The sequence below is a fragment of the Nonomuraea ceibae genome, assembly GCF_019396325.1.
GTDB lineage: Bacteria > Actinomycetota > Actinomycetes > Streptosporangiales > Streptosporangiaceae > Nonomuraea > Nonomuraea ceibae.
The window spans coordinates 1-109,872 of sequence record NZ_JAHKRO010000013.1; the positions used below are offsets into that span (position 1 = coordinate 1).

Consider the following 109,872-nt stretch of genomic DNA (forward strand, 5'->3'; position numbering starts at 1 on the left):
GAGGCGTTCTCGGCGCCGATCCCCGCGGGGCTATGGTCCGACCTGTGCGAGGCGGGCCTGCTGGACGAACGCGCCGTGGTGCACGCCGGACCGTGAGTCGATCGAGTCACAGTGCGGGCGTGCCGGGCTGACCACTGGGGATTGGCGTCGGCGGCCCGTTTCTGCCGTATTCCGGTGGCACCCGATGTTCTGCCTCCTGTCCGGGACAGCTGGGACGGTCGGCCCCGCGCCTGCGGGGGTGGTCCGGCGCATGCTGGGGTGGTCCCCCACTCCGGCGGCAGTGTGCCCGGCCTCACCTCGTTGGCCCGCCCTACATGAGGGTGGTCCCGCTGCGTATTTCCTCGGCTCATAGATTTGAAGTCCGCCCCGCACCCTGCAGGGGCTCGGCATCCGCGCCGTCTGGAGCACTGTGGCGGAAGCGAGTGCCTCTTGGGCGTGCACCAGCTCGCCCGCTGCCCAGCGGATCTGGGACATCAGCAACTCGTAGCTACCGATAAGGGCGGCGCTCGGCCAGGCTGCCATGACTCTGCCGATCACACTCGGCTCCGCGACGGCGACGTTGGCGCCGAGGCTGGCCAGGCTGCCGACCACGAGCAGGGTCCAGGCCAGGGCACCACCGCGGGAACCACATCGGTTGGCCAGCAGTATGGACATCGAAGCGACGACGATCAGCCCGTCGACCGCTAGCGGAATGAGTACCGCCGCGAAACGGTCCTCACCGTGGCGCAGGCAGAGCTCATGCATATGCCTGAAGGAAACAACCGCCGCGACCAGCGCGAGGAAGGCAACGCCGGCGATGGTCGTCCGCTGAATGCGACGAACCGCGAGAGTGCTTGCCGCCATCGCTGTTCACCCCGTCCGATCAGGGAGAACGAGAGTGGTGGAGGCATTGAAGGGCATGTACGTATCGGCGGTGTCCCCCCTCGGACACACGCCTTCGTACATGATCGCCCGAGCTCAGCTTGGGCGATCGCTGCGTTTACGGGCCGGTTCACGGCTCAGGGCGCAGGCCGGTCTCGGTCTCGTTCCTCTGGGCTCGTGCGAGCGGCGCGGGGTGAGACGAAGACGCAGAACGGGTGGCCGGCCGGGTCGGCGTACACGTGGAGCGGCTCCTCGGGGTCGTCGGCGCGGTCCAGCAGCAGCCGGCCGCCGAGGCGCAGGACGCGTTCGTGCTGGGCCAGCAGGTCCTCCACCAAGGTCACGGTCAGGTCCAGGTGCAGCTGCTGGGGGATCCCGTCCTGGGGCCAGGTCGGCTCGGGGAGCCGCTCGACCTGCTGGAAGGCAAGTTGCGGAGCGCCCTCGGGGGTTCGCAGCACCAGCCAGTCGCGGCCCCGTTCGTCGTCGCCGCCCGCCTCGGGCGGGTCGTCGCCCGGCCGGTAGACCAGGCCGAGCAGGTGGCGGTAGAACTCGGCCAGGGCTCTGGCGTCGGTGCAGTCGAGCACCACCTGGCACAACGTGGGCCTGACGTCCTGTCCGGTCAATCGAACGCGCCTCCTCGTGATGTGACGTGTCTTCTGCACCTGCCGCCCCGGTTCAAACGAGCGGCCCACCGCCGGCCGCCCGCGGCGCGGTAGAAGCGGTCGCGGGAAGAAAAGGCGCGGGTGCCGTGAAGGGTGGATGAAAGTAGCGTTCTCCATCCGGAAGGAACACTCATGACAGAGACGGCCACATGACCGCCGATGTGGGCGAGCAGGTGACCGATGCCGATCTCGTCGCAGGCTACCGGCGGAACCCTGAGCTGTTCACCGCCGTATATGACCGGTATTTCCACGACATCTACCGCTACGTAACGGGCCGCCTGGGCAGCCAGGCGGCCGAGGACATCACGGCGGAGACGTTTCTGCTGGCGTTCGACCGGCGTGACCGGTTCAACCTGGAGCGAGGCGGCCTGCGGCCCTGGCTGTTCGGCTTCGCCACGAACCTGGTGGCCCGGCATCGCCACAAGGAGGCCCGGCGCTACAAGGCGCTGGCCCGGCTGGATCCCGCGCCGGTCGTGGAGGGGCACGAGAACCGGGTCGTCGCCGCCGTGACCGCGCAGCCGTACCTGGCCGTGGCGCTCGCCTCGCTGAACGGCGGCGAGCGTGACGTGCTGCTGCTTCTCGCCCTCGGCCAGCTCAGCTACACCGAGATCGCCCAGGCGCTCGGCATTTCCCTCGGCACGGTGGGCTCACGGCTCAGCCGGGCCCGCGCCAAGATCCAGGCCCTCACTGACAAGGAGACCACCCATGAACGACCTTGACGAGATCGCCGCCCTGCTGAGCGGGCCGGAGCCGTCCGCGGCGGCGGTCGCGCGCGGGCGGGAGCGCCTGAGGCGCAGGGCGCGGACGAGCCGGATGCGCCGGCGGGCCGGGTGGTTCGTCCCGGGGATCGCGCTGGTCGCCGCCGGCGCCACGGCGGCGGTGGTGTTCGCGGCGGGAGCGCCCGCGAACGACGGCGCGCCGGTCACGGGCAGGGAGGTGCTGCTCATGGCCGCCGCCACGGCGGAACGCACGCCCCAGGGTTCGGGGACGTACTGGCACGTCAGGCATCAGCGGCTCCAGTCGGACATCCCGCCGATGGAGACCTGGACCAGGCGTGACGGCAAGCGCTGGACCAGGGGGGTGCCGGGGGATCCGCCCGACGCCGTCGTCCCGGCACCGGCCTGGAAGACGCTCCGGCTCAAGGGCGCCGAGATCGGCTTCGAGGAGCTCGAAAGGCTGCCGACGGACCCGGAGCCGCTGAAGGCGTGGATCGCCGCCCGCACGGGCGACGAGAAGGACATGTTCGGCTCCGAGGTCCGGGGCGATCCCACCTTCACCCTGCTCGCGCTGATCACGGGCCTCCCGGCGCCGGCGGAGGTGCGCTCGGCGGCGTTCCGCGCGCTCGCCGCGACGCCGGGGGTGGAGAACGCGGGCCCGGCCGAGGACGGGCAGCGGGTGCGTTTCCCCAGCCCCGACGGCGGCATGGACATCGAGCTGGTCATCGATCCCGGGAAGGCCCGGGTGGTCCGTGCCAACCTGGTCATCGTCGACGACGGCGACCTGTCGTTCAGCTCCGGGTTCATCTCGGTGTCCACCGGGTGGACGGACGAGCTGCCTCCGGTGCGGAAGGGCTGACAGGGCTGAAAGGGGATCGTCAGCCGACGGCGTAGGCGCGGATCACGGTCTGGGTGACGGCGTTGCCCGCCCGATCCTTGACCGTCGCGCGTAGCGAGACGTGCCCGGGGGTCGCGGGGTTGGACAGCCGGGCCGTCCAGCCCGACCGGGTCACCCGGACAGGCGCCGGTCGCCACGTCTTCCCGTCGTCGGCGGACGCCTCCAGCCTGACGGACGAGACGGCCGCCCCTCGGGCGCCGGGGGCCCGCTCGACCCGGATCGGCAGGGTGGTCCGTGACCCCGGCTCAGCGCGGTTGGCGTCGTCGAGACCCTGCGGCGCGTAGCGCACGGCCATCAGCGGCAGGGGCTCGGGCTCGGCCGTCCGGGCGGAGCGGAAGGTCCAGACGGCCTCGACGCCCGTGGACAGCGCCGCTTCCGGCCGCCGGGAGGAGGCGGTCAGCGTGTAGGCGGTGTCCGCCTCAGGCACCGTGGCCGTGAGCGTGCATTCCTCGCTCCGGTAGGGGAGGCAGCCGGTGATGCCGGTCGTGGCGATCCGCTTCCCGTTCGCGGTCAGGGTGAGGGCGCCGGTCGCGGCCGCGTCCATGCCGGTACGGCCGGCGGCTCCGCTGCTGTACAGGCCGACGGCGGGGAAGTCCAGCGTGTCGCCGGTACGGCTGCCGCCCGGCGAGGCGAACGACGGGCCGGTCACCGCGGCGTTCCAGACCTGGGTGAAGTCCTTGTCACGCACCGGGCCGGTGCCGACCTCCGTCAGAGTGCCCGTGCTGAACTCCTCGTTCCACGCGAATCCCGGGGTGAGGTACCGCGTCCGGCTGCCCGGTTGCGGGATGTCCCACGTGCTCGCCCCTCCCCCGACGTCGCTGCCGGGCAGCACCGGCCCCGAGTGCAGCGCGCCCGTGGCGCCCGGCGCGGCCGAGCGGAACGTCTCGGTCGCCTTGACCATGTCCCGGGTCCGCGCGGCGTACCCGGGGTCGTCAGGGAAGCCGTCCGTACGGTGGTCCACGAGGTCATAGCGGTACGGGCTGAACGCCGTGTCCTTCTTGACCCAGGCGACATGGGCCAGGTAGGCGAGGCCCGGCTGCCGCACCGGGACGACGTAGTAGCCGCCGGCGTAGTTGTAGGCGAACATCGCGGCCTTCCAGGGGCCGTTGACCAGGGAAAGGCCGAACGTGGGGTCGGGGACGGCGGTGGGGTCGTCGACCGTGAACGCGAACCGCTTCGCCTGGCGGCCGTCGATCGTCAGCGACACGTCGGCGTCGTCGATCTCGAACGGCTGGTGCGCGAACGTCAGGCTGTGTTCCGCCCTGCCGAAGACGGTGGTGGAGACGTTCCAGCGTCCCTTCGGCAGCCTGATCCTGGCCACGTTCCCGTGGAAGACGAGGCTGCGCTGCGCGCCGGTCTCCTGGTCGTAGACGACTCCCCGGATCCCGTCGGCGGCGGCCCCGTCCCTGCCCAGGACGGTCACCGTGGCGTCGTAGGACTCCGGCTCCACGTAGGCGCCGGCCGGGGTGCGGATCACCGTGTCACCGGCCGTGGCGGTGACGATGCCCGGATGGTCGCCGGGGCTCCTGCCTCCGGCGTCGATCGTCACCGTGACCGACGCCTCCCCGCCCGCTGGCACCTCCAGGCGCTGCGGCGACAGCGTGAGCACGTCCGAGTCGGCGGCGAGGTCCAGGGTGACGGGCGTGCTCCCGGTGTTGGCGTACGTGATCTTCCCGGTGGCCTGCCGCTCGCCCGGGTGCTGCCAGGGGAACACGGCCCACACGCCGGTGGGCGTGGCGAGCACCTCCTGGGCCAGCGAGCGGGGCACGTCCACCCGCCCGGTGCCCTGCTGGTACGGCGTGGCGCCACCGGTCGGCCTGGCGCTGCCGACGAGCGCCGCCTTGAGCTGCTGCCCGCTCCAGCCGGGGTGGCGCTGGGCGAGGACGGCCGCCGCGCCCACCACGTGCGGGGTGGCCATCGACGTGCCGCTCTTGGCCACATGGGTACCGTCGGCGGTGCCCGTCGCGGCGGCGGCCACGATGTCCACGCCGGGGGCGGTGACGTCCGGCTTGACCGCGTGGTCGCCGACGCGCGGGCCCGTGCTGGAGAAGTCGGCCACCTGGTCGGCGTGGTCGACCGCGCCGACGGTCAGCGCGGCGTCCGCGCTGCCGGGGGAGTACAGGGTGCCGACGCCCTGGTCACCCTCGTTGCCCGAGGCCACCACGAACAGGGTGCCCGTGTCGCGCGACAGCGTGTTCACCGCCTCCTCGACCGGGTCGAGGCCGGGTTCGTCGGGGCTGCCGAAGCTCATGTTGACGACCTTGGCCTTGACCTCCGTGGCGGCCCACTCCATCCCGGCCAGGATCGCGGAGTCGGTGATCCCGGCGGCTCCGCCCACCTTGCCGAGGGCGATGCGGGCTCCCGGCGCCACGCCTCGGTACTTCTCCCCTGCTCCGGCGATGATCGAGGCGACGTGGGTGCCGTGTCCGAGACGGTCCTCGATGCCGGGCTCGTCGGAGAAGTTCCGTGACTGGGTGACCACGTCCTTCAGGTCCGGATGCGTGGGGTCGTACCCGCTGTCGAGCACGGCGACCGTGACGCCCTGCCCGGTCAGGCCCTGCCGCCACGCCTCGGTCGCGCCGATCTGCTCGGTGCTGCGGTCCAGGGTGTACGAGCGCCGGCCGTCGACCCAGATCCTGCTCTTGCCCTCGGCCAGGGTGGACGCCCCGGCGAGCAGGCCCCGCCACGCCTCGGCGGCGCTCTTCTTGGCCACCCGCTGCGCCGTCATGCCCAGGCTGTTCAGCCGCCGGGTCGCCGCGGCGGCGCCCTTCAGCGCGGGCGCCGTTCCCTCGGGCGACCGGGTGATCAGCGGGATGTCGGCCGTGTCCGCGTCGCCGTAGCGCCAGGCGAGCAGCTGGGTGACGTCGAACAGCCGCTCGTCCAGCACCCCCTGGTCGATCAGGGGCGCGGCGTCGGACGGGATCACGTACAGGTGCCCGTCGCGGTACCCGGACGTGAAGTGCACCTCCCGCTCCGCGCCCGGCTCCACCCGGAACCTCTTGCCCGTGACCACGACCCGGTCGCCGGTCAGCAGCGTCACGCTGCCCGCCGCGTCCAAGCTCGCATGCCCGGCCGCGGCGGCCGCCGGTGTCGCGCCCGCGCTCAGCGTGCCTGCCAGGACCGCTGCCACGAGTTTCTTGCCTGATGTCATTGACCCTCGCAAGATGAGAAATCGATTCGCTTTCCTCCCCTGTTCCTTCGAAGGTCGTTTCTTCTTCCACGGCTATCGGGCGAACAGCTGGGACAGCCTCTCGCTGAGCTGGTCGTAGGGGCCTTCGGCGGCGACGCGTCCCTCCTCCAGCAGCACGATGTGGTCGGCTTCCCGGATGGTGGAGAGCCGGTGGGCGATGACGAGCGTGGCCCGGCCCGCGGCGGCTCGCCGGAGCGCCTCGGTGAGGCGGGCCTCGTTCTCGGGGTCGAGGTTGGCCACCGCCTCGTCCAGGACGAGCACCGGGGCCCGCGTGGCCAGCGCCCGGGCGACCGCCACCCGGGCGCGCTGGCCGCCGGAGAGCGTGACGCCCCGTTCCCCGACGGGAAGCTCCGGGTCGATGGCGAGCTGCGCGGTGCGCAGCGCCCCGGCCACGTCGGCGTCGGGCGCGCCGAGTCGCACGTTCTGCCCGACCGTGCCGGCGAACAGGTGCACGTCCTGGGGCACCACCGTGACGTGCCGGTGCGGCTCGGCGATGTTCGGCAGGGGCACGCCGCCGACCAGGATGCGCCCGTCGTCCGGGTCCCAGTGGCGCAGCAGCAGTGACACGCAGGTGGACTTGCCCGCCCCCGACGCGCCGACCAGGGCGACGGTCGTGCCGTACGGGATGCGGAACGACACTCCGCGCAGCACGTCGGGCCCCTCGGGCGTGTAGCGGAACCGTACGTTCTCGAAGACCACGTCCGGGCGGGCGGCGACCTCGCGCGGCTCCTGCGGCGGGGGCACGTTGGCGGGTGCGGTGACCAGCGTGTGCACCCGGTCGGCGGCCGCGCGCAGCGTGCCGTACTCCTTGAGCAGCAGCGCCACCTGGGCGGCCGGGCCCAGCGAGCTGGCGGCGAGGATCATGGCGAGCGGGGCGTCGGCGGGGGTCCGGATGACGGTGACGACCAGGAGCAGCGTCCCCGCCGCCGCGACGGCGAGGAGCAGGTCGGTGAGCGCCGCCTCCAGCCCGCCGCGGGCCGCGTTCGCCGCCTGGGCGCGGGCCAGCCGGCGGGTCTTGCGGGCCAGCAGGTCCCTGCGGCGGTCGAGCGCGCGGAAGGCGGTGAGCTCGCGCATGCCCTGGACGGTGTCGACCACGTCGGACGTCAGCTCGGCGGTGGCGGCCCGCAGTTCGTCGCCGTGCCGGCGGGAGGTCTTGCGCAGCCACAGCGGCACGGCGAGCACGCACGCGGCCAGCGGGAGCGAGACGGCCAGGAGCAGGGGGTCGATCATCGCCGCGGCCACGGTCCCGGCCGTCAGCACCGTGCCCGCCGTGATGAGCTGCGCCAGGGTGTGCGCGAACAGCCATTCCAGGGTCTCGATGTCGGACAGCGCGGCGGCGGACAGGTCGCCGCTGCGGCGGCCCAGCAGGCGGGCGGGGGTGATCCTGGCGACCGCGTCGTACACCTGACCCCGGAGCCTGGCCAGCACCAGGTACGCCAGGTCGTGCGCGACGTAGGTCTCCCACCAGGCGGCCAGTGTGGCGACCACGACGAGCCCGCCGAGCACGGCGCCGGCCAGGCCGAGGGGCGCGCTCTGGCCGGCGATCGCCCGGCCGGCCAGCCAGGCGCCGGTCACGGCCGCGCCGAGCACGGCGAGCTGCCCGATCAGGTTCGCGGCCAGGGTGGAGAGGAAGGCCCGGCGGTGCGCGCCGACGGCGCCCGCGAGCCAGCGGATGGACGGGGTCATGCCACGCTCTCCAGGATGGTGCCGTTCTCCAGGGTGACCACGTGGTCGGCCTGCCGGATGGTGTCGGGACGGTGGGCGATCATCAGGCAGGTGCGGCCCTCGCGCACCTGCGCCAGGGCCTGCTCGGTACGCGCGTCCACGTGTGAGGTGGCCTCGTCGAGCACCAGGACCGGGGCGTCGGCCAGCAGGGCCCGCGCGATGGACAGGCGCTGCCGCTGCCCGCCCGACAGCGTCGCCCCGCGCTCCCCCAGCGGCGTGTCGTAGCCGGCGGGCAGTTCGGTGATGAAGTCGTGGGCGGCGGCCGTCCTGGCGGCGGCGACCAGTTCCTCGTCGGTGGCGTCGGGCCTGGCCAGGCGCAGGTTCTCGGCCACGGTGCCGTGGAAGAGGTACGTGTCCTGCGCCACGACGGCGACGCCGCCGCGCAGCGCGTCGAGGGTGAGGTCGCGTACGTCGACCCCGCCGATGCTGATCCGCCCCTGGTCGGGGTCGTGGTGCCGCTGGAGCAGGGCGGCCAGCGTGCTCTTGCCCGCGCCGGAAGGGCCGACCAGGGCGACGGTCCGACCCGGCTCGACGGTGAGGCCGACGCCGTGGACGGCGGGGCGCCCGGCGCCCGGATAGGTGAACGTGACGTCCTCGAACGTGACGGCGGGCGGCGCGGGGAAGTCCCGCCGCGTCCCCCGGTCCTCGACGGCCGGGGAGGCGGCCAGCAGCGCCTCGATGCCGTCAACCGCCGTTATCCCGAGATATCCGGCGTGCCAGGCGTCGGAGAGGTTCCTCACCGGCCGGAAGCACTCGACGGCGATCACCAGCACCGCGAACACCTCCCACGCGCTGCCCGAGGCCGTCGCGGCGAGGACGGCCGCAGCCGTGCCCGCCTGCACGAAGAACGCGCTGATCCCGGTCTCCACGAGGGAGATCCTGAGCTGGCGCATGGTGGTCAGGTAGAGGTCGTGGGCCCGCCCGGCCAGCCGTGCCCCCAGGGCGGCGACCGCCCCGAACGCCCGCAGCGTCGCCATGCCCTGCATCGCCTCCAGGTAGTCCGAGGCCAGCGCGGCGAACGCGGCCCACCGGCCACGCCCCCGGCGCAGCAGGGTCGCGTCCCAGAACCTGGGCACGACCAGGACCCCGGCCACGGCGACGGCCAGGACCGCGGCGGCCGCCGCGTCGACCGTGAACAGCCAGCCGACCAGCGCCACCGGTACGCAGAAGGTGACCACGACCTGCGGAAGGTAGCGGCTGAAGTACGGGTCGAGCCCTTCCACGCCGTCGACCAGCGTGGTCTGCACGTTCCCGGTGCGGGCGCCGGACAGGTGCGCGGGACCCAGCCTGCCCAGGTGGACGATGAGCCGGTCGCGCAGCCTGGCCTTGATCAGCCCGCCCGCCCACACGGTCACCGCCTCCCTGGCCCACAGGAGTGCCGCCCGCGCCGCGATCACCGCGAAGGTCCAGGCCAGCAGGCCCACCGCGGCCGGAACGTCCCCGCGTACGAGGGCTGCCAGAGCGGCGGTGAGGAGGACCGCCTGGGTCACGTACGCGGCGCTGACCGCCAGGCCGAGGGCCACGCAGGCCGCGATCGGCCCTCTCACGCTGCCGGCCAGCTGCAGCAGCCGGCGATGAACGATCACGCGCTGTCCTTCCGGGTCCCTGAGGCACGTTGTGCCGACTTGATGGGAAGCGAGCGTAAATGATAACTATTTTCATCGTCTAGAGACGACAATGATTTTCACTCCTGGAGGTTCCATGCGCCGCGGCGCTTTCTCCCTCGGCCGGCATCGCGCCCGGCCCGCGCTGAGGCGCTCACTCCTCGCCCTGATCCCGCTCGTCCTGGTGGCGTCCTGCGGTCAGAGCGACCCCCGTCCAGGCGCCACGGCGTCCCCCAAGGCCACCGCCACCGCCGCCCCGGTCGCCCCCGTCAGCGCCGCGCTGACCGTCACCGACCCGCACGGCGGGACGTTCACGCTGAAGAAGAAGCCCGAGCGCGTCGTGTGCCTGACCGGGCTGTGCGACGACGCCCTGGTCGAGCTGGGCCTGACCCCCGTGGCCACGACCACGCCCGCCCTGCTCTCCCGCTCTGACTACCTGGGCGCGAAGGGCGCCGGCGTCCCCGTCATCCCCGGCAGCTTCGGCGGCGAGGACGTCGCGAAGATCGCCGAGGCGAAGCCGGACCTGGTGATCGGCCTGGCCGGGGTGCACGACCAGCTCAGGACCGCCGTGGAGAAGTTCGCGCCGCTGTGGGTGGTCCAGGTGAAGTCGTACGACGACTCCATCGGCTACCTGCGCGCGCTCGCCCAGCTCACCGACCGCGGGCGGCAGCAGGCCGAGGCCGAGAGCCGCTTCCGCGCCAAGCTCACCGAGGGAGCCGCCCGGGCCAAGGCGGCGGGGCTGGACCGGACGCCGGTCCTGGCGATGTACGGGGGCACCTCGGTAGGCGTCAACACCACCGAGGACGTACTGGGGCATTTCTTGTCGCAGTTCTTCGCCTACCCCTGGCCCAGCAAGGGCGGCGGCTTCGAGACCGCGCAGGCCTACAGCATCGAGGAGATCCTGGCCAAGGCCCCTCAGGTCATCTTCATCCAGTCGTTCGGCACCAAGGTCAGCGACCACTACAAGGACAACCCGGTGTGGAAGCGCGTTCCCGCCGTGTCGGCAGGCAGGGTGTTCGAGGTGCCGACCGAGCTGTGGGCGTCCGGCCGGGGCACCAGGGCGTTCGGCATCATCCTCGACGAGGCGCTCGCCAAGGCCGCCGGGTGAGCGCTGCGCTCGGCGGACGCCCGGCGATCGTCACCGGGCTCGGCCTCGCCGTCGCGGCGCTGGCCGGCCTCTGCCTGGGCACGCCGTTCGTGGCCCCGCAGGACCTGCTCACGACGTCCCCGGAGTCGATCGCGCACCTCGTGGTCTGGGAGCTGCGCGTGCCCCGCGTGCTGATCGGCCTGGTGGGCGGCGCGGCGATCGGCGCCGCCGGGCTCCTGCTCCAGGAGTCGCTGCGGAACCCGCTCGCCGTGCCCGAGATGCTCGGCGTCTCGACCGGGGCCGCGCTGGCGGTCAGCGTGTGCGTGATCTGGGCGCTGCCCGTGCCGCCGTCGCTGTACCCGCTGGCGGGCCTGCTCGGCGCCGCGCTCGGCGGGCTCGTCACGCTGGCCGCGGCCAGGTCGGGCCGCAGCGCGGGCGGCGTCCTGCTGATCGGCGCGGCGGTGTCGACCGGCATCCAGGCGCTGCTGCTGGCCGTGATGGCCACCGCCGACCGGCTCCAGTACGACATGCTCTTCCGCTATCTCGTCGGCAGCCTGTCCGGCCTGATGTGGGAGCAGACCTCGGAGACGCTGCCGTGGTTCGCCGTCGCGCTCCCCCTCGTCGTGCTGTGCGTGCCCGCGCTCGGCCTGCTGCGCCTCGGTGACGACGCGGCCGCCTCGCTCGGCAGCCGGGTCGGCCTCGCCCGGCTCGGGGTGCTCGCGGTGTCGACCCTGCTGATCGGGGCGGTGACGGGGCCGTGCGGCCCGATCGCCTGGGTCGGGTTCCTGGCACCGGTGCTGGCCAGGCGGTTGCGCCCGCACGCGGGAGCCCGGGGCTGGCTCCCGTGGTCGGCCGCGCTCGGGGCGCTGATCACCTTGACGGCCGACCTGGCCGCGCGGCTGGCGTTCGACCCGGTGGAGACTCCGCTCGGGGCGTGGACGGCGCTGGCCGGCGTGCTGGCCGGAGCCGCCCTGCTGCGCAGGCGGGCGGCCTCATGACGACGAGGCCCGCGCGGGTCGTCGTGGCGGCGGCCCTGCTGCTGGTGGTCGCGGCCACGCACCTGCTCGTCTCCGGCCAGCCGCCCGGCGCGATCTCCGGCCTGCTCGACGGGGCCGCCGACAGCCAGGCCGAGAAGATCGTGTGGGAGCTCGGCGTGCCGAGGCTGCTCACCGCCCTGCTCACCGGCGCCGCCCTGGGCGTCGCCGGGTACGTGCTCCAGGCGACGCTGCGCAACGCGCTGGCCGCGCCCGAGTTCTCCGGCGTGAACCCCGGCGCGGTGCTCGGCATCCTCGGCGGGCTCACGCTCGGCCTGTTCCCCGCCGACTCCGCCGCGGGGGCGCTGCTCGCCGCCCTGGCCGGAGGCGCGCTGGGCGGCGGGCTCACCTGGCTGCTGTCGGCGGGCCGCGACCCGGCCAACCTGGTGGTGCACGGCCTGCTCGGCAGTGCGCTGCTGGCCGGGCTGACCACGATGCTGCTGGCCTACCAGCCGAGCAGGTTCGGCAACGCGCTGCGCTGGCTGATCGGCTCGGTCGAGGGACGGGTGTGGGAGCACCTGGCCTTCGCCTCCTGGTGGATCGCCGGGGGCGTCGCCGTGGCGTGGGCCTGCTCGGGCATGCTGGCCGTCCTGTCACCCGGTGACGACCACGCTGCCTCGCTCGGCCTGCGTCCCGGCCTCGGCCGGGCGGTCGCGCTCACTGTGGCCATCGCCCTGACCGCCGGCGCGGCCGCCCTGTCGGGGGCGATCGCGTTCGTCGGCCTGGCCGCCCCGCACGTCGCGCGCAGGCTGGGCGGGCGCGTCCCCACCGTCGCCGTCGTCGGCGCCGTCGCCCTCGCGGGCGCCGACAGCCTCGCCCAGCTCGCCGGGCACCTCCTCGACGGCACGCACCGGCTCGGCGTCCCGACCGGCGTGATCACCGCCCTGGCCGGCGCCGCCGTCCTGATCAGACTGGGAAGATCGCAATGAGCATCAAGGTCGAGGACCTGCACTTCTCGTACGCCACCCGCCCCGTCCTGACCGGCGTCGACCTCACCGTCGAGCCCGGCGAGTTCGTGGCCCTGGTCGGCGTCAACGGCTGCGGCAAGAGCACGCTGCTGCGCCTGATCGCGGGCCTGGTCAAGCCGTCGTCCGGCCGCATCCTGCTCGGCGGCGCGGAGCTGACGTCGCTGTCGCGCCGGCAGGTGGCCCAGCGGCTCGCGGTGCTGCACCAGAGCCTGCCGCCCGTGCCCGCGCTGACCGTCCGCCAACTCGTCCGCCAAGGCCGCTACCCCCACCAGGGGCCGCTCGGCCTGCTGCGGGAGTCGGACTCCATGGACGAGGCGCTGGAGCTGGCCGGGGTCGCCCACCTCGCCGACCGCGTCCTCGACACGCTGTCCGGCGGCGAACGCCAGCGCGTCCGGCTGGCGCTCGCCGTGGCCCAGGACACCGGCATCCTGCTCCTGGACGAGCCGACCGCCCATCTGGACATCCGCCATCAGCTGGAGGTCCTCGAACTCGTCCGCACCCTGCGCGAGATCCGCGGGCTCACCGTCGTGACCGTCCTGCACGAGCTGGACCATGCGGCCCGCTTCGCCGAACGCGTCGTCGCGCTCCACGAGGGCCGGGTCCACGCCGACGGCGAGCCGGCACACGTGATCACGCCGGAGCTCCTGGCCGACGTGTTCGGCGTGGCCGGGCGGGTGGTCACGGACGAGCTGCACGGCTCGCCCCGCTGCCTGCTCGACGCCGCCCTCTGACCGCCGCCCTGGCCGGGGTCCGCTACTCCTCGCGTACCAGCTCGTGGTCCTCGCCGCGGTCGATGCGGTCGGCGTGGTAGAGGCCCTGGGCGAGCAGGCGGCGTACGTGCTCGTCGGCGGCGGTGTAGTAGACGAACGTGCCTTCCCTGCGTCCCTTGACCAGGCCGGCCAGGCGGAGCTTGGCCAGGTGCTGGCTGACGGCGGTGGGGGCGGCGTCGGCGAGCTCGGCCAGGCAGGCGACCGACGACTCGCCCTGGAGGAGCGCCCACAGGATCTTGATGCGGGTGGGGTCCGACAGCAGCCGGAACGACTCGGCCGCCAGGTGCACCTGCTCTTCGGACGGCATGTCGAAGCCGGACAGCGACGTGTGCATGGTCTCAGCCTAGCCACAGCCCGCCCTGCTTGCCTGCCTGCGTATATACGCATATACGATGGCGCGGTGATTACCGATCTGAGCGCCGCCCAGGCCGCCGCCCCCGCCCCCGGGCATCGGCGCGCCACGCCGTGGAGCGCCGGCATGTGGACGCTGCCGGAAGTGCGCTGGGCCGCCGTCGCCGTCGCGCTGTTCGCCGCCGGCGGCCTCTGCCAGTTGGCCGGGGCGCCCCCGTGGCTGTGGTGGACCCTGTACCTGACCTGCTACGCCGCCGGCGGCTGGGAGCCCGGGCTGGCGGGGCTGCGGGCGTTGCGCGAGCCCCGGCTGGACGTGGACCTGCTCATGGTCGCCGCGGCGATCGGCGCCGCCGCGATCGGGCAGGTCTTCGACGGCGCGCTGCTCATCGTCATCTTCGCCACCTCCGGCGCGCTCGAGGCGGTCGCCACCAAGCGCACCGAGGACTCCGTACGCAGCCTGCTCGACCTGGCCCCCACCACGGCCAGCCGCCTCACCGAGGAAGGCGGCGAGGAGACCGTCCCCACCGAGCGGCTCGCGATCGGCGACGTGATCCTGATCCGGCCCGGCGAGCGCGTCGGCGCCGACGGGCGCGTGCTCGACGGGGCCGGCGAGGTCGACCAGGCCACCATCACCGGAGAACCGCTGCCCGTGACCAAGCAGGCGGGGGACGAGGTGTTCGCCGGCACCCTCAACGGCAGCGGCGCCCTGCGCGTACGGGTCGAACGGGACCCGGCGGACTCGGTGATCGCCCGGATCGTGGCCCTGGTGGAAGAGGCGTCGAGGACCAAGGCGCCGACCCAGCTGTTCATCGAGAAGGTCGAACAGCGCTACTCCATCGGCATGGTCATCGCCACGGTGGCGCTGTTCGCGCTGCCGCTCGTGTTCGGCGCCGACCTGGAGCCGACCCTGCTGCGCGCGATGACGTTCATGATCGTCGCGTCGCCGTGCGCGGTCGTGCTGGCGACCATGCCGCCGCTGCTGTCGGCGATCGCCAACGCCGGGCGGCACGGCGTACTGATCAAGTCCGCGGTCGTCATGGAACGCCTGGGCCAGGTCGACGCCGTCGCGCTGGACAAGACCGGCACCCTCACCGAAGGCGCCCCGCAGGTCGCCGACATCCGCCCGGTCGCCGGCCTGTCCGCCGACGAGGTGCTCGCCCTGGCCGCCGCGGCCGAACACCCCAGCGAACACCCCCTCGGCCGCGCCGTCACCGACGGCGCCCGCGAACGCGGCCTCGACGTGGCGAGAGCCGAGAACTTCGCCTCCACCCCCGGCCTCGGCGTGACCGCCACGGTGGGCGGCGCCGAGATCACGGTCGGCAGCCCCGACCGCCTGCCGCACGGGCCGGGCGTGCCGGACACCGCCGACCTGAGAGCCCAGGGCCGCACCACCGTCCTGGTCACCCGCGACGGCGAGCCGATCGGGGTGCTCGGCATCACCGACCGCCTCCGGCCCGACGCCGTCGCTACCGTCGCCTCACTCACCGCGCTCACCGGCAGCGCCCCCGTCCTGGTCACCGGCGACAACGCCCGCGCGGCCGCCCACGTGGCCGGCCAGGTCGGCATCACCGACGTACGCGCCGGGCTGCTCCCCCAGGACAAGGTCGGCGTCGTACGTCAGTTGCAGGACACCGGCCGCAAGGTGCTCGTCGTCGGCGACGGCGTCAACGACGCTCCCGCGCTGGCCGCCGCCCACAGCGGCATCGCCATGGGCCGCGCCGGATCGGACCTCGCCCTGGAGACCGCCGACGCCGTGGTGGTACGGGACGAGCTCGCCGCCATCCCCGCCGCGGTGGCCCTCTCCCGCCAGGCCAGGCGCCTCATCGTCCAGAACCTGGTCATCGCCGGAGCCTTCATCACCGGCCTGGTCATCTGGGACCTCACGGGCGACCTGCCGCTGCCGCTCGGGGTGGCCGGACACGAGGGCTCGACCGTCATCGTCGGCCTCAACGGGCTGCGCCTGCTCCGCGAACAGGCCTGGCTCCAGGCACGGGCCGGTCGGGGCTAGCCAGGCGTTTCCGCCACGGGCACGGCTGCGGCCGCGGCCGGTTCGCCGCGGACGGGCAGGAGGCGGGTCAGCAGGGCCGTGGCCAGGCCGGCGATCAGGGCGGCCTCCAGCATGCGCTCCAGGATGAGCATGTGGATCGTCCACGGGAGCGCCGTCCGCAAGGGGAGCACCACCAGCTCCAGCACGAGGGCGTGGACCACCGCGCCGGCCAGCCCGGCCAGCATGCCCTTCGCGACCGGGGACGTCCGGGACAGCCCGGCCGCGACGGCGGCGAGAGCGGCGGCGAACGCGGCTCCGACGGCAAGGTGGTCCGACAGGGTGGTGCCGGGCCGCTGGAAGACATAGGCGTTGACCGTGCCCGACACCAGCACCGTGATCAGGGCCGCGGCGGCTGCGGAGCCCACGGCCAGGGCGACGCGGCCGGTGCGGCGGGGCGCCGGCGGCCGGGGCTCGCCGAGTGTGGTGAAGCGCACCGCCATCGGGACCAGCATGAGCAGGACGACGGCGACCAGGAGCAGGGCGCCCGTGGACAGCCGGCTGTCCAGCGTGATCTGCGCGCTGATCAGCACATGGGCCAGCGGGTCGGAGACGGCCGGATAGTCCTGGACGTGCGCGATGATGATGTCGCTCTGGACGCGGTAGAACGTGCGCGCGGTCAGCGTCACCACGGCCGCGATGAGCAGCAGCGGAGCCAGCGCCGACCGCAGGTCGCGCACCCTCGGCGCCCACACCCGCGCCACCCACCGCACCCAGACCCCCAGCAGCAGGCCCGCCACCGCCAGCAGCACCAGCCCGGCGAGCTGCACCGACACGGGGAACGGGGCCAGTGCGTGGTCCGTCATCCTGCTGGGGGCGAGAAGCCAGCCACCGGCCAGCCCCACGGCCAGGCCGAGCGGCACGTGCACGGCATCGCTCGGCGCCTCCACGGCCCGTAACGCCCGCAGCCCCAGCACGACGGCCAGCAGCAGGGCGAACACCTCCGCAGGCCACGGCAGCGTGTTGGTGCGTCCCAGCGCGGTGAACGACGCGGCGGGGTCCATGGTGAGGGAGAAGCAGCCGCCCAGGGCCACCGGGAAGACGAAGCCCTGGCGTACCAGCGGTCCCGGCTCGTCCAGGGCGGCGCGGCGTACGGCGAGATGGGGGTGGGTGCGCACCCGCAGCGACACCGGCCACCGGCGCGGGGCCGGCGCGTCCTCGAACAGGCGGCGCAGCGGCGTCGCGTCCTCCTGCCACGACAGCACGCGGGCGTCGGCCATCAGCTCACGCGACTGCAGCACCGCCGAGCGGGTCAGCCACGACAGCACCGCCAGCCCGATGATCTGGGCGGCGAACAGCCACGACAGCACCACGCTCGAGCCGAACGGCATCTCCAGAGGCCGCAGGAACGGCGCGTGCCCCGACAGCACCCCGATCACGGCGGCGAGCAGGCCCGGTACGAGGATCACCGCGGCGTACGACCGCCACATCGCCAGCGTCACGGCCGTGATGCCCAGGTCCCTGTTGCGCACGTGCGCCAGCTCGTGCAGCACCACCGCGCGGAACAGCGGCCGGTCGCGCTCGTACAGCATCCAGGTGCCCCGGCTGATCACGGCGTAACTGCGCCCGGCCCGGCCGAACGCCAGCCCGGCCACCGCGGGGTTGAGCACGTCGAGCAGGAAGACGACCCGCCGTCCGCCGAGCACCTCCTGCGCCATCCGCGCCAGCTCGTCGTGGACCTCGCCGGCGACCGGGCGCAGCCGACGGCGGCGGATCCGCCAGGCCGGGCCGAACCAGTACTGCAGCCCGGTGAGCAGGACGAGCGTCGCGAAACAGAGCAACGTGCCCAGCCGGAGATCCTGGTCGGCGGCCCGGCCCAGCACCTCGCACGCAGGGTCGTCCCGGCCCTTCAGCGCCGCCAGCAGGCACGCCTCCCTGACCTTCGGCGGGACCGGCGAGCCGTGCGTCGACAGCCGGTCGAACACCCCCGGCCGGTAGATCGCGGTCGTCGCGAACGCCAGGCTGATCAGCAGGACGAACGCGGACGCGGTGGCCGACGGGACGCGGCCGGTCATGAGGGCTTGCGAGCGAGCTCACTCACCACCGCATCGGCCAGGGCGTCGGCCTGGGCCTCCGACATGCCCATCCGGCGCGCCTTCCGGTAGGCGACCTTCCGGATCTCGGTCAGCCGGGCCGGCGGCAGCGGCGGCGGGCCCTCGGTCAGCTCCTTCGGGCGGCGGCGCAACCGGCCGATCAGCCGGCCGGTCCACGAGCCGACGTCCTTGCCCACGTCCATGAGCACCGTGGTCACGACGCCGGAGACGATCGCCGTCACCAGCATCTCGTCCACCCCCGGCAGCCCGAACCCGAGTGGCTCCCGGTGGGATCTCGCCCTGTTGCCGCCGCCGAGCGCGTCCCAGGTCTGATCGAACAGCGGCAATTCGGCAGGCGCGATTCTCGTCACGACTCGGCGGCTGAGATCCTTGGCGAACACATCGGACACCTGGGCCTCCAACGCGGGATTCTGTTTTCAGAAATATAGGCAGCGCCGAGGCCGGCTGTCTGTAATTCATCATGCATCGGAACAGCGACACCATAGACATTTCGCTCGCGAAATCGCCGGGCCGCGGGTATTGGTTTTGGGGGATTGCCAGGTTCGGGATTGCACCACCATGATCGGGACCAGCCGACACCTCATGGAGGAAGCAGCATGCTGACCGTGATCGGCGCGGGGTTCCCGCGCACCGGTACGAGTTCGATGAAGGCGGCACTGGAGCGGCTCGGGTTCGGGCCGTGCCATCACATGTTCGACGTGGGGTCGAACTCCGACCGGGCCAAGCGGTGGGCGCCTCTGGCCAGCCACGACACGGTCCCGGACTGGGAGTACGTGCTGGAGGGGTTCCGGTCGTCGGTGGACTGGCCGGCCTCGTTCTTCTGGCGGGAGCTGGCGGAGGCGTACCCGGAGGCCAAGGTGGTTCTCACGGTCCGCGACCCGCAGTCCTGGTTCGCGAGCATGCGGACGCTCATCGACAACGGGCCGGCGCGTTTACAGAGCGAGAAGCTGGCGCCCGAGATGGCCGGTCTCGTGGAGAACATGATGACCACGCGCCCGCTGCTCGAGCGGATGATCCGGGAGGGGCTGGGCAGTGACAGCCCCTTCGGCGTGGTCCCGGACGAGAAGGAGACCATCGCGGCGTTCGAGCGGCACATCGTCACGGTGCGGGAGAGCCTGCCGGCGGAGCGGCTGCTGGTGTTCGACGTGCGGGAGGGGTGGGAGCCGCTCTGCCGGTTCCTGGGCGTGGACGTCCCTGAGGGGGAGCCGTTCCCGCACCTGAACGACAGCAAGATGATGGAGGAGTCCATCGAGCGGCTGATGAAGGGCGAGAAGGTCGGGCTGCCGTTCCACCCTGTGGAGTGAGCTAGGCGTCGAGCAGGGCGGCGGCGAGCTCGCGGGCTTCGCGCAGCCAGGCGTCCCGCTGCGGTCCGTCGGAGCCGGTCACCGTGCGGAAGACCTTGCGGCGTACGTCCACGACGCCGACGTAGGGCAGCACGCAGGCTGCCCAGATGCGCTCCAGCGGGTCGCCGAACTCGTCGCGTTCGCGGTCGGCCGGGGTGTCGGAGGTGTTGAGCACCAGTGCCCGCCCGGCCTTGAGCAGCCCGGCGGGTTCGCCGTCGGCGGTGCCGAGCTTGTAGGCGACGCCGGGGACGAGGACGCGCTGCACCCATCCGGCCAGTATCGCGGGCGGCATGCCCCACCAGTTGGGGTGCACGAACACCACGGCGTCCAGTTCGGCGACCTCGGTCCGGTGGGCCTGGACGAGGTCGTCGGCGGACGGGGCGCCGTCAGTCACGGTCTCGGTCTCGGCGGCGGCCAGCGCCGGGGCGAAGCCCTCCGCGTAGAGGTCGTGCGCGCGGACGTCGGCGCCCCGTCCGCGCAGTTCGTCCACGACGGCGTCGAAGAGGGCGCCGTTGAAGCTGTCGGGCCTCGGGTGGGCGAGGTAGACGCCGATGCGCATGCGCGAACCCATTCAGATGTGGCTATTGGAGGGAAAAGTCTCCCACAGCTAGGGCCGGTAGTAGCTCTCGATGGGGACGCGGGCCGCCTCGAACAGCGCCGGGCCGTCCTGCTGGACCTCCGGCCAGCCCGAGCCGGGGTTGAGCTCGGCGAGCTGTTCGGTGGACAGCGCGTAGACGACGCGGCCCAGCCCGGAGCGGACGATGCCGCCGGTGCACATGCCGCAGGGCTGGCAGCTCGTGTACATGGTGGTGCGGGCTGCGGTGTCGGCGTCGAGCTCGCGGGCGGCCCAGCGGGCGAGCTTGAGCTCCGGGTGGGCGCTGATGTCGTTGTCGCGCCGCACGGTGTTGTGGGCCTCGACCAGGATCTCGCCGCCGGGCCCCGCGAGCAGGGAGCCGTAGGGGGCGTCGCCCAGGGTGACGGCGTGGGCCGCGAGGTCGATGGCGCGGCGCAGCAGCTTCTCGTCGGCGGCGGTGATCATGTGCGGTTCCTCCAGTGGGTGGCGACGGCGGTGAGCGCCCGCCACGCCGGCTGCGGGCTGCGGGTCTCCTCGGGGTCGCCGTGGTACGGGTCGAGCACGACGCTGGTGGCGCCGAGCTGCCGGAGCCGGTCGAGGTCGTCGAGGATCTGTTCCAGCGTGCCGACGCCGGCGAGGCGTTCCGGGTCGTCGACGGGCGTGGTCGTCAGCCGCAGGGCGATGCGGGGGACGAAGCCCGGCAGGGTGTGCCCGGCCACGACCGAGGCCATCCAGGGCATGGTGCCGCGCAGCGGGTGCCAGGGGTGGCCGTTCTTGACGGCCCGCCGGATGCCCACCTCGCTGTTGCCGCCGACCCAGAGGGTGTGCCCGGCGTCGCGCAGCGTGGCCAGGTAGTCGTCGGTCAGCCTGCCGCGTTCGGCGAAGGGCACGCCGAGCGCCTCGAACTCCTGCCGCGCCCAGCCGACGCCCACGCCGAGCACGAGCCTGCCCCCGCTGAGCTGGTTCAGGTTGGTGGCCATCCGCGACACCAGGAGCGGATGCCGGTAGGGCAGGATGAGCACGGTGGTGCCCAGCTTGACCGTGGTGGTGAGCCCGGCCAGCCAGGACAGCGTGGTGAACGGCTCGTAGAACGGCTCCGGGTAGCGCACGGCGACGTCCGGGGTGATCGTCACGTGGTCGGACATCATGAGGAGGTCGAAGCCGAGCCCTTCCACGATGCGCGCCCATTCGCGCAGCACGCCCGGATCGGTGCCAGGCCCGAAGTTCGGTACGTTCACCCCAAGTTCCATAAAAATGAGGCTATAGCGGTCACCAGCGCCATTGGAACCGACTTCTCCCGGCTATTCACCCCTAAGCCCGGGAATTTACCGATAGATTCTCCATATGGCCGCGAAGCTTGACGAGGTCGACTGGGCGATCATCACCCAGCTCCAGCAGGAAGCCCGCATCTCACTGAGCGAGCTGGGCCGGCGCGTCAACCTCAGCCCGTCGGCCACCACCGAACGGGTGCGCCAGCTTGAGGCGCAGGGCGTCATCACCGGCTATCACGCCGCGGTCGACCTGGACAAGGTCGGCTACCCGGTGCTCGCCCTGGTCCGGCTGAAGTATCCGGGCAACCGCCACCAGCCCCTGCGCCAGTTGCTTGCCGACCGGCGCGAGATCCTGGAGTGCCTGCGCACGACCGGCGACGACTGCTACACGCTCAAGGTGGCCGCGACCTCCATGAGCCACCTGGAGGCGCTCATGGACGAGCTGGCCGGCCTCGGCAGCACGACCACGAGCATCGTCTACAGCCGGCCCCTGCCCTACCGCGGCCCCGACCGCCCCTGACCGAGCAGGTCGCCCAGGGACGCGAGAGCGGAGGCCAGGCCGGGGTCGGCCCCGCCGGCCTCCGCCAGCGCGGCGCTCAGCGTCTCCTCGTAGGTGCGGCTCGCCTCGGCGTGACGCACCCGGCCGCTCTCGGTGATGACCGTGTAGACGCCGCGCTTGTCGTCGGGGCACAGGTCCCGGTACGTGAACTCCGCCGCGTTCAGCCGGGCGACCAGCCGCGTCACGGAGCTCTGGTTGAGCCCGAGCTTGTCGGCGAGCTCCTGCATGCGCAGTTCGCTGTCGGGCGCGGCGGCCAGGTGGCCGAGCGCGCGATACTCCGACAGGCCGATGCCGTGCCGCCGCTGCAACGCGGTGCCGAGCCTGGCCTCCACCCGGGCGTGCAGCAGCAGCAGATGGTTCCAGGTCGCGGCGAGCTCCGCCACCGACGGGTCCGCTGGGGCGTTGGGGGCTGCGGGTGTCATCGACCCCTCCTTGTGCTGGTTTCTCGGCCGCTGGACAGAAATATACATGCACATACATAATTCTGGCCAGCCCGGGCTACAGCGGCAGCCACGCGGTCAGTGACCACCCGTCCGGCACGGCCCGCGAGACCAGCTCGCCGCCCTGCGCCTCGACCAGCGCGGCCAGCCCCGGCAGGCCCGCCCCGCCGGTCCGCCCGCTCCGCGACGGCGTCACGCCGTCGTTGGTCATCGTGATCTCCAACCGCCCGTCCGCCACGCTCACGTCCAGGTCGACGCGCCCCGCCCGCGCGGCGTGCCGCCGCACGTTGGTGAGGCCCTCGACCACGATCCGGTACGCCAGCGCCGCGCTGCCGGCCGGGACCTGGAGCGCCGGGTCCATGCGCAGGCGGACCCGGGCGGGACCGGCGGCCGAGAAGCGCTCGGCCGCCTCGCGGATGTCCTTCAGGCCGCCGGCGGAGGTCGCGGGCCGGTCGTGGTGCAGCATGTCGAGCGTGCGATCCAGCATCGACAGGGCGCGCTGCCCCGCAGCCTCGACGCGTTCGAGCGCCCGTGCCGGGTCGCCCGTCACCCTGCCCGCCTGGGCGTGGGCCACCATCTCGCTGATGTCGTGGGCGAGGAAGTCGTGCAGGTCCCCGGCCAGCCGCAGCCGGAGCGCGGTGCGGGTGTCGTCGAGGGCGCGGCGCTGCCGTACGCCGAGAAGGCGCAGGTAGCCGCCCAGACCGGCGGCGAGGAGCGCGCCCAGCCCCCAGAACGCGCACGCGCCCACCGCCTCCAGCGGCGAGGCCGGCTGGAGGAAGCGCAGCAGCCAGGTGGCCGCGGCCAGGCCCGCCGCGGGGGCCGCCACCGCGGCGCGGCGGGCGGGCGCGTCCCGGACGATCAGCCCGGCCAGCACCATGAACGCCAGGCTCTCGGCCATCCCAAGGGCGGCGGCGGGCTGCTCGGACGGCACGACGCCGTACAGCTGGGCCAGCGTGACGGCCAGCGAGACCACCGCCGCCACGCACGTCAGCTCCGGCAGCCGCGCGGCGAGCGGCGTCCGCGACAGCGCCACCAGCGCCACGGGGAGCAGCAGCGACGCCGACACGGCGATCCACAGGAGAGTCACCGCACCGACGATACGGCCGCCGGGAGACCCGGCCGCAGGTGCCGTTCGGCACGGGCGCGGGTGGCCGAGGGTGCCGAACGGCATCTGGTCCGCGCCGTCGCCGCGCCGCGACGCTGAACACATGAAATCCTTCACTCCTGCCTCGCGCGCCCATGCGACGGCGCTGTGGGCGCTCGGCTATGGCGGGCTCGGCGCGGCGTGGGCGCTCGGGCTGCCCGGCTACCCGTGGGGCGCCTCCGATCCCGACCCCGACGGGGCGCTGTCCCTCCTGGCCGGGACGACACCCCGGTTCGGGTGGTGGATCGCCGCGTTCGCCCTGCTCACCGCGGTGACGGCGGTGGCTCTCACTCGCCGGGGCGATCGGCGGGCGCCGCTGCTCCTGGCCTGGCCGATCGCCGCGATCCTGGTCCTGGTGATCCCCGACTCGCGCCTGATGATGGGCGTCGCGTACACGCCGCTGCTGCTGGTCGCCCCCGTCTTCGGCTGGAGCCTGGGCGGCGCCACCTTCGCCGACGCCTGGCCGTGGCCGGTGCTCAACCAGCTCGTCTGCGTGCTCGGCGGGCTGCTGCTGGCCGCCGCGGCGCTCGCGTACGGCCGTGACCGAGGGCGGGCGCGCTGGTTCACGCCCGAGCGGGGGCGCACGGCGGTGTACGTGGCCGTGGCCGTGCCTCTCGTGTACTGCGCCACCCGGTGGGCGTGGGCGCTGGGCATCCCGCTCGGCGTGAGCCCGGAGTTCCTGGCCGAGGGCGAGGACGGGCTGTGGCTGGCGGGAGCCTACCTGGCGACGTTCGGCGCGCTCGGCGGCGTGCTCACACTCGGGCTGACCCAGCGCTGGGGGGAGATCTTCCCCAGATGGATCCCCGGGCTGCGCGGCAGGCGGGTGCCGCCCCTGCTGGCGGTCATCCCCGCCGGATTCGTCTCGATCATCGTGACCGTGGCGGGGCTGTCCTACGTCCGGTGGACGGTCGCGGGCCGGTTCGCGCTGGAGGAGTGGGGCGCCTGGCTGCCGGAGTGCTTCTGGCCGGTCTGGGGCGCCGCCCTGGCCACCGCCACCGTCTCCTACCACCTGCGGCGGCGCGACGGCACGCGGCTCAGGACGGGCGAGCCGGCGGCGTAGGCGTCGCCCAGGGCAGGAGTTCGGGGCGTTTGGCGGTGCGGCCGTCGCCGGAGGACCTGCCGCGCAGGCGGCGGCCGATCCACGGGCCCGCGAACGTGGCCAGCCAGCGCGCCTCCGCCGCCGCGACCCGCAACGGGCCCGGCGCGGGCAGGGCGGGCAGGGGCCGCATCCAGGCGTCGTCGCTGCCGGGCAGCCCCAGCGTGTGGGCCATGGCTGCGGCGATGCGGGCGTGGCCGGCCGGGCTGGCGTGCAGGCGGTCGACGCACCACATGCGGGCGTCCGTGACGAACTCCAGCGGGAACGTGTCGACCACCGCGACCCCGTGCCGGGCGGCGGCCTCGCGGATGCGGGCGTTGAGGTCGAGCACGCGGGGCCGGAACCGCCTGGCCATCGGCGCGATCTTGCCGATGTCGGGGAAGGTCACGGTGACCACGTGCGCGCCCGCCCCGGTGAGCGCGGCGAACATCGCCTCCAGGTCGGCCACCACCCGGCCGGCCTCGAAGCCGGGCCGGATGAGGTCGTTCATGCCCGCCATGACCGTGGCCAGGTCGGGGCGGAGCGCCAGCGCGACGGGTAGCTGCTCGGCGCGGATCTGCCCGGCCAGCCGGCCCCGGACGGCGAGGTTGGCGTAGTGGAGCCCGGGTTCGGCGGCGGCCAGGTGCTCGGCGAGGCGGTCGGCCCAGCCCCGGTGACCGTTGACGTCGTCGCCGTCGCCGAGGCCCTCGGTCTGGCTGTCGCCGAGCGCGACGTAGCGCGTGTAGGTGGTCATGGCGTCTCCACTCGTGCGGCCAGGGTCAGCGCGGTGTCGCGGCACCAGTCGCGCATCTCGCGTTCGAAACGGCAGCCGGCCAGGCCGGACAGGTAGGGGCCGATGTGCTCGCCCTCGCGCAGGAACGTCTCCTCGTCCAGGTCGCCGCGCAGGCCGGCCAGGAGCTGCTCGAAGATCTCCAGCTTGGCCACGGCCTCCCGCTCCCGCTCGCGGAGCTGCTCGATCAGCGGGGCCCGGTCGAGCAGGTCCGCGGCGTGCACCTTGACGACCAGCTCGTCGCGGAGCAGCAGGGGCTTGGCCGGCCGGGCGGCGAAGGCGGCCAGCTCGGCGAGCCCGGCCTCGGTGACCTTGAAGACGCGCTTGTTGGGGCGGCCGGTCTGGACGACCTCACGGCCGGTGACCAGGCCGTCGGCCTCCAGCTTGGCCAGCTCGGCGTAGAGCTGCTGCGGGGCGGCGTACCAGAAGTTGGAGACGCCGATGTCGAAGATCTTGGTGAGCTGGTAGCCGCTGTATTCGCCGTCGAGCAGCGCCGCCAGCACCGCGTGTCGGAGCGCCACGGCTCAGCCGTACTCATGAAGGCGACTAGTCATGGATATGACTATAGCCCGAGCGCGGCCCGGGAGCGGGCGATCTGCTCGCGGGCGCGGGCCGACCAGATCAGCTCGCGGTGCGCGCTCAGCACGGTGTGGCAGGTGGTGAAGTGGGCCAGCGCGGCCCGCTCGTCCCCTTGGCGGCGGCGCACGTCGCCCAGCGTGTAGGCGGTCAGCGCCTCCCCCAGCTCGTCACCGGCGCGGGCGCACATCTCGGCGCACTCGGCGAGCATGCGCTCGGCGGAACCGAAGTGCCCCAGCGCGCCCTCGGCCTCGGCCAGCCGGCGCAGCGCGATCCGCTCGCCGTTGTTCCAGCGCAGCTCACGGCTGAGGTCGAGGCTCGCCCGGTAGTGGCCGACGGCCTCCTCGGTCCGGCCCGTCTCGTGGCAGGCGACGCCCAGCGAGCGCAGGAACCTGGCGCGGTGGACGGCGCTCTCCCCGGCGGCCAGGCCCAGCGCCCGGCGGGAGGTGGCGGCGGCCTCGTCGTAGCGGCCCAGGTAGAGCTGCACCACGGCGACCTCGGTCCACGCGGTCAGCAGCCCGTTCGCGTCGCCGAGCGCGCGGAACCGGCCCGCCGCCCGGACGGCGGTGTCCAGCGCGGCCTCCAGGTCGTCGACCAGCGAGGCGGCGACGCCCAGCAGCGCGTAGGCGGCCGAGTGCTGGTCCCCCGCCCGCTCGCTGCGCGCCAGCAGCCCGCGGAACTCCGCGCCCACGGCATGGGCGCGGCCCCGGTCCATCTCGGCGTCGGCGCGCACCAGCCGCAGGCGCGTCTCGGCCGCGTCGTCGCCCGCCGCCCTGGCCGCCTCGACGGCGGCGTCCAGCATCGTCACGGCGTCCTCGTGGAAGCCCCGTACGACGAGGAAGGGCGCCAGGGCATGGGCGAGGCCGGCCGCGGCGGACGCCAGCCCGGCGCGGGCCGCGGCGGCGACCAGCGCGACGAGCATGCCGCGCTCCGCCGCCAGCCAGGCGCCGTCATCGGGCGAGGGCGGCGTGCGCGCCGGGGCGCCGGGCGGCGGTGGGGCGGGGGCGAGCGGCAGCTCACGCGCGGCGGCGGTGACCCGGGCGCACGCCTCGGCGGTGAGCCGGGCCAGCGCCGCCGCCCGGCCGTCCTCGCTCTCCTCGGCCGCGAAGAGCTCGGCGGCGAAGCTCCACAGCAGGTCGTGCATGCGGTAGCGGGTCTGCTTCGCGGCGTCGACGTCGCTCGCGCTGATCAGCCCGGCGGCGGCGAGCTCCTCCAGGGAGTCGTCGACCTCGCGCACGCCGGCCCCGGCCAGCGCGGCGACCGCCCACGCCGCCACGCTGTCGGCCGCGACCGCGCCGAGGAGCCGGAACGCGAGCCTGGCCGGCGGCGACAGCGACGCGTAGCTCGTCGCGAACGTGGCGCGCACGTCGAGCTGCCCCGCGTGCAGCTCGTTCAGCCGCGCCGACGTGTCCGCGAGCCGCCTGGCGAGCTCGGCCGGCGGCCACGCGGGACGGGTGACGAGACGCGCCCCGGCGATGCGCAGCGCGAGCGGCAGCCGCCCGCACGCGCGCAGGATCGCCTCCGCCGACTCCGGGTCGGCGGCGAGCCGGTCGGCGCCCACCACCCGGGCGAGCAGGTCGCGGGCGTCGGCGGGCGGCGGCACGTCCAGGACGAGCGCGACCGTGCCCGGCACCGTCGGCAGCGGCCCGCGCGACGTGACGACGACCCCCGACCCGGGCGTCCCAGGGAGCAGCGGCTCCACCTGCGTCTCGTCGCCCGCGTCGTCGAGCAGCACCAGGACGGCCCGGTCGGCGATCCTGGCCCGGTACATCGCCGCCTGCTCCTCGGTGGCGGCGGGCAGGATGCCGGGGTCCACGCCGAGCGCCCGCAGCAGCTCGGCGAGCAGGTCGGCCGGATCGCGGGGGTTCGGCGACGCGCCGCCCAGCCGGACGAACAGCTGCCCGTCGGGATAGCGATCGCGCAGCAGGTGGGCGACGTGCACGGCCAGCGTGCTCTTGCCGACGCCCGGCGGGCCGGACACGGTCACGATCGCCGGCGCCGCGCCGCCGGGGTCACTCAGCGCGGTGATCATCTCGCGCGTCTCGGTCTCGCGGCCGACGAACCCGGCGAGGTCGGCCGGCAGCAGGCAGATGCCCGCCCACGCGGGCTCCCGCTCCGGCGCGGCCGGCTCCGCCGGCACCACCGCCGGTCCTGGCGGCTCGACGGGGGCGTCGTTCAGGATGGCCGCGTGCGCGTCGCGTAACTCCTGCCCCGGCTCCACGCCCAGCTCGGCGACCAGCACCGACCTGGCCCTGCGGTACGCCTCCAGCGCCTCGGCGCGCCGGCCCGACCGGTGCAGCGCCAGCATGAGCCGGTGCCACAGCCGCTCGTTGAGCGGGGCGGTCTCCACCAGCGGGGTCAGCTCGCCGACCAGCTCGTCGTGCAGGCCGAGCCGCAGCCGCACGTCGATCCAGCCGAGCCTGGCGCTCTCCCGACGCTCCTCCAGCTCGGCGATGCGGGCGCTCACCTCGCCGCTCAGCGGCACGTCCTCGGCCGGACGGCCGCGCCACAGCGGCAGCGCCCTGGCGAACAGGCGGTGGGCCTCGGTCAGGTCGCCGCGCGCCGACTCCAGCCGGGCCCGCCGTACGTCCTCGTCGAAGGCGAGCAGGTCGAGCCGGTCGGTGCGCAGGCACAGCCGGTAGCCCTGCTCCTGCGTCTCCACGTCGATCGCGGCCTTGCGCAGGACGGAGACGTAGTTCTGCAGGTTGGCCAGGGCGGAGCGGGGCGGCTCTTCCCAGACGGAGGCGATCAGCCGGTCGCTGGAGACGACGGTGTTCGGGTGGAGCAGGAAGACGCTGAGCACCGCGCGGGGCTTGCCCGTGAGTCGCACCGGCCTTCCCGCTTCGGCGACCCGGACGGGACCGAGGATCGCGAAGTCCACTTCCGCCTCCCGAGCACGATCAGCGAAACCCCGACGGGGGGACCTGCTATGGCGACGCTATGGGCATCCTATGGGCCCGAAGAGGAGCTTGATCGAGGACATCCGGAAGGAGGTGCACCCATGAAGATCGAGGTTCGCAAGGTCGAGGCCGTCAAGGCCACGCAGTTCGTGACCTGAGGCACCGCCTCTCAGCGGACCGGGGGGCGGCGCGCCCGTCCCCCGGTCCTCCACAGCCGACGAGATCCCCACGAGCGTCCGGAGCGGCGATGCGAGTGATGTTGAAGGAATGCGCCTGGGAGCGCCTCGGCGACGAGCTCATCGTGGTCCACGACCCGCGCGAGGCGTTCACGCTGGCCGACCCGGAGGGCCGGATCACGGCGCTCCTGGACGAGCTCGGCCGCGGGCCGGCGACCGCGGAGGAGCTGGCCGCCGCGCTGGCGGCGCGGGACGTGACCGTCACGGCCGAGGAGGTCCGCGACGGGCTGACCGGTCTCGACTCCCTCGGCCTGGTCGAGGACGCCGCCGGGCGCTGGCTGGGCGACCCCGGCGCGGACGAGCGCCACTTCTCCAATCTGACCTTCTTCGGCGCCTTCGCCCGGCTCGACACGTCGCGGGCGGAGTTCGTCCGGCGGCTGCGCGAGGCGCACGTCCTGGTGCTCGGCGCCGGGGGCGGCGGCTCCTCGCTCGTGCAGTGCCTGGCCGGGCTGGGCGTCGGCGCGCTGACGCTGGTGGACCGCGACGACATCGCGCCGCGCAACTTCGCCCGCCAGTTCCTGTACCGCCACGCCGACATCGGCCGGTCGAAGGTGGAGCGCGCGGCCGAATGGGTGCGCGAGTACGACCCCGGCATCGAGGTGCGGGCGGTGGACCGGTGGATCTCCGGGCCCGAGGATTTGAAGGACCTGACCGAGGGCGTGCACGTGATGGCCGGCGGCCTGGACGGCGCCCCCGACGCCAACCTGTGGGTGAACGAGGCGGCGCTGCGCGCTGGCGTGCCGCTGGTCGCGGGCGGGATGACGCGCACGCAGCTCATCTACTTCTCCGTCGACCCGGGCCGCAGCGCCTGCCTGCGCTGCGACGAGTCGGACCTGCCGGGGCCGGAGGAGCGCACCTCCGCCGGGGTGGCCCACCGGCTCACCCGGGGGCTCCAGCTCGCCAACGGGCTCACCGGGCCGATGGCGATGCAGGTCGGGTCGCTGGTCGCGTACGAGGTGATGCGTTACCTGACGGGGGTCGAGCCGCCACGCGCGGCGGGGGCGCGGGTGGTCCTCGACCTGCGTGACGGGCTCGTCCCGGTCCGGGTGCCGTTCCCGCGCGATCCGGACTGCCCGGCGTGCGCGCTGGCGCGGCGGTGAGGCGTGGACGTCAGGCTGCGCCCGCTCACGCTGGTCGAGGAGGGTGACGAGGTCCTGGTCGGCGACCCCGGAACCGGCACGTTCGTGACGATGCCCGCCGTGGGCGGGGTGGTGATCGCGGCGTTGCAGCGCGGCGCGAGCGCGGAGGAGGCCGGGGCCGAGGCGGAGGCGTTCGCCGGGGAGCCGGTCGACATGCCGGCGTTCGTGGCGACGCTCGCCGAGCTCGGCTTCGTCGACGACCGGCCGGGCGAGGAGCGCGAGGCCGTGCGCACCGCGCCCATCCAGACGCGGCGCTGGCTCGCCGGGGTGAGCAGCCAGGCGGCGCGGCCGTTCTTCGGCCCGGTGGCCTGGACCCTCTACGGCCTGCTGGCGCTGGGCTGCGTGGCCGTTTTCGTGGCCAGGCCGTCGCTGCTGCCGAGCCCGGCACAGGACGCGTTCCTGCTGGACGACGTGGGGCTGAGCGCGCTGCTGCTGATGCCGTTCGTCATGGTCTCGACCGCGCTGCACGAGTGCGGGCACTGGCTGGCCGCGCGGGCGATCGGCGTCCGCTCCCGCTTCGGCGTGGACCGGCGGCTCATGCTGCTGGTCTTCGAGACCGACCTCACCCAGGTGTGGACGGTGCCGCGCCGCCGGCGATACGGGCCGCTGCTCGGCGGGCTGGCGGTGGACGTCGTCCTGCTCAGCGTGCTGCTGGGCGTCCGCCTGCTGATCCACGAGGGGGTGTGGGCGGCGCCCCCGGCGGTGGACGCGACGCTCGCCGTGTGGGTGTTCCTGAAGCTGGCGGGCATGCTGTGGCAGTGCATGATCTTCCTGCGGACCGATCTGTACGCGGTGCTGGTCAACGCGCTCGGCTGCCGTGACCTGTGGCGGGTCAAGACGCTGCTGCTGCGGCGCGCGTTCGGCCGCCTGACCCCGGCGCAGGCCGCCGAGCTGGTCCGGGCCGCGCCCGCCGACGTGCGGGCGGGGCGCTGGTTCCGGTGGGTGTGGCTGGCCGGGCTCGCCGGGGTGCTGGCCTGGTTCGCCGTGTTCGTGCTGCCGGTCGTGGTGGCCGTGCTGGTGTGGGCGGCCGGCGGGCTGGCCGCCGGGCCGCTCAGCCTCCGGTTCTGGTACGCGCTGCTGTGCGCGGCGCTGCTGCTCGGCCCGACGTCGCTCGCCGTCGCCCTGGCCGTCAGGGAGCGGCTGACGGTCAGATCCGGTACGTCCGGGTGATCGCGACGATGCCGCCGTCCTCCCTGGTGGCGGGGATCAGCCCCGGCGGCCGGGGCGCGAACCCGGGCACCGACGACAGCCCGTCCGTCTCGGAGATCGCCGTCAGCCGGAACCCGGCCTCCGCGCCCGGCACGCGCAGCGTGATCTCCGCGCCGCTCTCGGGCAGGCCGCGGAAGCGGACCTCGCCGGGCCAGGTCTTCGCCCGCGTTCCGGTCACGGGCACGGTGACCGGCCGCGCCCCGGCGACCCCGGCGCCAGCCTCGGTGATCGGCCGCTCGGTGCGGAGCGTGATCGAGCGCGCCCCCTTCCCTGCGACGACCTTCAGCCGGTACGTGTCGCCGTCACGCGAGAGCACGGTGACCCTCGGCCCCCGGGCGTCGACGGCCGGGGCGCGGCCCGTCCACAGCTCGCCCCTGGCGTAGCCGGGCGGCAGGAAGGCGGTGTCGCGGCCCGACACGTACCGCCTGGTCCAGGCCGGCGGGTCGAGGTCGCCGCTGACCCAGCCGGCGACCCGGGTCTCGGCGTCCATCACGTACGCCAGATGGGTGCGGCGCGGGTTGGCCACGTCGAAGTCGTCGACGGCGAGCCCGCCCGCGGCCAGCGCCACCGCCAGCCCGGCGGCCGCGGCGGGCACGCCCACCGCCACCGGCCGGCCCAGCCGGGCCCCGGGCTCCGGCAGCCACAGCTCCACCAGCGGCAGCGCCGTCAGGCCGAAGAGCGCCAGCGTCACGGCGCTCACCCCGCCGAGCGCGAGCCCCATGCCGTCGAAGGCGGTCAGGGCGAGGGCGGGCAGCAGGGCGGCGGCCACGACCGCGCCCGCCGTGATCGACGCGACCCGCCAGACGGCGCCGCGCAGCAAAAGCGCGCCCAGCCCGCCCAGCGCGGCGGCGAGCGCGGGCAGCGCGAACATGAACGACGCCCCCGGCGCGATCTGCGCGCACACCGCCCCCACCAGCGCGGGCCAGGCCAGCGCGCCGATCGCCAGCGCGGCGGGCCCGACCCTGCGCCTCAGCGCCAGGTACCAGCCCAGCACGGCCAGCGCGACCAGCACGGCGACGGCCGCGCGGAACGCCTCCGGCCGGTGCAGCAGCCCGCCCATCCCGTAGTAGTCGGACCGCACGGCCACCAGCACCTCCCACAGCCCCTGCGCCAGGACCGCCGACAGCGCGACCGGGACGACCCCCGACAGCGCGCCGACGGCCGTGCGCGGCAGGCTCGCCAGCCCCCTGCGCCGGGCGAGCAGCGCCAGGGCGGCCACCGCCGCGACGGCGAGCCCGGCCAGCGGCCAGACCAGCGCGTTCGGGTAGGTGATCAGGAAGCCGAAGATCCGGAAGTACGTGACGTCGTGCCCGGCCGCGAGCGCGGGCAGGTCGGCGCCGCCGAGCACGCGGGCCAGCGCCAGCATGTTCGTGCCGTGGTGCTGGAGGCTGCCCCGGTTCAGGAAGGCGAGGGAGTCGTCGGCCGTGTGATAGCGCGAGGAGTCCTGGATGTAGGCGAAGTTCATGCCGGAGAACCCGGCCTCGGTCATCGGGGTGAAGTCGGTGTTGTTCGGCAGCAACCGGTACAGCTCCACCATCATCGAGTCGCCGCGCGGGTGCGGCACCGCGTCGGCGAACGTCTCGACCAGCCCGGCGTTGTCCCGTGACGTCTCGAACATCAGCGACGGCCCGCTGACCCCGCGCGCCTCCCAGTTCAGCAGCACGCCTCCGGCGCGGCCGAGCGGGTGCTCCCTGACGAACGCCTCGGCGCCGAGCACGCCGTCCTCCTCGCCGTCGGTCATCAGGAACACCAGGTCGTTGCGGAGCTCGGCGTCGCCCAGCGCGCGCACGGTCTCCAGCATCGCCGCGACGGCCGCCGCGTCGTCGGAGGCGCCCGGCCCCATCGCCGCCGAGTCGTAGTGCGCGGCGATCACCACGGTGCCGGTCGGGTCGCCGCCGGGCCGGGTGGCCACGATGTTGTGGACCTGCCCGAACGACGCCAGCCCCGTCGAGGGGTTGGCGCCCACCGCCCGCTGCACCCGCACGTCGAGCCCGGCGGCGCGCAGCTCCTTCACCAGGTAGTCCCGGGCCCGCGCACCGGCCGGGCTGCCGATCGGGCGCGGCTCGGTGGCGAAGCGCTCCAGGTGCCGCATCGCCCGCCCGGCGCTGAACTCCCCGGCCGGGGCCGAGGCGGGCAGCGGCTGCATCGTGCTGTTGGCCAGCGCGGTCAGCACGACCACGGCGACCAGCACCAGCAGGGCCGTCACCGCCGCCGGGACGCGGCGCGGGACGTCGAACAACTTCTCGGTCATGGCCGGGAACGCTACGGTCGGCGGCGGGATGTCCGGAATGATGTTTGCGGCCGTTCTCGCCTGTGGTTTTCCACAGGTCGTGGACACGAGAACCGACAGAAAGGTGTCCAGATGGGGTTCGCGGTGTTGGGCGTGCACGCGCATCCGGACGACGAGGCGATCTGGACCGGCGGGACGCTGGCCAGGTTCGCCGCCGAAGGAGCCCGGACGGCGGTCGTGACGTGCACGGGCGCGCCGGGCACGGTCCGGGCCGGTGAGCTGGAGCGGTCGCTGGAGATCCTCGGCGCGGGCGAGCCCCGGCTGCTCGGCTACGGCGACGCCCGCGACGCCGGCGCCGCGCCCGACGCGCCGCGCTTCGTGGACGTGCCGCTCGACGAGGCCGTGGGGCGGCTGGTCGCCCACATCAGGGAGTTCCGGCCCGACGTGGTGCTCACCTATGACGGGTACGGGTCCTACGGGCATCCGGATCACGTGCACGCGCACCGGGTGACGCTGGCGGCGGTCGAGGCGGCCGGCTACAACCAGCTCTTCCCCGAGGCGGGCGAGCCGTGGCGGCCCCGGGCGCTGTACCTGGCGACGATCCCCAGGTCGGTGGTGGCGGCGCAGTGGGAGGCGGTGTTCGGCGCGCCGCCGGAGCCGGGCCACGTGCTGCCGGGCATCCCGGACGCGGACGTCTCGGTGCGGCTGGACGTGGGCCCGTGGGCCGAGCGCAAGTGGGCGGCCATGCACGCGCACGAGTCGGAGCTCAGGCGGGGCGCGTCGCTGACGATGCTCACCTCGCTCCCCGAGCAGGCCCGCGACCAGATGCTCCAGAACGAGTGGTATCGCCTGGCGAGCGGTCAGCCCGTCCTGGGGTGAGCCGCAGGGTGACGCTCTCCGACGCGCCGCCCCGGCCCGCCAGCCCGCCGAACGTGAGCACGGCCCGCGCCCCGACGGCGACCCGGGCCGGCGGCCGGTCTGCCCTGATCACCGCGCTGACCGGCCGGTCCCACGTCACGGTCAGCTCGCCGAGGTCGCGGCGCGGGTCCGACACGGTCACCGTGGCCGTGCCGTCGCCCGGCTCCCGGACCAGGACCGCGCAGGGCGCCGAGGCGGTGAGCGGCCCCGCCGTGCCCCCGGTCCAGAAGTTGACCGCGGTCAGCCCCAGCGACGGCACGTGCACGCCCTGCTGCCGGGCGGTGTTGGCGAGCACCCGCGCCCAGCCGGGATCGGCCGCCCGCGCCCGGGTCTCCTCCTCGGAGGCGTTCGGCAGGAGCTGGTAGACGTACCCGGCGCCGGCCGGGTTGAGCCCGTGGTCCAGCCAGAGGACCACGTGCCCGCCGGCCCGCCGGGTGCGCGCGCCGGTCACCACGTAGCCGCCGTGCCCGTCGAGGTGCGCCCACCCGTCACCGGTGGCGAGCCGGGCGCCGGTGCGCCGGTTGTCCACGACGGTCTCGACCACCGCCCCGTCGAAGCAGGTGATCCCGGCCCCCAGGCACAGCACGGCGTCGTCCAGGAAGAACCACGACTTGAACGCGTCGAGCGTGCTCTCCAGCCCGAGCAGGTGCTGCCCGACCGTGGCGTGCACGCCGTCCGTCGCGCCGCCGACCCAGCGCGCCTGCGGGCACGGCTCGCCCCACGCCCCGCCCGCGCCGTCGGGCAGCCGCCGGGACGAGACCGTCGTGCCCGGCAGCCGGTAGGGGTCGACGCTCTGCCAGAACGTGCCCGAGTACTGGTCCCGGTGCCCCTCGCCCCACCAGTAGAGCATCCCGGAGCCGGTGTGCCAGCCGCGCCGGTTCTCGCCGTTGCCGTGCTCGTAGTGGGCGATCCGGTGCGAGGCCATGCTGAGGGCCGCGCACCAGCCGGGCCTGCGGTGCACGGCGCGGGCGCTCATCGGCAGCAGCCGGTGCCCGACCGGCTCGGCCGCCGCCGCCACCCCGCCGTCGGCCACGACCCGGCCCACGCGGGCGTCGTTCAGCAGGTACGGGTTGCGTGCCGCCCAGCCCTTGACCACGGCCCGCCAGCGGGACCGCTCGGCGGGCCGGGCCGACTCGGCCAGCAGCAGGATCGCCGAGGCCAGCCGCAGCCCCCGGGCCTGGTCGCCGTCCGGCCCCCGGGTGATGCCGCGCCCGCTGACCAGCGGCATGCAGACGCCGTCGCGCACGAACGGCGCGAACGAGCGCTCCACGCTGTCGAACACGACCTGCCTGCCCGGGTCGGTGATCTCCCACGGCGAGCCGCGCAGCACCGCGAACAGGGTCGCCAGCCCCTCCAGCAGGACCGCCCCGTAGCCGCCCTGGTAGGGGACGGTCGTGTGCTGGATGAACGAGCCGTCCCGGTAGAACCCGTCGCCTTCGGTCACGTACCGGAAGACGGGTGACAGCGCCCGGGTGGCGAGCCGGGCCCTGGCGGGGTCGGCGGTGAAAATCGCGCGCAGCAGCGTCACCCTGCACAGGTCCACCCGGTTGGCCCCGGTGCTGGTGCCGCTGTAGTCGGCCAGGCGACTGACCGGGACGAAGTGGTCCACGGCGGCGGCGAGCGCGTCGTCCCGCAGGCCGGTGAGGAGCGCGGCGTCGAGGAGCTTGGCCGGGACGCCGATCTGCCAGTCCCACCAGTTGCCGCCGGGGTCGGCGCCCGCCGCGTAGACGTGGCGGCAGTAGTGGGCGATGCCGGTGGCGACGGCGGCGGCCGGTTCCGGGTCGCCGGTCAGGGCGTGCGCGCGGGCCAGGGCCAGCAGGCGGGCGGGCGTGGCCTTGAGCGAGGGGTAGGGCAGGCCGGGCCAGAGGTGGCCGGGGGCGGGGGCCATCGTGCGGGCGTGCGCGGCCGCCGCGCCGGGCGCGCGGCCGGACAGCCCGGCGAGCGTCACCTCGCGCCAGCGACGGCGCAGCGCCTCGAAGGGGTCGCCCGCGGGGATCAGCGGGCCGGCGGCGGCGAGCTGGAGGAACGACCGCCTGGACAGTTCCGGCACGATCGCATTATCGGACTGATCTCCCCGCGATCGGGTAGCCGCGGGGCATGCGGGACGAGATGGGGCTGGGGGTGCGGCTGACGATCGCCTCGGTCACGGTGGCGGTCGTCATGGTCCCGTTCATGCTGCTGCTCGTGGTGGCCAGGATGCCGCTCAACGACCTCGACGAGGGGGTGGCGCGGCAACTCCACGCGTACGCGCTGGCCAACCCGGACGTGACCACCGCGCTCATCGTGTGGACGGACGCGTTCGGGCCGATGTCGTGGCGGGTGGCGGTCGCGGTGCTGGCGATCTGGCTGGTGCGGCGCGGGGCGCGGCTGCTCGCGCTGTGGGCCGTGACCACGATGGCCGTCGGCGGGCTGCTCGGCGCCCTGATCAAGGTCATCGTGGACCGGGCACGGCCCGACCTGCCCGATCCGGTGGCCCTGGCCGACGGCGACTCGTTCCCGTCGGGGCACGCGCTCAGCGCCACGCTCGGCGCCGGGATCATCCTGCTGACCGTGATGCCGCTGCTCCGGCACCGGGCGGCGGCCTGGGCGCTCGCCTGGTTCCTGGTGGTGACGGTGGCGTGCACGCGGGTGGCGCTGGGCGTGCACTACGTCAGCGACGTCGTCGCGGGCGTGATGCTGGGCGTGGCCGTGATCGCCGCCACCGTGGCCGGGTTCGAGCGGTGGCGGCGATCCGGCGCGTCCCCGCCCTCGGCGGGCCGCCCGGCCGCCGATCAGTCCTCGGCGCGGCGCTCGTAACGCGCCCTGGCGAGCTCGTACGCCTTCCGCAGCAGGTCGCGCAGCGCCGTCTCGGTGCGCGGGCCCGGGTTGACCACGGCCAGCCAGCCCTGCGTGCCGTAGACGGGGTGCGCGATCACGGTGTCGGCGACGCTCGGATCGGTGGTGGCGGGCTCGCGGGGCGTGTGACCGGTCCACTCGACGAACGCGTCCTTCCCGGCGGCGACGTTCACCCGGTAGGCCCCGGGCCGGTCCAGGTGCGACGCCTCGTCGTCCGGGTAGTTCTTGGTCACGACGGTGGCGAAAGGCTGGATGTTGGTCGGGATGACGCCGTCGGGCGAGTAGTAGAAGAACGCGTCGCCCCAGGCGAGCTCCGGCGTGCCGTCGCCGGGCTTCGGCGTGAGGGCTAGGACGCCCTCCAGGTCCGACACGAATGCGATGATCTCGTCTTTCTCCATGTGTTCCAGCGTTACATTGAAGTCCTTGTGGAGGCTTTCGAGCAGACGACAAGGGGATTCCGGGTGCCAGGTCTCCATTTGCGTACGGTGGACGTGGGGCGGCGGGCGGGCTGCTCCGTGCAGCAGGTGCGCAACCTGGAGCGTGACGGCGTGCTGCCCCCGGCGGCGCGCACCGGCACCGGCCACCGCGTCTACGGGGAGGTCCACGTGCGCTCCGCGCTGGCCTACCGGGCGCTCGCGGCGGGCGTGGGGCCGGTCGAGGCCAAGAAGATCATGCGCGCCGCCCACCACCATCCGGAGCCCGGCGTGCTCGCCCTGCTCGACGCGGCGCACGCCCGGCTCGACGCCGAACGCGCGGACCTGCGGCGGGCGCAGGCGGCCGCGCGGGCGATCTCCGGCGAGCCGATCGCGGAGGTGCGGCCGTCCGACGCGATGACCGTCTCCGAGCTGGCCGCCGCGCTCGGCGTGCGCCCGTCGACGCTGCGCCACTGGGACGCCGAGGGCCTGGTCGTCCCCGACCGCGACCAGCCGCGCGGGCCCCGCCGTTACATGCCGGACCAGGTGCGCGACGCCCGGATCGTCCACCAGCTCCGGCTGGCCGGCTACCGCATCGCCCAGCTCAGGGACCTCATGCCCGAGCTGCGGCGGGCCAGGCGCTGGGACGACGTCTCCGCCGCGCTCGCCGCCCGGGAGGCGGACGTCGAGGCCAGGTCACGGGCGCTGCTCGGCGGCGCGGCCGCGCTCTCCGCCGTCCTCGACGCCCACATGCCCGAGCCGTGATCGGGGAAGCACACACAGTGTGCAGACGTTCCTGCCCTTTCCCGACTTCACCCGCACCGCCCGGGTGCTCGACCCGCTGCGCCTGGGCAAGCAGCGGGTCGAGGCGCTGCAGATCCTGCGCGCGCTCACCGTCCCCGGCTACGGCTGGCGCCACCACCCGGCGGTCAAGATGTGGGCCGGCTACGAGGAGGCCCTGGTCCGCTACGGCTTGGAGGTGTGCGGCCACTGGTGCTCCACCGGCCGCGCCGACACCTGCGCCGCCACGATGACGCGCGAGCTGGCCGACACCTGCGGCGCCCGCGACGTGCGCACCCAGCCGGAGCTGGCGCTGGCCGGCGAGCTGCCGCCGTGGCTGGGCGACCCCGACCTGCACCTCAGCCACCGCTCGGCGCTGCTGCGCAAGGACCCCGGCTTCTACCGGCCGCTCTTCGGCGCCGACCCGGACGACCTCGGCTACGTGTGGCCGCCCTCCGACCGGCCGCCCGCCTGCCTGTGACTCACACGACCTCGAAGTTGGCCATCATCGCCATGTCCTCGTGCTCCAGGTTGTGGCAGTGGAAGACGTAGCGCCCCTTGTAGCCGGTGAACCGGGTGACGATCTCCACCGTCTGGGCGTCGCGCAGCTCCACCGTGTCCTTCCACTCGGGCGGCCCCGCCGGGCGCTCCCCGTTCACCGACAGCACCTGGAAGTGCGACAGGTGCAGGTGCACCGGATGGGCGACGTCGCTGGACAGCCGCCAGATCTCGGTGTCGCCCAGCTTCGGCCTGGCGTCCATCCGCTTCGGGTCGAACGGCTTGCCGTTGATCAGCCAGCCGGTGGCGCCGTGCATGCTGCCGCTGCTGAACTCGAAGTCCCTGGTCACCGTGGCCTTCGCCGGGTCCAGCCGCTCGACCGTGGACAGCTTGGCGGGCACCGCCGAGTCGTCGCGGGCGTCCCGGTCCACCACGAACCTCATCACCCTGGCCTGCGGTCCCTCCCCGGCCAGGTTGCGCAGCTCGACCCGGTCTCCGACCTTGTGGGCGGCGAAGTCGACGACCACGTCCACCCTCTCGGCCGGGGCCAGCCGCACCTGCCGCACGGTGACGGGCCCGGTCAGCAGCCCGCCGTCGCTGCCGATCCGCACGATCGGGCCGCCCGTGGACAGCTCGTACGTGCGCGCGTTGGAGGCGTTGAGCAGCCGGAACCTGTAGCGGGCCCGGGCCACGCGCAGCTCCGGCCAGGGCGCGCCGTTGACCAGGATGACGTCGCCGAGCACGCCGCCCATGTACGGCTCCAGCGCGCCCGGCTTGTCGCCGTAGCCGGGGTAGGGCATCTGGCCGTCCTCGGAGAAGGACCGGTCGCAGATCATCAGCGGCAGGTCGCGCTCCCCCGAGGGCAGCGGCAGCGCCTCCTCCTCGGCGTCCCGCACCAGGAAGAACCCGGCGAGGCCGCGCCACACCTGCGGGCCCGTGTAGTCCATGCGGTGGTCGTGATACCAGAGCGTGGCGGCCCGCTGGTCGAGCGGGAAGTCGTAGTCGCGCCGCTGGGCGGGCTGCACCAGGTCCGTCGGGTAGCCGTCGGACTCCGGCGGCGTGTGCCCGCCGTGCAGGTGCATGACGGTCGGCACGTCCAGCTCGTTGGCCAGGCGCACCACGGTCCTGCGGCCGGCCCGCGCCTCGATCGTGGGGCCGGGGAAGCTGCCGCCGTAGCCCCAGATCCGGGTCTTCATGCCCGGCAGGATCTCCACGTCGGCGGCGCGCGGCGTCAGGTCGTAGTAGTCGACGCCGGCGGTCGTGCGGGACGGCTTGGCGATCTCCGGCACCGGCAGCGGCACCGCGTACGGCTTGGGCAGCGGCGCGGTGCTGGTCAGGAGCTGGGGCTGCGGCGTGCCTTCGAGCAGCGAGCAGCCCGGCAGCGCGGCGGCGACGGCGCCCAGCCCGAACAGCTGGAGCGCCCGCCGTCTCGACAGCGTCATGCCGGCACCGGGGAGCGGCTCGGCAGGACCCGGCTGAGCTGCATGACCGTTCCGCCGAACAGGAGCACGCCGAGCGGCAGGTGCAGCACCTTGAGCCCCATGACGCCCAGGACCGCCGCCACGCCGGTGAACACCAGCAGGCCGACCGCCGGCGCGACGAACATGGCGGGGCCGCCGCCCGGACGCCACACCAGGATCGCCGCCACCAGGTGCGCCAGCCCGAGGACCAGCAGCACGCCACCGGACAGCATGTGCATCTGCCGCCCGTCCGGCGACGACAGCAGCAGCCCGGCGGTCACCGCCTGGGCCAGCATGGCGAGCATGTGCAGGACCACCACGACCCGCAGGACAGGGAGGAATCTCATCGCGTTTCCTTTCGACGGCTGTGCCACATCGTGGCCTCCGCGGCCCGTCCCGGTCGTCCTGCGTGGGATGGCATTGCGCGCTACGGCGGGGGGAGAAGCGCGGCGGGTCCCGCTACCACGCGGGGAGTAGCGGCAGGTCAGACCTGGGTCCGATGACGGCGGCGCGGGGCGGGTTCTACGCTGCTCGAATGAAGTTCGAGCACGGCCGGCGCCCGGGCGCCGCCGACGTGACGCTGGCGGTGGCCGTCGCCGCCGTCCTGCTGGCCGTCGTGCTGCCCGGCAACGACACCGGGCCGCTCGGCCAGGCCGCCGTCGTGGCCGGCTCGCTCGCCCTGGTCGCCTGGCGGTGGGCGCCGCTGCCGGCGCTCCTCGTCTCCGCCTGCGGCATGCTGCTCTACGCGACGCAGGCGCAGCCCACGCCGCCGACCGCGTTCCCGGTGCTGCTGTGCCTGTTCGCCACGATCCGGTCAGGCCGCCGGGTGACGGGCATCGCGGTGAGCGCGGTGTTCCTGGCCGGGGCGCTGGCCGCCGGTCTGGCCGGCGACACCGGGCAGCCCGATCAGGAGATCATGCAGGACACCTCGCTGCTGGTCGGCTGGTTCGTCGCGGCGGGCGTGGCGGCGACCGTGAGCAAGCACCGGCAGGCGTTCCTGGAGCAGGCCGAGCAGCGGGCGGCCGAGGCCGAGCGCACCCGCGAGGAGGTGGCCCGCCGCCGCGCGGGCGAGGAGCGGCTGCGCATCGCCAGGGAGCTGCACGACTCGCTCACCCACAGCATCTCGGTCATCAAGGTCCAGGCCGGGGTGGCCATCCACCTGGCGCGCAAGCGCGGCGACGAGGTGCCCGCCGCGCTGCTGGCCATCCAGGAGGCCAGCGGTGACGCGATCCGCGAGCTGCGGGCGACGCTCGACGTGCTGCGCGAGTCCGGCGTCGAGCCGGCCGGCAGCGGCCTCGACCTGCTCGACGACCTGGTCGAGCGGGCCCGCCGCACCGGCCTGGCCGCCACGGTGACGCTCACCGGCGAGCGGCGCGAGCTGCCGCCCGACGTCGACCGGGCCGCCTACCGGATCGTCCAGGAGGCGCTGACCAACGTGTCCAGGCACGCCGGCCAAGCCGCCGCGCTGGTCCGGGTCGACTACCGGCCGGGCGTGCTGGTCGTCCAGGTCGACGACGACGGCTGCGCCGATCCGGGCCGGGCGCCCGTCCCGGGCAACGGGCTGACCGGCATGCGCGAGCGCGTCACCGCGCTCGGCGGCAGCCTGCACGCCGCCCCCCGCCCCGAGGGCGGGTTCACCGTGCGGGCCGAGCTGCCGCTCGCCCGGGAGCTGGAGCGGGCGTCATGATCCGGGTCCTCATCGTCGACGACCAGGCGCTCATCCGGGGCGGCTTCCGCGCCCTGCTGGAGGCGGAGGACGACATCGAGGTCGTAGCCGAGGCGGTGCACGGCGAGCAGGCCGTCGCCCTCGCCCTGGAGCACCGGCCCGACGTGGCGCTGATCGACGTGCAGATGCCGGTGATGGACGGCATCGAGGCCACCCGCCGCATCGCCGCCGACGAGCGGCTGTCCGGCGTGCACGTGGTGATCCTCACCAACTACGGCGTCGACGAGTACGTCTACGACGCGCTGCGGGCGGGGGCCGCCGGGTTCCTGGTCAAGGACACCGAGCCCGATGACCTGCTCCAGGGCGTCCGGGTGGCGGCCAGGGGCGACGCGCTGCTGTCGCCGTCGATCACCCGCCGCCTGATCGGCGCGTTCATGGCCAACCGGCCCGAGCCGGAGCCCGTCGGCCTCGACACGCTGACCAACCGGGAGCGGGAGGTGACGGCGCTGGTGGCGCGCGGCCTGTCCAACGACGAGATCGCCGCCGAGATGGTGATCAGCCCGATGACCGCCAAGACCCACGTCAGCCGGGCCATGACCAAGCTGGGCGCCAGGGACCGGGCGCAGCTCGTCGTCTTCGCCTACGAGTCGGGGCTGGTGACCCCGCGCTCCACGGTCACCTGACCGCGCCCGCTGCCGGATCGACCCCGGCTGATCTGCGCCGATCCCCCGTGCCCGGCGGGCTCGCTGAACTACACTCGCACCGGCCGGAACCCGTTTACGAGCCTAGGGCGCTCCTGCCCGCGGCCCCGAACGCCTGGGAGTCACGTGAGCAGCGGGCTAGTCGACGCACCGCCGACCCCGTCCACCACCCGGCCACGACGGCGCTGGCTGCGCCGGGTGATCGTGGCCGTGACGGCGCTCGTGCTGCTCGTGACCGGGGCTGCGGTCGCCGTCGCCGTGCGGCTGACCGGCAACGTGGAGCACACCGACGTGGCCGGTGACCTCGGCACCGCCCGCCCGGCCAAGGTCGCCGCGAGCGCGCTCAACGTGCTGATCGTCGGCTCCGACCAGCGTGACGGCCGCAACGCCCGCTACGGCCGCCGCATCACCGGCGAGCGCACCGACACGATCATGCTCGCCCACCTGTCGTCCGACCGCGAGAACGCGATGGTGATCAGCTTCCCGCGCGACTCGATGGTCCAGCTCCCCGCCTGCCGCGCCAAGGGCGGGCTGCCCGGCCAGCAGCCCCACGTCGGCATGATCAACGAGTCGTTCAACTCGGGCGGCATCGGCTGCACCTGGAAGACCATCGAGTCGCTCACCGGCATCCACATCGACCACTTCGTCAAGGTCGACTTCAGCGGGTTCAAGGACATGGTCGACGCCGTCGGCGGCGTCGAGGTGTGCCTGCCGGAGCGGGTCGACGACGACAAGGCCATGCTCCACCTGCCCGCGGGCCGCCAGACGCTCGGCGGCGAGCAGGCGCTCGGCTACGTCCGGGCCCGCTACAGCTTCGGCGACGGCTCCGACATCGGCCGGATCCAGCGGCAGCAGATGTTCATCGCCTCGATGGCGAAGAAGGTGATGAGCGGCGAGACGCTCACCGACCCGGTCCGGCTGTTCGGCTTCCTCGACGCCGGCACCAAGGCCGTCACCACCGACCCCGGCCTGACGCCCGGCGTGATGAAGGACCTGGCGGAGAGCCTGCGCGGGCTCACCGCCGGGAAGATCCGGTTCATCACCACGCCGTGGCACTACTCGGTCAGCCAGCCGGGCCGGGTCGAATGGGTGCAGCCCCAGGCGAACCAGCTCTTCCGCATCGTGGCCAAGGACGCCGAGCTCACCGGCGTCCAGGGTGGCCAAGCCAAGATGCCGAGGTCGAAGGTCGCCGTGGAGCTGCGCAACGGCACCTACCGCACCGGTCTCGGGGCCCAGGTGGCAGCCGTGCTCGAACAGCGCGGCTATCACATCGTCAAGATCGCCGACACCGTACGGAAGCCGTACCGGAAGTCGATGATCCTTTACGGGCCCAACGGCGAGGCGCGGGTGCCGACACTGGCCAAGGACCTGCCGAGGAGCAGGCCGAGGCTGGTGCCGGCGGCCCGGACGGCGCGGCTGGTGCTGATCCTGGGCGACGACTGGCGCGGGCTCAAGCCGCTCGACCCGGCCGACGGCGAGGCGATCAAGGGGTTCGACGCCACGCACGACACCTGCGCCGGCTGACCCCTACTGCTTGCGCACGCAGGAGATCGTCTCCAGCTGCACGACCTTGGTGGGGCCCGCGCCGGCCTCGGTGCCGGCCTCGGTTGCGGGCCTGGCGGGGGCGAACTCCACCTCGGTCGCCGCCTCCGCGTCAAGCACGTCCGTCGGGATCGCGCCGGGTTCGTCCGCCTTGACCCAGTCCTGCCCGGCGGGCTCGGCGGGGATCGCCGGGACGGCCTTGGCGACCTCCAGCTCGACCGTCTTGCCGTCGGGCGTGGTGCAGGTGACCTGGTGGGGCACATCGTCGGCGGCCAGGGCGGAGCCGCCCAGCCCGGCCAGCGCCAGCACCGCGACCGCGCCGAGCACCGCGAACCGTCGTCTGATCATGTGCTTCTCCTCTGTGGATGGGACGTTGCGGGGTTCAGGCTGGCGGGCCGCACCTGAAGCGACCCTGAACGCGCCCTAAGTGATCTTCAGGTTGGCTTTAGGCGCGATGCGGCACGCTGGCCGGTGTGCGGGTGCTACTGGTGGAGGACGAGCGGCGGCTGGCCGAGCTGGTCAGGAACGGGCTGACCGGCGAGGGGTTCGCGGTCGACGTGGCCCACGACGGGCGCGACGGGCTGTGGATGGCCACGGAGAACGCCTACGACGTGATCGTGCTGGACGTGATGCTGCCCCGGCTCAACGGCTACGCGCTCTGCTCGCGGCTGCGCGAGGCCGGCGACTGGACCCCGATCATGATGCTCACCGCCAAGGACGGCGTCCACGACGAGGCCGAGGCGCTCGACAACGGCGCCGACGACTACCTGTCCAAGCCGTTCTCGTACGTGGTGCTGCTGGCCAGGCTGCGTGCGCTGGTGCGGCGCGGCGGCCGGGAGCGGCCCGTGTCGCTCACCGTGGGCGACCTGGTCATCAACCCCGCCGGGCTGCGCTGCCGCCGGGGCGCGGCGGAGATCGCGCTGACGCCCAAGGAGTTCGCGGTGCTGCACGGGCTGGCCAGGCGGGCCGGTGAGGTGGTGTCCAAGAGCGAGCTGCTCGCCCAGGCGTGGGACTTCTCCTACGACGGCGACCCGAACATCGTCGAGGTGTACATCAGCGCGCTGCGCCGCAAGATCGACCAGCCGTTCGGCCGGTCCACCCTGGTCACGGTGCGCGGCGCCGGCTACCGGCTGGAGGCGGAGTGAACCTGTCGTCCGTGCGGGTGCGCGCCACGGCGGCGGCGACCCTGATCGTCGCGCTGGCGCTGGGCACCGCCGCGATCGCGCTGGTGACGGTGCTGCGCGGCAGCCTGGAGGGCAGCGCCGGCATGGAGGCGGCCAGGAAGGCGGCCGCCGTCGCCCCCGCGCTGACCGTCGAGGCCGTGCCCGCCCTCCCGGCCGAGCCGCTGACGGTGGCCGACCCCGACGTGTGGGTCGGCGGCGAGGACTCCCTCGGCACGTGGGCGCCCGCGGGCGAGTACGCGGTCGCCCGGCTCCAGGTGCCGACCGCCGACGGCGACACCACCGTGTGGGGCAGGGCCTCGCTGGAAGGGGCCGAGCAGGCGCTGGCGACGCTCAACGGCGTGCTGCTGCCCGGCCTGCCCGCGCTGCTGGCCGTGGTCGCCGGGATGACCTGGTTCGCGGTCGGCCGGGTGCTGCGCCCGGTGGCGGCGATCCGCGCCAAGCTCGCCCACATCACCGCCCGCGACCTGTACGAACGGGTGCCGGTCCCGCGCTCGCGCGACGAGGTCGCCGCGCTGGCGGTCACCGTGAACGGGACCCTCGACCGGCTGGAGACGTCCGTCGAGACGCACAAGCGGTTCGTCGCCGACGCGGCGCACGAGCTGCGCAGCCCGATCGCCACCCTGCGCGCCCGGCTGGAGCTCGCCGAGCCCAGCGAGCTGACCGCCGAGGCCCTGGCCGACGTCGACCGCATCCAGACACTGGCCGCCGACCTGCTGCTGCTCGCCCGGCTCGACGCCGGGGAACCGCTGCCCGCCGCCGACGTCGACCTCGGCCAGGTGGCCGTGGAGGAGGCGCTGCGCGCCCGGCGCCGCCCCGGCGTCGAGCTCGACCTGGAGATCGAACCCGACGTGGTGATCAGCGGCTCGCCCGGTCACCTCGCCCGCCTGGTCACCAACCTCGTCGACAACGCCGCCCGGCACGCCGGCTCCCGCGTCCGGGTCAGCGTCCGCGCCGACGGCGGCGGGGCCGTGCTCCAGGTGCGTGACGACGGCCCAGGCATCCCCGCCGAGCATCGGGAGGCGGTGTTCGACCGGTTCACCCGGCTGGACGAGGCGCGGGCCAGGGACGCGGGCGGCGCCGGACTGGGCCTGGCCATCGCCCGCGACATCGCCACCCTGCACGGCGGCACCCTCACGGCCGGGGTCGACGGGCTCACCGCCCGCTTCCCCCGGCCGCCGCGCTCATAGCGTCTGGTCGAGCTGCAGGAAGGCCCGCTCGATCACCTGCCGGGTCACCTGCTCGTCGTACGGGAACCGGTGGACGAGGTCGCGCAGCCCCTCCACGTGGGCCTGCCTGGCCAGCTCCGCCACCGCCGTCAGCTCGGCGTGCTGCCTCACCACGAAGTCGCGGTCCACGACCGCGCCGTGGCCCGGCACGTACACGAGCTCGCGCGTCTCCTCCAGCATGCGCGCGGTCGTGTCGGGCCAGTCGAGCGGGTACGAGTCGCCGAACGCCGGCGGCGCACCCTCCTCCACCAGGTCACCGGCGAACACCACTCCTGCGTCGGGCACGTGCGCGACGATGTCGTTCGAGCTGTGGCCCAGCCCGAAATGCCGCAGATGGACCATCCGGCCGCCGATGTCGAGCGTCGCCGTCGAGGTGAACGTGTGATCCGGCGGCACGATCTCCACCTCCTCCACCTCGGCACGCCGCTCCTCGGGGACGAACCCGGCGACCTTGGCCCGCTGCTCCCGGCCGTCCCGCTCGATCTCCTCCGCGCACCTGACATGCCCCCAGATCTCCGCGGGCTGGAACAGGGCGTTGCCGAAATAGTGGTCGAAATGCGCGTGGCTGTTCACGACCGTCCACGGGCTGGTGGTGATCCGCCTGATGGCCTCGATCAGATCGGCGGCCTCCCGATGCGACATGCGGGTGTCGAACACCATGCAGTGCCCGTCCCCGACGACCAGCCCCACGTTCAGGTCGTACGACGCGTGCCGCCGGACATAGACCCGGTCGCCGACCTCTGTCCACTGCTCAAGTGCCGTCATGGCCCACGACCCTACTTAGGATCAGGACATGGCATTCGATATCCAGATCGTCATCGACTCCCAGGCCCCGCACCCGCTGGCCGACTGGTGGGCGGAGGCGCTCGGCTGGCAGGTGGAGCGGCAGGACGAGGCGTTCATCCGCAGCCTGATCGAGAAGGGCCACGCGACGGAGGACGACACCATGTTCCACCGCGGCAACCTGGTGTGGAAGGACGGCGCCGCCATCCGCCACCCCGGCGGGCTGGAGCGGGCCCCGCGCGTGCTGTTCCAGCTCGTGCCCGAGGCCAAGACGGTCAAGAACCGGGTGCACCTGGACGTCCGGGTGGGCGCCGACAACATCGACGCCGAGGTCGAGCGGCTGGTCGCCCACGGCGCCACCGTGCTGCACAAGGGCCGCCAGGGCCCCACCTGGTGGGTCACCATCGCCGACCCCGAGGGCAACGAGCTCTGCCTGGCCTGATCACGCCCGGAGGTAGGCCAGCACCGCCAGGACCCGGCGGTGCCCGTCGGCGGCGGGAGGCAGGTCGAGCTTGCTGAAGATGTTGGCGATGTGCTTGGCCACCGCCGCCTCCGTGACGACCAGCTCGCGGGCGATCGAGGCGTTGGCCCGCCCCTCCGCGATCAGCGCCAGCACCTCCAGCTCCCGGGGTGTCAGCCGCTCCAGCGGGTCGCGCCGCCGCCGCAGCAACTGCCGCACCACCTCGGGATCGACGACCGTCGCGCCCCCGGCCACCCTGACCAGCGCGTCGACGAACTCGCGCACCTCCCCAACCCGGTCCTTCAGCAGGTAGCCGATGCCCGCCCCGCCCCCGGAGTCGAGCAGCTCGGCCGCGTAGGTCTGCTCGACGTACTGGCTGAGCACGAGCACCGCCAGGTCGGGCCGCTCCGCCCGCAGCACCAGCGCCGCGCGCAGCCCCTCGTCGGCGAACCCGGGCGGCATCCGCACGTCCGTCACCACCGCGTCGGGCCGCAGCTCGCGCGCGGCCGCCACCAGCGCGTCGGCGTCGCCCACCGACGCGACCACCTCGTGCCCGAAGCGTTGCAGCAGCCCGGCCAAACCCTCACGCAGCAGGACGGCGTCTTCGGCGATCACCACGCGCACGGGATCTCCACTCTGAGCAGGGTCGGCCCACCGGCCGGACTTCGCAAGGACAGTTTCCCGTCGACGACGGCCAGCCGGTCGGCCAGCCCCGTGAGGCCGCTCCCACGGGCCGGATCGGCCCCGCCGCGCCCGTCGTCGTACACCTCGACGACCAGCGTGCCGTCATGGACGTGCCCGGTGACGCGGGCCCGGGACGCGCCGCTGTGCTTGGCGACGTTGGCCAGCGCCTCGCTGATCACGTAGTAGGCCGTCACCTCGACCGCCTCCGCCGGCCTGCGGGGCAGCTCGATCGCCACCTCGACCGGCACCGGCGACCGGCCGGCCACGTCGTGCACCGCGGCAGCCAGCCCGCGCCCGGTCAGCACCTCCGGATGCACGCCCCGGATCAGCTCGCGCAGCTCGGCCAGCGCCCGCTTCGCCTCGTCCTGCGCCAGCCCCACCAGCCTGCCCACCGGAGAGTCGTCCGGCAGGTCGAGCCGGGCCATGCCCAGGCTCATCGACAGCGCCACCAGCCGCTGCTGCGCGCCGTCGTGCAGGTCACGCTCGATCCGCCGCCGCTCCAGCTCGAACGCGTCGACCAGCCGGGCGCGCGAGCGCAGCACCTCGGCGAGCTCGGTGTCGTACGGCGCCAGCATCGCCCGCGCCATCGCGCCCCGCCCGCCGGCCCACGCGGTCACCACGTACGCCGCCACCGGGACCAGCACCACCCCAGCCACGCTCGCGGCCGCCCCCACCCCCGGCGTCACCAGCGGCTGGACCAGCGGCGTCAGGATCAGCAGCACCGGCCCGACCGCCGTCAGCAGGATCATCAGCAGGTCGATCCACCACAGGGCCAGCGCCACGAGCACGGCCAGCCCGAGCTCCCGCCCGCGCGCCACCGGCCCCAGCGCCCTGCCGTCCACCAGCCGCAGCCGCCGCCGCTCCAGCCACCCCACCAGCGGCAGCGTGCCCACCAGGAGCACCACCGCGCCGACCAGCCGCACCTCGACCGGCAGCACGTCACCCGTGATCCCGGCGAACAGCACGATCACGCCGGGCAGCTGCCCGGCCACCAGGTACGCCAGCGACCGCCACGGCCACGCCGACGTCAGGAAAGCCACCGGCCTCCTGCTGAGCGCCTCCAGCGCGGTCCTCGTCAACACACGTGCGACCGTATCGAGGAGCCGCAGGTCACGGCAGTAGTCCTAGGTCTACCGTTCGATCGCTTGAGGTCTGCCCGCCGGGGTACTGCTCACTGATCGGCGACGCGATGGAGGTCACGGGTGGACGTGCCGTCCCTGGTGTGGTGGCTGACGGTCCTCGGGATCGTCGGCCTGCTGCTGTTCGACTTCTTCTTCCACGTACGCAAGGCGCACATCCCGACGTTGCGCGAGGCGGCGGTGTGGTCGGCGGCCTATGTGGGCGTCGCGTTGCTGTTCGGCGTCGGGGTGTGGCTGTTCGGCGGCGCCGACATGGGGGCCGAGTACTTCGCCGGGTACGTGACGGAGAAGGCGCTCTCGGTCGACAACCTGTTCGTCTTCCTCGTCATCATGTCAGGCTTCCGGGTGCCGCGGGCCGACCAGCAGAAGGTGCTGCTGTTCGGCATCACGTTCGCGCTGGTGGCGCGCACCGGGTTCATCTTCCTGGGCGCGGCGCTCATCAACACGTTCGCGTGGGCGTTCTACCTGTTCGGCCTCATCCTGCTCATCACCGCGGGCAACCTGCTCAAGCCGGAGAGCCAGGAAAGCCACTCGCCGGACAACCTGATGACCCGGCTGGCCCGCCGGTTCTTCCGCACCTCCGAGCACTACGACGGCGACCGGCTCACCACGGTCGTCGACGGCCACCGCGTGCTGACGCCCATGCTGCTCGTCATGATCGCTATCGCGGGCACGGACCTGCTGTTCGCGCTCGACTCCATCCCGGCGATCTTCGGCCTCACCCAGAACGTCTACCTGGTCTTCACCGCCACCGCGTTCTCGCTGCTGGGGCTGCGTCAGCTCTACTTCCTCATCGACGAGCTGCTGGACCGGCTCATCTACCTGTCCTTCGGCCTGGCGGCGGTGCTGGCGTTCATCGGCGTCAAGCTCGTCCTGCACGCGCTGCACGAGAACAACGTGCCGTTCATCAACGACGGCGAGCCCGTGCCCGTCACCGAGATCAGCACCGGCCTGTCCCTGTCGGTGATCATCGGCGTCCTCATCGTCACGATCGCCGCCTCGCTGCTCAGCACCCGGGGACGCGCCCAGAACATCGCCTCCTGCGCCCGGCGCTGCGCCACCGCCTACCTGGAGGACGACCTCGACCCCGCCGAGCGCGACGCCACCTACCGCAGGCTCGTCATCGAGGAGGAGCGGCTGCGCGGGCTCCCGGAGAAGTTCCGCGCCAAGCTCCGCGAGGACGAGCGGCTCATGTCACTGATCCGCCGCGCCCACGAACGCCACGCCGCCCACGCCGGCCGCTGACCTCCTCACGACGATCGCTCAGCGAACCACCTGGAGCAGGGCCTGGTCCTTGGCGGCGGCCGGCTCGGCGAGGCGCTGCACCTGGCGGCCCTTGGCGTCCAGGACGACCAGCGTGTTGGCCGTGCGGCCCGCGACGCGCACCGCCAGGCGCCCGTCGGGCAGATGGAACGCGCCGAGCAGGCGGCCCTTGACGCCGATCGGCACCCGGCGGCCGGTCGCCGTGTCGACCAGCGTCGGGGTGAACGACGTCGGCCACACGCCGTCGCCGCCCGGATCGGTGGGCCGGAGGGTGCTGACGACCACGTGACGGCCGCCCGGCGACAGGCTCTGGACGTGGTTGGCCAGCTTGACGCCCTTCACCTTGACCGACCTGCCGGTCCTGGTGTCGAGCCGGTGGACGCCCTCGGTGGTGCCGGCGTAGCCCGCCAGGTAGCGGCCGTCGGGGGACCAGGCGAGGTGGCAGGGGCCGGCCGTCCGGCCGAGGACCCGCGCGCCACGGCCGTCGGCGCCGACCACGCGCACCTGCGAACCGTCGCCGCCGACGTACGCCACCCGCCGGGAGTCGGGCGACCACACCGGTGACAGGCAGGGGATGTCGCCCTGGAGCCCGCGCGCGACCGTGCGGGTCCTGCCGCCGTCGCGCACCTGGAGCCGGCCGCCGGACGTGATCCACGCGACCTTCCGCCCGTCGGGCGAGGCCGCGAACTGCGCGCTCTGCCCCGGCTTCCCCAGCTCGGCGGGACGCCCGCCGTAGCGGGTGACGGTGTAGCCACGGTCGTAGGCCGCGTAGACGGCGACCCCGGACAGCGGGGCGGGCGCGGCGTTGGAGACAGCGGCGGTGGAGGCCGCGGCGTTGGAGACTGCAGCGGTGGAGGCCGCGGCGTGGGGCGTCGCGGCCGAGGCCGCCGGGGCGGCGGCCAGCAGGGTGGCGGCGCCCAGCACGGCACTTGCCAGAGATCGATGCATGCTCGGATTGTCCCAGCGCACCGCCCGCCACACGAGGCTTTCAGCCCGGCAACCCGTCGACGAACCTGGTCAGCAGCCTGGCGAACTCCGTGCGCTCCGCCTCGCTCCAGCCCGCCATCGCGCCGGCGAACACCGCCTGGCGTGACCGGCGCGCCTCCTCGACCGCGGCCTGCCCGGCGTCGGTGAGCACGAGGACCGAACGGCGCCCGTCGGCCTGGTCGGCGCGGCGGCGCACCCAGCCGGCCTCGACCGCCGCGGCCACGAGCTTGCTGGCCCGGGGCTGGTCGACGCCGAGCGCCTGAGCCACGGTGCTCACGGTGGCGGGCCCGGCGCCGTCGATCGCGTCGAGGACGTCGAACGCCTGCCCCGTCACCCCGGCGAGCCGGGCCAGCGCCCGCCTCCTCTGCCTGCGCCGGATGGTCACCATGGCCTGCTCAACCCGTTCGACAGCGTCCATGCCCCCATGATACATGTCATGAGACAAGTAGATGTCCTAAGACAAGGAGTCTCGCATGATGATCGGATCCCGGCTCAAGCGGCTGGACCAGCTGATCGAGGACACCTTCGAGCGCGCCTTCGCCGAGGCCGGGGTGAACCGCCGCCAGTGGCAGGCGCTCAACGTCATCAGCCGCGGCCCCACCAGCGCCGGCGAGCTCCACCAGGCGCTCAGGCCGTTCCGGGCGCCGGGCGACACCACCCCCGGCGTGCTCGCCCGGCTGACCGCCCGAGGCTGGATCGCCCGCGACACCACCGGCACGCACACCCTGACCGCCGAAGGCCGCACCGCGCACGCCGCCATCGGCCGACGCGTCCAGGACATCCGCGCCCGGATGACCCGCGACATCACCCCCGAGGAGTACGCCAGGCTCATGGACACACTCGACCGAATGACGCACAACCTGGATCAGGGCACCATGGAGCGATGAACTGGACCGCACCTCAGCCCGACCGATCCGACCCCCCACCCCTCGGCGACGAGCGCGTCCTCCTCGAGGCGTTCCTCGACCACCACCGGCACACCCTGCAGCTCAAATGCGCCGGACTGACCCCCGAACAGCTCGTCCGGCGCAGCGCCGAACCCTCGTCCATGTCGCTGCTCGGCCTGCTGCGCCACATGGCCGAGGTCGAACGCTCCTGGTTCCGGCGCAGGCTCGGCGGCGAGCAGCTCGACTTCCTCTACTGCGACCTGGACGACAACCCCGACGGCGACTTCGACGACACCGACCCGGCCCACGCCGAGGCCGACTACGCCACGTACCTGCGTGAGGTCGAGCTGGCCCGCGCCGCCGCCGCAGGCCGCGGCCTGGACGAGACCTTCCACCACAAGCACCGCGACCTGGAGATGAGCCTGCGCTGGGTGTTCCTGCACATGATCGAGGAGTACGCGCGGCACAACGGCCACGCGGACATCCTCCGCGAGCGCATCGACGGGGCGACCGGCGAGTGACTACACGCTCCTGATCTGGGCCGTCGCGGTCGCCGTCGCCACCGGCTCGCCATCGGGGCCGACCAGCTCCCCGGCCAGGAAGGCGATGTCGCGGCCCCGCTTGACCACCCGGCCGCGCCCCACCAGCCTGCCGGGGCGAGCCGGGCGCAGGAACTGCACGTGAAGCTCCAGGGTCGGCGCGAACTGCCCCGCGGGCAACGTCGCAACCAGCGCCGGACCCAGCGTGTCGTCCAGCATGGCCGCCAGGAAGCCGCCCTGGATCACGCCGACCGGGTTGGTGAACTGCTCACGCGCCGCGAACGCCACCTCGATCGTGCCCGCCTCCGGGTCCACCCCGACGAGCTCCCAGCCCAGGACCTCCGCGGCCGGCGGCGGCGGCACGGCGCCGGCCATGACGTCCCAGAACATCCCTCTCTCCATCCCCCCATTGAACAGCCCCCCACCGACAATCCCCCGCCACCCGGGCCACCCCCTGCGCGAGCCCAGCGGCACCAACACGGGGGCCGCGAGGGTCGGACCAGCGGAAGGCGGGGCAGCGGCGCCGCCCGGGGTTCCCGTTCCCGGGTCAGCGGAAGGCGGGGGCGTTGCGGTGGGCCCAGGCGGCGTAGGTGCCGGGGGTGCGGCCGAGGACCTGGGCGACGTCCGGGCTGACGCGCCGCTCGTCGGCGGTGGGCTCGCCGAGGATGTTCAGCGTGCCCTCGACGATGGGCCCGGGCATGAACGTCAGCATCCGCTCCCGCGCCTGCTCCCGCGTCAGTTCCTGGTACGTGACCCGCTCGCCCAGCGCTTCACCGATGGCCGCCGCCATCTGGCGCGGGGTGATCGGCTCGGGCCCGGTGAGCACGTAGGTCCGGCCGTGGTGCCCGGGTTCGCGCAGGGCGGCGGCGGCGACCGCGGCGATGTCGTCGGGGTCGACGGCCGGCAGCCCCACGTCGCCGAACGGCGCGAACACCGTGCGCCCGTTCCGCACCGACTCGGCCCAGGCCAGGGTGTTGGTGGCGAAGTTGCCCGGCCGCAGGATCGTCCATTCGAGCCCGGATTCGCGTACCTGGTTCTCGTCCTCCAGGGCGCGACGCCCGTGGCCGCCGGAGTCCGGTCGCGTGCCGGCGGACTGCGACGACACCAGGACGATCCGGCGCACCCCGGCGGCCTTGGCGGCGTGTACGGCCTGGCGGACGGTGTCGCCGGTGGCCGCGAGCGCCCCGGTGAGCAGCAGGAACAGCGCGTCGGCCGACTCCAGCGCGGGCCGCAGGCTGTCGGGGTCGGCCAGGTCGGCGGCGACGGCCCGCACGGGCGACGCCCCGCCGCCGACGGGCTGGGGCAGATCCGCGGGGGTGATGTGCCGGGAGACGGCGGTGACCTGCTCGCCGGCTTCGACGAGCAGCCGGACCAGCGTGCGTCCGATGTTTCCGGTGGCTCCGGTGACAACGATCATGATGAAGCTCTTTTCGAGTGAGTTAGCTGACTGACTTACTGAGAAGAGACCGTAGCACAAGGACCGCCTATAGTGAGTCAGGTGACTGACTCGAAAGTTTCCCGGGCAACGGCCGCCTCCGCCAAACGGCAACGGCTGATGGCCGCCGCCGCCCGGGTGGTGCACGAGCAGGGGGCCGAGCGCACCACCATCGCGGACATCGCCCGCGCCGCCGACGTCCCGGTGGGCAACGTGTACTACTACTTCAAGACCAAGGACGAGCTGGTCGCCGCCGCACTCTCCGAGCACGCCCGCCGTTTGCAGGAGCTCACCGGCGAGCTGGACCGCCTGCCCGACCCGCGCGCCCGGCTGACAGGGCTCGTCGAGGCGTGGGTGAGCCAGAGCGACGTCGCCGCCCGCTACGGCTGCCCGACCGGCACCCTGGCCGTCGAGCTCGACAAACGCGACGAAGGCGGCCTGGACGCGGAGGCGGGCCGGGTCATCCGGCTACTGCTCGACTGGGCCGAACGCCAGTTCCGCGAGCTCGGCCTGCCCGACCCCGGCGGGCTCGCCCTCACCCTCGTGGGCGCGTACCAGGGCATGTCACTCCTGGCCAACGCGCTGCGCGACCCCGGCGTGATGACCAGCCAGGGCGCCCGCCTTACCGCCTGGCTGACCGCGCTGCCGGACGGCCAGGAGCTCAGCTCCCTCCCGAACGGCCAAGGGTGAGCCCGCCGCCCAAAAACCGGCGCAACCCGGGGCGAACCACCCCGCCGGACGGCCGGTCGGCGTCCCGGTCGGCAAGGTCTAGACCCAGGGTGGCCCGACAATAGACCCAGGTCGCTAAGGGCATCGCGGCGAAGTTCCTAGGCTGGGTCCCGTGAACGACAGCCCCCAGCACCAGCTCCCCCTCGACCGGTGGGGCAGCATGGTGCGCTATCTCGCGGCGCTGGGTCCCATGCTGTTCTTCGCCGTGGTCTGGGCCTGGGTCGCCGCCCACGACCTCGACAAGCTGCCGCGCGCCGTGTTCGACGTGTCGCTGGGGGTCCTCGGGCTGGCGCTCATGCGCTGGCGGCGGCGGTGGCCCTGGCAGATCGCCGCCGCGACCGCGCTGCTGACCGCCTTCTCGAGCTCGGCGAGCGGCCCCGCCAACGTGGCGTACGTGTCCCTGTGCACCCACCGCCGGTGGCGCGAGATCGTGCCCGTCGCCGCCCTGTCCTGGAGCAGCGCGACGCTCTACGCGTTCGCGGGCGGCGTGAGCCAGCAGAGCATGATCAGCTTCGTCACCAGCACCACGATCCTCGCCGGGCTGACCGTCTTCGGCCTCTACCTGCGCTCGGAGCGTGAGGCCCTGCTGGCGGAGGAGCGGGCGGAGCGGCAGCGCGTCGAGCAGGCCAGGTTCGCCGAGCGCACCAAGATCGCCCAGGAGATGCACGACGCGCTGGCCCACCGCATGTCCCTGCTGGCGATGCTCGCCGGCGGGCTGGCCTACCGGGTCGACCTGGGCCCGGAGCAGACCCGCGAAACCGCGCTGGCCATCCAGGAGAACGCCCACCAGTCGCTCAACGAGCTGCGCACCGTGCTCGGCACCCTCCGCTCCGACGGCGAGCTGGCGGCCCCGCAGCCGACCATCGCCGACCTGGACGCGCTGTTCCACGAGGTGCGGTCCGCCGGCCAGAAGGTGCTCGTCACCGACACGATCGAGCAGCGCGACCGGCTGCCCACCCAGACCGGGCGCAACGCGTACCGGATCGTCCAGGAGGCGCTCACCAACGCCCGCAAGCACGCGCCGGGCAGCAGCGTCAGGGTGGAGCTCGACGGGCGGCCGGGCGACGCGCTGCGCATCGACGTGACCAACGCGACCCCCTACGGGCCGTCGTCCGCGCCGGGCGGCAGACTCGGGCTGGTCGGCGTGGCGGAACGGGCGCGGATGGCAGGCGGCACGATCGCCCACGCCCACCAGGACGGGCGATTCGTCCTCTCTGTCCGGCTGCCGTGGGAGGCTTGACGTCGTGACACGCGTGCTGATCGTCGACGACGACCCGATGGTACGCACCGGGCTGCGTCTCATCCTGGGCGGCGAGCCCGACCTGGAGATCGTCGGCGAGGCGGGCGACGGGCGCGAGGCCGTGACCCTGGTGCGCGCCGAACGGCCCGACGTGGTGCTGATGGACATCCGCATGCCCGGCCAGGACGGTTTGGTCACCACCGAGCAGCTGGCGTCGCGGCCGGACGCGCCGCGCATCCTCGTGCTGACCGCCTTCGACGCCGACGACATGGTGCTGCGTGCGCTGCGCCTCGGCGCGGCCGGGTTCCTGCTCAAGGACACGCCGCCGGCCAAGATGGTCGAAGCCGTCCGCACGGTCGCGGCCGGCGAGCCGGTGCTGTCGCCCAGCGTCACCTACCAGGTGATCGCCGCGGCCACCGGCGGCCACACGCCCGGCCGGGACGAGGCACGGCGCGAGCTGGCCAGGCTGACCGACCGGGAGCTGGAGGTCGCGGTCGAGGTGGCCCGGGGCAGCTCCAACGCCGAGATCGGGCAGCGCCTGTCCATGAGCGTCGCGACGGTCAAGGCCAACGTCACCCGCATCTTCGCCAAGCTCGGCACCGACAACCGGGTCCAGGTCGCCATGAAGATCCGCGACGCAGGCCACCTCTGACGCGCCCCTCGGCCCCGGCTCCACTGACGAGCCACCCCACCGGGCCACCCCACGGGGCCGACCCGGAAGAGGCCGCCCCGGAAGGGACCAACCTGGAAGGGGGCGCGCCCGCCGGGAGTCGCGCCCGCCGGGGGTTGAGCCCCGCTGGGGGTTGAGCCCAGAAGGACCGACCCGGAAAGGGGGCCCGGAAAGGGGTAGCGCCCGCCGGGGTCACCAGGTGAGGTGGAGGGCTTCGGGGGAGCGGTGGATGAGGGTGGGCGCCATGGTGACCTCGTCACGGGCCAGCCGCAGCCCGGGGAACTCGCGCATCAGGATCTCCAGCGTGATCCGCACCTGCTCCTTGGCGAGCTGGGAGCCGGGGCAGCCGTGCGGGCCGTGCCCGAACGACAGGCTGCGCAGCGGCGCGCGCCCGATGTCGAACACGTCGGGCCGCGTGGCGGGGTCGGCGTCGCGGCCGGCGGAGGCGTACGAGACGAAGAGCACGTCGTCCTTGCGCAGCTCGGTGCCGGCCAGCGTCACGGGCCCGGTGACCGTGCGGCGGAAGCCCTGGACGGGCGCCTCGAACCGGGCCGCCTCCTCGATGGCGACGGGCACGAGCTCGGGCCGCTCGCACAGCAGCTCCCACTGGCGGCGGTCGCGCAGCAGGTGCAGCACGACGGAACCGAGCAGCGCCGTGGTGGTGAGGTGGCCGGCGAGCAGCAGGTTCTGGAGGTTGGAGACGATCTCCTTGCGCTGGTCGAGGGTCAGGTCGCCGGTGCCGGGCGCGAGTTCCCTGACCATCTCGGTGCAGACGTCGTCACGCGGATCGCGCCGCCGGGCCCGCGCGTAGCCGTCGAGGAGCCGCTGCAGGGTCACGATCTCCTTGGCGCACTCGACCTGCCCGGCGTCGTCCAGCTCCGTGAACAGCAGCTCCTCGGCCCGCGCCGCGCCCCGGACGGCGCCCGGTGTGTCGGCCGGGTCGAGGCCGATGACGTGCCCGATGACGGAGGCGGGCAGCGGCTTGGCGTACGCCTCCATCCATTCGACCTGGCCGTCGCCGGCGAAGGAGGCGACCAGTTCCTCGGCCCGCTCGGTCACGTACGGCAGCGCGGCGGCGACGCGGGCGGGGGACAGCCCTCTGGTGAGCGGCCGACGCAGCCGCCGGTGCGCCTCCCCGTCGGCGCCGAGCACGGCCTGCACGCCGCCGACGCCCTTGACCAGCTCCGAGAGCGCGGCCTTGCCGGGCAGGTAGTCGGGGCGCAGTGCGCCCGCCGACGAGAAGAGCTCGGGCTTGCCGAGCACTTCGCGGACGTCCTCGCGCCGGGCGACCAGCCAGGCGTTCAGCTCCGGCACGAACGTGAGCCCGCGGTTGCGGCGGGCCTCGGCGTAGGTCGGGTACGGGTCGCGGTAGAGATCCACTCGCCCATGGTCGCGGCTGCCGCTGACCCGGACAAGTGCTGGTTTCACCCGGGATGTGTCAGATCCAGGACGCCGACGGTCTGGCCTCCGCTCTCCTCACCGGTGAGCTCGAACCCGAGCCTGCGGTAGAAGCCCTCGGGTCCCCCGTCCTCCGGTTCCCAGGTCACGTACATGTGGGTGCTGCCGCGCCGCCTGAGCTCGGCGGCCACCGTGGCGACGGCGAAGCTGCCGACGCCGCGCCCCTGCGCCTCGGGGACGACGTTGAGGCGCCACAGGCCGGACCGGAAGTCGACGCCCTTGCCGTCCCAGTCGATGTCGATGAAGGCCATGAGGAAGCCGACGGGCTGGTCGCCGTCGAGGATGAGGCGCGGCCAGGCGACGTCCGGCTGGACGTACGCCTCGGCCAGCGACTTGGCCACCGGCGAGACGAAGCGCTCCTGGTCGGGGCGGACCTTCACGGTCAGCGCCGTGTCGATGTTGGCGAGGGTGATACGTACGGCTCGAAGATCTTTCGTCATGTGCTGAACGATATGCCTGGTGGTTGGATGGGGAGCATGCGCTATGGCATCGACGTCGCGATCCTCGGTGACCTCGCGGAGCCGTCGCGGCTGGTGGCCCTGGCCCGCGAGGCCGAGGCCGCCGGCTGGGACGCCGTGCTGGTGTGGGACCACCTGGCCTTCGCCTGGGGCATGCCTTCGGCCGACCCGTGGGTGGCGCTCTCGGCCGCGGCCGCGGCGACGTCCCGCGTCAGGCTGGGCACGGCGGTGACGGCCGTCGCCCGGCACCGGCCGGAGGTGCTGGCGCACACGGTGGCGACGTTCGACCGGCTGAGCGGCGGGCGGGCGATCCTGGGCGCCGGGCTGGGCGGGGTCCCCGGCGAGTTCACCGCCTTCGGCGCGCCCCGGCCCGGCGGGGCGGTGCTGGACGAGGCGCTCGACGTGATCTCCGCGCTCTGGTCCGGCGACGAGGTGCGTCACCGGGGCGCCCGCTACACGGTCGACGGCGTACGGCTGGCGCCCCTGCCGGTGCAGCGCCCCCGGGTGCCGGTGTGGATCGGCGGCACGGCGCCGGCCGCCCTGCGCCGGGCGGCCCGCTGGGACGGCTGGGTCGTGGCGGGCGACGACGAGGAGGGCCGCATGACGCTGTCCCCCGCCGAGCTGGCCGCCCAGGTCGCCGAGCTCCGCCGCCACCGCGTGGCGGACGGGCCGTTCGACGTGGCGCTCATCGGCGTCAGCGAGCCGGGCGCCTCGGTGACGCCCTACGCCGACGCGGGCGCGACCTGGTGGCTGGAGCACCTGCACGGCCGCCGCGGCGACTTCGACCAGCTCATGCGGCGCGTCCGCTCGGGTCCGCCGTAGCCGGCTCCTCGGGGCTGTAGCCGAGCCGGCCCCGCGTGGCGGCCAGGACGACGAGGGCCGCCGTGGTGCCCGCGAGGAGGGTGACGCGCGACGCCTGCTCGGGCGAGGCGATCGACGGGAACAGCTCCGCGTAGGCCATCGACATGAAGTTGTTGACGCCCACGTGCAGCAGCATGACCAGCGGCAGGCTCTGGCCGGTGCGGTTGAACACCCAGGTGACGACCACGCTGAACACGCAGCAGAAGGCGAAGAACTCGCCGATCCGCATCCAGGTGACGTCCGGCCAGCCGCCCCACTCGCTCAGGTACAGCGGCAGGTGCCAGAGGCCCCAGAGCGGCCCGAGGACGAGGGTGCCGACCAGTGGCCCGAACCTGCGCTGCATGCGCGCCAGGGCGAAGTCCCGCCAGCCGGGCTCCTCGGCCAGCCCGGTGGTGACTATCTGGAGCAGCAGGCCCGGGACGTACGCCACGAGCAGGGCGACGGGCGGCATGCGGACGGGTTCCTCGGACAGGGCGGCGCCGGTCAGCACGAGCACGGCGGGCACGCCGACGGCGGTGCCGGCGTACCAGACCCAGCTCACCCGCCACTTCGTCATCCGCCCGAGCCAGCGCCGGACGCCTTCCCTGCCGTCGGCGATCCTGGTGACCAGGTACGCGGCGAAGATCGGGCCGAGGTAGGCGCCGGGGAGCACGCCCGTGAACTGCGTGGTGCCGAGCACCGAGGGGAACGTGAAGTCGAGCACTCCCAGCCCGGTCGCCGAAAGCACGTAGGGCGTCCAGGCGATCCAGCTCATCAGGTTGGCCAGGACGAAGAAGCTGACGAGCGGACGGCGGCGGATGAATCCCCGCAATCCGGTCTGCTGGTCGGGACTCTCTTCGACAGCCGGCCGGCTGTTGACTGCCATGTCATTCTCCGTGGAACGCTCGTAAGAGGACACGGTTCAGGACATCAGCCGGAACCCCGTCCGGTCTCTCCCGCGTGCACCCCAGCGGAGGTACAGCTAGGGGTATGCGCGGCGGGGCCGGACGGCCGCCAGCACCCCCGCCATGAGCAGCGCGACCACCCCGCCGCAGACCATGACGGTGGAGACGGAGGAGGCGTCGACGACCCGGCCGCCCAGGAACGCGCCGAGGGCGAAGGTCGCCTGGAAGGAGGCGGTGAAGACGACGGTGGCGGCTTCGGGCGCGTGCGGCGCGGCGGCGAGGAACGACGCCTGCGAGCAGACGGGCACGCCCCCGTACGCGAGCCCCCAGACGACGAGCAGCCCCACGGCGGCGACGGCGCCGCCTCCGGCCACGGGCAGCAGCAGGGTGGCGAGCGCGATCAGCCCGCCGCAGGTCACGAACGCGACCCGCCATCGGGCGGCCCGGCCCGCGAGGAAGTTCCCGGCGATCCCCGCGACGCCGTACGCGAGGAGCACGGCGCTGACGGCGGCCGGTCCCAGCCCCGTGACGTCCTCCAGGAAGGGCGTGACGTACGTGTACGTACCGAAATGGGCGAGGACGATGAGGAACGTCGCCACCAGCGCGATCGCGGCAGCCCGGGTGCGCAGCAGGTCCAGCAGGGCGCGCAGGCTGGTGACCTGATCGGCGGGCAGCGGCGGCAGCAGCACGACCAGTCCGCCCAGCACCGCGAGCGCGAGCACGGCCAGCACGACGAAGGCGGTCCGCCACCCGGCGAGGTCCCCGATGAACGTCCCTGCCGGGACGCCGAGCACCGACCCCAGCGGCACGGCGGAGAAGATCACGGCGGTGGCGGCGCCGACGGCGTGCGGCGGCACCAGCCGCCCAGCCAGCCCCGCCCCGATGGACCAGAAGCCGCCGATCGTGACGCCGACGAGCACCCTGGACACCAGCATGATCTCGTACGAGGTCGCCGCCGCGGCCAGCACGTCGGCCACGGCGAGCAGCGCCATGAGCGCGCACAGCATCGCGCGCCGGTCGAGCCGGGCGGTGGTCAGCGTGACGACAGGCGCGGCGACCGCGGCGACGACGCCGGGCAGGGCCATCGTCAGCCCCGCGACGCCGTCGGAGACGCCGAAGTCGGCCCCGATGGCGCTCAGCAGCCCGATCGGCAGGATCTCGCTGGTGACGATGGCGAAGATGCCCAGCATGATCGTGACGACCGCGAGCCGGCTGACCAGTGGGGTGCGGGTGATGGTTGACACGGCGTACAGCCAAACAGGCGAGAACCCCTGCGTACCGGCGCCTTTCGGACGCGACCAGTCGTCAGACGGTCTCCATCAAGGGACTGGAGGAGGTCAAACGCACCTTCGACGGAGCTGACGACGACGCATAACCTCTGAACAGGTTCGGAGGCGCCCGGCGAGAACCGCCGGGCGCCTCACCCGTTCAGGCCGGCCTGCTTCTCCAGCCATTCCAGAATCGCCCGGGTCGTTTCTTCCGGCTTCTCTTGCTGGATCCAATGGCCGCAGTCCAGGTTGACCACTTCCACGTCGGGCACGAACTCCGCCAGCTTGTCGGATTTCGGGACCACATCCCGGTCGCCGTAGATCATGAGGGCGGGCTGCCGGATGATCGGCTCCACGTCCGCCAGCAGGTGCCAGTTACGATCAGCATTCCGGTACCAGTTGATCCCGCCCGTGAACCCTGACGTCTCGAAGGCGGAGACGAACACGGCCAGCTCCCTCTCACTCATCAAGGGCTCACCACGTGGCGTTTCCTCTCGTGCGAGATTGATCAACGCCATGCCCGGCTGCGGCTCCCTGGGAGGCTCGTTCTTGCGGTACATGTTGCGGAGGAACCGGTGGACATTCTCGTCGAACACGGCGTCCGCGACGCCGGGATGCCGATTGAAGTGGACGTAGTAGAAGTCGCTGCCGAGCGCGTCCTCGATGAACTCGACCCAGGGCTTCTCTCCACGGTCGAGGTAGGGCACGCTCAGGTTGATCACCTTGCTCACCCGGTCCGGATGCAACAAGGTCAGCCCCCAGACGACGATCGCCCCCCAGTCATGGCCGACGAAAGTCGCGTCTTCGTATCCGTAGTGATCGAGCAGTGCGACCAGGTCACCCGACAGGTGCTCGATGTCATAGTCCGTTACTTCGGCCGGGCGGGACGAGTTGCCGTAACCGCGCTGGTTCGGAACGATGACGTGGTAGCCCGCTGCGACAAGGGCGGGCATCTGATAGCGCCAGGAAAAGGCGTGCTCCGGCCAGCCGTGGCAGAGCACGATGGGCTTTCCCGCGTTCTGCTGTCCCGCTTCGAAGACTTCGAGCTGTACGTCGTTGACGGAAACCATGATGGGTTCGGGGAAATCGGCAGGGTCGAACATTTCTTTTCCTCTCGTCTCTTCGAGTGATCAGACGTCGTAGTGGGACTCTCGGTGAGGCCACGTCCCCATCTTGCGAGCGAAACCGGTCACCTCATGACCGGTTTCCTGTGAAAGTGTCGTCGGCGTGCGAACTGACCGGCTGGTGGCCATCCTCCTCTTGCTGCAACGACGCGAGCAGGTGACGGCGGCAGAGGTCGCCCGAGAGTTGGAGGTCTCCGAACGCACCGCCCGCCGCGACCTCGACGCCCTGGCCATGGCCGGGGTACCCGTTTACTCCACGCAGGGCCGAGGCGGCGGCTGGCGTCTCGTGGGCGGCGCCCGTACCGACCTGTCCGGGTTGACCGAGAGTGAGGCCCGCGCCCTGTTCCTGGTCGCCGGGCCGGCCGCCGCGACGACGCCGGCCGTGAAAGCGGCTCTGCGCAAGCTCGTCCGTGCCCTGCCGGAGCCGTTCCGGGTGCAGGCCGAGACGGCGGCGACCTCCTTGGCCAGGGACCCGGAACGATGGGGGTCGAGCCGGGTCGAGCACCCGCCGCCTCGCTTCCTCGACGAGCTCCAGGACGCGGTGATCCGCGGCGTCCAGGTGCGGCTCGGCTACGTCGACCGCGAAGGCGCCGAAACCGAGAGAACCGTCCACCCGCTGGGCATCGTCGCCAAAGGCCCGTCGTGGTACCTCGTCTGCGACACCGAGACCGGCCTGCGGAGCTTCCGGATCGACCGCGTTTCCTCCGCCGACCCGACCGGCGATCCCGTGCACCGGCCCCCGGGCTTCGACCTGGCCGAGAGCTGGCGCGCGATCGCCGACGAGATCGACCGCAGGCGAACGCCCCTGGAGACCCAGGCGGTATGCGCGCCCCAGGGGATAGGGCTGCTGCGGGCGCTGCTCGGCGGTCGGCTCCAGGTCGGAGGGCCCACGGTGGACGGCCGCATCGAGGTCGTGATCCGCGGCAACAACGAGTACGCGCTCGCCGTCGAGCTCGCCGGGCTGACCGAATGGCTCGAGGTGACCGGCCCTCCGGGCGTGCGGGACCACCTGGCCGCGATCGGCAACGCACTCGTCGAGCGATACGCCTGCTTGCCCCCCGGCCCTGTCGGTAGCGGCTGACAGCATGACGCCATGACCCTGCGACCTCTCGACGTCTCGTGGCTCTGCGACCAATACGCCGGGGAGTGCTACAGCTTCATCTACGTCCGTGCCGCGCCTGAACAGGTGATTGCCCGCCTCGGCGGCCAATGGGAGCACTTCACGCCCGGCCCCTTCCCCGGCGGCCCGGATGAATATCCACGCCCGGGGGATCCTCTCGGCGTCACCGCCATCGGGGATTGGACGTTCATCTTCGACTCGTACTGGCTCGTCATCGACGAAGACCTGATCGCCGAGCTTTCCCGAGACACCCGCCTCGTCTCCCAGGCCGCACTCAGCCTGAAGGGCCTGGACTACTTTTACTGGTGCGAGGACGGCGAGATCAGGTTCTGCCACGGAGCCGATGTGAATGATCCGACCGGAACACCGGACGAGCTCGTGGAGACGATGGCCGAAATCGACCGGCTCTACCCGTCGTTTCCCGACCTCTACAAGGGGCCGGCTTTCCTTCTCGTCGAGCACCTGACCGGGATCAGGCTGACAGAGGAATTGTTGAAAGGTTCCACATTCCTGTGGGGCGCCATCCCCGGAACGTGACGCCGGACCCCGGCCGCCTAGCTCGCCGGGCGTGGAGCGATCTGGGAGATGCGCTGGTGGGACAAGCCCAGCGCGCTGCCCGCGTCTCGGGTGCTCCACCCTTTGCCGACCAGAAGACGAGCGGCCCGATAGACCGCATCCCGCTCGGCCAGCTCGGCCTGGACACGGGCGCTGCGAGCCGCGGATACGGTGGCCAGCGCGGCAGCGACCTCAGGGTCGCCGGGGACGAACTGAACGGCGACGGCGTCGGGCTTGTCCTCGCGGAGCTTGAGGACGCAGTCGACGACGTTCTCCTTGGTTTCCTTCCAGCTCGCACCCTGTACGTGGGCTGTCTGCCCACCGGGGAGGTCACGAACGGTGGCGGTCCAGTGTTTGCCGATGCGCGTGACAGTGGCCTGGTAGGTGATGGCTTCGGGCTCGTTCTCGCCGATGTTCTCCACGGGCCCGAATTCGTCGAGAATTTCATCGGAACGTGAGCGCATGACGTCAGCGTAGAGGGATATGCCATTCATGGCTAGTGGGCTAGACAGTGCTTGTCCAGTCACCTCGCCAGGGCTGATCAGTACGGCACGTTCACCCCGGCGCCCGAGCACTTAGCTTTGGCTCAGCCTCGGTCCCGGCCTTTGGCTGCGGCTGAGAGGATGCCGACATGATCCCGAATGCTGACGACTACCTCTGGTTCAACGACGACCGGTTCCCCGATCTGGCGGACTCGTACTGCTTCACCCTTGTCCGCGACATGAGCCCCGAGTTACTGATGACCCGTCTCGGCGCCCAGGCCGAAGCTTCCCCTCGTAAGACGCTCGATGAGCTGATCACTGCTTCCTACCCCGACCCTGGCACATTCGGCACCCGGGAAGGCAAGTATTTCGGAACCGTCTCCCTCGGGGATTGGCTGCTCATCGTCGAGGTGAACGGGCACCTAGGCGTGAGCAGGAAAACCATCCTGCCGTTGTCGGCTGATACGCGACTCGTTTCGCATTCTCGCAACGTCAACGCAGTCGGTTACTTCTACTGGGTGGAAGACGGGGAGATTCGCCTCTTCTTCGACCCGCTTTTCCCCTACTCTCGCCACGGCAGTTCCCCGGACGAACTCGTGGAGGTCATGCAACGAGTCGGCTTCGACCTTGCCGACGACGACAGCGTTTCCGATAACCACGACAAGGCGGCGTTCGCACTGGCCGAGCACGTCACCGGGGTCAAGCTGACGCCACAGTTGCTGGAGGAGTCCACCTACCTGTGCGGCCTGGCGCCTCGGCCCCGATGAGCAAGCCACGACCGTTCGGGGCGCACCCCATCGCTCATCAAGGATTTCCGGCGGGGAAGTCAGTGGCGAGAGCGCCGTAGACGAAGGTGTCCGTCCACTCGCCCTTGCTCCACCAGTCCTGCCGGAGGTGGGCTTCGCGCTGCATTCCGGCGCGCTGCGCGAGTCGTGCGGAGGCCTCGTTGCGAGCGTCCATCTGCGCTACGACCCGGTGCACCCGGTACTGCTCGAATGCCAGCCGGAGCACGGCTCGCACGGCCTCCGTCGCGAACCCTCGGCCACTGTGGGCGGGGTCCATCACCCAGCCGATTTCGGCGACTCGACGCTCCACGTCGGTCAGCCAGATCGCCACGTCGCCGACGACCGCGCCCTCATGCTCGATGATCATGGCAAGAGCGGAATTCCGGCTGTCGAGGCCCGTCCGCACCATCCGCTCGCTGATACGGCGGGCAGCGTCCTCCTCCGACCACGGCTCTTCGAGAAGATAGCGAGCGACGTCGGGGCGACTGTAGGTGCGCCACAATGCGTGTACGTCGGCTTGCTGGTACAGCCTCAGCCGTAGCCGCTCCGTCTCCAGGGGAACCAGCGTGATCGGTTCGAGGTCGAGAGCGTAGTGCTGCGCGACGACCTCCTGGCCCGAAGGGGCGACACCACGGGTCTCTTCGCCTCGGCCGAAGCCGGACCGTTCGAGCACCCGCCGAGACGCCTCGTTCTCGGGAACGGTACGAGCTGCGAGCCTGGTGAATCCGCTGCGCCTGGCGAACTCGACCGCGAGATCCAGCGCCGCCGCGGCGACGCCCTTGCCCCGGTGATCCGGGTGCACCCAGAAGCCGACCTCGACAGAGCCTTCCTCCACGCCGAACAGCACCAGACTCCCGGCGAAGGCGTCGTCGGCGGGGTCGGCGACGGTCAGCACCGCGAGGTCGCCGCGCTCCATCCCTTCGCGGATCGTCCCCTCGATCAACGCTTTCACGGACGCCTCGGTGTACTCGGGCTCCGGCAGATGCGCGTACTGACGCACTGCGGGGTCGGCTGTGCCCGCGGCATACGCGCCGGCGTCGGCGGGGCGCATAGCACGCAACACTGCACCCTTGTTGCGAAGCGGGAGAAGGCTGGCATCCAACATACCGGGTAAACTAACATAGTTCGGATAAAGTGGTCATGTGAGTTATTGGGAGCGCCGCAAGCCTGTCCGCAGAGCGCGCGCCGTGGACGTGCGCGACGTCGCACGAACGGCCGTGGAGCTGCTGGACGAGGGCGGACTGCGAGCGCTCACCGTCCGCGCCGTCGCGTTCCGGCTGGAAGTGGCTCCTGCCAGCCTGTACTCCAGAGTCACGTCGGTCGACGACCTCTACGACCTCGCGCTCGATGACGCACTCGGGCGCGACACCGGCCTGCAGGAAGCCGTCGAGCAGGCCGGGCTTCACGCCTTGATGCTCGCCTACTACCGCCATCTCGTACGGCACCCCTGGGCGTGCCAGGTCATCGCCATGCGCGCCCCCAGGGGGCCGAACTACCTGCGCCTCTCCGAACGCATGTGCGTCCTGCTCGCCGAGCGCGGCGCGACCGACCCCCTCAGCGATGCGTATGCGCTGTCGAACTTCGTCATCGGCAGCGCGACAACGACCCCGACGGCAGGCCACGAGCGAGACGCCCCTGTCGACAGCGCAATCGCCCCGCTCTACGCATCACTGCACGCGGCCCACACAGTGGACACCGAAACCATCATCGAGGCGGGACTCGACGCCCTCCTGCACCGATAACCGCCGAGCCCAGCCGGCGCGGCTTGTAGGTGGCGCCAGGAAAGCTGGCGGTGAGTTCAAGTCGCCCGCCGATGGCCTCCACATAACGGGCCACCACGTCCACGGATGAGACTTCGCCACGCTCGATCTGCGAGACCCGCGCCTTCGTCACGCCCATCAGGGAAGCAACCTCGTTCTGTGTCAACGCAGCGCTCTTGCGGCGCTGGGCAAGCTGCCAAGCATCGATGAAATCGTCAACGATGCGCCGGGTCTCAGCAAGGGCCTCTTCTCCTCCGGCCTGCTCAACGTGCCCGGCGCGGTTCCACTTCTTGAACGTCGTCATTGGCGCTACTCCTCCCTTTCTGCGCGCTCTTTCAAAAAATTCGTACAGCCGCTCCGCGTGCGGTATGGCTTCCTCATGCCAGCGGTTAGGTTCGGCAGGGCTCGCCTTGATCTTGTCTGCGGCAACGAGAACGATGGCATCTCGTCCAGGGTCGAAGACGAACAGCAGTCGAAGTGCGCTACGTCCGGAGGACCGGAGGCACAGTGTGACTGGTTCACCTTGCCCACGAGTGGCCTACCCGGCGCCGAACGCCTTTGACGTTGGTCGGCTTCGCGCTACCCGCAAGACCTGTACGTCTTGGCTCGTCGCCCTGGACATCCGCCCGCGCGTGGCCATGCAGATCCTTCGCCACGCACAGATCCCCACGCATACAGCGAAGTCTCATCCACGGAGACGCGCCGAGCGCTGACGGCTTCTCCCGCCGCGTGACGACGGTGCCGTTTGCGACTCGTAGCCGGTCCACCGCAAGAGGAGGACGAGTGCGCCCGCAAGGGTCGTGATCACGCCGGAGAACAGGGCGACGACGGCTACGACGAACTCCCCGTCCGGATCACCGATCCCGGAAGGTCGTCCTTCGACCCAGTTCATCGCCGCCCACGCCTGCGTTGCGACGACCAGGCCGAACAGCGTCGTGATCGAACCCAGGGCGTAGCCAGGTGTACGCGTCCACGACCGCGTGGCGGTCAGCACGACGCCCACCAGCAGCGCGACCGGAACGGTTACGACCTGTCCGGCGTCCAGCGCCATCAAGGCGGCGAGTCGGGCGTGCTCGAAGTTCTCGCCGCGCTGAAGCCATATGAGCGGCAGCACTGCGACACCGCTGAGAAGGCCGATCGCCAGCAACCGAAGCATCGCCACGTACAGAATGATCGTTCACCGGTTCGTCGCTGTGCCACCCCGGCTGAGCGTCAGCTGAAAAGGCCGCTTCCCGATCATGGGTGACCAGCGAAGACGCAGCTCACAGCCTTGATCTCATGCCCCGAGGCTCTCCGCTGTTTCCTCCTGATCCTCGCCTCATCGGGCACGCGACGGGCACGGCCACAGCCGGCGGTCCCCGTTCCGGCAGCCTTCCGTCCCTGATCGACTTCAGTACGCTCCGGCTGTGGAAGTCCGCCCCCGTGCTCGTGAAGGTCATCGCCGGTCTGGCGATAACGGCGCTCCTGCTGGGCGGGCTCGCGTACATGGGACTGACGAGGCTCACCGGTTCAGGGTGCACTTCCGAAGAGGCGAATTTGATCCGGGTGCTGGCGGCACAGAAGATACTCACCGCTCATCCGGAACGGGCCGTCTCCAGGGACGGCTACACCGGATGTTTCCGAGACGATACGTTCCTCACGCGGGCAGATTCTATGAATCCTCCGGCATTCAGGGGGAGTACACCTCTTTCTACGACACGGCGGCTAAGGCCGACGGATGGCGGCCAGTCGTCATCGAAGATCCCGCAACGGACACCTGCTATACCAAGAAGATCAAAGGAGCCACAGCCTTCCTCTCGGTCGGAAGGCACCGCGTGGACGGCGTCGAAGGGTACGGCATCGACATCTCCGCCTCCTATGGTGACGTCCCGGAAGACGGCGGACTCCTGTGCTGAAGTCGCCTCATCAAAAGTGGAGTGGGAAGCGAGCCGTTCCGCGCATGTTCCGGTTCTTGTGCAGGGGCATGCCACCGATCAACAGGTGGAGTGGATCAACCCACCTACGGGGATGGTCGCCGCCAGGGCGTTGTAACGCTCGACGGCGGCCGTCGTCTCCTCCACATAGATCTCGACGCCCTTCTCCATCAAGAGGTCCAGCGTCTCGGGGCAGGTCTGCAGGACCAGCCGCATGCCACGGGACAGAACGATCGTCTGGCTGCCGTTTTTGAGTAGCTCCTGGACGTCGGCGGGTTGGATGCCGGGAGTGTGCCGGGTGCCGGTCTCGTTCCAGTCCCAGTGCCGTCCTCCACCGGGATAGAGCTTGAAGTCCTTGCCTTCGCCCAGGCCCTCGACTACCGTCCGGCCCCAGGAAATCTGTGTGATAAGCGGCGATCGACGCTCCATACCGCGAGACTACTTCTCGCTGTGCCGCAGACAATCAATCCAGGCCCGCCTGATCGTCTCGTCGCCGTCGATCCGGGAGCTGATGGCGCGCATGGGCCACTCCAGCACACGGGCCGCGCTCATCTACCAGCACTCCACCGACGAACGGCAGCGCGAGGTAGCCCGCAAGCTGGACAAGCTGGCCCGCGGCGCACTCACGAAGAACCCATCGGGCACGCCCTGGAACCGCCCTTTGCACAAGCCGAAAGCCCAGGCCGCCTGACCTGGGCTCTCGTGTGTGTGGAGCCTAGGAGATTCGAACTCCTGACATCCTGCTTGCAAAGCAGGCGCTCTGCCAGCTGAGCTAAGGCCCCTTGAGCGAACGAAAGCTAGCTTACCGAACCTACGCGGGTACCTGCGTCGTGCCGAGGTCGTCCGTGAGGATCAGGTCGGGGAGGCTGCTGATCGACTCCAGGAGGTGGGTGGCACCCCCTTTGACCAGGCGTTCGCGGCTGTGGACGCCGGTGAGGACGCCGGCCACGATGGCGGCGCCGGCGCTGCGGCCGCAGAGCATGTCGCTTTCGGAGTCGCCCGCGACCGCCACCTGGCGGACGTCGGGGATGCCGAGGCGGAGCACGGCGTGCAGGACCATGTCGGGCCAGGGGCGGCCGCGGCCGCCCGCGTCTTCGGGGGTGATGGCGAGGTCGACCTTGTCATGCCAGTTGAGCATGGCGAGGACCCGGCTCAGCGTGGTGCGGCTGAAGCCGGTGATCAGGGCGACGTGGACGCCGGAGCCCCGGAGTTTGTCGAAGACCTCGATGACTCCGGGCGTCGGGATGAGGCCGGCGCGTTCGATGGCGCCCTCGTAGGAGCGTTCGAACGTGAGGTTCGCCGCCTGGGCCTGTGCTTCGTTGTCGGGGAAGATCCCGCGGAAGACATCGATGGTCGGGCGGCCCCGGGACCGGTGCACGTGAACCATGGCACGTGCGTAGGCCCCGGTCCCGGGGACTATGCCCTGGGTCGCGATCGCCTCGGCGAACGCGCGCTCGACCATGGCGATGTCACCGACCGTGGTGCCTGAAAGGTCCAGGCACGCCAGTTTGATGGGGATGACGTCACTCATCGCCTCGCCGGTCGGTTAGTTCTCGCTACCGGTCGCCTCGGTCCACAGATCGAGCTCGGCGCGGTCAGCCTGCACCTTGCGCCAGATCAGCAACCCCCCAAGGGCGACCAGGGCCAGAACAAGCAGCTTCTTCACGGTGTGACCCCACTTCTTCGACGGTCTCACCTGCCGGGGTGAGACCCAACGGTTGACTTGCAGCCTAGCAAGTGATGGCAGCGGTCCTACGTACCCATCAGTTGGATCATGCCAAATGCGGCGGGTGAGTGCGCGAGGAAGAAAGTCCCCTCCGCCGGGCATACCCCAGGGGGGTAGGGTGTTAGAGTCTGCAGAGCAGACAGCACGAGTTTACGAAGGAGCACGACATGAGCACCGCCACCTTCACCGTGAACGGCATGACCTGCGGCCACTGCGTGAGTTCGGTCAAGGAGGAGGTCGGGGAGGTCGCCGGCGTCACGTCCGTGGAGGTCGACCTGGCGAGCGGCCTGCTGACCGTGGTCAGCGACGCCCCCGTCGACCGGTCCGACATCAGCAAGGCCGTCGAAGAGGCCGGTTACGAGCTGGCCGGGTAGGCGGCTCAGTGCCGGCGGCCGAAGAACCGCCGGGCGCGGTCGCCCGAGAGCGGCGCGTCGTCCGGCGGTGTCGGCTGCCGTACGATCACGACGGTCGTACGGGCGTGCCGCGCGCAATACATGCTGGTCGAGGGCAGGAACATCCTGCTGATCAGCCCGCGCCTGCCCCGGCCGAGCACCAGCAGATCACCCTCGCCCGCCAGGTCGACGAGGTGATAGCCGGGGTCGCCGACCCTGGCCAGCATGGCGACGTTGAGGTCGTCGGGCACGCCGCCCGCCACGTCGTCGAACACGCCCGCCACCACCTCCGCGCAGCGGGCCTCCTCCCCCTGTCTGACGGCGTGCTGCACGGGCAGCGCCTCGGGGAACGGATGCACGGGAGCCCGGCTGACGTGCACGGCGACCAGCGCCATGCGGTGGAGCCTGGCCACGCCGATGGCCCAGGCCAGCGCCCAGCGCGAGGCCGGGGACTCGTCCACTCCCACGATCAGCCTCGGGCCGCCAGGCAGGTCCTGATCCACCACGCCCCTCCCTCGGGTGGTTGAGGTACCCGACCATATTGCTCCCTCCAGCCCGTTACCGGGAGGTGGGAATCGCGAACCTCTTTACTCCTAGACCAGGTTGAGCAAGTCGTCGTAAAGAGTGGCGCGTTCCTGCTCCGTGAGCGTCGCGTACGGGCGGGCGGCGCGGCGGTTCGTACCGGACTCGACGCGGTCGCGCAGCGGGCCGGGGCGGAGGGCGACGATCTCGGCCGCCGTGAGCCCTTCGGCCTGCCAGGACGCGGCGTGACAGTCGGCGCGGTGGTAGCGGAGCGCGGCCAGGCGGTTGAACAGGAGCACACCGGGAGGGGTTCCGTCCGGTTCGTACGGCGGGGCCATGACGGCGAGGGCGCCGCCCGGGTCGCGTCTCGCCTCGTCGAGCACCCGGCCCACCAGGGTGGCGGGGCCGGTCACGTCCGGCCAGATGCGGGTCACGGCGGCCGAGTGCGCGGCGTAGAGGTCGTGGACGGCCGCCAGGCCCTGGCCGGTGAGGCGCAATACGCCGTCCTGCTCGGTCAGGGCGCCCTCGTGGAGGTGGGCCCGGAGGTCCCGTTCGCGTTCGTCGGCGTCGCCGTACCGGTAGACCGTGGCGAGGTCGTCCCGGGTGACGGGGCGGAGCGGGAGGACGTAGCGGAGGTCGTTCAGGAGCCCGTCGGGGGGACGGCGGGCGGAGGCGTGCACGTTGACGTGGACCGCGTCGATGACGGGCGCCATGGCCGCGGCGAATGACGGCAGGTCAGGAAATTTCGGCATTGGGGGTCATTTAAGCAGCGCTCCCCTCCTTCAGAGCGCCGTGCAGGAAGATCTCGACGAGCTGGGCCGTACCGAGCTCGTCGGGGCTCATGCCGGGGCAATCCCTCGGCGAACGGGCGGCAGGCGGGCGTGCCATGATGGCGACATCGTGTCTTCAAGCCTGCCGTTCCGCCTGATCCGCACCGCGGTGTTCGCCGGGGTGTGCCTCGGGCTGGGCGTGGTGGCGCACGTGTTCGGCGGCGGGAGCGTGACCGGGTCCGCCCTGGTGGCGGGGTTCGCGGCGGCGTTCGGCCTGGCGCTGCCCGTCGCGGGGCGCGAGCGCGGCGCGTACGTGATCATGCCCTTGCTGGGCACGGCGCAGGCCGTGCTGCACGTGCTGTTCTCGCTGGCGCACGCCGGGTCGGCGGCCGAGGCGGTGGCGCACGTCGCGCACGCCTCCTCCTCCGGGCTGGTGCCCGGGCTCGGCATGCTGGTCGCCCACGGGTGGGCGACCGCGCTGACCGCGCTCTGGCTGGCGCGCGGCGAGGCGGCCCTGTGGGGGCTGCTGCGGCGGCTGGTCACGCGGCTGCTCGCCGTGCTGCTGCCGGTGCTTGACACTCCTTTCTCCGCCCCTCGTACTGTCGAGCCGCCGGTGCTGCGTTCGGCCGTGCTGCGGCACGTCGTCAGCCTGCGCGGGCCGCCCCGGGTCGTCGGAACCCACTGATTCTCCTTCCGACGATCCACACCCTGTGCATGCCGTACGCGCGCGTCACGGGGTGAAGAAAGGCATGTCCGATGTACGTTCGTCCTGCGCTCCTGCTGGCTGCCGTCGTGGCGTTGAGCGGGTGCGGCACCGCCACCGAGAGCACCACGGCCACCGCGCCCCAAGGGCCCACCGCCGCCGCCGTCCCCGCGGCCCAGGGGCTGACCATCACCGATCCCTGGGTGAAGACGGTCAAGAAGGGTATGACCGCCGCCTTCGGGACCCTCGTCAACCACACCGGGGCCGACCTGACCGTCACCGCCGGGGCCTCGCCGCTGTCGCCCACGATCGAGCTCCACGAGGTGGTCGACTCGGGAGGGAAGATGGTGATGCGTCCGAAGGAGGGCGGGTTCGTCGTCCCGGCCGGTGGCAAGCACGAGCTGCGGCCCGGCGGCGACCACATCATGCTCATGGGCGTCACCGAAGAGGTGAAGCCGGGCGCGCGGATCCCGTTCACGCTCACCGTGAAGGGCGGGGCGCCGCTGGAGTTCACCGCCATCGGCAAGGATTTCGCCGGTGGCAAGGAGGACTACCAGCCCGGCATGGAGCACTGATGTCCGGGATCAGCCGGCGTGGGCTGTTCGTGGCCGGGGCCGCCACTGCCGCCGCCGCTGTGGGCGGCAGCGCCCAGGCGTCGGCGGGCTCCGGGGTGGAGGCGTTCCACGGGACGCACCAGGCCGGGGTGGCGACGGCTCCCCAGGCGCACGCCGTGTTCGTGGCCTTCGACCTGCTGCCCGGCACCGACAAGGAGGCGCTGGCCCGGCTGCTGCCGCTGCTGACCGACGACGCCCGCCGCCTCACCCAGGGGCAGCCCGCATTGGCCGACACCGAGCCCGAGCTGGCCGCCGGTCCGGCGCGGCTGACCGTGACGTTCGGCTTTGGGCCGGGGCTGTTCAAGGCGGCGAAGGCGGAGTCGCCCCTGCGGCCGCTGCCCGCGTTCGAGACGGACAAGCTGGACAAGCGGTGGAACGGCGGCGACCTGCTGGTGCAGATCTGCGCCGACGACAACCTGACGGTCGCCCACGCCCTGCGGATGATCGTCAAGGACGCGCGGTCCTTCGCCCGGGTCCGGTGGACGCAGCGCGGCTTCCGCAGCTCCGCCGGAGCGCCGGGCGTCACGCAACGCAACCTGATGGGCCAGCTCGACGGCACCGTGAACCCGACGGACCTGGACAAGGCCGTATGGATCACCGACGGCCCGGAATGGCTGCGCGGCGGCACCACGCTCGTCTTCCGGCGCATCCGCATGAACCTGGAGACCTGGGACGCCGCCGACCGGGTGGCCAGGGAGTTCACCATCGGCCGCCGCCTCGACACCGGCGCCCCGCTGACCGGCCGGGCCGAGCACGACGAGCCCGACTTCGACCGGCTGAACGGGTTCGGCTTCCCGGTCATCTCCGAGTACGCGCACATCAGGCGGGCCCGTACCGCCGATCCCGGCCTCCGCATCCTGCGCAGACCGTACAACTACGACGAAGGGATCAGCGCGGACGGGACCTCGGATTCCGGGCTGCTGTTCGCCTCCTACCAGGCGGACGTGGAGCGGCAGTTCGTCCCCGTCCAGCAGCGGCTGGCGGAGGGGGACCTGCTCAACGAATGGGTGACGACGATCGGCTCGGCCGTGTTCGCCGTCCCGCCCGGCTGCACGGCCGACGGCTGGATCGGGGACAGGCTGCTGTCGTGACCCGGGCGTGGCCCGTGCCGCCTGGTGCGGGCCACGGCATAGTGGTTCCCGTGAACCGGGTGATCATGGCGGTGCTCCTGGCGCTCCCGCTCGCGGTGTCCGGGTGCGGCGGTGGCGAGCGCGAGGTGACGGCGGAGGACGTGCTGCGCTACCGCGCCCGGATCGAGCACTCGTCCCTGGACGTCTCCCTGATCACGTCCTGGGCCGACTACCCGGCCGTGGAGACGCCCGAAGCGCTGGCCGCCCAGGAGGGGACGGTGGTCGGCGGGGTCGTCGACGACTGGCAGCAGGGGCCGGCGGCTGCGACCTACCCGGGCGGGCCGCTGGACTACCTGATGCTCATGCGGGTGCGGGTGACCGATCCGGTGAAGGGCGCCACGGCCGGCTCGTACGTGTTCGCCGGGTTCGACCAGGGCGCGGTGGTCAGGGATGCCACCAGGGCCGCAGCGGACTGGCTGCCCGCGAAGGGCGTCGCCGACTACCGGCGCGCGATTCCCCCGGGGACGAAGGTCGTGCTGTTCGGCGACCCGCGTCCCCCGCTCGGGAACATCGTGAAGCCGGGCGATCCGCTGCCGGAGGGGGCGAGGATCATGTCCACGCCGCCGCAGGGGGTGGTTCTGGAGGATGCCGAGCTGGGGGTGCTGGTGGGCGGGATGGACCGGCTCGACCACGGCGGACCGGCCTGGCTGGAGTCCGCCACGGTGACCGAACTGGTCGAACGGCTCAGGTCCCGGTGAACCATCTGGCTTACTCGGCGCCGCTCATCCTGCTCCACTGCGTGCCCTCGTCGCCTTCGAGCAACTGCCCGTCCCCCTGGTACGCGATTTCGTACCGCGATGGATCCCAGGTGCCCTCGGCATTCTTGAGAACGGCGCTCAACTCGAAAGGACGCCCCTTGTTGTCGATGACCAACGGCTTTTCCTGACCCTGGCTGAGCGTGTCGGCGCGGAACACGAAAGAGCAGTATCGCTTTTCCGTGGTCACATAGAAATGCAGAACGACCTCCTCGTCGCGCTTCAGCGAGATGGTCTTCTCCGAGAAGTACGGGCCGGCGAACTTGAATTTCTCCAGCCGCTGCGCCTCGGTGGGATCCGAGTCGAGGTCGAATCCGAGCCGCACCACCTCGTCCTCCGCCCCGCCCGGCGGGTCCCAGAAGATGGTCCCGGCATGCGGCGGCGTGCATTTCTTGTCGGCCGTGATCTGCATGATCCGCACCTGCTTGTCACGGTTGCCACGCAGGACGACCTCGACCCGCATCTGCCCGAGAGGGACGCTGCCGTTACGCGCGAACCACGCCTGCTGCTCTTCATAGGTCAGGTCGTTGAACTGCTCCAGCTCGCTGACGCTCATGTCCACCGGCTTCGGCAGCGTGTGGATGTTGCCGAAACCCAGGTCGTCCCATTCGAGCTTCACCCGGTCGATCAGGATGGGCGGCTCGGAAGCATCCTCGGCGGAGGCGGTGGGCGAGGTCGGCGCCACCGAGGTCGGCGCCACCTGGGTCGGCGTCCCCGGCTCCGAGGCACCGGGTACGGGGGTCAGGCCGGCCAGATACTCCGCCGCATAGCCCACGACGAAAGGGGCGGCTATTACCGTGACGATCGGAATCGCGTACCAGGCTCGTTTACGACGGGGGTGAGGTGCGGCGGAGCCCGGTGAGTGATGCCTTCTGGAAACCGGCCTACCGCCTCGTCGCATCGCATTCCTCACACGTCGCCCGACAGGGCTGCGATTGTAACGTGGGCAGGGTTTCGGATACGAGCCGTCGCGGGGGAAGGGGGTCCTTTCTCGGCGGCGTGGACTGGGCCTAGGGGAGCTGCTCGACTGGGGTTATGGCGAATCGCGCAGAAGGCTGGGAGGGGCGCGGCTTCTGGGCTCTTGGTGGGGGATACGGGTGTTGCGGGGGCCTTGAGGCATTGAGGTTACGACGGCTGAGGTGGGGCGAAGCTCGGGCGCCGCCAGGCGCCCGTCCTGGGAGGCAGCCCGAGCGGAGCGAGGACCGCCCGGGGTCGGGCATGGCCCGACCCGACTGGGAACGAGCGCCTGAGCCCCCAGGCGCGACAGCGCCGACGGCGAAGCCCGCTCGCCGGGGCGGGCAGCCCCGGCCCACAACGGGTGGCGTCAAGGGGCCGCCAGGGCCTCCGTAGGCGACAGGCGTGACGCCCTGATGGCCGGGTAGAGCCCCGCCACCGCCCCGATCACCAGCGTCGCCGCCAGCCCGCCCGCCGTGGCCTCGGCCGGAATGACGCTGGGCCATCCCTCGTACGTGGCGTATCCCACGGTCACCACCGCCCCGATGCACACGCCCCCCACCCCGCCCATCGCCGACAGCAGCAGCGACTCGGCGAGGAACTGGGTCCGGATCTGCCCCCGGGTAGCCCCGAGCGACCTGCGCAGCCCGATCTCCGAGCGCCGTTCCAGCACCGAGATGACCATGGTGTTGGCCACCCCCACCCCGCCGACGATGAGCGCCACCGCCCCCACGCCCAGCAGCAGCCCGGTGAACGCCTGCTCCGTAGCCTGTTTGGCCGCCAGCGCGTCGGAGGGCCGGGAGATGTCGATCTCGTTGGACGCCTCGGGGTTGGCGGTGCCGGCGAGGACCGACCGTACGGCCTCCATCCGGTTTTCGTCGACGCGCGTGTAGAGGGTGGTCGGGTGGCCGTCGTAGTCGAGGATGCGTTCGGCGGCGGGCCAGCCGACGAGGGCGCCGGTGTCGAGGTCGGCGGCGAGGGCGAGGGGGTGGAGGATGCCGACGACGGTGAAGCGTTCGCCGCCGATGACGACCTGGGCGTCGGGGCCGGCGGCGGTGATGCCGAGCCGTTGGGCGGCGGTGGCGCCGAGGACGACGGCGGGGTAGGTGTGGGTGGCGGCGTTGAGCCAGGTGCCGCTGCGCAGGGTGGCGCCGAGGACCTGGGGCAGGTCGAGGCGGGCGGCGTAGGCGGCGAGGCCACCGGTCTGGGCGGCGGGGATCTGTTCGGACCGGTAGACCTTGGCTTCGGGGATCTCGCCCATGGCGGAGACGGCCTGGACGGGGCCGATGCGTTCGATCATGGCTTCGGCGTCGACGGGCATCTTGGCCTGTTCGCCCATGATGGTCTGCCCGGAGGAGACGGTGAGCAGGTTGGTGCCGAGGGCGGAGAGCTGGCGGTCGAGTTCGGCGCCGGACGAGGAGGAGATGCCGACGACGCCGATCATGGCGGCGATGCCGATGGCGATGCCGAGTGCCGACAGGAAGGCGCGCAGGGGGCGGGTGCGCAGGCCGACGGCGCCGACGCGCATCACGTCGCGGGGGCGCATCCTGGCCACGGTGAGGGGGGCGGTCATCTGGTGGCTCCGGTGAGCGCGGCGGAGTCGGCGACGATGCGGCCGTCGCGCATGCGTACCTGCCGGGGCAGGCCGCCGGCGATCTCCCGATCGTGGGTGATGATCACGATGGTGGTGCCGGCGGCGTGCAGGTCGTGCAGCAGTTCCATGACGCCGGCGCCGGAGACGGAGTCGAGGGCGCCGGTGGGTTCGTCGGCGAGCAGGAGCGGCGGGTCGCCGGCGACGGCGCGGGCGATGGCGACGCGCTGGCGTTCGCCGCCGGACAGTTCGTGGGGCTCGTGGTCGATGCGGTGGCCGAGGCCGACGCGGTCGAGGGCGGCGCGGGCGCGGCGGCGGCGTTCGGCGAGCGGCAGGCCGCTGTAGAGGAGGCCGTCGGCGACGTTGTCCAGCGCGGCGACCCTGGCGGCCAGGTGGAAGTGCTGGAAGACGAAGCCGATACGGGTGCCGCGCAGCGCGGAGAGCTGGTTGTCCGACAGCGTGGACACGTCGTGGCCGTCGATGCGCACGGTCCCGCTGGTGGGCCGGTCGAGGGTGCCGATGGTGTTGAGCATCGTGGACTTGCCGGACCCGGACGGGCCGACGATGGCGACGAGCTCGCCGTGCCGGATCTCCAGGGAGACGGAGGCCAGCGCGGTGACGCCGCCGGGGTAGGTCTTGCTCACGTCGGTCAGGGAGATCATGAGGCGGCCGTCCCCACGGTCATGCCTTCGGCCAGGCCCTCGCCTTCGATCTCGACGCGCCCGCCGGAGAACAGGCCGGTCTCGACGGCGACGTACCGGGTGGTGGCGCCCTCGACGATCTCGACGCCGAAGCCGCCTTCGCGCAGGGCGACGAGTGAGGCGATGGGCACGGTGAGGACGTTCTCGCGCTTGTCGGCGGTGAAGGTGACGTCCACGGCGGCGTTGTCGAGGCCGGCGGCCTTCTTCCTGTCCTTGGCGTCGAGCGTGACGAGCGTTTCGATCTTGGTTTCCGGGTCCTGGTTGCCCTCCCCCGGCACGATGACGGTGGCGACCTCGGTGACCCTGCCGCGCGCGGTGCGGCCGTCGGGCAGCGTGACGGACACCTTGGCCTTCTCCTTGGCCAGCCGCTGGTCCTCGGCGTCGAGCCGGACGGTGACGACCTTGGTGGTGCCGGTGTAGGACAGCACCTTCTGGCCCGGGGAGGCGGGCTGGCCGACCTGGGCGTCCAGCGTGTCGACGCGGACCTTGCCGTCGGCGAACACGACCCGGCCGAGCTCGACCACGCCGGTCTGTTCGAGGCCGCGGTCCTCCTGCCATTCCATGACGGCGGCGGCGGTGGCGTAGGTGTACTCGTTGTCGACGGTGAAGCCGTCGTAGCCGAGCTTGCTGAGGTTGCGTTCCAGGTTCTCGACGTCGCGGCCCTCGACGCCGTCGCGGAGGTCCCGGTACGCGGGCGTGGACCCGTACATGAGGACGACCGGATCGTTGTCGACGCGGTAGAGCGATCGGCCGCGGGTGATGGTGTCGCCGCTGTCCGGCAGCCAGGTGATGGTGCCGGGCTTGCGGTTGACGGCGGTGGTGGCGGGGCCGTAGCCGAGTTCGCCGTCGGCCTCCAGCGTGTCCTCCAGGGTCTCCTTGGCGATCTGGGTGGTGGCCGGGGGGAGCGCGGCGGCGGCGCTCGCGGGTTCGCCGGTGCGGTCGAGCATGCGGACGGTCACGGCCGCCGCCGCGCCGGCGAGGGCGACGGCGACGAGCAGTCCGATGATCTTTCTCCCCCGGCCGCGGCGGCGGCGCGGCCGGTCGGACCCCGTCGTCGAGCCCGTCTGGTCGTCGAGGGCGGCCGGACCCATCAAGAACCTCCCATGGTGTCGTCCATCTGGCAGGTCTTCTGGGCGGCCTCGAAGTCAGGGTCGTCGGCGACGTTCTTGGTCATCCTGAGCATGCCGCCGTCGGGGTCGGGGAACTCCTCGACGCCGTTGTCGCGCATGCACTGGGCGAGCTTGCGGAGCTTCTCGGCGCCCTGCGGGTTGCCGTTGCCGCCCATGCCGCCCTTGGGCCGCAGGTCCTCGCAGGCCTTCTGGGCCTTGTCCATGGCCTCCTTGCTGCCGGGGCCCATCGTCATCTTGACGCCCTGGCCGGGCTTGGGGTCCTCGATGTCGATGCCGTTCTCGCGCATGCACTGCGCCCATTTCACGCCCTGGGCGCCGGGGTCGAGGCTGGGCTGGGCACTGGCGGTGGACTGCCCGCCGCTGACGGAGGCCACGCCGTCGCCGGTGCCGGCGTCGGCGCCGCAGGCCGTGAGTGACAGTGCGAGCACGGCGATCACGCCAAGGGTTCGCATCCGGTGTTCTCCTCGTTCCGCGCGGCCGGTCGGGTGCCGGCCGTCGAGACGCAAGAGAACAGGCCGGGCTGTTTCTCCGCTGTTTCCGCCGGCGCTAACGGGGAGTAAACATCACATCCGTCACGATCGTCCCAGGTCAACGGAAGGGCATGGGCATGCGCGTGCTGGTGGTGGAGGACGAGCGGATTCTCGCCGACGCGATCGCCGAGTGGCTGCGGGACGAGACGCACGCGGTCGACACCGCGCACGACGGCGAGGCGGCGCTGGAGCGGATCGCGGTCAACGACTACGACGTGGTCATCCTGGACCGGGACCTGCCGCTCGTGCACGGCGACGACGTGTGCCGGGAGCTGGTGGCGTCGGAGTCGACGGCGCGGGTGCTGATGCTGACCGCCGCCGGGGAGATCGGCGACCGGGTGACGGGGCTGTCGCTGGGCGCCGACGACTATCTGGCCAAGCCGTTCGCGTTCGTGGAGCTGGCCGCGCGGGTGCACGCGCTGGGGCGGCGGGCGCGCCCGGCCGCGCCGCCGGTGCTGCGGCGGGCCGGGATCACGCTCGATCCGGCCCGCCGCGAGGTCTATCGCAACGACCGGTACGTGCCGCTGTCGAACAAGGAGTTCGCGGTGCTGGCCGAGCTGCTGCGGGCCGACGGGGCGGTGGTGTCCACCGAGCGGCTGCTGGAGAAGGCGTGGGACGAGCACGCCGACCCGTTCACGGGCGTGGTGCGGCTGACGATCCTCAAGCTGCGCCGCAAGCTCGGCGACCCGCCGATCGTGGAGACCGTGCTGGGCGCCGGATACCGCATCTCATGAGGTCGATCTCGCTGCGGGTCCGGCTCACCGTCGTCTACGGCGCGGTGTTCCTGGTGGCCGGGCTGGTGCTGCTCGGCGTCACGTACCTGCTGTTCAACCAGGAGGTGACCCGGATCTTCGAGAACAAGTACGGCGACCGGGACGACAGCGGGAACAGGAAGTTCCTCAGCATCATGGTGGACGGGGTGCCGCTCGGCCCGGAGGCGTCGCTCGCGCTCATCCGGCAGCAGGAGGAGGAGTTGCGCGGCGCGGCGCTCACGTCCCTGATCGTGCAGGGGCTGATCGCGCTGGCCGTGGTGGGAGTGCTGGCGTTCGGGCTGGGCTGGCTGGTGGCCGGCCGGGTGCTGGCGCCGCTGCACCGGGTGACCGCGACCGCCCGGCAGATCGCCGCCGCCCCGATCGCCGACCGGGGCCTGGCCGCGCGGATCGCCCTGGACGGCCCCCGGGACGAGGTCAAGGAGCTGGCCGACACCTTCGACACGATGGTGGAGCGGCTGGCCCACTCCTTCGACGGCCAGCGCCGGTTCGTCGCCAACGCCTCGCACGAGCTGCGCACCCCGCTCACGCTGAACCGGGCGCTGGTGGAGCTGGCCATGCACCGGCGTACGGCCTCCGCGGACGTCAAGCAGCTCGGCGAGAGCCTGCTGGAGATCAACGCCAGGCACGAGCGGCTCATCTCGGGCCTGCTGCTGCTGGCCCGCGCCGAGCACGAGATCGCCGACCGCTCGCCGGTCGACCTGGCCGACGTGGTGTCGCACGTGGTGGGGCAGACGGCGCCGGAGGCCGCGCAGGAGAAGGTGACGGTGCACGAGGAGGCGTTCCCCGCGCCCACCAGCGGTGACGCGCTGCTCCTCGAACGCCTGGTGACGAACCTGGTGGAGAACGGCATCCGGCACAACACGCACGACGGCACCGGCTGGGTCAGGGTGTCGAGCCGGAGCGCGTCGGGCGGGCAGGTCACGGTGACCGTGGTCAACACCGGGCCGGTCGTGCCGCCGTACGACATCCCGGAGCTGTTCAAGCCGTTCCGCAAGCTGGGCGGGGACCGGCTGGTGACGGGGCGGAGCGCCGGGCTGGGCCTGTCGATCGTCCGGTCGGTGGCGCGCGCGCACGGCGGCGACGTGACGGCGCGCCCGCGCGAGGGCGGCGGGCTGATCATCACGGCGACGCTGCCGAGAGCGGCGACCTGGATGCCGTGACGCCGGCCAGACGCGGCCCTTAACACGGGATTCCGACCGGGTTATGTTGAGATCATCATGCGCAGCGCGATCAAGGTGCTGCTCGCCGACGACCAGACGCTGCTGCGCCGCGCGCTGGCCGCGCTGCGTCGGGCGCGGCCGGGTTCGTGGTCAAGGACGTCTCCCCCGAGGCGCTCGTCGAGACGATCAGGAAGGTGCACGCCGGGCTGCGCGTGGTGGACCCGGTGCTGGCCGCCGAGTCGCTGGCCGGCGGTCCCTGCCCGCTGACCTGGCGGGAGCGGGAGATCCTGCTCGCCGCCGCCGACGGCGGGACCGTCGCCGACCTGGCCCGCCGGTTCAGCCTGTCGGAGGGCACGGTGCGCAACCATCTGTCGTCCGCGATCGGCAAGACGGGGGCGCGCACCCGAGCCGAGGCGGTCCGGATCGCCGACGAGCGCGGCTGGCTGTGAGCCTCAGGGCACCTGACCGGCCTCGTCCACCAGGGCCGTGGCCAGCACGGGCATCGCGAACTCCGTGCCGTCGCGCACGGCCTTCCAGCCCAGGTAGTCGTAGTCGACGGGGTCCAGGATCGTGTAGCCCTTCCCCGCCTTCCCGAGGTCGAGCACGACGCCGAGGCCCTTGCGGCCGAAGCCGGCGTCGACGTTCTCCTCGATCCGGACGTTCGGGATCCTGCCCAGGGCCCGGAACATGGCCGCGGCCTTCTCCGGCGGGATGATCGGCCCGAACTTCAGATACCACTGGATCGTGCCGAAGGCGTTCACGTCGTCCTCGGTGCCGGGCGGGCAGTTCGGCTGGCAGATGGAGCCGGCCCGGGGGGCGAGCGTGCGGATGTGCGCCAGCAGCCGGTCGGGGTCGTCGGGCAGGCGCTCCAGCTCGGCCTGCGTCTTGCCGGGGTTCGCCGGGCCCTTCTCGGCCTCGCTGATCTTGAGTTCGCCGCCGGGCTTGCGGATGGCCGCCAGCTTGCCGTCCATCCGGGTCCAGGACTCGTACACGGGCAGCTCGGGGACCGGCTGGCCCTCTTTCATGTAGATCCACTGGTCAGGCCGGATGTCCGGCATGTCGGACTTCTCGGCGACGAGCGCGACGTCCTCCAGCACGGCGGCGGCGGTGAGCGGCGGCTTCACCGCGGGCTCGCCGTCACGCAGCACCGCGAACCCCGCCGCCGCCAGCCCGAACGCCCCCACCAGTGCCACCCCCAGCCGCCAGCGGGGAAGCCGGCGCGCGCCGCCGCCGGCCGCGGCGGTCATGGCCGACCGCAGCCGGGCCTCCTCGGCGCGTACGTCCAGGTCGCGCGGAACCTCGTCCCGCAGCCGGGTGAGCAGCTCCATCTCATCCACGTCCGTACTCCTCGCTCGTAGCGGTGGGATCGACCTCGCCCAGTGCCCGGCGCAGCTTCTTCCTGGCCCGGAAGACCCGCGAGCGCACCGTCCCCACGGCCACGCCGAGCGACCTGGCCGCGTCCTCGTAGCTGAACTCGCCCCACGCCACCAGCAGCAGCGCGTCCCGGTGCCCGGCGGGCAGGCCCGCGAGCGCGGCGGCCAGCCGGCCGCGCACCTCGGCGGCGGCCACCCGGCCCTCGACGCGATCGGTGAACGGCTCCACGACCGGGTCCGCCCCCGTACGGCTCAGGGCCCGGTAGAGGGAGATCTCGCTGCGGCGGTGCCTGCCGATGAGGTTGGTGGCGATCCCGTACAGCCAGGGCCGTGCGTCGGCACGGGTCAGGTCGTACGTGCCGCGCTGCCGGAAGGCGGCGGTGAACGTCTCCGCCACGACGTCCTCGGCCGCCTCGACGCCCAGCCGGCGGACCACGTACCGCTTGAGCGCGGGCGCGTGCCGGGTGAACAGGGCGGCGAACGCCTCGGGATCGTGCCGGGAGCGCGCGATCACCTCGGCGTCACCGGCCGTCCCGGGCTCGGCGAGCGGCGAGCGCTGTTGTCGCATCTCAAGGACCTTTCGGGGTGGGCACTGACATGAGTGATTGCCACCCCGCGCGGTCACGGTTCCCGCTTTTTCACGAAAAGGTACGGACGGCCTCCAGGCAGCGCTCCACCACCGGACGCGGATCGAAGGCGTAGGACCCGTCGCCGAACAGCTCGAACGTCATCGCCCCGCCGTACCCCCGGCGGCCCAGCGCCTCCAGGTAGTCGCCCAGCGGCAGCTCCCCGTCACCCCAGGCCAGGTGCCCGGCGGGGCTCCCGTCGATCAGGTGCACATGACGGACCCGGTCGCCGAGCGCGTCGAAGTAGTCGTCCACGTTCTCCCCCGCCGTCGCCATGCCGACGGTGTCGAGCACCGCCCCCAGGTTCGGCGCGCCGATCTCGTCCAGCATCCTGGCCAGCGTGCGGGAGTCGTTGACCAGGTTGGACTCCACCCGCTGGAGCGGTTCGAGCACGCACGTGACGCCCAGCGCGCCCGCGTAGACGGCGATCTCGCCGACGGCGTCGACCGAGCGCCGCCAGGCGGCCTCGACCGGTTCGTCCTCGAACCCGCGCCCCGGCGTGAGCAGCAGCAGCTCGGCCCCGAGCTCCACGCACAGCTCGGCGGCGCGGCGGAACATCGCGACGCTCTCGGCCCGCAGCCAGGTCACCGGCGAGGCCACGTTGACCGGGTACATCACCTGCTCGGGGGTCAGGCAGCGCACCCGCAGCCCGCGCGATTCGGCCTGCCGCCGGATCGCCCGCGCCTCGGCGTCGCTCGCCCGGGGCACGTGCAGGTGCGGCGCGATCCCCCACAGCTCCAGCTCGGACCGGCCGAGGTCGGCCGCGTCGTCGAGGAACCGCTCGAACGGCAGGTGCTGGTAGGAGAAGTTCGATCCGGTGATGTTCACGCTATTTCCCAATCCCGTCCGCCAGTCCTTTGACGATGTAACGCTGACCGAAAAGGAACAAGAGCACCACCGGCACCGCCGCGATGACCATCCCGGCGAACACGACGGGGAACTCCGTCCCGTGCTTGCTCATCAGGCTGGTCAGCCCGACAGGCAGCGTCTGCACGCCGCTGCCGCTGGTGAACACCATCGCGAACAGGTACTCGTTCCAGGTGAACAGGATCTGCAGCAGCACGACCGAGGTGATGATCGGCTTGCACATCGGCAGGATGATCCGCCAGAACGCGGTCCACCTCCCGGCCCCGTCCATCTCCGCCGCCTCGTCCACCTCGCGCGGCAGGTCGATCATGTACGCGCGGATGAGGAACGTCGTGAACGGGATCCGGAACGCCGTGTAGAGGATCAGCAGCGCCCAGAAGCTGTTGTAGAGCCCCATCGACTGGAACATCTTGACCAGCGGCACCAGCGCCACGGTCGGGGCCAGCATCAGCCCGCCGAGGATCAGCCCGGTGAACACCTTGTTGAGCGGGATGTCCACCCGGGTCAGCCCGTAGGCGGCCCACGCGCTGACGAACACGGTGGCAACCGTCGAGGTCACGGTCACCAGCACGCTCGTGGTGAGGTAGCCGCTCACGCCCCGGTTCCACGCCTTGGCGTAGTTGGCGAAGCTCCAGTCCACCGGCAGCGCGAACGGGTCGCCGAACAGCTCGGCGTTGGTCTTGAACCCGTTGAGCACCATCCACAGCAGGGGATAGACCACGACCACCACGAGCGCGAGCAGGAACGCCCACATGAAGACGCGCGCGAGCGCGCCCGCGAAGCTCAGCCGGCTCACCACTCCACCCTTCTCCTGCTGGTCACCCAGAGCTGCGCCAGCGCCACCGCGAGCGTGATCACGAACAGCACGGTCGCGATCGCCGCCGCGTAGCCGAAGTCGTTGCGCACGAACCCGCTGCGGTACAGCCACGTCCCCAGCACCTGGGTGGAGTTGTCCGGCCCGCCGCCGGTCATCACCATGACCTCGTTGAACACCTGGAACGCGCCCGAGATCGTGACCATGGTCATCAGCCCGGTCATCTCCCGCACCAGCGGCAGCGTCACGCTGAAGAAGCGGCGCACCGGCCCGGTCCCGTCGATGGCGGCGGCCCCGTAGATCTCCGACGGGATGCGCTGGATCGCCACCGCGAACAGCAGCGTCGAGTAGCCGAACCCCTGCCACTGGCTCATCGCGATGACGGCGAGCATGGCGGTGTCCTCCTGGCCGAGCCACGCCTGGGCCAGGTGGCCGAGCCCGGCCGCCTCCAGCGCGTGGTTGAGCACGCCGAGGTTGGGCTCGTACAGGAAGTAGAACAGCAGGCCCGCGACCGTCAGGGAGATCGCCGACGGGATGAAGTAGACGACCCGCAGGCCGCGCCGCCACCGCTCGGAGCGGACGCTCTCGATGAGCGCGGCCAGCACGAGCGCGCCGAACACCTGGACGGCGACGGAGATCGCCGCGTAGAGCAGGTTGTTGCCGAAGGAGGACCAGAAGACCGGGTCGCCGAGGAGCTTCCGGTAGTTGTCCAGGCCGACGTATTCGCGGCTGCCGCTGTAGATGTCCCATTCCAGCGTGCTGAAGCCGAAGTTCTGCACCAGCGGCAGGTAGACGAACACGCCGACGAGGACGAGCGCGGGGACGACCCAGGTCAGGCGGATGATGGCGCGCACCGGCTCGCCTACCTGGCGGACGCCGAGGCCTGGCGCACGCTGTCGAGCACCTGCTCGGGCGTCTTGCCGCCGCTGATGAGCGCCTCGCCGCCCGACAGCCACGCGTCGGCGACCTCGGGCACGGTGACGGTGTCGAGCCAGATGGCCAGGCCGGACGCCTTGTTGACCAGGTCGATGCCCTCGTACACGGCCTTGCTGGAGGTCTCGGGGGTGACGGCTCCCACGACCGTGCTGGGCTGGCCGTACGGGGGCGCGGACAGGGTCTTGGCGTTGTCCGGGTTCGTCACGAACTTCATGAAGTCGACGGCCAGCGCGGCGCGCGGCGAGGCGGCGTTGATCAGGTAGCCCTCGGGCGCGCCCTCGATCACCTTCGGGTCGCCGGCCGCGCCCTGGGGGACCGGCAGCGGGAAGATGCCGAAGTCGTCCGGCTTGACGACCTTGCCGGAGGTGGCGTTGTCGAACTCCAGGATCTCCTGGTAGTACATGGCCGCCTTGCCGTTGGAGAACGCCTCCTGCGCCGAGCTGTACAGCACGCCGTTGGTGCCCTCGCGGGTGTCGGTGCACTGGTCGACCAGCGTCTTGAACTGCTTGAGGGAGGCCACGTAGCCGGGGTGGTCGAGCTTGGCCGTCGCCGGGGCGAAGTCGGCGCGCAGCGTGTCGGGCGGCACGTTGTAGGCGAAGAGCTGCTGGAGGTAGTGCAGCGCGGGCCAGCCGTCCTTGTTGCCGAACGTGATCGGCTCGTAGCCGGCCTTCCGCAGCGTGGCGCAGCTCCCGATCAGCTCCTCGAACGTCTTCGGCACCTCGATGCCGGCCTTGGCGAAGGCGTCCTTGTTGTAGCCCATGAACTTGCCGTTGTTGTAGAGCGGGATGCCGTAGAACTTGCCGTCGTAGGCGAAGGCCGACAGTGACGCCTGGCTGAACGTCCTGCCCCAGGGGGTGTCGGGGCCGATCACCTTGGTGAGGTCGGCGGCCCGGCCGCCGCGCACGTAGTTCTCCGCCCAGTTGCCGGTCCAGGTGAAGAAGACGTCCGGCAGCGCGTTCGAGGCGGTGAGGGTCTTGAGCTTGTCCTTGATGCTCTGGTCGGTCTCCTGGATGAGCTCGACCTTCACCTCGGGGTGCGCGCGCTGATACTCGGCGGCGAGCTTCTCGAAGTAGGGGCTGAGCGGCTCCCCGGCGAACTTGGTGAGGACGCTCAGGGTGCCGGAGAACTCGGGCGTGGCGGCGACGTCGGCTGCCGGGGGAGCCTGGGCCGGCTCTCCTGCGCAGCCTGCGAGGGTGAGCACCGAGGTCCCGACGAGTGCCGCGAGCGTCGTCAGAGCGCGAGAGCGCATGGGCTTCCTTTCTCTCGGAGCTGGTGCCGAGCGACATTACAGCGATTCTGATACCGGTACCAGACCTGAATTCAAGATCTTCTGTTTGCCGATGTGTTGACGGGTTCTGCCGAGATATGCCACCGTGACCACCGCGTGATACCGGTATCAGGTTGAAAGGACGCGCAACATGCTCAAGTTCGATGAGCCGGAATTCGTCAAGCAGGCCGCCAGCGCCGTGGCCCTGCGCCCCAAGATCGAGGAGCTTGTCGATCGGCTGGTGGACGAGGGGTTCGACAACCTGCTGCTGGTCGGCGCCGGCGGCACCTACGCCCAGATGTGGCCGTACGAGCACCTGGCCCGGCGCACCTCGACGCTGGACGTGCGCTCGGCCATCGCGGCCGAGCTCGTCGTGACCGGCGACGCCAGGCTCGGCGAGCGCACCGTGGCCGTCTTCACCTCGGTCACCGGCACCACCGACGACGTGGTGCGGGCCATCGAGTTCTGCCGCGCCCAGGGCGCCCGCACGATCGGCTTCACCGGCTACGCCGACTCCCCCGTCGCCCAGCAGGTCGACGAGGCGCTGATCAGCGAGCCGAAGACGTGGCCGTTCGACTTCCAGATGCTGCTGTTCATGGGCCGCCTGCTGGAGCGCCGCGGCGAGTTCGACGGCTATGCCAAGCTCGCCGGCGAGCTGGCCGACATCCCGCGCGTCCTCGTCGAGGTGGCCAAGCAGGCCGAACCCGTGGCCGCCGCCTTCGCCGAGGCGCACCGCGACACCGACTACCACTTCCTCATCGGCGGCGGGAACCTGTGGGGGTTCACGTACCTGTACTCGATGTGCATCCTGGAGGAGATGCAGTGGCTGCGCACCACCCGCGTGCACAGCGCCGAGTTCTTCCACGGCTCGCTGGAGCTGCTCGAAGCCGGCACCAGCGTGCTGATCTTCCAGGGCGAGGACGAGTCGCGCCCGCTCACCGACCGGGCCATCGCCTTCGCCCGCCGCGTGTCGCAGGACGTCACCGTCTTCGACACCCGCGACTACCCGCTCGACGGCATCAGCCCCGAGTTCCGCGGCCTGCTCGGGCCGCTCGTCCTCGACACCGTGCTGAGCCGCGTCAGCAAGCACCTGGAGCGGGTCCGTGACCATTCACTCGACCTGCGCCGCTATTACCGGGTGATGGACTACTGATGAAGGTGCTCGGCTTCGGCGACAACATCGTCGACCGGTTCCTCGACCGCGGCATCGACTATCCGGGCGGCAACAGCGTGAACGTGGCGGTGTTCGCCCGCCGCCTCGGCGTCGAAGCCGCGTACCTGGGAGTGTTCGGCGACGACGAGCTCGGGCCGTTCCTGCGCGAGTCGATCGCCGCCCAGGGCGTCGCCGTCGACTGGTGCGTGGTGCGGCCCGGCGAGACCGGCGTGTCACACCTGCGGGTCGACGACGGCGACCGCGTCTTCCTGGGCTGGAACGGCGGGGGAGTCACCGTGCGCGAACCGCTCGTCCTCGACGCCGGGCTCGTCGCGTACGCCTCCTCCTTCGACCTGGTCCACTCCAGCGTCTACTCGCGCAGCGAGAGCGAGCTGCCCAAGCTGCGCACCCGGGTCAGCTACGACCTGTCCAGCGAGGACGAGTTCCGCACCCCCGCCTACCTGGACCGGGTCTGCCCGCACGCCGACCTGGTGCTGCTGTCCTGCTCCCACCTGGACGTGCCCGCCACCGAGGCGCTGCTGGCGGAGGTCGTACGGCGCGGCGCCGGGATCGCGCTGGCCACCCGCGGCGTCGAGGGCGCGATCGCGCACGACGGCGAGGTGACCGTGTCGGCCGGGGCGCTGCCCGTGGCCGAGCCGGTCGACACGATGGGCTGCGGCGACGCGTTCCTGGCCGGGTTCGCGGTCTCGCTGCTGCGCGCCGGCTGGCAGCGGGCGGCGCTGGAGCGGGCGCTGCGCGACGGCGCGACGGCCGCCTACGAGCAGTGCCTGGTCGAGGGCGCGTTCGGCGGCGGGCGGCCGATCTTGTCTAGAATCGAGAAATGAGGGACGGCATCCATGCCTGCTGATCGGGGGCAGGCGGCGGGCCAGCCGACGATCTCCGAGGTGGCCGCCGAGGCCGGCGTCGGCCGCGCCACGGCGGCGCGCACGCTCGGCGGCTATGGATATGTCAGCCCCGAGCTGCGCGAGCGGGTGCTCGCCGCCGCCGAGAAGCTGGGCTACCGCGCCAACAAGCTCGCGCGCAGCATGTCGACCGGGGTCAGCCACACGCTCGGCGTGATCGTCGCCGACATCGGCAACCCGTTCTTCGCCGGCGTGGTGCGCGGCATCTGCGACACCTCGCGGGCCCGGGGCTTCGACACGATCGTGCTGAGCACGTACGAGAAGCTCGAAGAGGAGGTCGCGGCCGTCAACGTGCTGCTCGACAAGCGGGTCGACGGCGTCATCCTGTCGTCGGCGGCGGTCGGCAAGGACGAGGTCGCGCACATCAGGGCGGCGACGCAGCGGGTGCCGGTCGTGCTGGTCGACCGCGCGGTGGCCGCGCTCGACCTCGACACCGTCGTCATCGACAACCGCGACGCCGCCCGGGAGGCCGTCGAGACCATCATCGCGGCGGGGCACCGGCGGATCGGGTTCGTCTGGGGACCGCCGATGGCCCGGCCGCCCGCCACCCGGCGCGAGCTGCTGGCCGAGGCCGCGCGCAACCTGTGGACCGACGGCGAGCGGCTGCGCGGCTATCTCGACGCGCTCGACGACGCGCGCATCCCATTCGATCCGGAGCTGGTGACGGTCGGGCGCAAGACCGAGGAGCAGGCGACCGAGGAGGTCGGCCGGATGCTCGCGATGCCCGACCGGCCCACCGCGCTGTTCTGCACCGAGACCGACGCTGTGACCGGCGCGCTGCGGGCGCTGCGCGCGGCCGGGCTGGCCTATCCGCGTGACGTGGCGCTGGTCGGGTTCGACGACAGCGCGTGGGCGGCGGTGATGGAGCCGCCGCTGACGATGATCGAGCAGCCGGTGCACGAGCTGGGGGCCAAGGCCGCCCAGGTGCTGCTCGACGCTCTGGAGGGCGCCGAACCGGCCCGCGAGACCCATACGTTGCGCTCCCGGCTGATCGCCCGCGCGTCCGTGTAAGGTTTATAGTCTCTCTATAACAGTTACAGGGAGGCGTTTCTTGCTGATACCCATCGCCGACTACGCCCACGGCGCAGCGGTGGCCAACGACCTCGTGTCGACCTCGCCCACCGTACGGGGCTCCGAGGGCCTGCCCACCACGGAGGCGCTGGCCGAGTTCCTGGCCCGCCACGAGCTGCCGCTGTCCGGTGACGACCTGTTCGCGATCCACCTCTTCCGCCGGGAGGCGCGCGGCGTCCTGGAGACGGAGACCGAGGAGCACGCGGTCATGGGCGCCACCGTGCTGGCCCGCCGCGCCGGCCTCACCCCCGTGCTCGACCGCGACCCCGCCGGCCGCTGGCAGTGGTGCGTGCCCACCACCCCCGACGCCTCGCTCGCCGACACGCTGGCCACGGTGGTCGGCGTCGCGCTGCTCGGCGTCGTACGGGCCCTGGGCCACGAGCGCTTCCGCGCCTGCCTCGCGCCGGGCTGCCGGGGCGTGTTCGCCGACGTCAGCCGGGCCGGGCGGCGCCGCTACTGCACGCCCGAGCTGTGCGGCAACCGGCTCAACGTCGCCAACCACCGCGAGCGTCAGCGAGTCGGCTCATGACCCGGCTGGAAGGGGCGTTCCAACTGCCCGACGGCTCCTGGGTCCGGGGGCGCGGCCTGCGCAACCCGCTGCCGCCCGGCCCCGTGCCCGCCTACGGCCTCTACCTGGGCTCGGCCCGGATGCGCCGCGAGCACGACGCCGGCCTGACGTGGGCGCACGACTGGCTGGAATGGCCCGACTTCCTGCTGCCGCGCGACCGTGACGCGGCCGTCGAGCACATCCGCGCCCTGCACGGCCGGGCCCGCGCGGGCGAGGCCGTCGAGGTCGCCTGCGGAGGCGGCATCGGCCGCACCGGCACCGTCCTGGCCTGCCTCGCGGTGCTGTCCGGCCTCACCCCGCCCGAGGCCGTGCGCTGGACCCGCGAGCACCATCACCGGCGGGCGGTCGAGACGCCGTGGCAACGCCGCTGGATAGCCCGCTTCCCGCGCTGACGTTGACAATCAACGAGGTAAGCCTAACCTAATCTCCTGCCCCTTCTGCTGTAGGAGACCACGTGAGCAACCTCGTAGACCTGACCGCCTGGCCCCTCGTCAACGCCGGCCAGAACGGCAGGCTCACCGTCCAGGACGCCACCGAACTGGCCGACGCCCTGCGCACCACCCTCGACCGCGCCAAAGCCGAGAACCGGCAGTTCGCCATCGTGATGGACCAGCGCGAGCGCAGCGCCCCCGAGAAGGGCGCCACGGAGATCCTGCACGGCTTCTGGGCCCAGCACGCCGAGGAGATCGCCGCCTGGTGCGCGGGCATGGCCAGCATCGTCGCCACCCCCTCGCTGGCCGACCTCGTCCAGAACCCCGGCCCGGGCGGCCTGGCCGTCCTCGGCACCGTCGACCCCGACGCCGCGGCCGCCTGGGCCCGGGACCGGCTCGCCCTCGCCGAAGCCTGAGCCCCGTCCCGTGGGCAGCGTGGGCGGCATGGGCGGTATGTACGGCATGGACGCATTCCAAGATCGCCCTCTACACTGACGCTTGATCTGCAGCCACCGGCGTCCTCACCTCTCTCATGCAGGTCACGGAGGCTTCCCGCGCCTCCGACGCCACGTCCTCGCAGGAAGGTGCCCCGCGTGCCCAGCGATGTCTCCCCGGGGCTCAGCCCGTGCGCGCACACGCCGCAATGTCCTCCCCCGGCCTGCCTGCCGGCGAGCCTGCGGGCCCAGCCCCTGTCGGCCGACCCCGAGGCCCGAGGCGGCACGGGCGGCAACGCCCCCCAGGGCGGCGTCGCGTACGCCGTGAGCAAGATCGTCGCGTACGCCGAGACGATGGACCTGTCAGCGAACGTGGTCAGCCAGCTCAAGTCGGCCACCCCCCGGTTCGAAGGCTGGAACCTGGCGCCGATCGCCGGCATCCCGGCCATCGGCCTGATGTTCGTCAACCGGATCAACACCATCGCCGACACCTGGGCCGACTGCGCGAAGCTGCTGGACAAGGTGCTGGAGGAAGACGGAAGCAAGCTCTTCAAGGTGGCCGAGAACTACGCGGCCGCCCACGCGCCGAGCGTGACGGCCGCCCAGCGCACCGCGGCCGCCATCGACGCGGCCGACGCCTGAAAGGTCCCCCCATGCCGCAACCCTCCCCCGGGCCGAACTTCCCCAGCCGGATGCCCACGCCCAAGCCCGGCCAGCTTCACATCTACGACGCCAACGGCAAGATCATGCGGACCGTCTCGTTCGGCCAGCGCACCGATCCCGGCTACTTCAAGAAGCTCATCACCCAGATACGCGCCCACAACCAGCCGATCCAGATGGGGCTGGCCGTCTCCGGCTTCGGCCTGGCCGGCGTCGCCCTGCTCTCGGCCTCCGTCGTGAACCTGGGCAACCCCTTCCTCTTCTACGACCGCCGCGAAACGTGGAAGGAGATGCACGACACCCTCAAGGGCAGCGCCTGGGACGTGTGGATCACGTTCTTCCACGAGGTCTCGCCGAACTGGAAGGGCCACGCGGTCGACACGCTCCAGCAGTATCTGCGGTTCAAGCTCATCGGCATGTTCGACCAGCTCGGCGCCGTGGCCAAGGACATGAGCGGCACCATGCACAACCAGTACAAGGAAGTGCTCGGGTACGACATGTCCGCCGCCGCGCTGTGGGCCATGTCCGCGCCGGTCTTCACGGCGCTCACCAAGATGAGCGCCCACCCGGTCGGCCGCGTCGCCCTGATGGCGCAGGCCGGCGTCTTCCTCACCGCCGCCGGCAACCTGCTCAAGCAGTTCGCGGACGTCTACAACAAGTACGAGGGCGACCTCAACGACCTCCAGCTCAAGATCAACGACCTGGAGGGGCTCTTCTACAAGATGGGCAACCCCGCGCTGGGAACCCGGGACCTGCACTTCGACCAGAGCGTCTCCGAGGTCGAGAACTGGCGGCCCGCCACCGCGGAGGGCGCCAAGTGAACGACGCGTCCGCCGGCGGGGCCGGAGGGACCCACGTCTCCGGGCTGATCCGCCAGGTGGAGGGCCTGGTCGACGCGTTCGCCGGCGCCCTGCGCGAGCTGGAGCAGCGGCAGCTGACCGGCACCGACGACACGGGCCGGGTGACGGCCACGGTGACCGGCGCGGGGCGGCTCACCCGCGTGGCGATCGACCCCAGGGCGATGCGCGACCTCGACCACGCCGAGCTCGGCCAGGCCGTCCTCCAGGCCGTCAGCGCCGCCCGCGGCGCGATGACCGAGGGGCTCGACGAGCTGACGCGCGCCCTGCCCGGCCCGCCGCCGGACGGCCAGGACCCGCTCGCCCAGTACTTCGACGCCGTCCTCCGGGACGGCACCCCGTGAGCGCGGAGGAACTGCGCAACCAGGCCGAGCAGCTCGCCGGCGCCACCGCCAGGATCGAGGAGATCGTCGCCGCGTGGAGCACCCGGACGTTCACCGGCTCGGCCGACAGCGGCGGCGTCGTCGCGACGGTCGACGCCGCGGGCGGGCTCCTCTCCGTCGACATCAGCGTGGTCAGCAAGCGCCGGCATGACGGCGTGACGCTCGGCGACGCGATCGTCGCGGCCGTGCGCGCGGCCGAGAACGCCGCCGCCGAGAGCCAGGACGCGATGACGCGCGAGCTGAACACCGCCACCGGCGAGCGCCTCGGCGCCCTCCTGGACGACGCCCGCCGCGCCTTCCACGACCGGGCCGGCCCCCGGCCGCCGGCATGAGGATCCGCCCCCGCACCCCCGCCGACCTCGATGCCTGCGTCGAGGCGCTCGCCCAGGTCCAGGCCGCCGACCGCTACCCCGTCGACTGGCCCGCCGACCCCGGCGCCTGGCTCACCCCGGCCGGCCTGACGTCCGCCTGGATCGCCGTCGACGCCGGCGGCGCGGTGCACGGGCACGTCGGCCTGGGCGCGGACGCCGAGATCACCCGCCTGTTCGTCACCCCGGCGGCACGCGGCCAGGGCCTGGCCGCCCGGCTCCTCGACACCGTGCGCGCCGCCGTACGGACGCCGCTGAAGCTGGAGGTCTCGGCCGAAGGGCAGGCCGCGATCGCCTTCTACGAGCGCACCGGCTGGCGCCGCGTCGCCACCACCCGCGCCGACTGGCTCGACAGCACCGGCGAGCCCGCCGTCGTCCACCACTACGTCACCCCGTAGCTGTTTGCCGGGGTTTGGCCGCCGACGGGACCTGACTCGACCGCCCACCGGGAAGATCCTTCCCGAAGCGGGGGGCGGCCCCCGCCCGAGCCGGGGACGGTCAGCCAATGGCGCAGGTGTACATCGTGGGCGGCGGCATCGCCGGGCTGGCCGCCGCCGCCTTCCTCGTCCGGGACGCCGGCGTGCCCGGCGGCTCCATCCGCATCCTCGAACAGCTCCCCATCACCGGCGGCTCCATGGACGGCGCCAAGGCCCCCACCGCCGAAGGCGGCTACGTCACGCGCGGCGGCCGCATGTTCGAAGAAGAGCACTACGTCTGCCTGTGGAACCTGCTGGAAACCATCCCCACCCTCGACGACCCGGCCATCTCCGTCCGCCAGGAGATGAAAGCGTTCAACATCGAACACCCCACCAACGCCAAGGCCCGCATCATCCTGCGCGACCGCTCCATCCCCGACGCCTCCCGCCTCGGCCTCGACAACCGCGCCCGCCTGGACCTGACCCGCCTGCTCGCCCTGCCCGAACACGTCATCGGCGGCCGCCGCATCGACGACTTCTTCCAGCCGGAGTTCTTCGACAGCAACTTCTGGTGCATGTGGCGTACGACGTTCGCCTTCCAGAACTGGCACTCGGCGATCGAGCTCAAGCGCTACTTCCTGGCCTTCGTCCAGGAATTCGACCGCATCCACACCCTCTCCGGCGTACGACGAAGCCGCTACAACCAGTACGACTCGGTCATCCTGCCGATCCAACGCCGGCTGGAGACCCACGGCGTGACGACCGAGTTCGGCGTCACCGTCGACGACGCGCACTTCACCGACCCCGCCTGCCGCACCCTCGCCTCCCTCGACACCAGCGCCGGGCCGATCGACGTCGGCCCCGGCGACCGCGTGTTCCTCACCCTGGGCTCCATGACCGCCGACACCACGTACGGCGACCGCGACACCGTCCCCGAGCTGATCCGCGACAAGCGCGACGGCTCCTGGCGGCTGTGGCAGTCGATCGCCCGCAAAGCCCCCGACTTCGGCCGCCCCGCCGTCTTCTGCGGCTCCATCCCCGAGACCAAATGGGAGTCCTTCACCCTCACCATGCACAGCCCCGCCCTGCTCGACCGCATCACCCAGTACACCGGCAACGTCCCCGGCGAAGGCGCCCTCATGACCTGGAAGGACTCCCGCTGGCTGCTGTCGATCGTCGTCCCGGCCCAGCCGCACTTCCGCCACCAGGACCCCGACACCTTCACCCTCTGGGGCTACGCGCTGTTCGGCGACGTACCGGGCGACTACGTGGACAAGCCCATGGACGACTGCACCGGCGCCGAGATCCTCGACGAACTCCTCGGCCACCTCGGCTTCGACGACATCGCCGACCACGTCCGCGAAACCACGCAGATCACGACCGTGCAGATGCCCTACATCGACGCCCAGTTCCAGCGCCGCGCCCCCGGCGACCGCCCCCGCGTCATCCCCAAGGGCGCCACGAACTACGCCTTCCTCGGCCAGTTCGTCGAGATCCCCGAGGACGTCGTCTTCACCGTCGAATACTCGGTGCGCTCCGCCATGATCGCCGTCTACCGGCACTACGGCGTCGAGAAGAAGATCCCGCCGATGTACCACGGCATGAACGACCCCCGCATCGCCGCCTCCGCCCTCCGCACCGCCCTGGGCTGACCCGTGGCGCCGACCGGCTCCGGCAACGACAAAGGCCCGTCCGGATGATTCCGACGGGCCTTCTGGCTGGGTGGGGCTACCAGGACTTGAACCTGGGACCTCTTCCTTATCAGGGAAGCGCTCTAACCGTCTGAGCTATAGCCCCGCGCACTCGAACCGTACCGCATCCTCGTGAGAGAGGCGAACCGGTTTGTTCGGACGGGAAAAGCTTACCGCCTCCCGGAAGCTGCTCGCGCCGCACCCGCGGTGCGAGCAGCGACCGGAGAAGGACTACTCGGCCTCGCTGAAGGTGACCTCAACGCCGCCCACGAGGTCGGAGGCGACGTTGTAGATGACCGCGCCCAGCGTCGCCAGGGCGGTGATCAGAACGACGTTCACGGCGCCGATGAGGGCCGTGTAGCCGAGGATGCGCACCGGCTCGAACCAGGACGCGATGTCGATCGGGATCGCGCTCTGCCCCTGCTCCCCCTGGCCGAGCTGGTTGACCAGGTCGACGAGCGAGTCGAAGACGCCCAGGGCCGACAGCACCCCGTAGAGCACGGCCACCGCGACGAACAGCACCACGAAGCAGACCAGGGAGACCACGAAGCTGAACTTCATGGCCGACCACGGCTCGATCCGGCGCAGCACCAGGTGGGCCTTGCGCGGCATCCGGGCCGAGGAGCCCGACGACTTCTTCTTCTTGCCCGGCAGCTCGACCGACGGCGGCGCCTCGGTGGTCAGCGCCGACGGGCGTACCCGCAGCGTGTCGTTGGCGCCGTCACCGGTCTGCGGCGGGCCGGTCGGCGGGCGACCGGCGGGCGGCGGGCCGTCGGGACGGCCCGGCGGGCCACCCGGCGGCCCGGACGGCCCCGATGGTCCCGAAGGCCCGGGCGGTCCGGACGGTTGCTGCTGCGGCCCCGGCTTGGGGCCGGGCTGGGTCGCTGGTCTGGTGGAGCCTTCCTCCTCGTCAACCTGCTGGAAGATCTCGGGCTCCGAGGACTTCTTGGGCTGTTGCCGGCCGTTCTCCCCGGACGCTTTGGTCCTGGCGGGGCCACCTTGGGCGCTCATGACTTACTCTCCTCCCCCGTCAGCCTCGGTATCCGCCGAAGTGTCCATGGAATTGACCACGGACTCGGCGTTACGGGCGAGGGCCACCACGCTGTCGCCTTCGGCGAGGTTCATCAATCGCACTCCCATGGTCTGACGGCCGGACTGCTTGATCTCTCCGGCGCTCGTCCGGATCACCCCGCCGGCGGATGTGATCGCGAAGACCTCATCCTCGGGGTTCACCATGACGGCTCCGACCAGCTTGCCACGGGCACTTACGATCTTCGCAGTCAGCACGCCCTTGCCGCCACGTCCTTGCACCGGATAATGGTCGATCGGTGTCCGCTTTGCGTACCCAGCCTTGGTGGCGATAAGCACATCTTGACCGTCGCCGATCCGATTCATGGCGAGAAGTTCGTCGCCTTCCAGGAACCGCATCCCGATGACGCCGCTGGTCGCGCGGCCCATGGGGCGCAGTGCCTCGTCCGAGGCGGTGAAGCGGACCGACTGGGCGCCCTTGGAGACGAGCAGCAGGTCGTCCTCCTCGGAGACGAGCCGGGCCCCGATCACCTCGTCGTCCTCGCGCAGGTTGATCGCGATGAGACCGCCGGTCCTGGGGGAGTCGTACTCGGACAGGCGGGTCTTCTTGACCAGGCCGCTGCGCGTGGCGAGCACCAGGTAGGGGGCCACGTCGTAGTCACGCAGGTAGAGGACCTCCATGACCGTCTCGTCGGGCTGCATGGCCAGCAGGTTGGCCAGGTGCATGCCGCGCGCGTCACGCCCGGCGTCGGGCAGCTCGTACGCCTTGACCCGGTAGACGCGGCCCTTGTTGGTGAAGAACAGGAGCCAGTGGTGGGTCGTGGTGACGAAGAAGTGGTCGACGATGTCGTCCTGGCGCAGCTGCGCACCGCGCACACCCTTGCCGCCGCGCTTCTGCGCCCGGTAGAGGTCGGTCTTGGTGCGCTTGGCGTAGCCGCCGCGGGTGATGGTGACGACGATCTCTTCCTCGGCGATGAGGTCCTCGATCGACATGTCGCCGTCGTGCGCGATGATCTCGGTACGCCGGTCGTCGCCGTACTTGGCGGCGATCTCGCCCAGCTCCTCGTTGACGATCTCCCGCTGGCGGGCCTCGCTGGCGAGGATCGCGTTGTACTCGGCGATCTGCGCCATGAGGTGCTCGTACTCGTCCTGGATCGCCTGGCGCTCCAGGGCGGCGAGCTTGCGCAGCTGCATGTCGAGGATGGCCTGCGCCTGGATCTCGTCGATCTCCAGCAGGCCCATCAGGCCCTGCTGCGCGTGCGAGGCGGACTCGGAGGCCCGGATCAGCGCGATGACCTCGTCGAGCCGGTCGAGGGCCTTGAGCAGCGCGCGCAGGATGTGGGCGCGCTCCTCGGCCTTGCGCAGCAGGTAGCGCGTCCGGCGGACGATGACCTCGATCTGGTGGGCCACGTAGTGCCGGATGAACTGGTCGAGCCGGAGCGTACGCGGCACGCCGTCGACCAGCGCCAGCATGTTGGCCCCGAAGGTGTCCTGCAGCTGGGTGTGCTTGTAGAGGTTGTTGAGCACGACCTTGGCCACGGCGTCGCGCTTGAGCACGATCACCAGGCGCTGGCCGACCCGGGAGGAGCTCTCGTCACGCACGTCGGCGATGCCGGTGAGCTTGCCCTCGCGGACCAGCTCGGCGATCTTGAGAGCCAGGTTGTCCGGGTTGACCTGGTAGGGCAGTTCGGTGACGACCAGCGCCTGGCGGCCCTTGCCGTCCTCCTCGACCTCGACCACGGCCCGCATGGTGATCGAGCCCCGGCCGGTGCGGTAGGCGTCCTCGATGCCCCGGCGGCCGACGATCAGCGCCCTGGTGGGGAAGTCCGGGCCCTTGACGAGCCGGATCGACGCCTCCAGCAGCTCCTCGTCGCTCGCCTCCGGGTTCTCCAGGCACCACTTGACGGCGGCGGCGACCTCGCGCAGGTTGTGCGGCGGGATGTTGGTGGCCATGCCGACCGCGATGCCGCCCGACCCGTTGACGAGCAGCTGCGGGAAGCGGGCCGGCAGCACGTCCGGCTCCTGCGACTTGCCGTCGTAGTTGGGCCGGAAGTCGACGGTGTCCTTGTCGATGTCGCGCAGCATCTCCATGGCGATGGGCGCGAGCTTGCACTCGGTGTAGCGCATCGCCGCCGCCGGGTCGTTGCCCGGCGAGCCGAAGTTGCCCTGCCCGTCGACCAGCGGGTAGCGCAGCGACCAGTGCTGCGCCAGGCGCACCAGCGCGTCGTAGATCGAGGTGTCGCCGTGCGGGTGGTAGGTGCCCATGACGTCGCCGACGACGCGGGCGCACTTGAAGTAGCCCCGGTCCGGCCGGTAGCCGCCGTCGTACATCGCGTACAGGACGCGGCGGTGCACCGGCTTGAGCCCGTCGCGCACGTCCGGCAGCGCCCTGGACACGATGACGGACATCGCGTAGTCCATGTAGCTGCGCTGCATCTCGGACTGGATGTCCACGGGCTCGATGCGGTCAGCCGGGGGAGTGGTGTTCACTTCCGTCACTGGTGAAGGTCCTTAGTGTGGCTAGACGTCGAGGAAGCGGACGTCGCGGGCGTTGCGGATGATGAAGTCGCGCCGGGCCTCCACGTCTTCGCCCATGAGCACGCTGAACAGGTCGTCGGCCTGCGCCGCGTCGTCGAGCGTGACCAGGCGCAGCAGCCGCGTCGCCGGGTTCATGGTGGTCTCCCAGAGCTGGCCGGCGTTCATCTCGCCCAGACCCTTGAAGCGCTGGACGTTGTCGCGCGGCCGCGGGTCGGGCTTGCCGGCGGCGATGCCCGCCTGGATGACGGCGTCGCGCTCGGCGTCGGAGTAGGCGTAGGAGGCGTCCTCGCCCTTGCGGTCCCACTTGATCTTGTAGAGCGGCGGGCAGGACAGGTAGACGTGCCCGGCCTCGATCAGCGGCCGCATGAACCGGAACAGCAGCGTCAGCAGCAGCGTGTTGATGTGCTGGCCGTCGACGTCGGCGTCGGCCATGAGGATGACCTTGTGGTAGCGCAGCTTGGCGATGTCGAACTCGTCGTGCACGCCGGTGCCGAGCGCCGTGATCAGCGCCTGGACCTCGTTGTTCTTCAGGACCTTGTCGATCCGCGCCTTCTCGACGTTGAGGATCTTGCCGCGGATGGGCAGGATCGCCTGGAAGCGCGAGTCGCGGCCGCCCTTGGCCGAGCCGCCCGCCGAGTCACCCTCGACGATGAACAGCTCGCACTTCTCCGGGTCGTTCCACTGGCAGTCGGCCAGCTTGCCGGGCAGGCCGCTGCCCGACTCCAGCAGCGACTTGCGCCGCGTCAGGTCACGGGCCTGACGCGCCGCCATGCGGGCGCGGGAGGCCTGCAGCGACTTGTTGATGATGTCCTTGGCCTCGCCGGGGTTGCGCTCGAACCAGTCGCGCAGGTGGTCGTTGCACGCCTTCTGCACGAACGACTTGGCCTCGGTGTTGCCCAGCTTGGTCTTCGTCTGGCCCTCGAACTGCGGGTCGGACAGCTTGACCGAGATGATCGCGGTCAGGCCCTCGCGGACGTCCTCGCCGCTGAGGTTGTCGTCCTTGCCCTCCTTGAGGAACTTCTGCTCGCGCGCGTAGCGGTTGACGATGGACGTCAGCGCGGCGCGGAAACCTTCCTCGTGGGTGCCGCCCTCGACCGTGTTGATCGTGTTGGCGAAGGTGTAGACGGACTCGGAGTAGGAGTTGTTCCACTGCAGCGCGATCTCCACCGCGATGCCGTCGCCCTCCTCCTCGAAGGCGACGATCGACGCGTGCGCCGGCTCCTTCTTGGCGTTGAGGTGCTGGACGAAGTCGGCCAGGCCGCCCTCGTAGTGGTATTCGTCGCGGTGGACCTCGCCGTTGATGTGGTCGGGCCGCTCGTCCGTGATCGTGATGGTCAGGCCCTTGTTGAGGAAGGCCATCTCCTGGAAGCGGCGCGAGAGCGTCTCGTAGTTCCACGTCGTGGTCTCGAAGACCTCGGGGTCGGGCCAGAACGTGATGGTGGTGCCGGTCTCGTCGGTCTCCTCACCCCGCTCCAGCGGCGCCCTCGGCTTGGAGTGGTCGAGGAACAGCCGCCAGTAGTAGCCGTTCTGCTTGACCTCGACCTCCATGGCCGTCGACAGCGCGTTGACGACGGCCGAGCCGACGCCGTGCAGGCCGCCGGAGACGGCGTAGGCCTGGCTGTCGAACTTGCCGCCCGCGTGCAGCGTGGTGAGCACGACCTCGACGGCCGAGCGCTTCTCGACGGGGTGGATGCCGGTCGGGATGCCCCGGCCGTTGTCGACCACCCGGACGCCGTTGTCTGCCAGGAGCGTGACGTCGATGCGGTCGGCGTAGCCGGCGAGGGCCTCGTCCACGGCGTTGTCGACGATCTCCTGGACGAGGTGGTGCAGGCCGCGTTCACCGGTCGACCCGATATACATACCCGGGCGCTTGCGGACGGCCTCAAGCCCCTCGAGTACGGTGATTGAGCTAGCGTCGTAGGACAACTGCGAAATCCTCCTGCCGCGGACACGCGGCGGGGGAGGCGTTTGCTCAAAGCTGCCCCTGCCGTGCCCGTCACCGTCGTGAGTGCCCCGTGCGCGGTCACCCAGGGGAGTCGGCATGCTGCCGGGGTGACACGCAACCGGACGTGTCCGGAATCCGCTTTCATTCTACCGGTTCCGAGGGCCGAAGGTGGCAACGAACGCGCCTGTGATGCTCTCTAGCTCGTTTTGCCCCCGCTCAAGCATCCCCCCTCCGGGTTGGGGGGTCAACGCCTCTGCGGCTCTCTGATCGCCTGCCGCGCCTAACCGTAGGTGTCGCCGGGGCCCTTGCTTCCGGTCACCCGCAATCCCCCCGCCGGTCGCGGCGCGTTCTGCGGGCCCCTGACCTTGACCTTCGTCACCGTGCCGTCGCCGAGCTCCTCGTTGAGCCTGCGCACGAGGGTGCGCGCGAGCAGCCTGACCTGCGTCGCCCACGCCGTGGAATCGGCCACCACGAGCACCTCGCCGTCGTCGAACGACTCGGGCTTGGTGTGCGCGGCCAGGTCGGGGCCGACGATGTCGATCCACCGCCCGAACACCGCGCCGACCGCCGCCGACCGCTCCCAGCCCCGGTCGGACAGCAGGTCGCGGATCGCCCGCCCGAACAGCTGCGGGTCGCCGCCCTCGCGGCGCGGGCCGGCCGCCTTGCGCCTCGGCTCGCGCCGAGGGAGCTGGCCTCGCCTGGCGGCGTCGGCCTTGGCCTGGGCCAGCTTCTCCCGCGCCATCGCGGCGCCCCTGGCCGTCGGATTGTCTTCATCGGACACGTCGTACGCTCCCCTCGGCGACGTCGAAACGGGCACCGGCCAGCTCGGCCGGCACGTCGTCGTCCACAGCCGCGGTGATGAGCACCTGCTCGGCCGGGGCGACGATCTCGGCAAGGCGGCGGCGGCGCTGCGAGTCGAGCTCGGCGAAGACGTCGTCGAGGATCAGCACCGGATCGCCGCCGTCGGCGCGCAGCAGGTCGTAGGCGGCCAGCCGCAGCGCCAGCGCGAACGACCAGGACTCGCCGTGGCTGGCGTAGCCGCGCGCGGGCAGCTCGCCGAGTCCGAGGATCAGGTCGTCGCGGTGCGGGCCGATGAGTGTGACGCCGCGTTCGAGCTCGGCCTGGCGGACCTCCAGCAGCCGCTCGCGAAGCCGCTCTTCAAGGGTTATCCCCAGGTCTGTGGATAACGTCTGCGCATCGGAAGATCCGCGCTCACCGGGGACTTCGTCCTCACCGCCGTCCCCACCTGTGGACAACGTGCTGCGATAGGCGAGGGTCGCGGGGGCGCTCGTCGGGGCCAGCGCCGCGTAGGCTCCGGCGACCAGCGGGCGCAGCGCGTCGATCAGATCGAGCCGGGCGCGCAGCAGCTCGGCGCCGTGCCGGGCGAGGTGCGCGTCCCACACCTCCAGCGTGCTCAGGACGTCGCCTGCGCCCGCCGCGGCGAACCCCGTGTCACTCTCGGCCCGCCGGCCGCTCCTGGCCCCTCTGCGGGCCTGTGAGGCCGTGCGGAGCAACGCGCCGCGCTGCTTGAGCACCCGGTCGTAGTCGGCCCGCACGGCGGCGAACCGCGGCGCCCGCGACACCAGCAGGTCGTCGAGGAAGCGGCGCCGCTCCGACGGGTCGCCCTTGACCAGCGCCAGGTCCTCGGGCGCGAACAGCACCGTGCGCAGCAGCCCGATGACGTCGCGCGGCCTGGACACGGGGGAGCGGTTGAGCCTGGCGCGGTTGGCCCGGCCCGGGTTGATCTCCAGCTCGACCAGCGCCCGCCGGTCGTCCCTGTGGACGGCGCAACGCACGATCGCCCGGCTCGCCCCCTGACGCACCAGCGGGCCGTCACTGGCGACCCGGTGGCTGGAGTGCGTCGCGACATAGCCGAGGGCCTCGACCAGGTTGGTCTTGCCCTGGCCGTTGGGCCCCACGAGGGCCGTGACGCCCGGCTCCAGGCCGAGCTCCACGGACGCGTAGGACCGGAAGTCGGTCAGCGAGAGGTGGGCGACGTGCACCCCATGAAGGTTAGTGCGCCCCACAGGCCACTGGGGTCACCGGCGCACACCCTGTGGAAAACTCCGGGAACCTTCGGGTCACTCCGCTTCGCGCGGCGGCGTGACGTCGGCGCCGGGCGAGTCGGCGCCCTTCTCGGTCGAGCCCTCGACCGCCGTGGTCGCGTGGCCGCCGAACTGGTTGCGCAGCGCCGCCACCACCTTCATCGCCGGCGAGTCGTCCTGGCGGGAGGCGAACCTGGCGTAGAGCGCGGCGGTGATCACGGGCAGCGGGACCGCGTGGTCCACGGCCGCCTGGACCGTCCAGCGGCCCTCGCCGGAGTCCTGGGCGTAGCCGCGCAGCTGCTCCAGCTTCTCGTCGTCGTCCAGCGCCCGCACCAGCAGGTCGAGCAGCCACGAGCGGATCACCGTGCCGGTGCGCCAGCTGCTGAAGGAGCCACGGACGTCCTTGACGACGTCGGAGGCCTCCAGAAGCTCCCAGCCCTCGGCGAACGCCTGCATCATGCCGTACTCGATGCCGTTGTGGACCATCTTCGCGAAGTGCCCAGCGCCGACGTCGCCGGCGTGGACGAAGCCGTCCTCGCCCTCGGGCTTGAGCGTCTCGAAGATCGGCATCAGCCGCTCGACGTGGGCCTTGTCGCCGCCGCACATCAGCGCGTAGCCGTTCTCCAGGCCCCACACGCCGCCGCTCACGCCGCAGTCGACGAAGCCGATGCCGCGGGTGGCCAGCTCGGCGGCGTGCTTCTGGTCGTCGACGTAGTGGGAGTTGCCGCCGTCGATGACGATGTCGCCCTCGGACAGCAGATCGCCGAGCTCGTCCACGGTCTGCTGGGTGGGCTTGCCGGCCGGCACCATGACCCAGACGACCCGGGGGGCGCTGAGCCGCTCGGTCAGCTCCTTGAGGCTGCCGACGTCGCTGATCGCGGGATCGCGGTCGTAGCCGACGACGTCGTGGCCGCCGCGGCGCAGCCGCTCGGCCATGTTGCCGCCCATCTTGCCCAGTCCAACCAAGCCGATCTGCATGGTGCCCTACTACCCCCTTGTGAGGCTTCCATCATCCCCGACGCGGATTTCAGCCTGACAGGCGGATGGGCATGATCAGGTAACGGTAGTCGGGGGCCCCGTCACCTTCCACAGGCTTGCCCCCGGTGAGGATAGCGGGCTTGGTGGACGTGGTCATCTGGAGCCTGGCGATGTCGGAGTCGATCGCGCCGAGACCCTCCAGCAGGAACTGGTGGTTGAAGGCGATGTTCATCTCGTCGCCGTCGTAGTCGACCGGCAGCGCCTCGACGGCCTGGGCCTCGTCGCCGCTGCCCGCCTCCAGGACGACCTCGCCGCTCCTGAACGCCAGCCGCACCGGGGTGTTGCGCTCGGCGACCAAAGCCACGCGCTTGACCGCCTCGACGAACGGGCCTGTGGACAGGTCGGCGCGGGCGGAGAACTCGGTCGGCAGCAGCGAGCGGTACTTGGGGAACTCGGGGTCGAGCAGGCGCGTGGTGGTGCGGCGGCCGGCGCTGGAGAAGCCGATCATGCCTTCGCCGGTGCCTCCGGCGGAGCTGAGCGCGACCTCGACCTCGGCGCCGGTGCCGCCGAGCGCCTTGGCGGTGTCGGCGAGCGTCTTGCCGGGGATCATCGCGATCGCCGAGAAGTCGGGCTGGCCCGGCTGCCACTTGAGCTCGCGCACGGCCAGCCGGTAGCGGTCCGTGGCGGCCAGGGTGACCGTGTCGCCCTCGATCTCCATCCGCACGCCGGTGAGCATGGGCAGCGTGTCGTCACGACCGGCGGCGACGGCGACCTGGCTGACGGCGGAGGCGAACACGTCGCTGCCGACACGGCCGGCCGCGGGCGGCATGGCCGGGAGCGACGGGTAGTCCTCCACAGGCATGGTGAGCAGGGTGAAGCGGGCGCTGCCGCACGTGACGACCGCCTTGGCTCCGTCGACGACGAAATCCACAGGCTGTGCGGGAAGCGCGCGGGTGATCTCGGCGAGCAGCTTGCCGGAGACCAGGACCACGCCGGGCTCACCGGTGTGCAGCTCCAGCGTGACCTCGGCGGAGACCTCGTAGTCGAAGCCGGACAGCTTGAGCTTCTGCTCCTCGGTGACCTCGAGGCGCATGCCGGCGAGGACGGGGACCGACGGCCGTGCGGGAAGGCTGCGTGCCGTCCATGCCACCGCCTCAGCGAGGACGTCTCGCTCGATTCGGAACATCACGGTGATCAGCCTCCTGGGTCGTCGATGAATCTTGAGTGTCTCGTCTCCCGCACCTGAGATCCGGGAGAACCCCTCTATGGGTCTTGAGTTTCTTCTTAAGAGATAAGTGAAGTCATCACACTAGGGGCGGTGGATAGTGTGGATAACCCGCGTCTTCCCTGCTCAGCGCCCCTGTTTTCATCCACCGGGGCTGTGGGTGACGCCTGGGGGTAACTTTCGCGGCTGTGGACGGGGATTCTTCGCCCACAGGCCATCCCCAGATCTTGGTGCCTTCGTCCACCGGTTATCCACGAGGTTTCCACAGGTTATCCACGGGGTAGAGACCCCTCTTTTGGAGCCCCAGATCGACTGTGCACAGGGCGTCCACAGGTCATCCACATGTTGTCCCCAAGTTGTCCTCAGGATGTCCCCAGGGTTATCCCCAGCCGTTGTGCGGAATTTTTCTGGGCAATATGGGGCGTACGACGGGCCTCTTCCGACGTTTTCCCAGATCCACAGTGTTTTCCACAGGCTGTGCATAACGACTAGGCCCCGGGCGATGTCTGCTTGATACGCATTGTTAGCTCGTTGACCTGGTTGTACATCGACCTTCGCTCCGCGATGAGCGAGCGGATCTTGCGCTCGGCGTGCATCACGGTGGTGTGGTCACGGCCGCCGAACTGCTGGCCGATCTTGGGCAGCGACAGCTCCGTCAGCTCCCGGATCAGGTACATGGCGATCTGCCGGGCGTTCACCAGCGCCCTGCTGCGCGAGCTGCCGCACAGGTCGTCGATGCTGATGCCGAAGTACTCGGCGGTCTTCGCCATGATCGTGGCGACCGTGATCTCCGGCCCGGAGTCGGAGGTGATCAGGTCCTTCAGCACGACCTCGGCGAGCTGGAGGTCGACGCCCTGCCTGTTGAGGCTGGCGAACGCGGTCACCCTGATCAGCGCGCCCTCCAGCTCCCGGATGTTGGTGGAGATCCGACTGGCGATGTACTCGAGCACCTCGGGCGGCGCGGCCAGGCCCTCCTGTATGGCCTTCTTCCTCAGGATGGCGATCCGCGTCTCCAGCTCGGGCGGCTGGACGTCGGTGATCAGGCCCCACTCGAACCGGTTGCGCAGCCGGTCCTCCAGCGTGATGAGCTGCTTGGGCGCCCGGTCGCTGGAGATGACGATCTGCTTGTTGGCGTTGTGCAGCGTGTTGAAGGTGTGGAAGAACTCCTCCTGCGTCTGCTCCTTGCCCTCCAGGAACTGGATGTCGTCCACCAGCAGGATGTCGATCGCCCGGTAGCGTCCGCGGAAGCCGTCGGCCTTGTGGTCGCGGATGCTGTTGATGAAGTCGTTGGTGAACTCCTCGGAGCTCACGTATCTCACCCGCGCGCCGTCGTACAGGCTCTGCGCGTAATGCCCGATCGCGTGCAGCAGGTGGGTCTTCCCCAGCCCCGAGTCGCCGTAAATGAAGAGGGGGTTGTACGCCTTCGCGGGGGATTCGGCGACGGCCACGGCCGCGGCGTGGGCGAAACGGTTGCTGGCTCCGATGACGAATGTCTCGAATGTGTACTTTTGGTTGAGTCTGGCCGGTTCGCTGGGCTTGTTGCTCTTGGCCTCCCACCTGTTCTGGGTGGGCTCCGGCGCCTTTTGCACAGCGGGCTGTGCCTGTTCAAAAGTGAAGGCAGGCTGTGGATATTCGGTGGACGACTGCGCCGGCTCGGGCTGTGGAGAAT

Annotated in this window: 116 protein-coding genes and 2 tRNA genes (1 of these 118 only partly in view); 54 read left to right on the forward strand and 64 right to left on the reverse strand. The window is 71.9% G+C overall.

What is annotated here, in order from left to right:
* Nucleotides 1–30: 30 nt before the first annotated feature.
* Together KME80_RS11490 and KME80_RS11495 are read right to left on the reverse strand one after the other, a co-directional pair.
* On the reverse strand, nt 31–843 hold the full coding sequence (locus tag KME80_RS11490) for a DUF2637 domain-containing protein (protein ID WP_219504122.1): 813 nt from the start codon (nt 841–843) through the stop codon (nt 31–33).
* 155 nt (nt 844–998) lie between these two features.
* Nucleotides 999–1,481 (reverse strand): VOC family protein, encoded by a 483-nt coding sequence (locus KME80_RS11495; protein ID WP_246644542.1) that lies wholly within the window; start codon nt 1,479–1,481, stop codon nt 999–1,001.
* A gap of 188 nt (nt 1,482–1,669) precedes the next feature.
* Between KME80_RS11495 and KME80_RS11500 the strand changes: the two genes are divergently transcribed.
* Both KME80_RS11500 and KME80_RS11505 read left to right on the forward strand, forming a co-directional pair.
* Nucleotides 1,670–2,239, forward strand: a complete 570-nt coding sequence (locus KME80_RS11500; RefSeq protein WP_219504127.1) for an RNA polymerase sigma factor — start codon at nt 1,670–1,672, stop codon at nt 2,237–2,239.
* Nucleotides 2,226–3,095 carry a CU044_5270 family protein gene (locus KME80_RS11505; RefSeq protein WP_219504130.1) on the forward strand — a complete coding sequence of 290 codons (870 nt, stop codon included), beginning with the start codon at nt 2,226–2,228 and terminating at the stop codon, nt 3,093–3,095. Before KME80_RS11500 ends, KME80_RS11505 begins: the two co-directional genes overlap by 14 nt.
* A 19-nt stretch (nt 3,096–3,114) precedes the next feature.
* Here the strand turns inward: KME80_RS11505 and KME80_RS11510 are convergent, their stop codons facing one another.
* From KME80_RS11510 to KME80_RS11520, 3 genes are all read right to left on the reverse strand, one after another.
* The gene (locus tag KME80_RS11510; protein WP_219504133.1) at nt 3,115–6,264 is read right to left on the reverse strand and encodes a S8 family serine peptidase; all 3,150 of its coding nucleotides are present in this window, start codon (nt 6,262–6,264) and stop codon (nt 3,115–3,117) included.
* Nucleotides 6,265–6,357: 93 nt separating this feature from the next.
* Nucleotides 6,358–8,010 carry an ABC transporter ATP-binding protein gene (locus KME80_RS11515; RefSeq protein WP_219504136.1) on the reverse strand — a complete coding sequence of 551 codons (1,653 nt, stop codon included), beginning with the start codon at nt 8,008–8,010 and terminating at the stop codon, nt 6,358–6,360.
* Entirely contained in the window at nt 8,007–9,635 is a 1,629-nt protein-coding gene (locus tag KME80_RS11520; RefSeq protein WP_219504138.1) for an ABC transporter ATP-binding protein/permease, read from the reverse strand. Before KME80_RS11520 ends, KME80_RS11515 begins: the two co-directional genes overlap by 4 nt.
* 115 nt (nt 9,636–9,750) lie before the next feature.
* Between KME80_RS11520 and KME80_RS11525 the strand changes: the two genes are divergently transcribed.
* From KME80_RS11525 to KME80_RS11540, 4 genes are read left to right on the forward strand one after another with little or no spacing between them, the layout of a single operon-like run.
* A complete protein-coding gene (locus KME80_RS11525) occupies nt 9,751–10,761 on the forward strand; it encodes an ABC transporter substrate-binding protein (protein ID WP_219504142.1) in 1,011 nt (336 codons plus the stop codon).
* Nucleotides 10,758–11,738, forward strand: a complete 981-nt coding sequence (locus KME80_RS11530) for a FecCD family ABC transporter permease (protein ID WP_219504144.1) — start codon at nt 10,758–10,760, stop codon at nt 11,736–11,738. The genes KME80_RS11525 and KME80_RS11530 overlap by 4 nt, the downstream gene beginning before the upstream one ends.
* A complete protein-coding gene (locus KME80_RS11535) occupies nt 11,735–12,703 on the forward strand; it encodes a FecCD family ABC transporter permease (protein WP_219504147.1) in 969 nt (322 codons plus the stop codon). The genes KME80_RS11530 and KME80_RS11535 overlap by 4 nt, the downstream gene beginning before the upstream one ends.
* Entirely contained in the window at nt 12,700–13,473 is a 774-nt protein-coding gene (locus tag KME80_RS11540; RefSeq protein WP_219504149.1) for an ABC transporter ATP-binding protein, read from the forward strand. Before KME80_RS11535 ends, KME80_RS11540 begins: the two co-directional genes overlap by 4 nt.
* 22 nt (nt 13,474–13,495) lie before the next feature.
* On the opposite strand, the gene KME80_RS11545 is transcribed toward KME80_RS11540, so the two are convergent.
* Nucleotides 13,496–13,846, reverse strand: a complete 351-nt coding sequence (locus KME80_RS11545; protein ID WP_219504152.1) for an ArsR/SmtB family transcription factor — start codon at nt 13,844–13,846, stop codon at nt 13,496–13,498.
* A 66-nt stretch (nt 13,847–13,912) separates the two neighbouring features.
* Here KME80_RS11545 and KME80_RS11550 point away from each other — a divergent pair, with 66 nt between their 5' ends.
* Complete coding sequence (locus tag KME80_RS11550) at nt 13,913–15,871, forward strand: heavy metal translocating P-type ATPase (RefSeq protein WP_372455352.1); 1,959 nt, start codon at nt 13,913–13,915, stop codon at nt 15,869–15,871.
* On the opposite strand, the gene KME80_RS11555 is transcribed toward KME80_RS11550, so the two are convergent.
* Complete coding sequence (locus KME80_RS11555) at nt 15,868–17,922, reverse strand: M48 family metalloprotease (protein ID WP_219504154.1); 2,055 nt, start codon at nt 17,920–17,922, stop codon at nt 15,868–15,870. The two genes, KME80_RS11550 and KME80_RS11555, sit on opposite strands and share 4 nt — an antisense overlap.
* A complete protein-coding gene (locus tag KME80_RS11560; protein WP_219504156.1) occupies nt 17,919–18,311 on the reverse strand; it encodes a hypothetical protein in 393 nt (130 codons plus the stop codon). Before KME80_RS11560 ends, KME80_RS11555 begins: the two co-directional genes overlap by 4 nt.
* A gap of 246 nt (nt 18,312–18,557) precedes the next feature.
* Between KME80_RS11560 and KME80_RS11565 the strand changes: the two genes are divergently transcribed.
* The gene (locus KME80_RS11565) at nt 18,558–19,265 is read left to right on the forward strand and encodes a sulfotransferase family protein (RefSeq protein WP_246644544.1); all 708 of its coding nucleotides are present in this window, start codon (nt 18,558–18,560) and stop codon (nt 19,263–19,265) included.
* A gap of 1 nt (nt 19,266) precedes the next feature.
* On the opposite strand, the gene KME80_RS11570 is transcribed toward KME80_RS11565, so the two are convergent.
* Genes KME80_RS11570 through KME80_RS11580 form a run of 3 tightly spaced genes read right to left on the reverse strand, consistent with a single transcriptional unit; the run spans nt 19,267 to nt 21,116 of the window.
* Nucleotides 19,267–19,875, reverse strand: coding sequence for an NAD(P)H-dependent oxidoreductase (locus KME80_RS11570; RefSeq protein ID WP_246644554.1), 609 nt, complete (start codon nt 19,873–19,875; stop codon nt 19,267–19,269).
* Nucleotides 19,876–19,911: 36 nt separating this feature from the next.
* Nucleotides 19,912–20,343 (reverse strand): nucleoside deaminase, encoded by a 432-nt coding sequence (locus tag KME80_RS11575; RefSeq protein WP_246644556.1) that lies wholly within the window; start codon nt 20,341–20,343, stop codon nt 19,912–19,914.
* Nucleotides 20,340–21,116, reverse strand: a complete 777-nt coding sequence (locus KME80_RS11580; protein ID WP_308125716.1) for an LLM class flavin-dependent oxidoreductase — start codon at nt 21,114–21,116, stop codon at nt 20,340–20,342. The genes KME80_RS11575 and KME80_RS11580 overlap by 4 nt, the downstream gene beginning before the upstream one ends.
* A 106-nt stretch (nt 21,117–21,222) precedes the next feature.
* Here KME80_RS11580 and KME80_RS11585 point away from each other — a divergent pair, with 106 nt between their 5' ends.
* Nucleotides 21,223–21,669: an Lrp/AsnC family transcriptional regulator gene (locus KME80_RS11585; RefSeq protein WP_219504158.1), complete on the forward strand. Its 447-nt coding sequence runs from the start codon at nt 21,223–21,225 to the stop codon at nt 21,667–21,669.
* Here KME80_RS11585 and KME80_RS11590 read toward each other — a convergent pair.
* Both KME80_RS11590 and KME80_RS11595 read right to left on the reverse strand, forming a co-directional pair.
* A complete protein-coding gene (locus tag KME80_RS11590; protein ID WP_219504160.1) occupies nt 21,645–22,130 on the reverse strand; it encodes a MarR family winged helix-turn-helix transcriptional regulator in 486 nt (161 codons plus the stop codon). The genes KME80_RS11585 and KME80_RS11590 overlap by 25 nt on opposite strands.
* A 76-nt stretch (nt 22,131–22,206) precedes the next feature.
* Nucleotides 22,207–23,235: a sensor histidine kinase gene (locus tag KME80_RS11595; RefSeq protein ID WP_219504162.1), complete on the reverse strand. Its 1,029-nt coding sequence runs from the start codon at nt 23,233–23,235 to the stop codon at nt 22,207–22,209.
* Between the two features lie 121 nt (nt 23,236–23,356).
* Here KME80_RS11595 and KME80_RS11600 point away from each other — a divergent pair, with 121 nt between their 5' ends.
* Nucleotides 23,357–24,352 (forward strand): hypothetical protein, encoded by a 996-nt coding sequence (locus tag KME80_RS11600; protein WP_219504164.1) that lies wholly within the window; start codon nt 23,357–23,359, stop codon nt 24,350–24,352.
* Here the strand turns inward: KME80_RS11600 and KME80_RS11605 are convergent.
* From KME80_RS11605 to KME80_RS52695, 3 genes are read right to left on the reverse strand one after another with little or no spacing between them, the layout of a single operon-like run.
* Nucleotides 24,327–25,121: an SGNH/GDSL hydrolase family protein gene (locus KME80_RS11605; RefSeq protein WP_219504166.1), complete on the reverse strand. Its 795-nt coding sequence runs from the start codon at nt 25,119–25,121 to the stop codon at nt 24,327–24,329. The two genes, KME80_RS11600 and KME80_RS11605, sit on opposite strands and share 26 nt — an antisense overlap.
* Nucleotides 25,118–25,678, reverse strand: coding sequence for a PadR family transcriptional regulator (locus KME80_RS11610; RefSeq protein WP_219504167.1), 561 nt, complete (start codon nt 25,676–25,678; stop codon nt 25,118–25,120). The genes KME80_RS11605 and KME80_RS11610 overlap by 4 nt, the downstream gene beginning before the upstream one ends.
* A 41-nt stretch (nt 25,679–25,719) precedes the next feature.
* A complete protein-coding gene (locus KME80_RS52695) occupies nt 25,720–28,614 on the reverse strand; it encodes an AfsR/SARP family transcriptional regulator (RefSeq protein ID WP_219504170.1) in 2,895 nt (964 codons plus the stop codon).
* Between the two features lie 266 nt (nt 28,615–28,880).
* Here KME80_RS52695 and KME80_RS11620 point away from each other — a divergent pair, with 266 nt between their 5' ends.
* Both KME80_RS11620 and KME80_RS11625 read left to right on the forward strand, forming a co-directional pair.
* Nucleotides 28,881–29,969, forward strand: a complete 1,089-nt coding sequence (locus tag KME80_RS11620) for a HesA/MoeB/ThiF family protein (RefSeq protein ID WP_219504172.1) — start codon at nt 28,881–28,883, stop codon at nt 29,967–29,969.
* A gap of 3 nt (nt 29,970–29,972) precedes the next feature.
* Nucleotides 29,973–31,178: a hypothetical protein gene (locus tag KME80_RS11625; protein WP_219504175.1), complete on the forward strand. Its 1,206-nt coding sequence runs from the start codon at nt 29,973–29,975 to the stop codon at nt 31,176–31,178.
* Here KME80_RS11625 and KME80_RS11630 read toward each other — a convergent pair.
* The gene (locus tag KME80_RS11630) at nt 31,156–33,468 is read right to left on the reverse strand and encodes a M20/M25/M40 family metallo-hydrolase (protein WP_219504178.1); all 2,313 of its coding nucleotides are present in this window, start codon (nt 33,466–33,468) and stop codon (nt 31,156–31,158) included. The genes KME80_RS11625 and KME80_RS11630 overlap by 23 nt on opposite strands.
* A gap of 111 nt (nt 33,469–33,579) precedes the next feature.
* Between KME80_RS11630 and KME80_RS11635 the strand changes: the two genes are divergently transcribed.
* Nucleotides 33,580–34,326, forward strand: a complete 747-nt coding sequence (locus KME80_RS11635) for a PIG-L family deacetylase (protein WP_219504182.1) — start codon at nt 33,580–33,582, stop codon at nt 34,324–34,326.
* Here KME80_RS11635 and KME80_RS11640 read toward each other — a convergent pair.
* Nucleotides 34,241–36,415 (reverse strand): polysaccharide lyase 8 family protein, encoded by a 2,175-nt coding sequence (locus KME80_RS11640; RefSeq protein WP_219504184.1) that lies wholly within the window; start codon nt 36,413–36,415, stop codon nt 34,241–34,243. The two genes, KME80_RS11635 and KME80_RS11640, sit on opposite strands and share 86 nt — an antisense overlap.
* 47 nt (nt 36,416–36,462) lie before the next feature.
* Between KME80_RS11640 and KME80_RS11645 the strand changes: the two genes are divergently transcribed.
* Complete coding sequence (locus KME80_RS11645) at nt 36,463–37,161, forward strand: phosphatase PAP2 family protein (RefSeq protein ID WP_219504187.1); 699 nt, start codon at nt 36,463–36,465, stop codon at nt 37,159–37,161.
* Here the strand turns inward: KME80_RS11645 and KME80_RS11650 are convergent.
* Nucleotides 37,137–37,598, reverse strand: coding sequence for a DUF6194 family protein (locus tag KME80_RS11650; protein WP_219504190.1), 462 nt, complete (start codon nt 37,596–37,598; stop codon nt 37,137–37,139). The genes KME80_RS11645 and KME80_RS11650 overlap by 25 nt on opposite strands.
* A gap of 63 nt (nt 37,599–37,661) precedes the next feature.
* Between KME80_RS11650 and KME80_RS11655 the strand changes: the two genes are divergently transcribed.
* On the forward strand, nt 37,662–38,378 hold the full coding sequence (locus KME80_RS11655; RefSeq protein WP_308125717.1) for a MerR family transcriptional regulator: 717 nt from the start codon (nt 37,662–37,664) through the stop codon (nt 38,376–38,378).
* Nucleotides 38,379–38,397: 19 nt separating this feature from the next.
* Nucleotides 38,398–38,874, forward strand: a complete 477-nt coding sequence (locus tag KME80_RS11660; RefSeq protein ID WP_219504193.1) for an MSMEG_6728 family protein — start codon at nt 38,398–38,400, stop codon at nt 38,872–38,874.
* Between the two features lies 1 nt (nt 38,875).
* Here KME80_RS11660 and KME80_RS11665 read toward each other — a convergent pair whose 3' ends face one another.
* A complete protein-coding gene (locus tag KME80_RS11665) occupies nt 38,876–40,333 on the reverse strand; it encodes a multicopper oxidase family protein (RefSeq protein WP_219504196.1) in 1,458 nt (485 codons plus the stop codon).
* Nucleotides 40,330–40,698, reverse strand: coding sequence for a hypothetical protein (locus KME80_RS11670; RefSeq protein ID WP_219504199.1), 369 nt, complete (start codon nt 40,696–40,698; stop codon nt 40,330–40,332). The genes KME80_RS11665 and KME80_RS11670 overlap by 4 nt, the downstream gene beginning before the upstream one ends.
* Before the next feature lie 188 nt (nt 40,699–40,886).
* On the opposite strand from KME80_RS11670, the gene KME80_RS11675 reads away from it, so the two are divergent.
* The 3 genes from KME80_RS11675 to KME80_RS11685 all read left to right on the forward strand — a co-directional run bounded on the left by KME80_RS11675 (nt 40,887) and on the right by KME80_RS11685 (nt 44,242).
* Nucleotides 40,887–42,038, forward strand: a complete 1,152-nt coding sequence (locus KME80_RS11675; protein ID WP_219504202.1) for a sensor histidine kinase — start codon at nt 40,887–40,889, stop codon at nt 42,036–42,038.
* Nucleotides 42,035–42,700: a response regulator gene (locus KME80_RS11680; protein ID WP_219504206.1), complete on the forward strand. Its 666-nt coding sequence runs from the start codon at nt 42,035–42,037 to the stop codon at nt 42,698–42,700. Before KME80_RS11675 ends, KME80_RS11680 begins: the two co-directional genes overlap by 4 nt.
* 144 nt (nt 42,701–42,844) lie before the next feature.
* The gene (locus KME80_RS11685) at nt 42,845–44,242 is read left to right on the forward strand and encodes an LCP family protein (protein WP_219504210.1); all 1,398 of its coding nucleotides are present in this window, start codon (nt 42,845–42,847) and stop codon (nt 44,240–44,242) included.
* Nucleotides 44,243–44,245: 3 nt separating this feature from the next.
* Here KME80_RS11685 and KME80_RS11690 read toward each other — a convergent pair whose 3' ends face one another.
* Nucleotides 44,246–44,608 carry a hypothetical protein gene (locus KME80_RS11690; RefSeq protein ID WP_219504213.1) on the reverse strand — a complete coding sequence of 121 codons (363 nt, stop codon included), beginning with the start codon at nt 44,606–44,608 and terminating at the stop codon, nt 44,246–44,248.
* A 125-nt stretch (nt 44,609–44,733) separates the two neighbouring features.
* Here KME80_RS11690 and KME80_RS11695 point away from each other — a divergent pair, with 125 nt between their 5' ends.
* Together KME80_RS11695 and KME80_RS11700 are read left to right on the forward strand one after the other, a co-directional pair.
* The gene (locus KME80_RS11695) at nt 44,734–45,405 is read left to right on the forward strand and encodes a response regulator transcription factor (RefSeq protein WP_219504216.1); all 672 of its coding nucleotides are present in this window, start codon (nt 44,734–44,736) and stop codon (nt 45,403–45,405) included.
* Nucleotides 45,402–46,631 (forward strand): sensor histidine kinase, encoded by a 1,230-nt coding sequence (locus KME80_RS11700; RefSeq protein WP_219504218.1) that lies wholly within the window; start codon nt 45,402–45,404, stop codon nt 46,629–46,631. Before KME80_RS11695 ends, KME80_RS11700 begins: the two co-directional genes overlap by 4 nt.
* Here KME80_RS11700 and KME80_RS11705 read toward each other — a convergent pair.
* Nucleotides 46,626–47,435, reverse strand: coding sequence for an MBL fold metallo-hydrolase (locus KME80_RS11705; protein ID WP_219504220.1), 810 nt, complete (start codon nt 47,433–47,435; stop codon nt 46,626–46,628). The genes KME80_RS11700 and KME80_RS11705 overlap by 6 nt on opposite strands.
* A 28-nt stretch (nt 47,436–47,463) precedes the next feature.
* Here KME80_RS11705 and KME80_RS11710 point away from each other — a divergent pair, with 28 nt between their 5' ends.
* Nucleotides 47,464–47,895, forward strand: a complete 432-nt coding sequence (locus tag KME80_RS11710; RefSeq protein WP_219504222.1) for a VOC family protein — start codon at nt 47,464–47,466, stop codon at nt 47,893–47,895.
* Here the strand turns inward: KME80_RS11710 and KME80_RS11715 are convergent, their stop codons facing one another.
* Both KME80_RS11715 and KME80_RS11720 read right to left on the reverse strand, forming a co-directional pair.
* Nucleotides 47,896–48,537 carry a response regulator gene (locus KME80_RS11715; protein ID WP_219504224.1) on the reverse strand — a complete coding sequence of 214 codons (642 nt, stop codon included), beginning with the start codon at nt 48,535–48,537 and terminating at the stop codon, nt 47,896–47,898.
* Nucleotides 48,525–49,679 carry a sensor histidine kinase gene (locus tag KME80_RS11720; protein ID WP_219504226.1) on the reverse strand — a complete coding sequence of 385 codons (1,155 nt, stop codon included), beginning with the start codon at nt 49,677–49,679 and terminating at the stop codon, nt 48,525–48,527. Before KME80_RS11720 ends, KME80_RS11715 begins: the two co-directional genes overlap by 13 nt.
* A 120-nt stretch (nt 49,680–49,799) precedes the next feature.
* Between KME80_RS11720 and KME80_RS11725 the strand changes: the two genes are divergently transcribed.
* Entirely contained in the window at nt 49,800–50,981 is a 1,182-nt protein-coding gene (locus KME80_RS11725) for a TerC family protein (protein WP_219504228.1), read from the forward strand.
* A gap of 18 nt (nt 50,982–50,999) precedes the next feature.
* Here the strand turns inward: KME80_RS11725 and KME80_RS11730 are convergent, their stop codons facing one another.
* Complete coding sequence (locus KME80_RS11730; RefSeq protein ID WP_219504230.1) at nt 51,000–51,947, reverse strand: TolB-like translocation protein; 948 nt, start codon at nt 51,945–51,947, stop codon at nt 51,000–51,002.
* Between the two features lie 40 nt (nt 51,948–51,987).
* On the reverse strand, nt 51,988–52,404 hold the full coding sequence (locus KME80_RS11735) for a MarR family winged helix-turn-helix transcriptional regulator (protein ID WP_219504231.1): 417 nt from the start codon (nt 52,402–52,404) through the stop codon (nt 51,988–51,990).
* 55 nt (nt 52,405–52,459) lie between these two features.
* Between KME80_RS11735 and KME80_RS11740 the strand changes: the two genes are divergently transcribed.
* Complete coding sequence (locus KME80_RS11740) at nt 52,460–52,873, forward strand: MarR family winged helix-turn-helix transcriptional regulator (protein ID WP_219504233.1); 414 nt, start codon at nt 52,460–52,462, stop codon at nt 52,871–52,873.
* Nucleotides 52,870–53,394, forward strand: a complete 525-nt coding sequence (locus KME80_RS11745; protein ID WP_219504235.1) for a DinB family protein — start codon at nt 52,870–52,872, stop codon at nt 53,392–53,394. Before KME80_RS11740 ends, KME80_RS11745 begins: the two co-directional genes overlap by 4 nt.
* On the opposite strand, the gene KME80_RS11750 is transcribed toward KME80_RS11745, so the two are convergent.
* Nucleotides 53,395–53,802 carry a PaaI family thioesterase gene (locus KME80_RS11750; RefSeq protein WP_246644558.1) on the reverse strand — a complete coding sequence of 136 codons (408 nt, stop codon included), beginning with the start codon at nt 53,800–53,802 and terminating at the stop codon, nt 53,395–53,397. It lies immediately after the preceding gene.
* A 157-nt stretch (nt 53,803–53,959) separates the two neighbouring features.
* The gene (locus KME80_RS11755) at nt 53,960–54,829 is read right to left on the reverse strand and encodes an SDR family oxidoreductase (RefSeq protein ID WP_219504239.1); all 870 of its coding nucleotides are present in this window, start codon (nt 54,827–54,829) and stop codon (nt 53,960–53,962) included.
* An 81-nt stretch (nt 54,830–54,910) separates the two neighbouring features.
* On the opposite strand from KME80_RS11755, the gene KME80_RS11760 reads away from it, so the two are divergent.
* The 3 genes from KME80_RS11760 (at nt 54,911) to KME80_RS11770 (ending at nt 57,468) form a co-directional block, all read left to right on the forward strand.
* A complete protein-coding gene (locus KME80_RS11760; protein WP_308125718.1) occupies nt 54,911–55,537 on the forward strand; it encodes a TetR/AcrR family transcriptional regulator in 627 nt (208 codons plus the stop codon).
* A 151-nt stretch (nt 55,538–55,688) separates the two neighbouring features.
* Nucleotides 55,689–56,816 carry a sensor histidine kinase gene (locus tag KME80_RS50215; protein ID WP_219504241.1) on the forward strand — a complete coding sequence of 376 codons (1,128 nt, stop codon included), beginning with the start codon at nt 55,689–55,691 and terminating at the stop codon, nt 56,814–56,816.
* Between the two features lie 4 nt (nt 56,817–56,820).
* Nucleotides 56,821–57,468 (forward strand): response regulator, encoded by a 648-nt coding sequence (locus KME80_RS11770; RefSeq protein WP_219504243.1) that lies wholly within the window; start codon nt 56,821–56,823, stop codon nt 57,466–57,468.
* Between the two features lie 210 nt (nt 57,469–57,678).
* On the opposite strand, the gene KME80_RS52700 is transcribed toward KME80_RS11770, so the two are convergent.
* On the reverse strand, nt 57,679–58,866 hold the full coding sequence (locus tag KME80_RS52700; protein ID WP_219504252.1) for a cytochrome P450: 1,188 nt from the start codon (nt 58,864–58,866) through the stop codon (nt 57,679–57,681).
* A 44-nt stretch (nt 58,867–58,910) separates the two neighbouring features.
* On the reverse strand, nt 58,911–59,384 hold the full coding sequence (locus KME80_RS11780; protein ID WP_219504254.1) for a GNAT family N-acetyltransferase: 474 nt from the start codon (nt 59,382–59,384) through the stop codon (nt 58,911–58,913).
* Between the two features lie 36 nt (nt 59,385–59,420).
* Here KME80_RS11780 and KME80_RS11785 point away from each other — a divergent pair, with 36 nt between their 5' ends.
* Nucleotides 59,421–60,224, forward strand: coding sequence for an LLM class flavin-dependent oxidoreductase (locus KME80_RS11785; protein WP_219504256.1), 804 nt, complete (start codon nt 59,421–59,423; stop codon nt 60,222–60,224).
* Here the strand turns inward: KME80_RS11785 and KME80_RS11790 are convergent.
* From KME80_RS11790 to KME80_RS11800, 3 genes are all read right to left on the reverse strand, one after another.
* Nucleotides 60,193–61,128, reverse strand: coding sequence for a CPBP family intramembrane glutamic endopeptidase (locus tag KME80_RS11790; protein ID WP_219504258.1), 936 nt, complete (start codon nt 61,126–61,128; stop codon nt 60,193–60,195). The two genes, KME80_RS11785 and KME80_RS11790, sit on opposite strands and share 32 nt — an antisense overlap.
* Before the next feature lie 96 nt (nt 61,129–61,224).
* Nucleotides 61,225–62,391, reverse strand: coding sequence for an MFS transporter (locus KME80_RS11795; protein ID WP_308125719.1), 1,167 nt, complete (start codon nt 62,389–62,391; stop codon nt 61,225–61,227).
* A 176-nt stretch (nt 62,392–62,567) separates the two neighbouring features.
* The gene (locus KME80_RS11800) at nt 62,568–63,518 is read right to left on the reverse strand and encodes an alpha/beta fold hydrolase (protein WP_219504260.1); all 951 of its coding nucleotides are present in this window, start codon (nt 63,516–63,518) and stop codon (nt 62,568–62,570) included.
* 124 nt (nt 63,519–63,642) lie between these two features.
* On the opposite strand from KME80_RS11800, the gene KME80_RS11805 reads away from it, so the two are divergent.
* Together KME80_RS11805 and KME80_RS11810 are read left to right on the forward strand one after the other, a co-directional pair.
* A complete protein-coding gene (locus tag KME80_RS11805; RefSeq protein WP_219504262.1) occupies nt 63,643–64,620 on the forward strand; it encodes a helix-turn-helix transcriptional regulator in 978 nt (325 codons plus the stop codon).
* A 12-nt stretch (nt 64,621–64,632) separates the two neighbouring features.
* Nucleotides 64,633–65,196 carry a DUF6461 domain-containing protein gene (locus KME80_RS11810; protein WP_219504264.1) on the forward strand — a complete coding sequence of 188 codons (564 nt, stop codon included), beginning with the start codon at nt 64,633–64,635 and terminating at the stop codon, nt 65,194–65,196.
* Between the two features lie 17 nt (nt 65,197–65,213).
* Here the strand turns inward: KME80_RS11810 and KME80_RS11815 are convergent, their stop codons facing one another.
* The gene (locus KME80_RS11815) at nt 65,214–65,678 is read right to left on the reverse strand and encodes a hypothetical protein (RefSeq protein ID WP_219504266.1); all 465 of its coding nucleotides are present in this window, start codon (nt 65,676–65,678) and stop codon (nt 65,214–65,216) included.
* Nucleotides 65,679–65,845: 167 nt separating this feature from the next.
* Here KME80_RS11815 and KME80_RS11820 point away from each other — a divergent pair, with 167 nt between their 5' ends.
* Nucleotides 65,846–66,463 (forward strand): DUF6461 domain-containing protein, encoded by a 618-nt coding sequence (locus KME80_RS11820; RefSeq protein ID WP_219504268.1) that lies wholly within the window; start codon nt 65,846–65,848, stop codon nt 66,461–66,463.
* Nucleotides 66,464–66,500: 37 nt separating this feature from the next.
* Here KME80_RS11820 and KME80_RS11825 read toward each other — a convergent pair whose 3' ends face one another.
* Entirely contained in the window at nt 66,501–67,586 is a 1,086-nt protein-coding gene (locus KME80_RS11825) for a GNAT family N-acetyltransferase (RefSeq protein ID WP_219504271.1), read from the reverse strand.
* An 82-nt stretch (nt 67,587–67,668) separates the two neighbouring features.
* Here KME80_RS11825 and KME80_RS11830 point away from each other — a divergent pair, with 82 nt between their 5' ends.
* On the forward strand, nt 67,669–68,223 hold the full coding sequence (locus KME80_RS11830; protein ID WP_219504278.1) for a TetR/AcrR family transcriptional regulator C-terminal domain-containing protein: 555 nt from the start codon (nt 67,669–67,671) through the stop codon (nt 68,221–68,223).
* Here the strand turns inward: KME80_RS11830 and KME80_RS11835 are convergent.
* Together KME80_RS11835 and KME80_RS11845 are read right to left on the reverse strand one after the other, a co-directional pair.
* The gene (locus tag KME80_RS11835; protein ID WP_219504280.1) at nt 68,186–68,545 is read right to left on the reverse strand and encodes a helix-turn-helix domain-containing protein; all 360 of its coding nucleotides are present in this window, start codon (nt 68,543–68,545) and stop codon (nt 68,186–68,188) included. The two genes, KME80_RS11830 and KME80_RS11835, sit on opposite strands and share 38 nt — an antisense overlap.
* 381 nt (nt 68,546–68,926) lie before the next feature.
* A complete protein-coding gene (locus KME80_RS11845; RefSeq protein WP_219504282.1) occupies nt 68,927–69,403 on the reverse strand; it encodes a hypothetical protein in 477 nt (158 codons plus the stop codon).
* Nucleotides 69,404–69,854: 451 nt separating this feature from the next.
* Here KME80_RS11845 and KME80_RS11850 point away from each other — a divergent pair, with 451 nt between their 5' ends.
* Nucleotides 69,855–70,136, forward strand: a complete 282-nt coding sequence (locus KME80_RS11850) for a hypothetical protein (RefSeq protein WP_219504284.1) — start codon at nt 69,855–69,857, stop codon at nt 70,134–70,136.
* A gap of 78 nt (nt 70,137–70,214) precedes the next feature.
* On the opposite strand, the gene KME80_RS11855 is transcribed toward KME80_RS11850, so the two are convergent.
* The 4 genes from KME80_RS11855 to KME80_RS11870 all read right to left on the reverse strand — a co-directional run bounded on the left by KME80_RS11855 (nt 70,215) and on the right by KME80_RS11870 (nt 71,820).
* The gene (locus KME80_RS11855) at nt 70,215–70,583 is read right to left on the reverse strand and encodes an Mth938-like domain-containing protein (protein ID WP_219504286.1); all 369 of its coding nucleotides are present in this window, start codon (nt 70,581–70,583) and stop codon (nt 70,215–70,217) included.
* 280 nt (nt 70,584–70,863) lie between these two features.
* Nucleotides 70,864–70,936: transfer RNA gene (locus KME80_RS11860), tRNA-Ala, on the reverse strand.
* Nucleotides 70,937–70,965: 29 nt separating this feature from the next.
* Nucleotides 70,966–71,685: an HAD family hydrolase gene (locus KME80_RS11865; RefSeq protein WP_219504288.1), complete on the reverse strand. Its 720-nt coding sequence runs from the start codon at nt 71,683–71,685 to the stop codon at nt 70,966–70,968.
* A 15-nt stretch (nt 71,686–71,700) separates the two neighbouring features.
* Complete coding sequence (locus tag KME80_RS11870; RefSeq protein ID WP_013130296.1) at nt 71,701–71,820, reverse strand: DLW-39 family protein; 120 nt, start codon at nt 71,818–71,820, stop codon at nt 71,701–71,703.
* A gap of 227 nt (nt 71,821–72,047) precedes the next feature.
* Between KME80_RS11870 and KME80_RS11875 the strand changes: the two genes are divergently transcribed.
* The gene (locus KME80_RS11875) at nt 72,048–72,254 is read left to right on the forward strand and encodes a heavy-metal-associated domain-containing protein (RefSeq protein WP_219504290.1); all 207 of its coding nucleotides are present in this window, start codon (nt 72,048–72,050) and stop codon (nt 72,252–72,254) included.
* Nucleotides 72,255–72,259: 5 nt separating this feature from the next.
* Here KME80_RS11875 and KME80_RS11880 read toward each other — a convergent pair whose 3' ends face one another.
* Nucleotides 72,260–72,778 carry a universal stress protein gene (locus KME80_RS11880; protein WP_219504292.1) on the reverse strand — a complete coding sequence of 173 codons (519 nt, stop codon included), beginning with the start codon at nt 72,776–72,778 and terminating at the stop codon, nt 72,260–72,262.
* 87 nt (nt 72,779–72,865) lie between these two features.
* Nucleotides 72,866–73,546 carry a hypothetical protein gene (locus KME80_RS11885; RefSeq protein ID WP_219504294.1) on the reverse strand — a complete coding sequence of 227 codons (681 nt, stop codon included), beginning with the start codon at nt 73,544–73,546 and terminating at the stop codon, nt 72,866–72,868.
* 148 nt (nt 73,547–73,694) lie between these two features.
* On the opposite strand from KME80_RS11885, the gene KME80_RS11890 reads away from it, so the two are divergent.
* The 4 genes from KME80_RS11890 (at nt 73,695) to KME80_RS11905 (ending at nt 76,709) form a co-directional block, all read left to right on the forward strand.
* Nucleotides 73,695–74,249, forward strand: coding sequence for an MFS transporter (locus tag KME80_RS11890; RefSeq protein ID WP_219504297.1), 555 nt, complete (start codon nt 73,695–73,697; stop codon nt 74,247–74,249).
* Between the two features lie 71 nt (nt 74,250–74,320).
* On the forward strand, nt 74,321–74,842 hold the full coding sequence (locus tag KME80_RS11895) for a copper chaperone PCu(A)C (RefSeq protein ID WP_219504298.1): 522 nt from the start codon (nt 74,321–74,323) through the stop codon (nt 74,840–74,842).
* The gene (locus KME80_RS11900) at nt 74,842–75,972 is read left to right on the forward strand and encodes a Dyp-type peroxidase (protein WP_219504300.1); all 1,131 of its coding nucleotides are present in this window, start codon (nt 74,842–74,844) and stop codon (nt 75,970–75,972) included. Before KME80_RS11895 ends, KME80_RS11900 begins: the two co-directional genes overlap by 1 nt.
* A 50-nt stretch (nt 75,973–76,022) precedes the next feature.
* Complete coding sequence (locus KME80_RS11905) at nt 76,023–76,709, forward strand: hypothetical protein (RefSeq protein ID WP_219504302.1); 687 nt, start codon at nt 76,023–76,025, stop codon at nt 76,707–76,709.
* A 10-nt stretch (nt 76,710–76,719) separates the two neighbouring features.
* Here KME80_RS11905 and KME80_RS11910 read toward each other — a convergent pair whose 3' ends face one another.
* The 5 genes from KME80_RS11910 to KME80_RS11930 all read right to left on the reverse strand — a co-directional run bounded on the left by KME80_RS11910 (nt 76,720) and on the right by KME80_RS11930 (nt 81,594).
* Nucleotides 76,720–77,541: a hypothetical protein gene (locus tag KME80_RS11910; RefSeq protein WP_219504303.1), complete on the reverse strand. Its 822-nt coding sequence runs from the start codon at nt 77,539–77,541 to the stop codon at nt 76,720–76,722.
* 549 nt (nt 77,542–78,090) lie between these two features.
* Nucleotides 78,091–79,293: an ABC transporter permease gene (locus KME80_RS11915; RefSeq protein ID WP_219504304.1), complete on the reverse strand. Its 1,203-nt coding sequence runs from the start codon at nt 79,291–79,293 to the stop codon at nt 78,091–78,093.
* Nucleotides 79,290–79,973 carry an ABC transporter ATP-binding protein gene (locus tag KME80_RS11920; RefSeq protein ID WP_219504307.1) on the reverse strand — a complete coding sequence of 228 codons (684 nt, stop codon included), beginning with the start codon at nt 79,971–79,973 and terminating at the stop codon, nt 79,290–79,292. Before KME80_RS11920 ends, KME80_RS11915 begins: the two co-directional genes overlap by 4 nt.
* Nucleotides 79,970–81,103: a peptidoglycan-binding protein gene (locus KME80_RS11925; RefSeq protein ID WP_219504308.1), complete on the reverse strand. Its 1,134-nt coding sequence runs from the start codon at nt 81,101–81,103 to the stop codon at nt 79,970–79,972. Before KME80_RS11925 ends, KME80_RS11920 begins: the two co-directional genes overlap by 4 nt.
* Nucleotides 81,103–81,594: a hypothetical protein gene (locus tag KME80_RS11930; RefSeq protein WP_219504310.1), complete on the reverse strand. Its 492-nt coding sequence runs from the start codon at nt 81,592–81,594 to the stop codon at nt 81,103–81,105. The genes KME80_RS11925 and KME80_RS11930 overlap by 1 nt, the downstream gene beginning before the upstream one ends.
* A 155-nt stretch (nt 81,595–81,749) precedes the next feature.
* On the opposite strand from KME80_RS11930, the gene KME80_RS11935 reads away from it, so the two are divergent.
* The 3 genes from KME80_RS11935 to KME80_RS11945 all read left to right on the forward strand — a co-directional run bounded on the left by KME80_RS11935 (nt 81,750) and on the right by KME80_RS11945 (nt 84,054).
* Nucleotides 81,750–82,406: a response regulator transcription factor gene (locus KME80_RS11935; protein WP_219504312.1), complete on the forward strand. Its 657-nt coding sequence runs from the start codon at nt 81,750–81,752 to the stop codon at nt 82,404–82,406.
* A complete protein-coding gene (locus tag KME80_RS11940) occupies nt 82,403–83,605 on the forward strand; it encodes a sensor histidine kinase (RefSeq protein ID WP_219504314.1) in 1,203 nt (400 codons plus the stop codon). The genes KME80_RS11935 and KME80_RS11940 overlap by 4 nt, the downstream gene beginning before the upstream one ends.
* 146 nt (nt 83,606–83,751) lie before the next feature.
* The gene (locus KME80_RS11945) at nt 83,752–84,054 is read left to right on the forward strand and encodes a response regulator transcription factor (RefSeq protein WP_219504316.1); all 303 of its coding nucleotides are present in this window, start codon (nt 83,752–83,754) and stop codon (nt 84,052–84,054) included.
* A 3-nt stretch (nt 84,055–84,057) separates the two neighbouring features.
* On the opposite strand, the gene KME80_RS11950 is transcribed toward KME80_RS11945, so the two are convergent.
* The 6 genes from KME80_RS11950 to KME80_RS11975 form a co-directional block, all read right to left on the reverse strand.
* Nucleotides 84,058–84,933, reverse strand: a complete 876-nt coding sequence (locus tag KME80_RS11950; protein WP_246644623.1) for a CU044_5270 family protein — start codon at nt 84,931–84,933, stop codon at nt 84,058–84,060.
* A 1-nt stretch (nt 84,934) separates the two neighbouring features.
* The gene (locus KME80_RS11955; RefSeq protein WP_219504320.1) at nt 84,935–85,546 is read right to left on the reverse strand and encodes an RNA polymerase sigma factor; all 612 of its coding nucleotides are present in this window, start codon (nt 85,544–85,546) and stop codon (nt 84,935–84,937) included.
* A gap of 70 nt (nt 85,547–85,616) precedes the next feature.
* Nucleotides 85,617–86,432: a sugar phosphate isomerase/epimerase family protein gene (locus KME80_RS11960; protein ID WP_219504321.1), complete on the reverse strand. Its 816-nt coding sequence runs from the start codon at nt 86,430–86,432 to the stop codon at nt 85,617–85,619.
* A 1-nt stretch (nt 86,433) separates the two neighbouring features.
* Entirely contained in the window at nt 86,434–87,267 is an 834-nt protein-coding gene (locus KME80_RS11965) for a carbohydrate ABC transporter permease (RefSeq protein ID WP_308125720.1), read from the reverse strand.
* Complete coding sequence (locus tag KME80_RS11970) at nt 87,264–88,139, reverse strand: carbohydrate ABC transporter permease (RefSeq protein ID WP_219504323.1); 876 nt, start codon at nt 88,137–88,139, stop codon at nt 87,264–87,266. Before KME80_RS11970 ends, KME80_RS11965 begins: the two co-directional genes overlap by 4 nt.
* An 8-nt stretch (nt 88,140–88,147) precedes the next feature.
* A complete protein-coding gene (locus KME80_RS11975; protein WP_219504324.1) occupies nt 88,148–89,470 on the reverse strand; it encodes an ABC transporter substrate-binding protein in 1,323 nt (440 codons plus the stop codon).
* A 169-nt stretch (nt 89,471–89,639) separates the two neighbouring features.
* On the opposite strand from KME80_RS11975, the gene KME80_RS11980 reads away from it, so the two are divergent.
* From KME80_RS11980 to KME80_RS12035, 12 genes are all read left to right on the forward strand, one after another.
* Entirely contained in the window at nt 89,640–90,641 is a 1,002-nt protein-coding gene (locus KME80_RS11980; protein ID WP_219504325.1) for an SIS domain-containing protein, read from the forward strand.
* Nucleotides 90,641–91,486 carry a PfkB family carbohydrate kinase gene (locus tag KME80_RS11985; RefSeq protein WP_219504326.1) on the forward strand — a complete coding sequence of 282 codons (846 nt, stop codon included), beginning with the start codon at nt 90,641–90,643 and terminating at the stop codon, nt 91,484–91,486. Before KME80_RS11980 ends, KME80_RS11985 begins: the two co-directional genes overlap by 1 nt.
* Before the next feature lie 12 nt (nt 91,487–91,498).
* Nucleotides 91,499–92,575, forward strand: a complete 1,077-nt coding sequence (locus KME80_RS11990) for a LacI family DNA-binding transcriptional regulator (protein WP_219504327.1) — start codon at nt 91,499–91,501, stop codon at nt 92,573–92,575.
* Nucleotides 92,576–92,615: 40 nt separating this feature from the next.
* A complete protein-coding gene (locus KME80_RS11995) occupies nt 92,616–93,164 on the forward strand; it encodes a CGNR zinc finger domain-containing protein (RefSeq protein ID WP_219504329.1) in 549 nt (182 codons plus the stop codon).
* Nucleotides 93,161–93,595 (forward strand): protein-tyrosine phosphatase family protein, encoded by a 435-nt coding sequence (locus KME80_RS12000; RefSeq protein ID WP_219504332.1) that lies wholly within the window; start codon nt 93,161–93,163, stop codon nt 93,593–93,595. The genes KME80_RS11995 and KME80_RS12000 overlap by 4 nt, the downstream gene beginning before the upstream one ends.
* A 62-nt stretch (nt 93,596–93,657) precedes the next feature.
* Nucleotides 93,658–94,050 carry a hypothetical protein gene (locus KME80_RS12005; protein ID WP_219504333.1) on the forward strand — a complete coding sequence of 131 codons (393 nt, stop codon included), beginning with the start codon at nt 93,658–93,660 and terminating at the stop codon, nt 94,048–94,050.
* A gap of 177 nt (nt 94,051–94,227) precedes the next feature.
* Nucleotides 94,228–94,710 carry a hypothetical protein gene (locus tag KME80_RS12010; protein ID WP_219504335.1) on the forward strand — a complete coding sequence of 161 codons (483 nt, stop codon included), beginning with the start codon at nt 94,228–94,230 and terminating at the stop codon, nt 94,708–94,710.
* An 11-nt stretch (nt 94,711–94,721) separates the two neighbouring features.
* Complete coding sequence (locus KME80_RS12015; RefSeq protein ID WP_219504336.1) at nt 94,722–95,549, forward strand: hypothetical protein; 828 nt, start codon at nt 94,722–94,724, stop codon at nt 95,547–95,549.
* Nucleotides 95,546–95,929, forward strand: coding sequence for a YbaB/EbfC family nucleoid-associated protein (locus KME80_RS12020; protein ID WP_219504338.1), 384 nt, complete (start codon nt 95,546–95,548; stop codon nt 95,927–95,929). The genes KME80_RS12015 and KME80_RS12020 overlap by 4 nt, the downstream gene beginning before the upstream one ends.
* Nucleotides 95,926–96,300, forward strand: coding sequence for a YbaB/EbfC family nucleoid-associated protein (locus tag KME80_RS12025; RefSeq protein ID WP_219504339.1), 375 nt, complete (start codon nt 95,926–95,928; stop codon nt 96,298–96,300). Before KME80_RS12020 ends, KME80_RS12025 begins: the two co-directional genes overlap by 4 nt.
* Nucleotides 96,297–96,734: a GNAT family N-acetyltransferase gene (locus KME80_RS12030; RefSeq protein WP_219504341.1), complete on the forward strand. Its 438-nt coding sequence runs from the start codon at nt 96,297–96,299 to the stop codon at nt 96,732–96,734. Before KME80_RS12025 ends, KME80_RS12030 begins: the two co-directional genes overlap by 4 nt.
* A 107-nt stretch (nt 96,735–96,841) precedes the next feature.
* Nucleotides 96,842–98,404 carry an oleate hydratase gene (locus tag KME80_RS12035; protein WP_219504343.1) on the forward strand — a complete coding sequence of 521 codons (1,563 nt, stop codon included), beginning with the start codon at nt 96,842–96,844 and terminating at the stop codon, nt 98,402–98,404.
* Between the two features lie 71 nt (nt 98,405–98,475).
* On the opposite strand, the gene KME80_RS12040 is transcribed toward KME80_RS12035, so the two are convergent.
* The 9 genes from KME80_RS12040 to dnaA all read right to left on the reverse strand — a co-directional run.
* Nucleotides 98,476–98,549 (reverse strand) — tRNA-Ile (locus tag KME80_RS12040).
* A 125-nt stretch (nt 98,550–98,674) separates the two neighbouring features.
* Nucleotides 98,675–99,454, reverse strand: a complete 780-nt coding sequence (locus KME80_RS12045) for a DUF3566 domain-containing protein (protein ID WP_219504345.1) — start codon at nt 99,452–99,454, stop codon at nt 98,675–98,677.
* Between the two features lie 3 nt (nt 99,455–99,457).
* Entirely contained in the window at nt 99,458–101,971 is a 2,514-nt protein-coding gene (gyrA, locus tag KME80_RS12050; protein ID WP_219504347.1) for a DNA gyrase subunit A, read from the reverse strand.
* A 21-nt stretch (nt 101,972–101,992) separates the two neighbouring features.
* Nucleotides 101,993–103,936 (reverse strand): DNA topoisomerase (ATP-hydrolyzing) subunit B, encoded by a 1,944-nt coding sequence (gyrB, locus tag KME80_RS12055; RefSeq protein ID WP_219504349.1) that lies wholly within the window; start codon nt 103,934–103,936, stop codon nt 101,993–101,995.
* A 299-nt stretch (nt 103,937–104,235) separates the two neighbouring features.
* Nucleotides 104,236–104,736, reverse strand: coding sequence for a DciA family protein (locus KME80_RS12060; protein WP_308125721.1), 501 nt, complete (start codon nt 104,734–104,736; stop codon nt 104,236–104,238).
* Nucleotides 104,726–105,958, reverse strand: a complete 1,233-nt coding sequence (recF, locus tag KME80_RS12065; protein WP_219504351.1) for a DNA replication/repair protein RecF — start codon at nt 105,956–105,958, stop codon at nt 104,726–104,728. Before recF ends, KME80_RS12060 begins: the two co-directional genes overlap by 11 nt.
* 78 nt (nt 105,959–106,036) lie before the next feature.
* Complete coding sequence (gnd, locus tag KME80_RS12070) at nt 106,037–106,978, reverse strand: phosphogluconate dehydrogenase (NAD(+)-dependent, decarboxylating) (protein WP_219504353.1); 942 nt, start codon at nt 106,976–106,978, stop codon at nt 106,037–106,039.
* A gap of 49 nt (nt 106,979–107,027) precedes the next feature.
* Nucleotides 107,028–108,167 (reverse strand): DNA polymerase III subunit beta, encoded by a 1,140-nt coding sequence (dnaN, locus tag KME80_RS12075; protein ID WP_219504355.1) that lies wholly within the window; start codon nt 108,165–108,167, stop codon nt 107,028–107,030.
* 524 nt (nt 108,168–108,691) lie between these two features.
* Nucleotides 108,692–109,872 carry the 3' portion of a chromosomal replication initiator protein DnaA gene (gene dnaA, locus KME80_RS12080; protein WP_219504358.1) on the reverse strand. Its footprint extends 391 nt past the window's final position, so the window shows 1,181 of its 1,572 coding nt (coding positions 392–1,572); its start codon lies off the right edge, out of view — the gene reads right to left on this strand; its stop codon occupies nt 108,692–108,694.

Excerpts from the sequence above, each read along its gene's own strand:
- KME80_RS11490 (WP_219504122.1), bottom strand. The coding sequence starts at position 843 with ATGGCGGCAAGCACTCTCGCGGTTCGTCGCATTCAGCGGACGACCATC.
- KME80_RS11500 (WP_219504127.1), top strand. The coding sequence starts at position 1,670 with ATGACCGCCGATGTGGGCGAGCAGGTGACCGATGCCGATCTCGTCGCA.
- KME80_RS11505 (WP_219504130.1), top strand. The coding sequence starts at position 2,226 with ATGAACGACCTTGACGAGATCGCCGCCCTGCTGAGCGGGCCGGAGCCG.
- KME80_RS11515 (WP_219504136.1), bottom strand. The coding sequence starts at position 8,010 with ATGACCCCGTCCATCCGCTGGCTCGCGGGCGCCGTCGGCGCGCACCGC.
- KME80_RS11525 (WP_219504142.1), top strand. The coding sequence starts at position 9,751 with ATGCGCCGCGGCGCTTTCTCCCTCGGCCGGCATCGCGCCCGGCCCGCG.
- KME80_RS11535 (WP_219504147.1), top strand. The coding sequence starts at position 11,735 with ATGACGACGAGGCCCGCGCGGGTCGTCGTGGCGGCGGCCCTGCTGCTG.
- KME80_RS11540 (WP_219504149.1), top strand. The coding sequence starts at position 12,700 with ATGAGCATCAAGGTCGAGGACCTGCACTTCTCGTACGCCACCCGCCCC.
- KME80_RS11545 (WP_219504152.1), bottom strand. The coding sequence starts at position 13,846 with ATGCACACGTCGCTGTCCGGCTTCGACATGCCGTCCGAAGAGCAGGTG.
- KME80_RS11555 (WP_219504154.1), bottom strand. The coding sequence starts at position 17,922 with ATGACCGGCCGCGTCCCGTCGGCCACCGCGTCCGCGTTCGTCCTGCTG.
- KME80_RS11565 (WP_246644544.1), top strand. The coding sequence starts at position 18,558 with ATGCTGACCGTGATCGGCGCGGGGTTCCCGCGCACCGGTACGAGTTCG.
- KME80_RS11570 (WP_246644554.1), bottom strand. The coding sequence starts at position 19,875 with ATGGGTTCGCGCATGCGCATCGGCGTCTACCTCGCCCACCCGAGGCCC.
- KME80_RS11575 (WP_246644556.1), bottom strand. The coding sequence starts at position 20,343 with ATGATCACCGCCGCCGACGAGAAGCTGCTGCGCCGCGCCATCGACCTC.
- KME80_RS11585 (WP_219504158.1), top strand. The coding sequence starts at position 21,223 with ATGGCCGCGAAGCTTGACGAGGTCGACTGGGCGATCATCACCCAGCTC.
- KME80_RS11590 (WP_219504160.1), bottom strand. The coding sequence starts at position 22,130 with ATGACACCCGCAGCCCCCAACGCCCCAGCGGACCCGTCGGTGGCGGAG.
- KME80_RS11600 (WP_219504164.1), top strand. The coding sequence starts at position 23,357 with ATGAAATCCTTCACTCCTGCCTCGCGCGCCCATGCGACGGCGCTGTGG.
- KME80_RS11605 (WP_219504166.1), bottom strand. The coding sequence starts at position 25,121 with ATGACCACCTACACGCGCTACGTCGCGCTCGGCGACAGCCAGACCGAG.
- KME80_RS11620 (WP_219504172.1), top strand. The coding sequence starts at position 28,881 with ATGCGAGTGATGTTGAAGGAATGCGCCTGGGAGCGCCTCGGCGACGAG.
- KME80_RS11630 (WP_219504178.1), bottom strand. The coding sequence starts at position 33,468 with ATGACCGAGAAGTTGTTCGACGTCCCGCGCCGCGTCCCGGCGGCGGTG.
- KME80_RS11635 (WP_219504182.1), top strand. The coding sequence starts at position 33,580 with ATGGGGTTCGCGGTGTTGGGCGTGCACGCGCATCCGGACGACGAGGCG.
- KME80_RS11645 (WP_219504187.1), top strand. The coding sequence starts at position 36,463 with ATGCGGGACGAGATGGGGCTGGGGGTGCGGCTGACGATCGCCTCGGTC.
- KME80_RS11650 (WP_219504190.1), bottom strand. The coding sequence starts at position 37,598 with ATGGAGAAAGACGAGATCATCGCATTCGTGTCGGACCTGGAGGGCGTC.
- KME80_RS11665 (WP_219504196.1), bottom strand. The coding sequence starts at position 40,333 with ATGACGCTGTCGAGACGGCGGGCGCTCCAGCTGTTCGGGCTGGGCGCC.
- KME80_RS11670 (WP_219504199.1), bottom strand. The coding sequence starts at position 40,698 with ATGAGATTCCTCCCTGTCCTGCGGGTCGTGGTGGTCCTGCACATGCTC.
- KME80_RS11675 (WP_219504202.1), top strand. The coding sequence starts at position 40,887 with ATGAAGTTCGAGCACGGCCGGCGCCCGGGCGCCGCCGACGTGACGCTG.
- KME80_RS11680 (WP_219504206.1), top strand. The coding sequence starts at position 42,035 with ATGATCCGGGTCCTCATCGTCGACGACCAGGCGCTCATCCGGGGCGGC.
- KME80_RS11690 (WP_219504213.1), bottom strand. The coding sequence starts at position 44,608 with ATGATCAGACGACGGTTCGCGGTGCTCGGCGCGGTCGCGGTGCTGGCG.
- KME80_RS11705 (WP_219504220.1), bottom strand. The coding sequence starts at position 47,435 with ATGACGGCACTTGAGCAGTGGACAGAGGTCGGCGACCGGGTCTATGTC.
- KME80_RS11710 (WP_219504222.1), top strand. The coding sequence starts at position 47,464 with ATGGCATTCGATATCCAGATCGTCATCGACTCCCAGGCCCCGCACCCG.
- KME80_RS11730 (WP_219504230.1), bottom strand. The coding sequence starts at position 51,947 with ATGCATCGATCTCTGGCAAGTGCCGTGCTGGGCGCCGCCACCCTGCTG.
- KME80_RS11735 (WP_219504231.1), bottom strand. The coding sequence starts at position 52,404 with ATGGACGCTGTCGAACGGGTTGAGCAGGCCATGGTGACCATCCGGCGC.
- KME80_RS11740 (WP_219504233.1), top strand. The coding sequence starts at position 52,460 with ATGATGATCGGATCCCGGCTCAAGCGGCTGGACCAGCTGATCGAGGAC.
- KME80_RS11745 (WP_219504235.1), top strand. The coding sequence starts at position 52,870 with ATGAACTGGACCGCACCTCAGCCCGACCGATCCGACCCCCCACCCCTC.
- KME80_RS11750 (WP_246644558.1), bottom strand. The coding sequence starts at position 53,802 with ATGTTCTGGGACGTCATGGCCGGCGCCGTGCCGCCGCCGCCGGCCGCG.
- KME80_RS11755 (WP_219504239.1), bottom strand. The coding sequence starts at position 54,829 with ATGATCGTTGTCACCGGAGCCACCGGAAACATCGGACGCACGCTGGTC.
- KME80_RS11780 (WP_219504254.1), bottom strand. The coding sequence starts at position 59,384 with ATGACGAAAGATCTTCGAGCCGTACGTATCACCCTCGCCAACATCGAC.
- KME80_RS11785 (WP_219504256.1), top strand. The coding sequence starts at position 59,421 with ATGCGCTATGGCATCGACGTCGCGATCCTCGGTGACCTCGCGGAGCCG.
- KME80_RS11790 (WP_219504258.1), bottom strand. The coding sequence starts at position 61,128 with ATGGCAGTCAACAGCCGGCCGGCTGTCGAAGAGAGTCCCGACCAGCAG.
- KME80_RS11800 (WP_219504260.1), bottom strand. The coding sequence starts at position 63,518 with ATGTTCGACCCTGCCGATTTCCCCGAACCCATCATGGTTTCCGTCAAC.
- KME80_RS11810 (WP_219504264.1), top strand. The coding sequence starts at position 64,633 with ATGACCCTGCGACCTCTCGACGTCTCGTGGCTCTGCGACCAATACGCC.
- KME80_RS11815 (WP_219504266.1), bottom strand. The coding sequence starts at position 65,678 with ATGCGCTCACGTTCCGATGAAATTCTCGACGAATTCGGGCCCGTGGAG.
- KME80_RS11820 (WP_219504268.1), top strand. The coding sequence starts at position 65,846 with ATGATCCCGAATGCTGACGACTACCTCTGGTTCAACGACGACCGGTTC.
- KME80_RS11825 (WP_219504271.1), bottom strand. The coding sequence starts at position 67,586 with ATGTTGGATGCCAGCCTTCTCCCGCTTCGCAACAAGGGTGCAGTGTTG.
- KME80_RS11835 (WP_219504280.1), bottom strand. The coding sequence starts at position 68,545 with ATGACGACGTTCAAGAAGTGGAACCGCGCCGGGCACGTTGAGCAGGCC.
- KME80_RS11850 (WP_219504284.1), top strand. The coding sequence starts at position 69,855 with ATGTTTCCGAGACGATACGTTCCTCACGCGGGCAGATTCTATGAATCC.
- KME80_RS11855 (WP_219504286.1), bottom strand. The coding sequence starts at position 70,583 with ATGGAGCGTCGATCGCCGCTTATCACACAGATTTCCTGGGGCCGGACG.
- KME80_RS11865 (WP_219504288.1), bottom strand. The coding sequence starts at position 71,685 with ATGAGTGACGTCATCCCCATCAAACTGGCGTGCCTGGACCTTTCAGGC.
- KME80_RS11875 (WP_219504290.1), top strand. The coding sequence starts at position 72,048 with ATGAGCACCGCCACCTTCACCGTGAACGGCATGACCTGCGGCCACTGC.
- KME80_RS11885 (WP_219504294.1), bottom strand. The coding sequence starts at position 73,546 with ATGCCGAAATTTCCTGACCTGCCGTCATTCGCCGCGGCCATGGCGCCC.
- KME80_RS11895 (WP_219504298.1), top strand. The coding sequence starts at position 74,321 with ATGTACGTTCGTCCTGCGCTCCTGCTGGCTGCCGTCGTGGCGTTGAGC.
- KME80_RS11900 (WP_219504300.1), top strand. The coding sequence starts at position 74,842 with ATGTCCGGGATCAGCCGGCGTGGGCTGTTCGTGGCCGGGGCCGCCACT.
- KME80_RS11915 (WP_219504304.1), bottom strand. The coding sequence starts at position 79,293 with ATGACCGCCCCCCTCACCGTGGCCAGGATGCGCCCCCGCGACGTGATG.
- KME80_RS11920 (WP_219504307.1), bottom strand. The coding sequence starts at position 79,973 with ATGATCTCCCTGACCGACGTGAGCAAGACCTACCCCGGCGGCGTCACC.
- KME80_RS11925 (WP_219504308.1), bottom strand. The coding sequence starts at position 81,103 with ATGGGTCCGGCCGCCCTCGACGACCAGACGGGCTCGACGACGGGGTCC.
- KME80_RS11930 (WP_219504310.1), bottom strand. The coding sequence starts at position 81,594 with ATGCGAACCCTTGGCGTGATCGCCGTGCTCGCACTGTCACTCACGGCC.
- KME80_RS11935 (WP_219504312.1), top strand. The coding sequence starts at position 81,750 with ATGCGCGTGCTGGTGGTGGAGGACGAGCGGATTCTCGCCGACGCGATC.
- KME80_RS11940 (WP_219504314.1), top strand. The coding sequence starts at position 82,403 with ATGAGGTCGATCTCGCTGCGGGTCCGGCTCACCGTCGTCTACGGCGCG.
- KME80_RS11950 (WP_246644623.1), bottom strand. The coding sequence starts at position 84,933 with ATGGAGCTGCTCACCCGGCTGCGGGACGAGGTTCCGCGCGACCTGGAC.
- KME80_RS11955 (WP_219504320.1), bottom strand. The coding sequence starts at position 85,546 with ATGCGACAACAGCGCTCGCCGCTCGCCGAGCCCGGGACGGCCGGTGAC.
- KME80_RS11975 (WP_219504324.1), bottom strand. The coding sequence starts at position 89,470 with ATGCGCTCTCGCGCTCTGACGACGCTCGCGGCACTCGTCGGGACCTCG.
- KME80_RS11980 (WP_219504325.1), top strand. The coding sequence starts at position 89,640 with ATGCTCAAGTTCGATGAGCCGGAATTCGTCAAGCAGGCCGCCAGCGCC.
- KME80_RS11985 (WP_219504326.1), top strand. The coding sequence starts at position 90,641 with ATGAAGGTGCTCGGCTTCGGCGACAACATCGTCGACCGGTTCCTCGAC.
- KME80_RS11990 (WP_219504327.1), top strand. The coding sequence starts at position 91,499 with ATGCCTGCTGATCGGGGGCAGGCGGCGGGCCAGCCGACGATCTCCGAG.
- KME80_RS12000 (WP_219504332.1), top strand. The coding sequence starts at position 93,161 with ATGACCCGGCTGGAAGGGGCGTTCCAACTGCCCGACGGCTCCTGGGTC.
- KME80_RS12015 (WP_219504336.1), top strand. The coding sequence starts at position 94,722 with ATGCCGCAACCCTCCCCCGGGCCGAACTTCCCCAGCCGGATGCCCACG.
- KME80_RS12030 (WP_219504341.1), top strand. The coding sequence starts at position 96,297 with ATGAGGATCCGCCCCCGCACCCCCGCCGACCTCGATGCCTGCGTCGAG.
- KME80_RS12035 (WP_219504343.1), top strand. The coding sequence starts at position 96,842 with ATGGCGCAGGTGTACATCGTGGGCGGCGGCATCGCCGGGCTGGCCGCC.
- KME80_RS12045 (WP_219504345.1), bottom strand. The coding sequence starts at position 99,454 with ATGAGCGCCCAAGGTGGCCCCGCCAGGACCAAAGCGTCCGGGGAGAAC.
- gnd (WP_219504353.1), bottom strand. The coding sequence starts at position 106,978 with ATGCAGATCGGCTTGGTTGGACTGGGCAAGATGGGCGGCAACATGGCC.